General features: G+C 58.8%; 109 protein-coding genes, 4 tRNA genes and 1 pseudogene (1 of these 114 running past the window's edge). 47 read left to right on the top strand and 67 right to left on the bottom strand.

The window, feature by feature from the left end:
* The 3 genes from QXF46_03895 to QXF46_03885 all read left to right on the top strand — a co-directional run.
* Positions 1-778 carry the final stretch of a hypothetical protein gene (locus QXF46_03895; protein MEM0225993.1) on the top strand. Its footprint begins 1,715 nt before the window's first position, so only the last 778 of its 2,493 coding nucleotides appear in the window; the start codon falls outside the window, past its left edge; the stop codon is at positions 776-778.
* Positions 779-803: 25 nt separating this feature from the next.
* Complete coding sequence (locus QXF46_03890) at positions 804-1,580, top strand: ATP/GTP-binding protein (GenBank protein ID MEM0225992.1); 777 nt, start codon at positions 804-806, stop codon at positions 1,578-1,580.
* Positions 1,581-1,763: 183 nt separating this feature from the next.
* Positions 1,764-2,090: a hypothetical protein gene (locus QXF46_03885; protein MEM0225991.1), complete on the top strand. Its 327-nt coding sequence runs from the start codon at positions 1,764-1,766 to the stop codon at positions 2,088-2,090.
* An 80-nt stretch (positions 2,091-2,170) separates the two neighbouring features.
* Here the strand turns inward: QXF46_03885 and QXF46_03880 are convergent, their stop codons facing one another.
* Positions 2,171-3,379: an ORC1-type DNA replication protein gene (locus tag QXF46_03880; protein ID MEM0225990.1), complete on the bottom strand. Its 1,209-nt coding sequence runs from the start codon at positions 3,377-3,379 to the stop codon at positions 2,171-2,173.
* Between the two features lie 139 nt (positions 3,380-3,518).
* Here QXF46_03880 and QXF46_03875 point away from each other — a divergent pair.
* Positions 3,519-3,637: transfer RNA gene (locus tag QXF46_03875), tRNA-Ser, on the top strand.
* A gap of 33 nt (positions 3,638-3,670) precedes the next feature.
* Here QXF46_03875 and QXF46_03870 read toward each other — a convergent pair.
* The 4 genes from QXF46_03870 to QXF46_03855 form a co-directional block, all read right to left on the bottom strand.
* Positions 3,671-5,677 carry a DNA polymerase domain-containing protein gene (locus tag QXF46_03870; GenBank protein ID MEM0225989.1) on the bottom strand — a complete coding sequence of 669 codons (2,007 nt, stop codon included), beginning with the start codon at positions 5,675-5,677 and terminating at the stop codon, positions 3,671-3,673.
* On the bottom strand, positions 5,643-5,939 hold the full coding sequence (locus QXF46_03865) for a hypothetical protein (GenBank protein ID MEM0225988.1): 297 nt from the start codon (positions 5,937-5,939) through the stop codon (positions 5,643-5,645). The genes QXF46_03870 and QXF46_03865 overlap by 35 nt, the downstream gene beginning before the upstream one ends.
* Positions 5,939-6,640 (bottom strand): hypothetical protein, encoded by a 702-nt coding sequence (locus tag QXF46_03860; protein MEM0225987.1) that lies wholly within the window; start codon positions 6,638-6,640, stop codon positions 5,939-5,941. Before QXF46_03860 ends, QXF46_03865 begins: the two co-directional genes overlap by 1 nt.
* A gap of 151 nt (positions 6,641-6,791) precedes the next feature.
* Entirely contained in the window at positions 6,792-7,259 is a 468-nt protein-coding gene (locus QXF46_03855; protein ID MEM0225986.1) for a GAF domain-containing protein, read from the bottom strand.
* 337 nt (positions 7,260-7,596) lie between these two features.
* Here QXF46_03855 and QXF46_03850 point away from each other — a divergent pair, with 337 nt between their 5' ends.
* From QXF46_03850 to QXF46_03840, 3 genes are all read left to right on the top strand, one after another.
* Positions 7,597-8,979, top strand: a complete 1,383-nt coding sequence (locus QXF46_03850; protein ID MEM0225985.1) for an APC family permease — start codon at positions 7,597-7,599, stop codon at positions 8,977-8,979.
* A 21-nt stretch (positions 8,980-9,000) separates the two neighbouring features.
* Positions 9,001-9,660 (top strand): DUF5131 family protein, encoded by a 660-nt coding sequence (locus tag QXF46_03845; GenBank protein MEM0225984.1) that lies wholly within the window; start codon positions 9,001-9,003, stop codon positions 9,658-9,660.
* 151 nt (positions 9,661-9,811) lie between these two features.
* Positions 9,812-11,302 carry a hypothetical protein gene (locus QXF46_03840; GenBank protein ID MEM0225983.1) on the top strand — a complete coding sequence of 497 codons (1,491 nt, stop codon included), beginning with the start codon at positions 9,812-9,814 and terminating at the stop codon, positions 11,300-11,302.
* A gap of 469 nt (positions 11,303-11,771) precedes the next feature.
* Here the strand turns inward: QXF46_03840 and QXF46_03835 are convergent, their stop codons facing one another.
* From QXF46_03835 to QXF46_03765, 15 genes are all read right to left on the bottom strand, one after another.
* The gene (locus tag QXF46_03835; GenBank protein MEM0225982.1) at positions 11,772-13,268 is read right to left on the bottom strand and encodes an FGGY family carbohydrate kinase; all 1,497 of its coding nucleotides are present in this window, start codon (positions 13,266-13,268) and stop codon (positions 11,772-11,774) included.
* Entirely contained in the window at positions 13,253-13,633 is a 381-nt protein-coding gene (locus QXF46_03830) for a DUF1667 domain-containing protein (GenBank protein MEM0225981.1), read from the bottom strand. Before QXF46_03830 ends, QXF46_03835 begins: the two co-directional genes overlap by 16 nt.
* Positions 13,623-14,876 (bottom strand): NAD(P)/FAD-dependent oxidoreductase, encoded by a 1,254-nt coding sequence (locus QXF46_03825; GenBank protein MEM0225980.1) that lies wholly within the window; start codon positions 14,874-14,876, stop codon positions 13,623-13,625. Before QXF46_03825 ends, QXF46_03830 begins: the two co-directional genes overlap by 11 nt.
* Positions 14,876-16,639: an FAD-dependent oxidoreductase gene (locus tag QXF46_03820; GenBank protein MEM0225979.1), complete on the bottom strand. Its 1,764-nt coding sequence runs from the start codon at positions 16,637-16,639 to the stop codon at positions 14,876-14,878. The genes QXF46_03825 and QXF46_03820 overlap by 1 nt, the downstream gene beginning before the upstream one ends.
* Positions 16,629-17,783, bottom strand: a complete 1,155-nt coding sequence (locus QXF46_03815) for a (Fe-S)-binding protein (GenBank protein MEM0225978.1) — start codon at positions 17,781-17,783, stop codon at positions 16,629-16,631. Before QXF46_03815 ends, QXF46_03820 begins: the two co-directional genes overlap by 11 nt.
* Positions 17,784-19,211, bottom strand: a complete 1,428-nt coding sequence (locus tag QXF46_03810) for an FAD-binding oxidoreductase (protein ID MEM0225977.1) — start codon at positions 19,209-19,211, stop codon at positions 17,784-17,786.
* A gap of 202 nt (positions 19,212-19,413) precedes the next feature.
* The gene (locus QXF46_03805) at positions 19,414-21,306 is read right to left on the bottom strand and encodes an AMP-binding protein (protein ID MEM0225976.1); all 1,893 of its coding nucleotides are present in this window, start codon (positions 21,304-21,306) and stop codon (positions 19,414-19,416) included.
* On the bottom strand, positions 21,288-21,905 hold the full coding sequence (locus QXF46_03800) for an MBL fold metallo-hydrolase (protein ID MEM0225975.1): 618 nt from the start codon (positions 21,903-21,905) through the stop codon (positions 21,288-21,290). Before QXF46_03800 ends, QXF46_03805 begins: the two co-directional genes overlap by 19 nt.
* A gap of 10 nt (positions 21,906-21,915) precedes the next feature.
* On the bottom strand, positions 21,916-22,968 hold the full coding sequence (gene hypE, locus QXF46_03795; GenBank protein MEM0225974.1) for a hydrogenase expression/formation protein HypE: 1,053 nt from the start codon (positions 22,966-22,968) through the stop codon (positions 21,916-21,918).
* A complete protein-coding gene (locus QXF46_03790; protein ID MEM0225973.1) occupies positions 22,961-23,263 on the bottom strand; it encodes a HypC/HybG/HupF family hydrogenase formation chaperone in 303 nt (100 codons plus the stop codon). The genes hypE and QXF46_03790 overlap by 8 nt, the downstream gene beginning before the upstream one ends.
* A 1-nt stretch (position 23,264) precedes the next feature.
* Positions 23,265-24,572, bottom strand: a complete 1,308-nt coding sequence (gene hypD / locus QXF46_03785) for a hydrogenase formation protein HypD (GenBank protein MEM0225972.1) — start codon at positions 24,570-24,572, stop codon at positions 23,265-23,267.
* Between the two features lie 7 nt (positions 24,573-24,579).
* The gene (locus QXF46_03780; GenBank protein MEM0225971.1) at positions 24,580-25,296 is read right to left on the bottom strand and encodes a DUF3782 domain-containing protein; all 717 of its coding nucleotides are present in this window, start codon (positions 25,294-25,296) and stop codon (positions 24,580-24,582) included.
* Between the two features lie 65 nt (positions 25,297-25,361).
* Positions 25,362-25,790: a hypothetical protein gene (locus QXF46_03775; protein MEM0225970.1), complete on the bottom strand. Its 429-nt coding sequence runs from the start codon at positions 25,788-25,790 to the stop codon at positions 25,362-25,364.
* Positions 25,741-25,866: a hypothetical protein gene (locus QXF46_03770; protein ID MEM0225969.1), complete on the bottom strand. Its 126-nt coding sequence runs from the start codon at positions 25,864-25,866 to the stop codon at positions 25,741-25,743. Before QXF46_03770 ends, QXF46_03775 begins: the two co-directional genes overlap by 50 nt.
* A gap of 71 nt (positions 25,867-25,937) precedes the next feature.
* Positions 25,938-26,375: a hypothetical protein gene (locus QXF46_03765; protein ID MEM0225968.1), complete on the bottom strand. Its 438-nt coding sequence runs from the start codon at positions 26,373-26,375 to the stop codon at positions 25,938-25,940.
* Positions 26,376-26,539: 164 nt separating this feature from the next.
* On the opposite strand from QXF46_03765, the gene QXF46_03760 reads away from it, so the two are divergent.
* The gene (locus QXF46_03760; GenBank protein ID MEM0225967.1) at positions 26,540-27,502 is read left to right on the top strand and encodes a methyltransferase domain-containing protein; all 963 of its coding nucleotides are present in this window, start codon (positions 26,540-26,542) and stop codon (positions 27,500-27,502) included.
* A gap of 90 nt (positions 27,503-27,592) precedes the next feature.
* On the opposite strand, the gene QXF46_03755 is transcribed toward QXF46_03760, so the two are convergent.
* The 11 genes from QXF46_03755 to QXF46_03705 form a co-directional block, all read right to left on the bottom strand.
* A tRNA-Ile gene (locus QXF46_03755) sits at positions 27,593-27,669 on the bottom strand.
* Positions 27,670-27,708: 39 nt separating this feature from the next.
* On the bottom strand, positions 27,709-27,945 hold the full coding sequence (locus QXF46_03750; protein ID MEM0225966.1) for a hypothetical protein: 237 nt from the start codon (positions 27,943-27,945) through the stop codon (positions 27,709-27,711).
* Positions 27,946-28,171: 226 nt separating this feature from the next.
* Positions 28,172-28,432: a hypothetical protein gene (locus tag QXF46_03745; GenBank protein MEM0225965.1), complete on the bottom strand. Its 261-nt coding sequence runs from the start codon at positions 28,430-28,432 to the stop codon at positions 28,172-28,174.
* 833 nt (positions 28,433-29,265) lie between these two features.
* Complete coding sequence (locus QXF46_03740) at positions 29,266-30,306, bottom strand: ATP-binding protein (GenBank protein ID MEM0225964.1); 1,041 nt, start codon at positions 30,304-30,306, stop codon at positions 29,266-29,268.
* A gap of 306 nt (positions 30,307-30,612) precedes the next feature.
* A complete protein-coding gene (locus tag QXF46_03735; GenBank protein ID MEM0225963.1) occupies positions 30,613-31,086 on the bottom strand; it encodes a hypothetical protein in 474 nt (157 codons plus the stop codon).
* The gene (locus QXF46_03730; GenBank protein MEM0225962.1) at positions 31,083-31,994 is read right to left on the bottom strand and encodes a ParA family protein; all 912 of its coding nucleotides are present in this window, start codon (positions 31,992-31,994) and stop codon (positions 31,083-31,085) included. The genes QXF46_03735 and QXF46_03730 overlap by 4 nt, the downstream gene beginning before the upstream one ends.
* A 309-nt stretch (positions 31,995-32,303) precedes the next feature.
* Positions 32,304-32,570 (bottom strand): hypothetical protein, encoded by a 267-nt coding sequence (locus tag QXF46_03725; protein ID MEM0225961.1) that lies wholly within the window; start codon positions 32,568-32,570, stop codon positions 32,304-32,306.
* A 352-nt stretch (positions 32,571-32,922) separates the two neighbouring features.
* On the bottom strand, positions 32,923-33,105 hold the full coding sequence (locus QXF46_03720) for a hypothetical protein (protein ID MEM0225960.1): 183 nt from the start codon (positions 33,103-33,105) through the stop codon (positions 32,923-32,925).
* Between the two features lie 116 nt (positions 33,106-33,221).
* Positions 33,222-34,403 carry a hypothetical protein gene (locus QXF46_03715; protein ID MEM0225959.1) on the bottom strand — a complete coding sequence of 394 codons (1,182 nt, stop codon included), beginning with the start codon at positions 34,401-34,403 and terminating at the stop codon, positions 33,222-33,224.
* Between the two features lie 122 nt (positions 34,404-34,525).
* Entirely contained in the window at positions 34,526-35,404 is an 879-nt protein-coding gene (locus QXF46_03710; GenBank protein ID MEM0225958.1) for a sugar phosphate isomerase/epimerase family protein, read from the bottom strand.
* Positions 35,405-35,516: 112 nt separating this feature from the next.
* Positions 35,517-36,026, bottom strand: a complete 510-nt coding sequence (locus QXF46_03705) for an NAD(P)H-dependent oxidoreductase (GenBank protein ID MEM0225957.1) — start codon at positions 36,024-36,026, stop codon at positions 35,517-35,519.
* A 425-nt stretch (positions 36,027-36,451) separates the two neighbouring features.
* Between QXF46_03705 and QXF46_03700 the strand changes: the two genes are divergently transcribed.
* The 9 genes from QXF46_03700 to QXF46_03660 all read left to right on the top strand — a co-directional run bounded on the left by QXF46_03700 (position 36,452) and on the right by QXF46_03660 (position 41,876).
* Positions 36,452-36,853, top strand: coding sequence for a hypothetical protein (locus tag QXF46_03700; protein MEM0225956.1), 402 nt, complete (start codon positions 36,452-36,454; stop codon positions 36,851-36,853).
* Complete coding sequence (locus QXF46_03695; GenBank protein ID MEM0225955.1) at positions 36,832-37,248, top strand: hypothetical protein; 417 nt, start codon at positions 36,832-36,834, stop codon at positions 37,246-37,248. Before QXF46_03700 ends, QXF46_03695 begins: the two co-directional genes overlap by 22 nt.
* A 648-nt stretch (positions 37,249-37,896) precedes the next feature.
* On the top strand, positions 37,897-38,124 hold the full coding sequence (locus QXF46_03690; protein ID MEM0225954.1) for a type II toxin-antitoxin system CcdA family antitoxin: 228 nt from the start codon (positions 37,897-37,899) through the stop codon (positions 38,122-38,124).
* Entirely contained in the window at positions 38,121-38,483 is a 363-nt protein-coding gene (locus tag QXF46_03685) for a type II toxin-antitoxin system VapC family toxin (protein ID MEM0225953.1), read from the top strand. The genes QXF46_03690 and QXF46_03685 overlap by 4 nt, the downstream gene beginning before the upstream one ends.
* Positions 38,484-39,257: 774 nt before the next feature.
* A complete protein-coding gene (locus QXF46_03680; GenBank protein MEM0225952.1) occupies positions 39,258-39,638 on the top strand; it encodes a hypothetical protein in 381 nt (126 codons plus the stop codon).
* Positions 39,639-39,799: 161 nt separating this feature from the next.
* Positions 39,800-39,976 carry a hypothetical protein gene (locus QXF46_03675; protein MEM0225951.1) on the top strand — a complete coding sequence of 59 codons (177 nt, stop codon included), beginning with the start codon at positions 39,800-39,802 and terminating at the stop codon, positions 39,974-39,976.
* Between the two features lie 153 nt (positions 39,977-40,129).
* Positions 40,130-40,537: a HEPN domain-containing protein gene (locus QXF46_03670; protein MEM0225950.1), complete on the top strand. Its 408-nt coding sequence runs from the start codon at positions 40,130-40,132 to the stop codon at positions 40,535-40,537.
* Positions 40,538-40,550: 13 nt separating this feature from the next.
* On the top strand, positions 40,551-40,925 hold the full coding sequence (locus QXF46_03665) for a nucleotidyltransferase domain-containing protein (protein ID MEM0225949.1): 375 nt from the start codon (positions 40,551-40,553) through the stop codon (positions 40,923-40,925).
* Positions 40,926-41,171: 246 nt separating this feature from the next.
* Positions 41,172-41,876: a hypothetical protein gene (locus QXF46_03660; protein MEM0225948.1), complete on the top strand. Its 705-nt coding sequence runs from the start codon at positions 41,172-41,174 to the stop codon at positions 41,874-41,876.
* Positions 41,877-41,962: 86 nt separating this feature from the next.
* Here the strand turns inward: QXF46_03660 and QXF46_03655 are convergent, their stop codons facing one another.
* Positions 41,963-43,444 (bottom strand): SLC13 family permease, encoded by a 1,482-nt coding sequence (locus QXF46_03655; GenBank protein MEM0225947.1) that lies wholly within the window; start codon positions 43,442-43,444, stop codon positions 41,963-41,965.
* An 89-nt stretch (positions 43,445-43,533) separates the two neighbouring features.
* Here QXF46_03655 and QXF46_03650 point away from each other — a divergent pair, with 89 nt between their 5' ends.
* From QXF46_03650 to QXF46_03640, 3 genes are all read left to right on the top strand, one after another.
* A complete protein-coding gene (locus QXF46_03650) occupies positions 43,534-44,457 on the top strand; it encodes a hypothetical protein (protein ID MEM0225946.1) in 924 nt (307 codons plus the stop codon).
* Between the two features lie 82 nt (positions 44,458-44,539).
* The gene (locus QXF46_03645) at positions 44,540-45,367 is read left to right on the top strand and encodes a nucleotidyl transferase AbiEii/AbiGii toxin family protein (protein MEM0225945.1); all 828 of its coding nucleotides are present in this window, start codon (positions 44,540-44,542) and stop codon (positions 45,365-45,367) included.
* Positions 45,364-45,927, top strand: a complete 564-nt coding sequence (locus QXF46_03640) for a hypothetical protein (protein MEM0225944.1) — start codon at positions 45,364-45,366, stop codon at positions 45,925-45,927. Before QXF46_03645 ends, QXF46_03640 begins: the two co-directional genes overlap by 4 nt.
* Before the next feature lie 43 nt (positions 45,928-45,970).
* On the opposite strand, the gene QXF46_03635 is transcribed toward QXF46_03640, so the two are convergent.
* Entirely contained in the window at positions 45,971-47,095 is a 1,125-nt protein-coding gene (locus tag QXF46_03635) for a uroporphyrinogen decarboxylase family protein (protein MEM0225943.1), read from the bottom strand.
* Positions 47,096-47,244: 149 nt separating this feature from the next.
* Between QXF46_03635 and QXF46_03630 the strand changes: the two genes are divergently transcribed.
* Entirely contained in the window at positions 47,245-49,281 is a 2,037-nt protein-coding gene (locus QXF46_03630) for a right-handed parallel beta-helix repeat-containing protein (protein MEM0225942.1), read from the top strand.
* 377 nt (positions 49,282-49,658) lie between these two features.
* On the opposite strand, the gene QXF46_03625 is transcribed toward QXF46_03630, so the two are convergent.
* Positions 49,659-49,763, bottom strand: a tRNA-Val gene (locus tag QXF46_03625).
* 147 nt (positions 49,764-49,910) lie between these two features.
* Here QXF46_03625 and QXF46_03620 point away from each other — a divergent pair.
* The 3 genes from QXF46_03620 (at position 49,911) to QXF46_03610 (ending at position 55,552) form a co-directional block, all read left to right on the top strand.
* Positions 49,911-51,014: a GNAT family N-acetyltransferase gene (locus QXF46_03620; GenBank protein ID MEM0225941.1), complete on the top strand. Its 1,104-nt coding sequence runs from the start codon at positions 49,911-49,913 to the stop codon at positions 51,012-51,014.
* Between the two features lie 200 nt (positions 51,015-51,214).
* Positions 51,215-52,369 carry a DUF763 domain-containing protein gene (locus QXF46_03615; protein MEM0225940.1) on the top strand — a complete coding sequence of 385 codons (1,155 nt, stop codon included), beginning with the start codon at positions 51,215-51,217 and terminating at the stop codon, positions 52,367-52,369.
* A 72-nt stretch (positions 52,370-52,441) separates the two neighbouring features.
* Positions 52,442-55,552, top strand: coding sequence for a glycoside hydrolase family 38 C-terminal domain-containing protein (locus QXF46_03610; protein MEM0225939.1), 3,111 nt, complete (start codon positions 52,442-52,444; stop codon positions 55,550-55,552).
* 376 nt (positions 55,553-55,928) lie between these two features.
* Here the strand turns inward: QXF46_03610 and QXF46_03605 are convergent, their stop codons facing one another.
* The 5 genes from QXF46_03605 to QXF46_03585 all read right to left on the bottom strand — a co-directional run bounded on the left by QXF46_03605 (position 55,929) and on the right by QXF46_03585 (position 60,284).
* Positions 55,929-57,044 carry an MFS transporter gene (locus QXF46_03605; GenBank protein MEM0225938.1) on the bottom strand — a complete coding sequence of 372 codons (1,116 nt, stop codon included), beginning with the start codon at positions 57,042-57,044 and terminating at the stop codon, positions 55,929-55,931.
* A 98-nt stretch (positions 57,045-57,142) separates the two neighbouring features.
* Positions 57,143-58,483, bottom strand: coding sequence for an APC family permease (locus tag QXF46_03600; GenBank protein MEM0225937.1), 1,341 nt, complete (start codon positions 58,481-58,483; stop codon positions 57,143-57,145).
* Positions 58,484-58,664: 181 nt separating this feature from the next.
* Positions 58,665-58,769: transfer RNA gene (locus tag QXF46_03595), tRNA-Pro, on the bottom strand.
* 46 nt (positions 58,770-58,815) lie between these two features.
* Positions 58,816-59,634: a HepT-like ribonuclease domain-containing protein gene (locus tag QXF46_03590; protein MEM0225936.1), complete on the bottom strand. Its 819-nt coding sequence runs from the start codon at positions 59,632-59,634 to the stop codon at positions 58,816-58,818.
* Positions 59,635-59,639: 5 nt separating this feature from the next.
* Positions 59,640-60,284 carry an HAD family hydrolase gene (locus QXF46_03585; GenBank protein ID MEM0225935.1) on the bottom strand — a complete coding sequence of 215 codons (645 nt, stop codon included), beginning with the start codon at positions 60,282-60,284 and terminating at the stop codon, positions 59,640-59,642.
* Positions 60,285-60,301: 17 nt separating this feature from the next.
* Between QXF46_03585 and QXF46_03580 the strand changes: the two genes are divergently transcribed.
* Positions 60,302-61,954, top strand: a complete 1,653-nt coding sequence (locus QXF46_03580) for a DUF362 domain-containing protein (protein MEM0225934.1) — start codon at positions 60,302-60,304, stop codon at positions 61,952-61,954.
* Between the two features lie 518 nt (positions 61,955-62,472).
* A complete protein-coding gene (locus tag QXF46_03575; protein ID MEM0225933.1) occupies positions 62,473-63,564 on the top strand; it encodes a DUF711 family protein in 1,092 nt (363 codons plus the stop codon).
* A 140-nt stretch (positions 63,565-63,704) separates the two neighbouring features.
* Here QXF46_03575 and QXF46_03570 read toward each other — a convergent pair whose 3' ends face one another.
* The 4 genes from QXF46_03570 to QXF46_03555 form a co-directional block, all read right to left on the bottom strand.
* The gene (locus QXF46_03570) at positions 63,705-64,166 is read right to left on the bottom strand and encodes a PaREP1 family protein (protein ID MEM0225932.1); all 462 of its coding nucleotides are present in this window, start codon (positions 64,164-64,166) and stop codon (positions 63,705-63,707) included.
* A gap of 276 nt (positions 64,167-64,442) precedes the next feature.
* A complete protein-coding gene (locus QXF46_03565) occupies positions 64,443-64,922 on the bottom strand; it encodes a PIN domain-containing protein (protein ID MEM0225931.1) in 480 nt (159 codons plus the stop codon).
* Positions 64,919-65,146 (bottom strand): ribbon-helix-helix protein, CopG family, encoded by a 228-nt coding sequence (locus QXF46_03560; protein MEM0225930.1) that lies wholly within the window; start codon positions 65,144-65,146, stop codon positions 64,919-64,921. The genes QXF46_03565 and QXF46_03560 overlap by 4 nt, the downstream gene beginning before the upstream one ends.
* Before the next feature lie 223 nt (positions 65,147-65,369).
* On the bottom strand, positions 65,370-66,449 hold the full coding sequence (locus QXF46_03555; GenBank protein MEM0225929.1) for a family 10 glycosylhydrolase: 1,080 nt from the start codon (positions 66,447-66,449) through the stop codon (positions 65,370-65,372).
* Between the two features lie 52 nt (positions 66,450-66,501).
* On the opposite strand from QXF46_03555, the gene QXF46_03550 reads away from it, so the two are divergent.
* On the top strand, positions 66,502-67,308 hold the full coding sequence (locus QXF46_03550) for a glutamine amidotransferase (GenBank protein MEM0225928.1): 807 nt from the start codon (positions 66,502-66,504) through the stop codon (positions 67,306-67,308).
* A gap of 282 nt (positions 67,309-67,590) precedes the next feature.
* Here QXF46_03550 and QXF46_03545 read toward each other — a convergent pair whose 3' ends face one another.
* The 4 genes from QXF46_03545 to QXF46_03530 all read right to left on the bottom strand — a co-directional run bounded on the left by QXF46_03545 (position 67,591) and on the right by QXF46_03530 (position 77,084).
* Positions 67,591-69,345: a NosD domain-containing protein gene (locus QXF46_03545; protein ID MEM0225927.1), complete on the bottom strand. Its 1,755-nt coding sequence runs from the start codon at positions 69,343-69,345 to the stop codon at positions 67,591-67,593.
* A gap of 18 nt (positions 69,346-69,363) precedes the next feature.
* On the bottom strand, positions 69,364-70,518 hold the full coding sequence (locus QXF46_03540; protein ID MEM0225926.1) for a DegT/DnrJ/EryC1/StrS family aminotransferase: 1,155 nt from the start codon (positions 70,516-70,518) through the stop codon (positions 69,364-69,366).
* 226 nt (positions 70,519-70,744) lie between these two features.
* Positions 70,745-72,643, bottom strand: coding sequence for a hypothetical protein (locus tag QXF46_03535; GenBank protein ID MEM0225925.1), 1,899 nt, complete (start codon positions 72,641-72,643; stop codon positions 70,745-70,747).
* Positions 72,636-77,084 (bottom strand): FtsX-like permease family protein, encoded by a 4,449-nt coding sequence (locus QXF46_03530; GenBank protein ID MEM0225924.1) that lies wholly within the window; start codon positions 77,082-77,084, stop codon positions 72,636-72,638. Before QXF46_03530 ends, QXF46_03535 begins: the two co-directional genes overlap by 8 nt.
* A gap of 106 nt (positions 77,085-77,190) precedes the next feature.
* On the opposite strand from QXF46_03530, the gene QXF46_03525 reads away from it, so the two are divergent.
* From QXF46_03525 to QXF46_03515, 3 genes are all read left to right on the top strand, one after another.
* Entirely contained in the window at positions 77,191-79,134 is a 1,944-nt protein-coding gene (locus QXF46_03525) for a DUF6785 family protein (protein ID MEM0225923.1), read from the top strand.
* Between the two features lie 148 nt (positions 79,135-79,282).
* Positions 79,283-79,897, top strand: a complete 615-nt coding sequence (locus tag QXF46_03520) for an FAD-dependent oxidoreductase (protein ID MEM0225922.1) — start codon at positions 79,283-79,285, stop codon at positions 79,895-79,897.
* Positions 79,860-80,666, top strand: a complete 807-nt coding sequence (locus tag QXF46_03515; protein MEM0225921.1) for an FAD-dependent oxidoreductase — start codon at positions 79,860-79,862, stop codon at positions 80,664-80,666. Before QXF46_03520 ends, QXF46_03515 begins: the two co-directional genes overlap by 38 nt.
* A gap of 611 nt (positions 80,667-81,277) precedes the next feature.
* On the opposite strand, the gene QXF46_03510 is transcribed toward QXF46_03515, so the two are convergent.
* Positions 81,278-82,675 (bottom strand): L-fucose/L-arabinose isomerase family protein, encoded by a 1,398-nt coding sequence (locus QXF46_03510; protein ID MEM0225920.1) that lies wholly within the window; start codon positions 82,673-82,675, stop codon positions 81,278-81,280.
* A 118-nt stretch (positions 82,676-82,793) separates the two neighbouring features.
* On the opposite strand from QXF46_03510, the gene QXF46_03505 reads away from it, so the two are divergent.
* Positions 82,794-83,555 carry an ABC transporter ATP-binding protein gene (locus tag QXF46_03505; protein MEM0225919.1) on the top strand — a complete coding sequence of 254 codons (762 nt, stop codon included), beginning with the start codon at positions 82,794-82,796 and terminating at the stop codon, positions 83,553-83,555.
* A 9-nt stretch (positions 83,556-83,564) separates the two neighbouring features.
* On the opposite strand, the gene QXF46_03500 is transcribed toward QXF46_03505, so the two are convergent.
* Complete coding sequence (locus QXF46_03500; GenBank protein MEM0225918.1) at positions 83,565-84,578, bottom strand: hypothetical protein; 1,014 nt, start codon at positions 84,576-84,578, stop codon at positions 83,565-83,567.
* 95 nt (positions 84,579-84,673) lie between these two features.
* Positions 84,674-86,911 (bottom strand): ankyrin repeat domain-containing protein, encoded by a 2,238-nt coding sequence (locus QXF46_03495; GenBank protein MEM0225917.1) that lies wholly within the window; start codon positions 86,909-86,911, stop codon positions 84,674-84,676.
* 290 nt (positions 86,912-87,201) lie between these two features.
* Between QXF46_03495 and QXF46_03490 the strand changes: the two genes are divergently transcribed.
* On the top strand, positions 87,202-87,750 hold the full coding sequence (locus tag QXF46_03490; protein ID MEM0225916.1) for an ECF transporter S component: 549 nt from the start codon (positions 87,202-87,204) through the stop codon (positions 87,748-87,750).
* A gap of 31 nt (positions 87,751-87,781) precedes the next feature.
* On the opposite strand, the gene QXF46_03485 is transcribed toward QXF46_03490, so the two are convergent.
* The gene (locus QXF46_03485) at positions 87,782-89,263 is read right to left on the bottom strand and encodes an L-fucose/L-arabinose isomerase family protein (GenBank protein MEM0225915.1); all 1,482 of its coding nucleotides are present in this window, start codon (positions 89,261-89,263) and stop codon (positions 87,782-87,784) included.
* A gap of 211 nt (positions 89,264-89,474) precedes the next feature.
* On the opposite strand from QXF46_03485, the gene QXF46_03480 reads away from it, so the two are divergent.
* Positions 89,475-90,431, top strand: coding sequence for a GNAT family N-acetyltransferase (locus tag QXF46_03480; GenBank protein ID MEM0225914.1), 957 nt, complete (start codon positions 89,475-89,477; stop codon positions 90,429-90,431).
* Between the two features lies 1 nt (position 90,432).
* On the top strand, positions 90,433-91,119 hold the full coding sequence (locus QXF46_03475; protein ID MEM0225913.1) for a PIG-L family deacetylase: 687 nt from the start codon (positions 90,433-90,435) through the stop codon (positions 91,117-91,119).
* Here the strand turns inward: QXF46_03475 and QXF46_03470 are convergent.
* Genes QXF46_03470 through QXF46_03460 form a run of 3 tightly spaced genes read right to left on the bottom strand, consistent with a single transcriptional unit; the run spans position 91,116 to position 94,219 of the window.
* The gene (locus tag QXF46_03470; protein MEM0225912.1) at positions 91,116-92,327 is read right to left on the bottom strand and encodes a DUF1343 domain-containing protein; all 1,212 of its coding nucleotides are present in this window, start codon (positions 92,325-92,327) and stop codon (positions 91,116-91,118) included. The genes QXF46_03475 and QXF46_03470 overlap by 4 nt on opposite strands.
* Positions 92,317-93,252, bottom strand: coding sequence for an N-acetylmuramic acid 6-phosphate etherase (gene murQ, locus QXF46_03465; GenBank protein MEM0225911.1), 936 nt, complete (start codon positions 93,250-93,252; stop codon positions 92,317-92,319). Before murQ ends, QXF46_03470 begins: the two co-directional genes overlap by 11 nt.
* Before the next feature lie 4 nt (positions 93,253-93,256).
* On the bottom strand, positions 93,257-94,219 hold the full coding sequence (locus QXF46_03460) for a BadF/BadG/BcrA/BcrD ATPase family protein (protein MEM0225910.1): 963 nt from the start codon (positions 94,217-94,219) through the stop codon (positions 93,257-93,259).
* 46 nt (positions 94,220-94,265) lie between these two features.
* Between QXF46_03460 and QXF46_03455 the strand changes: the two genes are divergently transcribed.
* From QXF46_03455 to QXF46_03440, 4 genes and pseudogenes are all read left to right on the top strand, one after another.
* Positions 94,266-95,408: a serine hydrolase gene (locus QXF46_03455; GenBank protein ID MEM0225909.1), complete on the top strand. Its 1,143-nt coding sequence runs from the start codon at positions 94,266-94,268 to the stop codon at positions 95,406-95,408.
* A gap of 235 nt (positions 95,409-95,643) precedes the next feature.
* Positions 95,644-96,114, top strand: coding sequence for a putative zinc-binding protein (locus QXF46_03450; protein ID MEM0225908.1), 471 nt, complete (start codon positions 95,644-95,646; stop codon positions 96,112-96,114).
* A gap of 167 nt (positions 96,115-96,281) precedes the next feature.
* Positions 96,282-96,485 (top strand): annotated as a pseudogene (locus QXF46_03445) (nitroreductase family protein).
* 153 nt (positions 96,486-96,638) lie between these two features.
* The gene (locus QXF46_03440) at positions 96,639-97,298 is read left to right on the top strand and encodes a DUF554 domain-containing protein (protein MEM0225907.1); all 660 of its coding nucleotides are present in this window, start codon (positions 96,639-96,641) and stop codon (positions 97,296-97,298) included.
* Between the two features lie 186 nt (positions 97,299-97,484).
* Here QXF46_03440 and larE read toward each other — a convergent pair whose 3' ends face one another.
* Both larE and larB read right to left on the bottom strand, forming a co-directional pair.
* On the bottom strand, positions 97,485-98,333 hold the full coding sequence (gene larE / locus QXF46_03435; protein MEM0225906.1) for an ATP-dependent sacrificial sulfur transferase LarE: 849 nt from the start codon (positions 98,331-98,333) through the stop codon (positions 97,485-97,487).
* Positions 98,330-99,130, bottom strand: a complete 801-nt coding sequence (gene larB / locus QXF46_03430; GenBank protein MEM0225905.1) for a nickel pincer cofactor biosynthesis protein LarB — start codon at positions 99,128-99,130, stop codon at positions 98,330-98,332. Before larB ends, larE begins: the two co-directional genes overlap by 4 nt.
* Positions 99,131-99,180: 50 nt before the next feature.
* Between larB and larC the strand changes: the two genes are divergently transcribed.
* Complete coding sequence (larC, locus tag QXF46_03425) at positions 99,181-100,398, top strand: nickel pincer cofactor biosynthesis protein LarC (GenBank protein MEM0225904.1); 1,218 nt, start codon at positions 99,181-99,183, stop codon at positions 100,396-100,398.
* 160 nt (positions 100,399-100,558) lie between these two features.
* Positions 100,559-101,614: an asparagine synthetase A gene (locus tag QXF46_03420; protein ID MEM0225903.1), complete on the top strand. Its 1,056-nt coding sequence runs from the start codon at positions 100,559-100,561 to the stop codon at positions 101,612-101,614.
* Here the strand turns inward: QXF46_03420 and QXF46_03415 are convergent.
* Positions 101,578-102,474 (bottom strand): hypothetical protein, encoded by an 897-nt coding sequence (locus QXF46_03415; GenBank protein ID MEM0225902.1) that lies wholly within the window; start codon positions 102,472-102,474, stop codon positions 101,578-101,580. The genes QXF46_03420 and QXF46_03415 overlap by 37 nt on opposite strands.
* An 85-nt stretch (positions 102,475-102,559) precedes the next feature.
* Here QXF46_03415 and QXF46_03410 point away from each other — a divergent pair, with 85 nt between their 5' ends.
* Positions 102,560-103,801, top strand: a complete 1,242-nt coding sequence (locus QXF46_03410; GenBank protein MEM0225901.1) for an ATP-binding protein — start codon at positions 102,560-102,562, stop codon at positions 103,799-103,801.
* On the opposite strand, the gene QXF46_03405 is transcribed toward QXF46_03410, so the two are convergent.
* Together QXF46_03405 and QXF46_03400 are read right to left on the bottom strand one after the other, a co-directional pair.
* Positions 103,749-104,228, bottom strand: coding sequence for a type II toxin-antitoxin system VapC family toxin (locus QXF46_03405; GenBank protein ID MEM0225900.1), 480 nt, complete (start codon positions 104,226-104,228; stop codon positions 103,749-103,751). The two genes, QXF46_03410 and QXF46_03405, sit on opposite strands and share 53 nt — an antisense overlap.
* Entirely contained in the window at positions 104,192-104,428 is a 237-nt protein-coding gene (locus QXF46_03400; protein MEM0225899.1) for a hypothetical protein, read from the bottom strand. The genes QXF46_03405 and QXF46_03400 overlap by 37 nt, the downstream gene beginning before the upstream one ends.
* 146 nt (positions 104,429-104,574) lie before the next feature.
* On the opposite strand from QXF46_03400, the gene QXF46_03395 reads away from it, so the two are divergent.
* Both QXF46_03395 and QXF46_03390 read left to right on the top strand, forming a co-directional pair.
* Complete coding sequence (locus QXF46_03395; GenBank protein ID MEM0225898.1) at positions 104,575-105,312, top strand: hypothetical protein; 738 nt, start codon at positions 104,575-104,577, stop codon at positions 105,310-105,312.
* 79 nt (positions 105,313-105,391) lie between these two features.
* Positions 105,392-106,381, top strand: coding sequence for an ornithine cyclodeaminase family protein (locus QXF46_03390; GenBank protein MEM0225897.1), 990 nt, complete (start codon positions 105,392-105,394; stop codon positions 106,379-106,381).
* Here the strand turns inward: QXF46_03390 and QXF46_03385 are convergent.
* On the bottom strand, positions 106,378-107,565 hold the full coding sequence (locus QXF46_03385) for an aminotransferase class I/II-fold pyridoxal phosphate-dependent enzyme (GenBank protein ID MEM0225896.1): 1,188 nt from the start codon (positions 107,563-107,565) through the stop codon (positions 106,378-106,380). The genes QXF46_03390 and QXF46_03385 overlap by 4 nt on opposite strands.
* Positions 107,566-107,694: 129 nt before the next feature.
* Here QXF46_03385 and QXF46_03380 point away from each other — a divergent pair, with 129 nt between their 5' ends.
* Positions 107,695-108,492 carry a PIG-L deacetylase family protein gene (locus tag QXF46_03380; protein ID MEM0225895.1) on the top strand — a complete coding sequence of 266 codons (798 nt, stop codon included), beginning with the start codon at positions 107,695-107,697 and terminating at the stop codon, positions 108,490-108,492.
* Positions 108,493-108,503: 11 nt separating this feature from the next.
* Here the strand turns inward: QXF46_03380 and QXF46_03375 are convergent, their stop codons facing one another.
* Positions 108,504-108,998 carry a magnesium-dependent phosphatase-1 gene (locus QXF46_03375; GenBank protein MEM0225894.1) on the bottom strand — a complete coding sequence of 165 codons (495 nt, stop codon included), beginning with the start codon at positions 108,996-108,998 and terminating at the stop codon, positions 108,504-108,506.
* Between the two features lie 134 nt (positions 108,999-109,132).
* Between QXF46_03375 and QXF46_03370 the strand changes: the two genes are divergently transcribed.
* On the top strand, positions 109,133-109,654 hold the full coding sequence (locus tag QXF46_03370; GenBank protein ID MEM0225893.1) for a nitroreductase family protein: 522 nt from the start codon (positions 109,133-109,135) through the stop codon (positions 109,652-109,654).
* A gap of 64 nt (positions 109,655-109,718) precedes the next feature.
* Here QXF46_03370 and QXF46_03365 read toward each other — a convergent pair whose 3' ends face one another.
* The 4 genes from QXF46_03365 to QXF46_03350 all read right to left on the bottom strand — a co-directional run bounded on the left by QXF46_03365 (position 109,719) and on the right by QXF46_03350 (position 112,233).
* A complete protein-coding gene (locus QXF46_03365) occupies positions 109,719-110,036 on the bottom strand; it encodes a nucleotidyltransferase domain-containing protein (GenBank protein MEM0225892.1) in 318 nt (105 codons plus the stop codon).
* The gene (locus QXF46_03360; GenBank protein MEM0225891.1) at positions 110,023-110,439 is read right to left on the bottom strand and encodes a HEPN domain-containing protein; all 417 of its coding nucleotides are present in this window, start codon (positions 110,437-110,439) and stop codon (positions 110,023-110,025) included. The genes QXF46_03365 and QXF46_03360 overlap by 14 nt, the downstream gene beginning before the upstream one ends.
* Positions 110,440-110,584: 145 nt before the next feature.
* Positions 110,585-111,328, bottom strand: coding sequence for a hypothetical protein (locus QXF46_03355; protein ID MEM0225890.1), 744 nt, complete (start codon positions 111,326-111,328; stop codon positions 110,585-110,587).
* A 371-nt stretch (positions 111,329-111,699) separates the two neighbouring features.
* Positions 111,700-112,233, bottom strand: a complete 534-nt coding sequence (locus QXF46_03350) for a hypothetical protein (protein MEM0225889.1) — start codon at positions 112,231-112,233, stop codon at positions 111,700-111,702.
* Positions 112,234-112,471: 238 nt separating this feature from the next.
* Here QXF46_03350 and QXF46_03345 point away from each other — a divergent pair, with 238 nt between their 5' ends.
* Complete coding sequence (locus QXF46_03345) at positions 112,472-113,407, top strand: uroporphyrinogen decarboxylase family protein (GenBank protein ID MEM0225888.1); 936 nt, start codon at positions 112,472-112,474, stop codon at positions 113,405-113,407.
* Positions 113,408-113,908: 501 nt separating this feature from the next.
* Here the strand turns inward: QXF46_03345 and QXF46_03340 are convergent.
* Together QXF46_03340 and QXF46_03335 are read right to left on the bottom strand one after the other, a co-directional pair.
* Positions 113,909-114,304, bottom strand: a complete 396-nt coding sequence (locus tag QXF46_03340; protein MEM0225887.1) for a type II toxin-antitoxin system VapC family toxin — start codon at positions 114,302-114,304, stop codon at positions 113,909-113,911.
* Positions 114,286-114,495, bottom strand: a complete 210-nt coding sequence (locus QXF46_03335; protein MEM0225886.1) for a hypothetical protein — start codon at positions 114,493-114,495, stop codon at positions 114,286-114,288. The genes QXF46_03340 and QXF46_03335 overlap by 19 nt, the downstream gene beginning before the upstream one ends.
* A 326-nt stretch (positions 114,496-114,821) precedes the next feature.
* Here QXF46_03335 and QXF46_03330 point away from each other — a divergent pair, with 326 nt between their 5' ends.
* Complete coding sequence (locus QXF46_03330) at positions 114,822-114,947, top strand: hypothetical protein (GenBank protein MEM0225885.1); 126 nt, start codon at positions 114,822-114,824, stop codon at positions 114,945-114,947.
* Positions 114,948-115,343 lie beyond the last annotated feature (396 nt).

Raw genomic sequence — 115,343 nt, 5'->3', positions numbered from 1 at the left:
GGGCGATTGGGAGCTGAGCGTCGCTGCAGCGGTCACAATGCCCCCCGTCGTGTTCCCGGGCGACAGCCTGGTTCAGCTGATTGTCACGCTGGTCAACTCGGGCGACTACATGGCGAGGGACGTTGATGTCAAGTTCGTGGGGAACGAGTGGGTTAAGCCGGTTTCCGCCGGGGCTGCTGAAGCCTACCTACCCTACCTTCCGGTCGGCCAGACAGTTACTCTCACCTTCCTAGTCGGTGTGGACGAGCGGGCGCCGATCGGCAACCACAGGCTGGCGATCGAGGCTTCCGGGCGGCTGCTCTACTTCACCATGACCGTGCTCGAGAAGGCCTCCTTCGCCGTCAGGAACGCCTCAAGCCTCAACGTGGTGCGCGGAGGAAGAGGCTACAAGCTGGTGTACGAGGTTGAGAACCTCTCCAACTCAACGGCCGAGGACGTGAGAGTTGAGGTGTTCTCACCCTTCATCACGGGTACGACGAGCGTGTACCTGGGCACCCTATGGGCCGGTGAGCGGAAGCTGGCGATATTTGAGGTGAACGTGGATCCTGCAGCCCCTCTCGGTCAACTACCCATCGACGTGAAGGTCAGCTGGACTCAGCAGCAGAGGAGCCTATCCCAGTACTCAAGGAGCTACATCGTGGTCGAGAAGCCGGCTGAGCCCAACCTCCTGATCGTTACATCCGTTGCGCTCCTGGCCTTAGCGCTCCTAGCCTACTACAAGCGGAGCACCATCGCCAGGCTGGTCAGAACCACCATCGGATCGGGTAGCAGAGGTTAAAACTACACCCCTAAATCTTCTGCTCGTGCACAGGCTGTCGCTGGGGAGGTCGCTGTACCTCATCGTGATCGGCCCCGCAGGCAGCGGAAAGACTACTCTCACGGCGGCCTTTGGGAGGTGGATTGAGGAGAACCAGGGCTTCCGGGTGGCCTATGTAAACCTGGATCCGGGGGCCGACCAGCTGCCGTACAAGCCGGACGTCGATGTGAGGGAGTGGGTGACGGTGAGCCAACTGATGAGGGAGAAGGGGCTGGGCCCCAACGGTGCACTCATAGCCAGCATGGAGGAGGTTTACGCGAGGAGAAGCGATTTGATGAGGGAGATCGCCAACCTGGAGGCTGAGATCGTCATCGTTGATACGCCTGGCCAGATGGAGCTCTTCCTCTTCCACGAGGCTGGCCCCGCGATCTCAAGGGAGCTGGCGAAGCTGGGAGCAGCCAGTGCGGTGATGCTCTTCGACTCGAGCCTCGCCGCTAAGCCGTCCCACTTTGTCACGCTGAAGCTGATGTCCATGGTCGCGCAGCTCCGCCTGGAAGTCCCTACCGTCGCGGTGCTGAGCAAGGGTGATTTAGGGGTAGCGTCTCTCGCCATCGCTTGGGCTAGGGATCCCGAAGCGCTCCTCGCTGAACTGAAGCTCGAGCCCGGCGTTGTCTCAGAGCTGTCCAGTAGGCTGGTCGAAGTACTCAACGAGTTCCGGCTCGCAGCTAGAGTCCCGATCGTTTCCGCAACCACGGGCGAAGGCTTCCGAGAGCTCTACGACCTACTCCACGAGATCTGGTGCGCCTGCGGTGACGTCACTTAAGGTGAATGTTTCCTTACTATAGGTGCCGCTGGGAGAATAGCTTCAACCAGACAAGCCTTAATAGGTTAGTAAACTGCATTAATCTTCGGCTGGTACATGCGCTCGTACAGCAATGAGCCTGAATCCGTGAGAACCGGGACCATAAGAGCGATCAGCGATTTTCTAGCTCGCAACGGATTTAAAGTGGTTGCCGACTACACGGTTGACGGTTTGAGCGGGTACAAACACCATTTCCACCTTTACGCACAGCGGGGTGAAATAAGGATCCTAATCGATGTGCCAAGGGACGTCTTCGAGCTACTGGCTTCGCTGGCTAAGCGCATAGATGTGCGAGGTTTCGACTTCCTCATAGTAGTTGAAAAGAGGCTTGTACAAGATATTCTTCCAGAGGTTGCAGTCCCGGAGGGAGAGGTGTTAGAGAGGGCCACGTTCATCGTATTCGATGGAATCGAGGACATGCTCAACAGGCTACAACACTATCTAACTGCTAAAGCGAGTCAGGGGGAGTAGGGGCTTCGCTGCCTCGATCGCGGAACACCCGCTTCGGTGCTAGTAGGCTTCGAGATACGTAGCTGTGGGTACCCTACGCTTTAACGTGTTACCATTTCCATGGCGCCTAGCAGGAAGAGGTCCTCCTGAAGGCCCTCCTCGATGTTCTTGAGGCTGGTGCTCAACCTGATCACCTTCGTGCGGCCGTAACGGCCGAGGCTGACGACCCTCGCGTTGACGATCCCGCTCATGTCGAGCTCGTTGATGATGTCGCTCACCCTCCTCTGGGTGACAGGGTCGATGCCGAGCAGCTTCGTGATCTCCAAGTACTTGTTGTAGATCATGCCCGTCGTGATGTTCCTCGCCCCCTCTTTCTCGAGCAGGTAGACGGCGAGCAGCACCAGCTTGACGTGGAGGGGCATCGACTTGATCACGTCGACCGTTACGTTCTTCTCGATCTCCCTCTGCGCCTGGCGCACATGGTCCGCAGTAACCTTGCTAGCCCCCTCGCGCTCCGCGATGTCGGCTGCTTTAAGCAGTAGGTCCAGAGCTAGCCTCGCGTCCCCGTTCTGCTTCGCCGCGATGGCCGCGCAGAGGGGTATGACTTCTGGCATCAAAACCCCCTCGTAGAACGCCTCGGCAGCGCGCTGCCTGAGAATGTCCTCCAGCTCCTTGGCAGAGTACGGTGGGAAGACGAGCTCCTCCTCCCCCAAGCTGCTCTTGACGCGTGCGTCGAGGAACTCAGTGAACTTCAAGTCGTTCGTGATGCCTATGAGGGAGAGCTTGGAGGAGGAGAGCTGCTCGTTGATGCGGGTTAGGAAGTAGAGCACGTCGTCGCCGCTCTTCTTGACGAGGTGGTCGATCTCGTCGAGGACCACCACCATGATCCTCGACCTGCGGTCCAGGACGGTCATGAACCGCTTGTAAACCTCGCTCGTGGAAAGCCCGGTGAAGGGGATCCTCGTGCCCAGGTTCCTCGCCAGCTCAGCCATCACCCTGTAGCTGGTATCGTTCTGCCGGCAGTTTACGTAGGCGAAGAGAACCCGATCCTGCGCCCTCTCCTCCAGCTTCCTCAAGACGTACTTCGCAACAGCCGTCTTACCCGTGCCCGTGAGGCCGTAGATGAAGACGTTCGAGGGTCTTGAGCCAGCTAAAGCTGGGGCAAGGATCTTCGCCAGCTGCAGGATCTGGTTAGACCTGTGGGGGAGCTCGCTGGGCACGTAGTCGGGCAGCAGCTTATCGCGATCCTTGAAGATCTTAGACTCGATCATGAACCGGTCGAAGAGCTCGTCCAGCGTACTCGGCTCCACGAGATGCATGGGAGACTTAGGTAAGAATAGGGAGGCGCTCGCCATAGAAGGTAGCATTCGGGTAAGGCGTACGTATCACGGGGCAGTTTCGCGCTAACTCCGCAAAAGTAAAAAAGCCTCTCACGAGCTCACAGTGAGCGCCGGGGTGGCCGAGTGGTCCAAGGCGGTGGGCTCGAGACCGCTGAACCGCAGCAAGCCTGGTGAGCCACCCACTGCCCCTTCGGGGGCGCCCGGGTTCGAATCCCGGCCCCGGCGCCACTTCACCACAGTTTTCCCTGAGCGGGCGGGCTACTAACTGGGGTGCATCTCCGAGTAGTCTAGCTGCACGTATAAGGGTGCGTGCCGCTTCCAGTCCGGCTTAGCTCCGAGCGCGGATAGCACCGTCTCGGCAGCCCTAGAGAGAAGCTCAGAGGCGTACTCTGCATCGTAGCGCTTCTCGCTGGGGCTCCAGGGTCTTACGCGCCGGAGCGGGTTGGGGTGCCGGGTGTTAACGGGGACGTAGCGGACGGTAGCCCCCTCTACCACCCTCCCGGCTAGCACGGCTGCGGCCAGGTGCGCTGGAGTGGTCTTATACTCCCGCTTGCGCAGCACCCTCTCGATGACCAGGTCGGCCGGCTCAAGCTCGCCCCTCCTAGCCTTCGCCACGTACTCACAGGCCAGCCGGATCGCGGCTTCGAGATTCGCGTAAACCCCCTCTAGGCTCTCCGCCCGGAAGAGCGTGGCCACCAGCTCCCTCTGCAGCCTCTTGGCTGCAGGAGGCGTGTCGCGCCTGGCCGCTTCGACACCCTTGAAGACCAGCTCTCCCTCCAGGGTGACTCCAAAGTACCTCTTTAGAGGCGCGCCCGGTAGGCTCCTAGCCGCTGGGAACGCGATGAACTTGTAGATTCGCTCGAGCTTCACGGGGAGGCCCGTCAGCGCCGCCAGCTCCCCAGCCAGCTCCGCGTACTCGGACGGTTTCGCGCCGGACTTCTGGACGAAGACGCTATCCGTGTCCCCGTACACGACCCGGTATCCCCTGCTTTCCACGTGCTCGTAGACTCTGATCAGGGTCTCCCTGGCCAACCTGTTGATCCACTCAAAGGTCAGCGGGTTGCCCAAACGGTTCCTGCTGTTACCGCTGTAGCCGTAGCAGGAGACGAGCAGCATCTTCAACTCCCTCTGCCGCAGCTCCGCGTGCAGCCGATCCCCGCCCGATAGCTGATCCCTCAACCTCTTGAGCATGAGCCTCCTGCGGAGCACCGGCTCAACGACGTCCACCAGGAGACCCCTCGGCTCCGGCGCGACACTCTCGTGGGTGACAGTCTCGTAGCTGATATTGTGCTTGACAATCAAGCCCGGGAACATGGATTCGAAGTCCAGCTCAGCCACGTTCTCGTAGACGCCGACGATCGGCCTCTTGATCAACCCGCCCTTATCCCGCGCGTGGAGCAAGTTAGCGGGGCGAAGGACGAAGTTCCCGTTACCCCTCTTCGGCACCGCGTAACCCCTACTGAGCAGAAGGTAGGTCTGCCTTGCCTCCACCAGCAGCCCATAGCTCGTACCGGCGGCCAGCGTGGGGGGTAGACCGGAGAACCAGCACCGCTCCTCCAACCCCTCCAGCCCAACCTGTTCCAGCACGCCTTCACTGACAAGGATCCGGCCGCCCATAAGGCTCCCCCTACCCAGCTTGAAGCCTTCCCACGCGCGCAGGAGGCGGGACGCGATCCCGGCTAACTCTCCCACGCTGACGTTGGAAGAGATAACGTCGGGATCGAAGCTCTCAACCAGCTCCGCCAACCCCTTAGCCACCCTAGCGTCGCCGCCCTTTAATCGCCGAACCCTCCCTTCGAGCCCCGCCAGTACCTTCAACCCCGCGGTGCTCTCGCGCACCTTGAGGGAGAGAACGGTTAGGGGTAGGGGCTCAAACCGGGCCTCACAATCCTCGAGCTGCGGTGTCAACGCTAGGAGCCGCCGGGAGGCTAGAAGCTTCTGCTCGCTCCTCACGTCCACGTCGTACAGGGTGATGCCGCTCTGCTCCAGGAGAAGCCTGGCCTTAGCGAGCGCTCTCACGGAGCTATGCTCCACCCTTGTGAGCTCCGCTTCACCGCTCGGGAAGAGCTTCCTGCTCACACGCTCCAGCTCGAAGCCCGCCTCCAGCAGTGTTTGTGCGAGGCTTGAATCCAGATCCATCATGGCCAGGAAGTAGGGCTTGAACTCCGCCCCCTCCACCTCGACTCCTCCATCGAAATCCTTGAACCAGAGCTTAGCGCGGTCCCCGCTCACTTCAACCTCGAGCAGGAAGCGCGCCGCACCCGCCACCCTCAACCCCCTCCAACCTGCGCAAACGCTCCTCAAGCTCTGTAAGCTGGGCCTGCAGGTCGAGGATCGAGACGAGCAGCATCATCACCAGCGCGTGCGGGTACGAGCAGTTCGACACTGCGGCGTACTCCTCAACCCAGGCGCGCGAAACCCTCTGGTAAGCCACCCTCCTCTCCCGGGAGAGAAGGGGGAGCATCTCCGCCTCAATGCTCCTCAAGACTTCCGCGAGCTTCTCCCTCAGGCTGGGCACCGCCCTACCCACTAGAACCACCCCTCCACGTCCGCCAGTATGGGGCCAGTGCACCTGGCGTACGCAACAGCCGGGGTGCCCACAGGCCCCTTCTCCACCACCAGCCGAGCGAAGCCCCTCTTCGCCTTCTCCACTCTAACGATCGTGGCGCAGAAGTGCCTCAGGAAGTGGGGGCCATCCGGTCGGGGCAGCTGCGATCTCGAGGCGGGCCCGGTGAAGAGGGCGAGCGCCGCTCCGCGGGCCAACAGCCCCCGCAGCCCGCCCAGGAAGCGCTGGAGCTCCCCGTACCTGTGGGGCTCGTAGAGGTCGGTGAGGTGGAGGACGGCTGCTAGACCGACTTCCGGCGCTTGAGCGGCGAGCCAACCCCCGAGAGCGGCCAGCTGCTCGCGGCTGTAAGCGTTAGCGACGAGGATCCTGCCTAGGCAGTCCAGCGGGTCGCCGCCGAAAGCCGACACGGCTTCAGCCAGGTCGAAGGTGCTGAGGGATCTACCCCTGTGGTAGTCTCTCGCCGTCAACACGAGGACCCGCTCGGAGACGGCGGCTGCGCCGACGATCGTGTTGAACAAGCGCGAGAGCGCAGGTTCAAGCCCGTAGAACAGGTGCGCGGCTCCGCCCACGAGCCCGCCCGTTAAGCGGTCGAGGTCGCGCAAGCCCGTGCTTAAACGCTTCAGGCGGACGTCTTCCGCCTTAACTAACGTGAGCTTACTGCTCACGGAAACCTTCTACTAATTCGCCTAAATATTACGGATTGTGAGTTTGGGGGGAGGGGCAACCTTAGAAAACTTTAAAAGATTTACGTTCATGAGCGAGAGCTGCCTGGAAAACTCTCTGCCGAACTACCGCGCGAGGTTCAGCGCGCTGCCGCTAGAGCACCTTCGCCACCAGGTTCGCTACCTTCTCCAGGAACTCCCTATCCTCCTCCGTGAAGGGAGCCAGCTGGTGCGAATCGATGTCGAGCTCTCCGATGAACTTCCCCTCCCTGAAGATTGGGACGACGATCTCCGACTTCACGAGGGGACTGCACGCTAGGTAGTTAGTCTCCTTCGACACGTCCTGGACGATGATCGTCTTGAGCTCAACTGCTGCGCGGCCGCAGACGCCCCTCCCAAAGGGGATTCTGACGTGCTCGGTTGGTTCACCGACGAAGGGCCCCAGCACCAGCTCGTTACCCTTAGCCTCGTCAACGAGGTAGAAGCCGACCCAATCGTAGTAATCCACGCTGCTGGCTAAAAGCTCGCAGACCCTCTTCAGCTTCTCCTCCCTCTCGAGGCTTGAGTCCACTACGGCTTCTATCTCCCTAAGCAGCCTGTCGAATACATCCCTTTTCCGCACGAGGTGGTCCAGCGAGCAGGACCAAAAAGCATTTCTGAAGTTGATGCTCACGCTGACTCGCGCCGCTGAGTAAGCCGTGCCAACCAGGTTTTGTTCATTGCCGGAGCAGAACACCTTTTTAGCCGAAAATTCCTTGAAGGAATCTTAATTAGTAGCGTGTGCAAATTCAAGGAGATTTAAAGCTCGGTCACGCGTAGTGGCGTTTTATAAGAATACTATTTGATTTAATTTATGTACATTCTGACCATTTTATACTCTTTTTCTGATAATTTCATTGCTTTTACACGATAGGTTTTTAACCAGAAGAGGGGGGAGCCTTCGCTAAGGTGCTCGACGCATGGCTTCACTTAGAAGGGCGCTGGGACTCGGCTACGCCACTCTGTTCGGGATCGGCTTGATCTTGGGCGCTGGGAACTACGTGCTGGTAGGTAGAGCTATCGGGTTGGTCGGAGACGCTGGGTGGGTGAGCGCGGCCCTGGCGGGCGTCATCGCCCTTACTGTGGCCTTCTCTTACGCGGAGTTGGCGGGGATGTTTCCGTACGATTCGAGCGTGTACAGGTACGTAGTGGAAGCTTTCCCCAGGTTTAAGCTGCTAGCTTTCCTGGCGGGTTGGTTTCTGTTCTTTGGTGCTGCAGCTGGAGCGTCTACAGACGCGATCGGTTTCTCAAACCACGTCGCCCAGCTCACGGGTAGAAGCGATCTTGTGCTGCCGGTCGCGCTGTTGCTGCTCGCTTCCCTTACGGTGCTGAACTGGTGGGGTATTGAAGAGTCGGCGCTTTTTGCCGCAATCCTTACTCTCGTAGAGCTCTTTGGGCTCGGCTTAGTCGTTGTGGCTGGAGCCCTCTGGCCCACGAGGAGCGCGAACTACGCATCATTTAACCCAACCGTCAACCCCTTGGGGGCGATCATGGCGGGAGCCGCGATTCTATACTTCGCCTGCTCGGGTTTCGAGCTGCAGCCGACCTTATGCGAGGAAACTCGGGACGCTGAGAGGAACGTGCCAAAGGCGATCGTGCTTTCCGTTGCCATAGTGGCTGGCGTGACGGTAGCCCTCAGTCTCTCCCTGGTGCGGTTGATGAGCTGGGAGGAGGTGGGTGCGAGCAGGGCGCCGCTGGTCGACGCTGCGGCTCGAGCAATCCCTCAAGCCGCGCAGCTCTTGATGCTCATCGCGCTCAGCGCCACCGCTAACAGCGCGCTGGGCTACATGGTCGCCGCATCAAGGCTCCTCTACGGCTTATCCCTGGAGGAGGTCACCTGGAGGAAGCTCGGCTCCGTGTGCAGGTGGAGGCGCACCCCCCACTACAGCGTAGCCCTGTCCGGGCTGATGGCCATCGCGATCGTGGCACTCAACGAGCTGTTGCCCGCTGCAACCGGCTGGCGCCCCAAGATCAACGGTTTCGAGTACCAGTTGATCGACCTGGTTGGCAAGACAGCGAGCCTAGCCATGCTGCTAGCATCGCTGCTCGTGAACTTCTCCCTCATCGCTCTTAGGCTGAAAGCCCCCCACCTTCAGAGGCACTACAGGACGCCGTTAAACGTGGGCTCCCTACCACTGCTACCTCTCGCCTCCAGCGGGCTGATAGCAGCGTTCATCATCGCCGGCTTTAATGACTGGGCTGTCTGGCTCAGCACTGCTCTAGTTACAGCCCTCGGCTTGCTGCTGTACAGGGGGGCTGACAGGCGCGTAGCTCCACGTTCGTGTGCAGGACAACCGTTTTAGCAGGCCGCTCCACCGCAATGTGTGGCCTCGTGGAATCCTGTCACTGGCTGCCTCCACAACTGCGTCTACTGCTGGGCGCGCAGACTAGCTACAACCAGGTTGAGGAAGCACCCACATTACGCTGAAAACAGGTTTAAGCCGGCACTCAACGAGCGGGCCTTCTCCAGGCGCTTCAGGCCGGAGGAGTGGGTTTTCGTGAGCGACATGGGGGACCTGTGGGGGAGCTGGGTTCCTCGCGACTGGATCCTCAGGGTGCTAGATGTAGCCGCTAGACACAGGGAGACCACCTTCTTCTTCCTGACGAAGAACCCCTCCCGCTACCTTGAGTTCATCACCGCCATGCCGGAGAACGTAGAGCTCGGCGCGACGATTGAAACCTGCACCGATGATGGCTACGAGAGGGTTTCGGCCGCCCCTAAGCCCAGCGAGAGGTTGAGGGTGATGGCTGAGCTCGAGTGGCCGAGGAAGGTTATCGTTATCGAACCCGTCCTTGACTTCGAGCTGGACGAGTTCGTGTCAGCCCTTAGGGAAGTTAGGCCAGCGGAGGTCTATATCGGCTACGATAACTACGGCAACAGGCTCCCTGAGCCGCCGCTCTCGAAGGTCAAGCTGCTGATCGAGAAGCTCAGCAGCTTCACAAAGGTTCATGCTAAGACGCTTAGGGCCGCGTGGTATGAGTAGCAGCGGGCTTCCTCAAGGCCGAAACCGGGTTGTAGGATCTCTCAGGTGCCGGTTGACTTATTAAAGCCGAAGAAAACGGCGTGTCAAGGTTGCTGTGACTTCTATCCATCGCTGTTCGGATAGGTCAAGGCGCCCGCGTAGGACGTTGATCATGAGCTGGTACCTTCTAAAGGCTTCGCGCGCGCACCTCGTCTTGGCGGTAGCCCTATTCGTATTCGGTCTACCTACCGCCCTTTCGGTTTTCACCTCAGAGCGTCCTGCGGCTAGATCCATCCCCTTCATCGTGACGAAGGAGCAGGCGGAGAAATACCTCAGCGCGGCTCTGTCAGTCTCGCTGCTGCTGTACGTGACGCTCAAGAGTAGGACGAGGTTCGTTGCGATCACGAGAGAGGCTGACCGCGAAATCCTGCTGACGTGCCCGGTTTCGCTCAGCGAGTACTTCGCCGCTCAAACGATTTACAGCACGTTGACGACTTTCGCCTACAGCGTATACTGGATCAACATCGCGTACACCGTGAATTCAGGCAACCTGGCTAAAGCCCTGTACCTCCCCCTCCTCATAACACTCGTGGCAGCCGCGACGAACCTCCTATTCAGAAACCTGGAGTTCATCCTCCTGCACAGCGATTGCCAGAAGCCGCTTACCGCAGCGTTGGTCTACCTCGCCCTCTCTGTACTGCACTCGATGGCCCTGATGGAGCCATCCCCACTGCTCACCCTCCCCACCGGGTGGGTTGCCCGCCCAATCGTGCTGTGCTTCACGATAACCGAGCCTTTCGAGCAGGTCTTGATCGAAAGCGCGCCCATATACGTGGTCACAGTCCTCCTATTGCTTGCTCAAGCGAGAGCCGTGAGACTAGTGCACCCCGAGCACTTAAAGCTCCCAGTCGAGGCATCCACGCAGCCCGAAGAGGAGGAAGCTGGGCAGCCTCTCTACGGTAAACCCGACGCAGTCATCTACGGGCTAGTGCTCTGGAAACCTCTGCTATCTAAACGCCACGCGGTGGCACTGTTCATAGGCTTGGCAGCATCAATCCTCGCGGGGAACATTTTACGCATGCTCCTGCGAGCAGGTGACGGTTTAAGCATGCTTCCTCTCTTCGTGGCCGTTCTATCCGGCGTGTTGTTCCCCATCGTATCCGCTATGGCGGTTTCCACGATCCAGTTTCACATAGCGCCAATCTGGGTTTACCGAGTTTACGGGGGAAGCTTCAAGGCCATCGTGAACGCGTTGCTGCTTAGACTCACAATCTATATGCTAGAGCTGTCAGCTTGCCTGGCGCTCTTCAACCTCTTCCTAACCGGGAAGTACGAGTACCTGCTTGTGCCGATAGCCGCGCTACCCGCTGCAGAAGGGTCGGCGGCTGCGATCCTCCTCGCGGTAGCCTACCTTCTTCCAAGGAGGAGGCTGGTCAGACACGTCGAGAGGTTGACAACGTTGGAGGAGAGCGTACTCCTTATCATAATGGGTGGAGCGACAGTTTTTGCAGTACCCCTTATGATCTTCGTGGTACTTCTGGGGTCGGGCGCCCCGTGGCTACCCGTATTCTCAGCCGTATCCTTAGCGCTCGCGGCTTTGATGCACTACCTGTCCGTCGAATTAATCTCAGAAATCCTAAGAACGAGGGATATCGCCTCCTAGCCGCTTAAAGCGTGAACCGGGTATAGGGAGCAACGGTGTGGACCTCCTTCTCCCCAAGAATGCAACTGCAGCTGCCTCAGTATCGATGGTCGATTTCCCTCACAATTCCGTCGTGATGGTCGTCAAACCGCTGACGCATGACAGTTCCCATGCTTTCACAATAGAATATCCTATCTGGGCCGCTCGGGTTCTATCAGCCTCTATCCCGCTGAAACATTGTGGACGGTTTTGAGTGTTGACCAGAGCGATAAGTCGGATCGAACACCTTCGATCCAGAACAATTATGCATCCCTTACCTCAGCTTCACCAACAGGCAATAGAAGCCCGTCGGTGCAATCTGCACCTCCTAACCGGGCGGTACTCAGGCTGTGCTACCGCAGAACCCCTTGTACCTCAACGTGTAGAGGAGAAGTCTCATGGAGTCGAACTCTTCGGGATCTTAACCTGCGAAAGTGACTGCCGGGGCCAGTTAACTCATTGTCCGCTTCAGTAGACTTGTGAGACGAGCCGGTAGAACGCCTCCGCCTCTCGGCTCGAAGATCCGGCTGATACCGGGTGGGGTCCAGTGCTCGATGGGGTCCTCGCCCCTGATGATGCGCTCGCACAGCATGTACGCGCCATAGGCGGAGTTGTTCGAGTAGTGCGTTCTCACGATCTTCCGCGCCGAGAAGTCGGCGAGCAGCTGGAGGAAGACGTTGGACTGGGTTAACCCGCCGTCCGCGAACACTTCCGGGATCTCAACGTGCGACGCTCTCTGCAGGTGGTTCATCGCGAGGGAGCAGCAGGCTGCTATACCCTCGAGCACCCCCCTGATCAAGTCCTCCCTCGTCGTGTCGCTTGAGAGGTTCGCGAGAACCGCCCTGGCGTCCGGTTTCATGAAGGGCGTCCCCAAACCCTCGAGAGCCGGTACGAAGATCACGCCGCTGCGCCCCTTGGTCGCCGCCTCGTCGAGTTCGGAGTAGTCCTTCAGCACGCCGATCCTCAGCAGCCACTCGATCGCGGAGCCCGCGGTGGTTACGAACCCCTCGAGGAGGTAGAGTGCATTCTTCCTCGTCGTGAGGGCGACCATCGGGTAGATCCCCCTGGCCGCGGGAGGCGGTCGCGCCCCAACGTTTACGTCGATAAAGGCTCCCGTGCCGCAAGTGATCTTCGCCGCGCCCTTTCTGACGCCCGCAACGTAGAGCGATGCCTGCTGGTCGGCGATGATGGTCAAAAGGGGGGCGTTGAGGTGGCTCACCCTTCCGATGGGTGTGTCGTTAGTGACGATGCGGGGTAGGCACTGCTGTGGGATCTCGAGCAACTTGAGGAGTGTGACGCTCCACCTCATCGCGTATGGGTCGAATAGACCGGTTGCGCTAGCGTTCGTGTAGTCCGTGACGTGCTCCCCCGTGAGGTTCCACGCAACCCACGAGTCCATCGTACCGAAGACCGCTGCCCCCCGCTCCAGCGCGGATCGAGCGCCCTCCACGTTGTCCATGATCCAGCGCAAGTGCATCGATGAGTGGGTCGTGCCGAAGGACGCGTGGGCCAGGGTGATCAGGTAGGCCCCGCGCCTCGTGAACTTCAACGGCCTCACGATCGTGGACAACGCCTCGGCGGCTCTCCCAACGCACCTGCCGAGCGCGACAAGCCCCTTCCTCGAGTACTCCCTCACCAGCTGTATCGTGCGGGTGTCCTGCCACGTGATGATGTTGCACAACGGCTCCCCCGTCTCCCTGTACCAAACCGCCGTGCTGCTCCTCTGATTCGTGATCCCAAGAGCCTTCGGTGTGCCGAGCTTCGAGACGATCGCGTCAGACACCCTGTAGACGGCCCTCACGACCTGCATCGGGTCCAGCTCAGCCCAGCCCGGCTGAGGGTGAAGCGTGGTAAGCTTCTCCTCCGCGCTTTCGAGGAGCTTCCCGCCGGAGAAGGCGCAGGCTTTAACGTTCGTCGTCCCGACGTCCAATATCAGGAAGTACTCCATCGCTCCTCACGCTCCATTGAAGTCTCGGCTATAATGTCTGCACCTGTGCCAGCAACGTTCCCAACGATCACGCTCCCCCTCTCCACTGGGGCTTCCACCACCAAGCCGCGTACAGCTTCGATCACCCCCCTGATCCTCTCCCTCGGAACGGGCTTGGAAGTCCTCACGGGCAGCCTCGGGTACCTGCCACCCCGGATTCGAACAGTCGTGCAGACGACCCTCATCGGATTGACAACCTCCTCCCTCACGTGCTCCAGCCCGATGTTGCAGCCGTAACCTCTAGCATCCTTCACCCTACCCCCCTCGATGGTGACGTCGATTACGCAGCCCTTCGGGCACCTGACGCACACCACTCTACTCGACATCCACCCGCACCCCGCCCGGCGAACGCTCGACCAGCTCTCGGGGGATCTCGAGCCTCTCCAGCAGGGAGGGGCGCACAAACCTGCGCCGAGTCGAGAGAAGCTCCAACCCTCCCTCCCCTATCATGGAGATCCTCGCGTTCTCCTTCTCGACCGAAGGCCTGAAGAAGGCGACTATAGTGCCCCCATCGCTCCACTCAACCCGGTGCGGGATCAGCAGCCTGACGCTTGAGCCGGGGGCCAGTGGGATCGGTTTCTCCCTCCTCCGCTCACCGCTCAGATGCTTACACACTCCTTCCGCTGCTAGGAACGCTGTTTCCACCGCGTCGTCGACGTAGTCGAACACTGTCACGAGGTTGCCGACCGCGAAGACCCCCCTGAGCGTAGTCTCGAAGAACTCGTTCACGACGGGACCCCTGCTCCTGGGATCGATTTGAGCGCCCAGCTCCTCTAGCTGGGAGGTGTTGGGGACGAGGCCGACGGAGAAGACGATGGTGTCGCAGGGGTAGAACTCCTCCGTCCCCTCGATTGGCCTCCACCGCTCGTCCACCCTCACGAGGATGGCACCCCTCACCCTCTCCCTGCCCACTATCGCCTTCACGGTGGTCCTCGGCCTGAAGGGTATGCCGAAGTCGAGGACGCACTGCTGCACGTTCCTGGGCAGCCCAGCGAACCAGGGCTCGGGGAAAACGATCATTACCTCCTCGGCGCCCTCAAGGTAGAGGTGGCGAGCGACGATCATCCCCACGTCACCACCGCCGACTATCAGAACCCTCTTTCCGGGTAGGATGCCGTACAGGTTCACGAGCCGCTGCACCATCCCCGCCGTGTAAACGCCTGAGGGGCGGGTCCCGCCAACCCTTATCTCGAAGGGAGTCCTCTCCCTGCAGCCTGTAGCGTAGACCAGCGCCCTACAGCTGAACTCGAGGAGCCCCCTCGGGCTCACAGCCCTCAGAGACCAGGCGCCACCCTCTTGCTGAACCCTCGTGACAAAGGTGCGCGTGTAGCTTTCAACTCCGAGCTCCTGGAGCCGATCAACGAACTTCGCCGCGAACTCCGGGCCCGAGAGCGCTTCACCGAAGAGCTTAGTCCCGAAGCCGTCGTGAATGCACTGCAGCAGGATCCCGCCCAGCTCGCCTTCCAGCTCGACGATCGCCACGCTGCAACCCTTTTCGGCCAGCCTCGTAGCAGCCGCTAGACCCGAGGGGCCGCCGCCCACGACGATGACGTCCCGCTTGACACGCATCACCACGCCTCACCCCTCACGTAGCCGTCGAAGAGGGGGGCCTCCTCCTTCAACAGCTCGGTCATCGGAACTCCCAGTTCCCTGGCGAGCACTTCGGCTACTCTGAGCAAGCACCTGCTGCCCTGGCACTCACCCATACCGGCTCTCGTCCTCCTCTTCACCGCGTCGAGCGTGCGGGCACCCCTTCTCACTGCCTCGACCACCTCAGCCTCGGATACCATCTCGCACTCGCAGAGCACGTTCCCCCACCTCGGGTCGCTCCTCACCCTCTCCTCGATCTCCTCCTCGCTCATTTCCCTCAGGGACGGGATCGGCTCCCTGTAGGGGTTGAAGTCGGGTTTCTCCCGGAGCTCCAACCCCATCTCCTTCAGCTTCTTTACTGCGTACTCAGCGATGGCGGGAGCAGCGGCGAGCCCGGGCGATTGGATGCCAGCCACGTGAAGCAGGTTGCGAACCCACTTCGCCGGCCTGATGATGAAGTCCTCGTTGAAAGTGGCAGCTCTCACACCGGCGAAGTACCTGATCACCCGGTCTTTCGGGAACTCGCTCAGGATCGTGGAGTACTTGCTCAGGATCAGGTCCACCTCCTCGCTGCTCACCGATGTATCCTCCTTGTCGGGCACCTCCACCGCTGTAGGCCCCCACATCACGTTGCCGTGGATAGTAGGGTTAATCCCGCCGCCCTTCGTCAGTGGGTGTGGCGGGAGGATGATCTCGGCTAAGCAGTGGTTGACGTACCGGCTGGTGCACCGGTGGAAGAGCACGATGACCCCCTTCCTCGGGTGGATGGTGAACTCGGGGCTCCCGGCGAGCTCGGCTATCTCGTCAGCGTAGAGGCCGGCAGCGTTAACCACGTACCTGCAGAGGAAGGTTCCGCGATTGGTCACAACCCCCTTAACCGCATCCCCCTCCCTGACGAAGCCGACAACCTCCGTGCTCGTGTGTATCTCGACGCCGTTCGCAGCGGCGTTCTCGGCGAGGGCGATGGCCACCTCGTAGGGATCGACGATGCCGGTCCAGGGGACGTACACTGCAGCGAGAGCGTCTCGCGCCGCGTACGGCTCCATCTCGAAGAGCTTCCGACCGCGCACCACCTTTAACCCTGAAACCCCGTTAATCAACCCCTTGAGAACGACGATGTAGGGGAGCACGTACTTGAGGATGAGCGTGTAGAGGGGGCCGGGGATGTACTTCTTGTACTTCGCCAGCGTCCTCGGCGTTATCAGCCACAGGCTTCCAACTCTCTTGTACTTGAAGCGCAGCTCCTGAGCCCACTTCTCGTACATTCTGCAGCCCTCAACGTTTAGCTTCCGCTTGAGAGTGCCCCGCGGCGGCTCGACCCCAGCGTGAATCATGCCGTTGTTAGCCTTTGTCGTCCCAGCCCCCACGTCTGGAGCTTTCTCGAGGAGCGCGATCTTCAGTTGGTACTTTGACAGGCTCCGTGCTATCGCAGCTCCCACGACGCCTCCGCCCACGATTACAACGTCGTAGCTGCCCACCACCTTGTCCTTGTTCTCCTCGAAGATCTTCCTGCGCCTCTCCTCCCTCTTTTTCGCTTCCTCCTCCGGGTAGCCGTCCCACACGATCCTGTTTACAACGCCCTCAACCCCCCTGATCCTGCCGACCTCGAGCCCGATCCGAACCCACTCCTCGTGGCTGTTAACCCTCCCGTAGAGGAAGACGATCCCGTCCCTGATCTCGAAGGACAGGTTGTAGCCCCGGTACTTCTCCAGCACTGCTCGGATCTTGCGCTCAACCCCCACGCTCACCACCCAGTAGGCTAACGGCAAGCTCAGCGACGTCGAGGACCCTTCCACCATTCCGGGTGAAAGCCAGCTTGCAGGCTGGGCAGGCGGTCACCACGGTTTCCGCCGCCTCCTTGAGCTCGCCCAACCGCTCCCTAGCAATGGAATCGGCCAACTCTCTGTGGGAGAAGGGCAGCGTCCCACCGTAACCGCAGCAGAAGGTCTCATCCCCCCTCCTCCTTGGATCCACGACGCTGACCCCCAAGCGCACGAGGAGCTCCCTCAGGAGGTTGGGCTTGCCCAGGGCGTAAACGAGCTTGCAAGGGTCATGGTATGTGATTCTTAGGCTGGTACCTTTACCCGGGAACTGCTGTTGCTCCGCCAGGAGCTCGGCGACGTGTAGCACGCGCGGTGGCACTCTCAAGCCCAGACTGGGGTAGAGGTTGCGGAGGGCGTGAACGCAGGAGGGGCACGAAGCAACCACGAGGCGCGGTTCAGCGGATTCGAGGGCCTCAGCTAGCCTCGCGGCTAAACGCTTGAACAGCCTTTCGTCTCCCGCGTAGTAGGCTGGGGCGCCACAGCAGACCCCTTCAAGGGGCTGTGCGTTGAAGCCGAGGAGCTCGAGCAGCCGGAGCGCGCTCTCGGCTAGCTCTGGCAAGTGCTCCGTGGTCACACAGCCGGGGAAGTACACGACGCCACCCCCGCTCGGCCGCGCTTGGCTTCTCGGCTCACCGTACGGGTACCCGTGCTCGCTCAAGTTCGAGAGTAGTGCTTGGACGCCCCTTGGGGCTTTTCCCTCCTCGATGCTCCTACCCCTGAGCGGCCTCAAGAGCTCATCGACCGAGAAGCTGAAGTAGCACCACCTTCTGCAAGCTTCGCAGGAGAGGCACGCGTAGATCGCCTCTGCAACGTCACGATCGAGGTCGACGTAACCCCTCTCCACGAGCATGCCCAGCCTCGCCTTCCCCGAAGGCGACGTCGTCTCCCTCCCATCGACTATGCTCACGGGGCAGGCGTGCCTGCACATGTTGGGGCAGAGGGCGCACTTCACCAGGTCGCTGGCGCCGCGGAGCTCGCCCATGATGTACCTGTAGACGAGCGGGCTGAAGATGAGCTTCCTCAGCCCAACCTCCTCGAGAAGCCAGCTCCACCTGCCCGGCATCTAAGCACCCCACCCCGGGTTCATTACACCCCTAGGGTCGAGCGCTGCCTTGACCCTCGCCAGAACAGCGTAGCCGCCGCCAAGCGCGTCCCTCAGCCACGGCCTCCTCTGCCTACCGATGCCGTGGTGGTGGCTGATCGCACCCCCGCACTCGAGGGTGGCCCGCATCGCCGCATCCCAAACCCTGTTGTAGAACTCCGTCGGATCCCCCCTCGGTACACCGGCGAAGGTGAAGTAGAGGCAAGCTCCCTGCAGGTAGAAGTGGGATGCGTGGGCTGAGACGAAGAGCACTCCATCCACACTCCCCACGGCCTCCTTGAACCGGTGGTAGAGCTCGACAACTCGGCTCCACGGGGCTGCCACCTCGATAGTGTCGAAGACCACGCCCAGAGGGGCGAACTCGGGGGCCTCCCTAACGTCGAAGCGGGTTCTCAACCAGTGCCTCACAGGTTCCTCCCCCAGAGGCTTACCCCCCATCTCGCGCTCGAGGATCCCTGCCTCAGCTCTGACGACCTCGGAGGAGCCCTCGAGGATGACGATGGTTAGCACCTTCCCGTATGCTTCCTCGAACGCGTAGAAGTGCCTCTTCGTCTCGATCCTATCGTACACCCTCACGACGGCCGGTTTAGCGCCCCTCGCCAGAACCCTCCTCACGGCTTGCAGGGCCTCTTCGAAGCTCTCGTGCACGAAGGACTGGAGGATTCTCTCCTCCGGGTAGGGCTGCACCCTCAGCCAGACCCTAGTGATGATCCCGAGTGCCCCCTCGCTCCCGATGAATAACCTCATGAGGTCCGGCCCCGTCGAGCTCCTCGGGTGGGGTGGGAACCTGGCGATCTCGCCTGTCGGTAGAACGACCTCTAGGCCTAGCACCATGTCCTCAATCCCCCCGTACTTTGTGCTGAACTGCCCCGTCGCCTTCGTCGCCACCCATCCTCCCACCGTGGAGGGGTAGAGGGACTGGGGGATCTGCCCTAGCGTCAAGCCCCTGTGGTTCAGGTAGCTCTCCAGGTAGTAGCCGTTGACGCCCGCTTCAGCTTCCACGATGAAGTCCTCCTCGTAGAGTCGGATGCTGCGCATCCTCTTCAAGTCGACCACAACACCCCCCATCTCGGGCACAGCTCCTCCGAGAACTCCGGATCCCCCTCCGTAGGGGTACACGGGGATGCCCAAGCTGCTGGCTGCGCTCACGACGAGTGCCACTTCCTCCGTGCTCTCGGGCCACACGACAGCATCCGGCAGCGAAGGGACCTCACCCTTCAAGAGCCAGTGGAGGCTGATCGGCCAGTAGTCCCTGCTGTAGGAGACGAGGTCGGAGAATCTTGTCGAGCAGCGTTCGCCCAGAACGGGTTTCACCCTCTCGATGAAGGCTGACACCCTTTCAGCCGGAACACCCTCTCTCCGCAGCCTCTGGGTCAGCCTAAAGCTCACGGTCTTCGCCGCAGACCTCTCCCATAAAATCCTGCTTTCCAAAAAATCTTAACCGAAGTTGGGTGCTCGGTGAAAAACCTTGGCTCTCCTGGCTCGAGGGCGTAAAACACCTTGGCTGCGCAAACGTCCATCAGATGCGGCCGGGTTTTCGCTCGCGAGAACCGCATTGTGAACCCCGGTTGGGCTGCACGCGGCTGCCGCACTAACCCCTTCCTCTAGCGTCCAACAGCTCTCCCGGTGCCTCTTTGCGGAGGATCCGCTTGAGCCTCGATCGTACTTCCTCCTTCGATGCTCCCAGGCTATCGAATCTTGCGACCGTCTGGGGCTCCGCTATGGCCCCCACGATCTCGCGCACGGCTCGCTTGACGGTTTCCGGATCCGCGGAGCCCTGGAAGGCGAGGAAGGGGGCTTCAAAGCGGAGTTCGTCTCTCGCTTTAACCACTACGGCTGATACAACCCCCGCGAGGCTTTCCGCAGCCCTCTCGAGGGCGCCGGGGCTCAACCTGTAGCCGCTCACCTTCATGACCTCATCCCTCCTGCCGAGGACGAAGAGGTAGCCGTCAGGACGCATGAGGGCGAAATCGCCAGTCCTGTAGAAGCCGTCACGCCAGGCCCTCTCAAACTCCTCCGGGTACTCGACCGGCATCGCGGGCCATGGGGCTCTAACGACCAGCTCCCCGATCTCCCCCCTGACCGCGCGGCCCTCGGCATCCACAACGTCGAGGTGGAAGCCCGGTATCGGTGGACCCACCGAGCCCGGAACAAGGGGTGGGAAGGTGTAGTTGAGGAGGTTCCCAGTGACGAAGGTTCCCAGCTCGCTCTGCACGTACATGCAGACGACAGGTATGCGCCCTGTGAGCTTTGAGGGGTTCGAGTCGACGATCGGCGTGGTGCCCGTGCCGAGGTGCCTGTAAGCCCACTCCCAGACTTCAACCTCCAGCGGTTCAGCGGTCACGAGGATCGCCCTGAGAGTGTCGAGGTTGCGGCCCCTATGCGCTTCAGGCGCTCTCCTCCTGAGGAGCCTGAGCGCGCCGCCGGTTGTGAGGAAGACCGTTACAGCGTACGTTTCGATGATGTCCCACCACCTGTCCCACCGAGGCCAGTCCGGCCCACCTTCGTACGCGACAACCGTGGAGCCCACCATGAGGGGGCCGAAGACCACGTAACTGACTCCGGTGATCCAGCCGGGCCAGACCGTGCAGAAGTAGGTGTCGCGCGGCCTAAGCCCCATCCACCTGGTCGTGGCGAACACCTGCGTAAGGTAGCCCCCCGTGCCGTGCGTCAAAGGCTTGAACCCCTCCTCGTAGCCGGGGCTGAGGCCGAAGAGTGGGTGCTCGGAGGGGCCCGCGAAGCTCTCATCGATCGGTTTCGCCGAGCGGAGCAGGTCGTCGAAGCTCAGCTCGCCCTCCCTGAGGCTCGCGGACCCAACTCTCTCGACCACTACGACTCCGACCCCTCGGTTGCACCTCTCCAACGCCTTCCTCGCCACCGAGAGGGTGTTCAGGGGCTTACCCCTCCTGTAGAAGCCGTCCACAGTCACCAGCAGCTTCGCCCCTCTCGCAGCTAGTCGCTCAGCGAGGACTCCGTAGCCGAAGCCGGTGAAGACCGGCTCGAAGGGGGCACCCAGCTTCGCGCATGCTAGCATAGCTGCAAGCACCTGCGGAACCGGAGGTGCGTAGAAGACCACCCAGTCCCCAGCGCCTACGCCGAAGGCCTTCAGCGCGCCCGCGATCCTCGAAGCCAGCGAGTCCAGGTCCGCGTAGGTGAGAACCTCCACTTGATAGTCCTCCCCCTCCCAGATGAGCGCCGGCTTGCTCCACACCCAGCTACTCCTGTGCTGGCCCAGCACGTTGTCGTAGGCGCTGATCAAGCCCCCGGTAAACCAGCGCGTCCTCGGCGGTGCTCCCTCGCGAACCTTGAGCCACGGCGAGCGCCACTCGAGCTTGGAGGCTTCCTTAGCCCAGAAGCCTTCAAGGTCCCTGAGGCTGGACTCGTAGACGGCCTTGTACTCCTCGACGGTGATCGCCTTCCACCGCGTGCTCGGGCTTACGAGTGCTTCCTCTGAGTAGACGAGCCTTAGAACCTCCTCAGCCACTTACGCTCACCCAGGATGACGACCTGCGTGTAGGGTTGAACCATGTCCCGGAAGGTGAAGAGCTCTCTCTCGCTCTCATAGTGGACGGGGATTGTAAGCGTGGGTCTCAGGCTCCTTACAGCTTCCCTCGCTTCATCGGGCGTCATCACCGCTCCCCCACCCACGGGTACGAAGGCCAGATCCACGCCCCCCTCAGCCACCTCTAAAACCTCGTCCACTAGGTCGGTGTCACCCATGTGGTAGACCCTCAACCCCTCGAAGCTCAGCACGTACCCGACGCCGAACCCCTTCGGGTGCGCTACCGTGCCGCCCCGGTCAGGTCTATTGTACGCCTCAACCACTTCAACTGACACGCCCTCACCTAAGCGGAGCGTGTCGCCGGGCTTCACGCGCGGGCCGAGCCAGGGGGAGATAGTGCGATGCTCCGCAAGGGGGGTGCCAGCCGCGTAGTGCCGTGGGTGCGGGTGCGTGTACAGGGCGTAGTCGCAGCCCTGGGGGTTGGGCACGTCCACGCAGACCGTTAGGTGCTTCCATGTCAGCCGGGCGCCCGCGAAGCCCTCGACACTCACGCGGAGGCCCCTGAACTTGAGCTCGCGCAAGCTCCCATCCTCAGCAGATCCGGGGGATGAGCTCCCCGGATGGAGGCTCAATGATCCTGTGGCCCCCGACACTCGTCCTTGCCAGCACGAAGCCCCTGTACTTCTCGCTGTACCTTACCTCTCCAAACACCCGCGCATCCTCGAAGCCCAGACCCCTCATGTACTCGACAACCTCCTCCGCGGCTTCGGGCTTTACCGCTAGAACTGCCGTGCCCTCGCTGGCCAGGTAGAGCGGGTCAATGCCGAGCATCTCAGCGTACCTTTTCACCGGCTCACGCACGGGTATGCTACTCTCCTCAACGACGATGACGGTGCCGCTACGCGACGCCCACTCGTTCAGTACGCCAGCGAGACCCCCTCTTGTCGGGTCGCGGGCGGCTGTGATCGCCCAGCCGTACTTTTCGAGGAGGGGGAGCATCAGCCTGGTGAGCGGTTTCACGTCGCTCCTCAGAAGCCCCTCGGAGAGCTCCTTCACCGAGCCCCACAAGCCGGACTGGAGGAGGGCGATGACGGCCCCGTGGTCGCCGACGCAGCCGCTAACCACGAGCTTATCCCCCGGCTTCGGTTCGTCAACGATCAGCCTCTCCGCCACTCCGATGCCGGCCGTCGTGACGACGATGCCACCCACCTGCCCCTTCGGCATCACCTTGAAGTCGCCCCCTACCAGCGCCACCCCCTCTCGCCTCAGGGTCTCGACGAGGGACTCGATGATCGCTTCGAGGTCCCTCAGGGGGAAGCCCTCCTCGACGACGATCGAGTCGAGCATCGCGAGCGGTTTAGCCCCCATCATGAGCACGTCGTTGATCGTTCCCGCTGCAGCGAGAACCCCGATGTTACCCCCCGGGAAGAAGGGTGGGTTGACGGTGTACGCGTCGATCGAAACCACTAGGTAGCGGCCGTCAGGTAGGGGGATCGCGGCTCCATCGTCCAGCTTGTCGATCCCCACTCCCCCCTCAACCCGCTTGAAGCGATCCTCCACCCTCGAGAAGAGCAGCTCCTCCAGCAGCTTGAAGCTCTCCACACCCCCGGAGCCGTGGGCCAGGGTCACGAAGCCGCTACCCACTTCCACCACCCCTGAGGGAGCGAGAGAGGGCTAGCACGGCCTCGTATGTTGCTACTAGCTCGCGCCCCTCTTCGCCCAGCACATCTCTGAAGAACTCGAGCTGCTCGAGCAGCCCCTCTTCGCTCATCTTCGAGATCACGACGCCCGCGTGCACCATCACTATGTCGCCCCTCGCGAGCCTCTCCCTCGTAATGCCGACTAGGGCTCTCCTAGCAACACCGTCACCGTAATCCACCGTGGCCACCCCGCCGTCCTCGGAAACCTCCAGTACGACAGCCATCGTGCCCCAGCACATTTCAACCACCCCGGGGGGCTTGCTCGCCCATAAAATCTCCCACTCCGCTTGTTGAACCGGGCTGCGCGGATGGGCTTATGCCGAGCTCTCTAGCGATCTCGTCCGCGAGGCCTCCCGAGCCGAACCTCGCCCAGATCGCACAGGCGCCCTCCAGCGAAACCATGCAGGGGCCGTAGGGTTTCGAGGGCGTGCACCTCTTCATGAAGAGGGGGCAGTCGGTGGGCTTAGCCTTCCCGATCACAACCTCCGCACACCTGCAGCCGGGCGGCAGGTCGTAGGACCAATTCTCCGGCGTCACTTCCCTCACGCCGTAGGTTTCGAAGGCGTCGTACTTCGAGAATGCGCTCCTCAGCCTTAACCCGCTCTTCGGTAGGAAGCCGATCCCCCTCCACGCGTCGTCAACCGTTTCAAAAGCTCTCCCCACGATGCTCTGCGCCCTAAGATCCCCGTGCCACGTGACAGCTCTCGCGTACTCGATCGCCACTCTCGCCTCACCCCTCGAGAGCTGCTTGAGGATCTCTGCGATCGACGCTAGAACGTCCAGCGGTTCGAAGCCGGAGACAACGACGGGTATGCCGTAGTTCTCAGCGACGGGAACCCAAGCCTTTGCCCCAGTGATTGTTGAGACGTGGCCTGGGGCGATGACCCCCACGATCGGTGGCTCTGTCGGCTTCTCCCGCAGGATCTCTATCGAGTGGAACATCGCGGGTGGCGTCAACTTGACGAGGCTCATCAGCTTGAGGTTGGATGGGAGCAGGCCTCTGATCACAGCGTGAGCGTAGCCGGGAGCGACGGTTTCAAAGCCGATTCCAACGAAAACCGAGTCCCGGCCGTGGCTGCGCGCGTCGAGAGCCGCGTCGAGCAGGCTGTGCACCACCTTCACCCTGCCACCGAGAGCCCTTGCCTCGCTGAGCGAGGAAGCACCTCTCACGCTCCTGATGGACATTAGCCTATACACGTCCCCGTAGGTGTAGACGTGGATGCCGTCGAGCGCCAGCCTGATCGCCTCCTCGATGAAGAGCGAGGGTGTCACGCAGACTGGGCAACCGGGGCCCGCGACGAGCTCGATCTGTTCCGGCATCAAGCTCCTGATCCCGAAGTGCGTGATCGTCCACTCGTGAGTACCGCAGAAGTCCATAATCTTGAACCTTGAAGCGTCTCCAAGCCTTCTCTCAGCCTCGATCGCTAAACCCCTTATCTTCTCAACCAGTTTACGCGCTAAAGGCGCGTTACTCCTGAACGCTGCTTCAATCGTCTTCGCAGCTTTGATCGCCTCCTGCGCGCTGCCACCCGAGTAGCTCTCCCCCAAGCTGGGGTCACCCCTTAGGCTGTACGCATCCAGCGCCCGAAGTAGTTGCACTTGATTGCGAAGCGCTCACGATCTCATGCAACTCTACGTTTAGCTCCCTCGCCAACCGCCTAGCATCCTCGCAGGCGTGAGATGCGATGAGCATGAGTCGCGGCCGACACCCTGTCACCCTCTCGTAGAGCCGCCCTGTTGCCCACAGCTCGTAGACGTCCCCCTTCGACGCGCAGACCCTAGCTGCGAGGAGTATCTTCTCGCCCCCCACTGAGAGCGAGAGGGATCGAATCTGGCACGGCCTCCCGAAGACGGAGCCCTCACTGTCGAAGTACTCCCACTCCTCCACCCTTGCACCGAAAACCCCTTCAGCGAGTGTACGCACCGCTACTTCAAGCTGACCGACTGCTCCGGCTTCGACTGCGGGTAGCCCCTGCGAAAGCTTCTGAACTGATGCCTCTAGCCTACGAACCTCCCCCGCCAGCTCCGCCAAGCGGTCCCTCAGAGCATCCGTGACAGCGACTAAGGATCGCAGGGTTTCAACGTCCTCAAACCGTTTTCTGACCGTGTCGTGGAGCACCCTGATCTCCCCTGCAACTTCTGCGAGCTGAGCGCGCAACTCCTCGAGCCCGCTCCTCACCTCCTGTATACCGAGGGCGCTGGAGACCGCTAGCCTCACCTCCGGATCGTCCTCTATCAGCCGGCAGAAGTCGAGGATCAACCTCTTGCTCATCTCGACGCACATATGACGCAATGAAGCTATAAACGTTCCTACCGGAGCAGCGGCGGAGCGCGTTGCTACCTCCAGTACTTCGGCGGCTCGCTCCTCCTCAGAACCTCCTTAGGCTCCCACCTGAACCTCCACAACCCCCTCCCCACGTCCTCCAGGGCGATGCCGAGCTCGCTGATCATCACGTCGCTGAGGAGCACCTCGCTGGCGAGAGGGGAGATGACAACGTCGGCTACAACCTGGGGAGGTTCCACCCCCTCGGCGACTACGCGCACCCTGCAAGCCCTGGGCGCAACCCAAACCCTAAGAGGCCCTCCGGCTGTCTCGTACTCGGTCTCTTCGAAGCCCTCCTTCGGCGGCCAGAGCCCCAGCACCCCGGCGAGCTGCACAGGGATCATGATCTGCGGCGTCTCAGCCTCGTAGCCGCTGTTAGCCAGCGCCACCGTTTCAACCACTTTCGAGGCGCTCTCGATCCTCACCCTCACTCTCACGACCACGCTTGACCACCGCCCTGATCCTACCCACCCTCGTCCTGTGGTCGCGGATCAAACCCACGAAAGCTCTCCTAACCACGCCTGAACAAGCGTGAAACGCCTTAAAGAGTTGCCTGTCCCCGCCGAGCTGCCGGTCGAGGCTACGCCAACCTAGCGGCCCGGCGTTGAGGCTGCCGGCCGTAGAAGCCTTCTCCAAACCGCTGGAATCAACCCCTTGCTCACTAACATCTCAACGTGCAAGCCCGTTAAGTCGGCCGTCAATCTCCCCTCCCTATACAGGACGCGGGGGGCTCCCAGCTCCACCAGCTCCCTGAGGGCGGCTAGAGGGGGGTTCTTCGGGTGCACGATCTCCGCCTCCCCTCTCAGGATCCCGCTTAGATCCACCCTGTCCAGCTCGAGCACGTCCACCAACTGGCCTCCAGCGGTTACAAGTGGGCTTGGATCCCCGCCTCTACTGATGATCCGCGCGCAATCCCGAAGTAGCGCGCCCACATCGGGGCAGCGGACCCAAACCCACCCATCCACAGGCTCATGCAAGGCTACGCACTCCCTCAAGCCCGATTTAGCCCTCATCGCCGCGTAAGCCACTCCAACTCATGCAGAGCGGATCCTAAAGAGCTTACGGCGTACCACAGGGGCTCTGCTGTTACGGTGCAGAACAAAAAGGTTCTTTAGGTCTTGAGGTTCGGCTCAAGCCCGATGGCTGAGTGGTACTCTAGCTTTTATATAGGATCTTCATCGCTGGGCGAGGCATGTCACTAAGCTCCTACATACTGAGGAAATTCCTGTCGAACCCTAGGGAAGCCCTAAGGATCAAGAAGGCCGGCGACGAGATAAGAGAGTACGCGGTCTGGAGAATCTACACGCAGCTGGAGATGGAGGGTATCCTTCAGAGCCTACAGACGCAGGCATGGTGGAGCTTTAAGGATCAAGTACTAGCTAAGCTGCTGTGCGATGCGCTCGTCGAGGAGGGGCTGGCCGCGTGGGAGGGGGATAGGATCAAGTTGAAGCGGTCGCCGGAGAAGCCGGCGATCACCACGATCGAGGCGGCGGACATGTTGCCCGTCATCGACCGTGCCGCGGAAGCCTTGCCGAGGGCCCTGCTGTTAGGTGAAAAGCCAAGCCGGGATAAAACTCAAGCCTTGACAGCAAAGCTCTTGGATAACTTCGCGGTAAAGCTGGAGTTTGAAGCAGCTATCGATGAGGCGGGGCTTGGCTCGCTCAAGCCGGGTTCAACCATAGCCGACATCCACCCAAGGGTCGGAACCTCAACTTTAACCCTACTCGAGCGAACGAAGGCTCGCATCGTGGTTATCGAGCCTTACAGGGAGAACATCGAGATTACCCGGAGATTGGTAGAGTTGCGTGGGCAGGAAAGCAGAGTTTCCTTTGTTCATTCAACGCCGGAGGAAGCTGAACTACCGGAGAAGGTTGACGCGGTCTTCATGGGAGAGCTTGTCCACTGGATTCCGAGCCCCCGCCTAGCGCTCGCAAACGCTAGAAGGATGCTGAAGGACGATGGAATCCTAGCTATGGCTCAAACCACTTACTCGTCCGTTGGATTGATAATGAGCGTGCCGGGATACCTGCTGGGCGCTGTACAAGCTCCCCCAGAGAGCAGCGAGCTACGGAGAATTCTTACAGGCTCCGGCTTTAAAATCGAAAAGTGGCTTGAATCCCTAGGCGTAGCATTAGTGAAAGCATCCCCCTCTTAGAAGCCGGCTAAGCCTAGCGCTTCACAGGTTTTACAGCCCCTAGAACACTGAGACCTCCCAAAGGTTTCGGGCTACCCCTAAACGTGTGGGTGGTGGGCCCGCCGGGATTCGAACCCGGGACCCCCCGGTTATGAGCCGGGTGCTCTACCTGGCTGAGCTACGGGCCCCCTCCTACTCTCAGATCGAGTTGGTTTAAACTTTATGCTTTACAACCACGCAATCTTATCCAGCAGTGCCCCAGCCTTCCTCTTCACAGCTTCTTCAGGCCACTCGCTCACCACATACCTCAGCTCGCCCTCAATGAACTCCCTCAACGCCTGCTCAAGCAGCTCCACCTCATCCGTCACAAGGCCGAGCTCGATAAGGAACTGAGCGGCATCCCTGTGTACACCAGTCAAAAGCTCGCCAACCACTCGCCTAGCCACAAACCTCCTCAAAGCCACATGCGAATAGCCCTCCCAGCTTTAAACCTTCGCAACTTGAACTTGCGCTACCACTTGAGCACGTGTATCTTTCAGGCATTTTAAAAGTTCCAATGCAAAAATATACTCTTAACTTCCATAACAACAGCAACACTTAACTTAGCAGCATCAAGGGAAGCTCCGGCGATTTGAACCACAACTTCAGTAGCTCCTCTGAGCCTCAGTAGCCCACGCTGTAGGAGATCCCTCAGCGAACCCCCTCACAGTACTCGAAAACGAGCGCTGGAGGCCGATACACGGTAGCCTCCAACGCTCGGTAAAACCCGACTATGCAGGTGTGATTAAGCTGCATAACCCTCTCGAGTACCTCCCTCTCTAACGAACATTCTGCGCTGATCTTCAGCAAGCTGAGGGTAAAACGAGGGTCGTCCTCAGACGTTAACTCATGAAAATCTTCGGCCGAAATCTTTAACGCGTAGCTCACCCCCCTCCTGTCTACACCTAGCATGGTCGTGCCTAAAAACCGCCAGATACGATTAGCACTCACACTCATCGTGAATCCTGATTACGCGCTGGAGAGGTAAAGATCCTTGAGGGCTTAGCTTCAACCCTCTCACAGATCTGCCAACGTAAAGCTTGACGTGCTCTTCAAAAACTCGATCTTCGGCGGTCCCCTCGTCCTTGTTTTCACAGAAAACTAGGCTTGACCTACTCGGCTACAATTCATACTATGTCTCGCGAAAGGGGAGTTACGTTTTCGGCAGTGCGAGAAATCCTACTCGTAAGCCTTATGATCGATAACCGAAGATTATCCTCCTCGACTTACCATCGAGGAATATGAAAAAAGAGGATCTCATATGAATTTCAATGAAAAAGGTTAGCAGCTCCTCTCGCTAGCAGCTGCCTACCAATCTACCAAACGAGCTCTGCACTCCCAGCAGCGCTCATGGTTCTCGTGGCGCTCCACAGCTTAGGTGCAGGTTGGTGCACGATGCTCATCTCGGTAAGCAGTAATGTTCACGCCCCTGCACAACACAGGTTACTTCGCAGCTACCTAGCGCTGGCGTGTCCCATAGCTTTAAGCACGTGCGCGCCGACGCATAATAACGTGAGGAGAGCTCTTCCGAGCCAAAAAGAAACAATGCATAGCGTACAGCCATTATTCTAGGAAAAAGCCCCATTCAATATTGGATTACCTTAGGCCTAGGACAACCAACCCTTCTGTCCTGTAACGGCAAGAAATGGTAAGGAACTAATTGGGCGAGTTTGGGTTTGGCGTTCTCCTGAGACCCGTCCCTCTGCTATCGAGGTGGAGCGTGGTTTAAAGTTCCCAAATTATTGTCAAAGTTTAACAGCTGACAACAGCTTCTTGGAAGCCTCACGGTACACCGGGTCTAGAAATTCGTAATCCTTCAAGATGCTGAGCTTCTCCAGCTTTTCGATGATGCGGGAGAGAGTGGCCTTAGGAAGGACCACCCCCGTTTCTTCGGCAATGTAGCTGCGCACTTGCGCCCAGCTCTTGCAGCCGTGCGCTACAGCTTTCACTACGAGCTTCTCCCTCTCGCTCAGCCTGCTGAGCTCCTCCAGGGCGAGCTCCACTGCAGCTCTCCTCAGCCTTTCGAAGCTCCTCTCCCCGTCGACGTACATCCTCCCGTAGAGGACGAGCCACCCCACGATCCCGTCGAAGAAGCTCACTGCCTCCTCGACCGCCTCGGGCGGCGCCTCTACGCCCTCTTCCCTGAACCCCCTGATGAGGAACTCTCTCGACTCCTCCGGGCTGAACCGCTCCACGGGGAGCTCGAGCACGCCTCTCCCGTAGAGAGGCGAGGAGGGGTCCTCCAGCTTGAGGAAGCTCCTAAGCATCCCGACCTCGGAGCCCGCCACGATGAACGTCACGCGGTCAAGGTTGTCGTAAGCGTAAGCCAGCAAGCTCCTCAGCTCGGCCGAGACAGGCGGGCGGGCAGCCTGCACCTCGTCAAGCACGAAGACGAAGCGTTCAACCCTCCTGTTCAGCTCCTCGAGCAGCCCAGCCAAGCTCACCGAGTCCCTACCCCTCCACCTCACCTCCAGCGAGAAGCCGGCGACGCTCACCCCCCTCACGCCTTCAAGAAATCTCCTCAACCTCCCCAGCGACTCACCCAGAGCGTCCGAAACCCTAACCTCGAGGTCAACCCTCCGGACAACCCCCCTCATGTCCACGTAGATCCCGTCAACCTCGCCGAGGAAAGTCTTCAGCAAGCTCGTCTTCCCCACACGCCTCACACCAAGCACCGCGATCAGCGGCAAGCCCCGTTCCACAGCCCTGTGCAGCTGCTCAAGCTCCCTCTCCCTACCGAAGAGATCCCTCCTTGAAGTCTTCGGCCTAAGGTCGAAGAGCGCCACGGTTCCGCACCGGAACCCAGTTCCGCACCGGAACTCATATGCTTTACGACGCCCTCGCGGGGCGCAACCCGCTTCAACCGCCGAGCAACAGTACCGCGAGCCAAGCTCGCAGGCTAGAGCCAGCCGACCCGCGGCTCTTCCACACCTCTCCGGCAGCCGGAGGCCTTTTACACTCACCAGGTAGCCCGAGGGCGTGAGCGCGAGGAAAGAGGAAGGTTTTCCGCATCGTAGCGTTCATCCTGCCCGGCTACAGACATGTGCAGCTTGCACGTGGATCGACCTGTGCCGTAGCCAAAGTACTCAGCACTAAGAAGAGGGTTGCCCGCTCAGCGCCTGCAGAAGCTTCTCCCTAATACCTTTTACTTGAGGATCGTTGAGGAAGGGGTTGGTTTCAGGATCCTTGACGGTCTTCAGCTCTGCTCTACCGATGCAGTAGAGGTACCCGATGGGGAGTAGGCTGACAAGCTTGGCGGTCTGAGCGACGGCCTCCTGATACTTACTGCCGAGCCCAGAGTCGAAGACGTGGACGAGGTAGGCCTTGTCAAGGCCGTAGAGGAGGATGGCCAGCGTCTCGCCGACCCCCTCGTGAGCTTTGAGGGACTCTCTGACGGGGAAGTACTTGACCTCGTAGCCGATCAGTTCGCCGGCTTCGAGGAGGATGTCGATGTCCGGTAGTCCTGCGCCGGGAATCCTCTTCCTGAAGTACACCGTACCGCGAGTCCTCAGTGCGAAGCCGATGAACATTTGAGCCTCGCTTTCATCTCTGAAGTCGCGAGTCATTTGAGCTCCCTAGCTCTATCGTTGATCACGTACTCATGGAACTCCTCGTAGAACCTCGCTAACTCCTCCACGGGCTTCTTCCTCGAGTCGTCCCTCAGCTTCTTAACGGGTACGTGCTCGTTAAGGGCCTTTGGGTACGCGATGTAGTCGTGTAGGTACGATGAATACACAGGTATGGGGATCTTGTTGTACAACTTGAGTTTCCCTGCCTCCCTCCTTATCCTCTCCATCATTTCGCTGTGAAACTTGCTTTTAGGCTCTACCTTATTGAAGAAGATCCCACCGCAAACAGGAAGCTCCAGGCGCGATCCTAGTGCATCACGCATTCGAGCGAGCTCGTAAACCGTGCTGTTGAAGATGTCGCTCCTAAAGAACTCGAGCGCGTTCAACCCAAACTCATCAGGGATGACCGGGATGAGGAAGTAGTCGCACGCCGCTAGAGCCGCTCTCGATAGTGCGGTAAAGGAAGCCGGTGGGTCAACGAAGATGTAGCGGAACCCCTTCCTCTTAAGCTCCTCGATAATGCTGCGAAGCTCGAGCAGCCAAACCCCTCTTCTGGCTAGTAGTTCTTGCTCGATCTCTAGGATCCTCGCGCTGCCAGGCAGCACGTGGAGTCTAGAACTCCAAGAACCTCCAGCCTGCACGATGTACTCCGATGCGTCAACACCAGCTTCGACGAGTTTGGCCTTCATCAGGTGGTAGAGCGTCTTCCCCATCTGTTCGAGCTGCCTCAACCTGTCATAGCCGAGAATGTAGAGGCTGCTCCCTGCTTGTGCATCAAGGTCTACGACGAGTACCCTGTCACTGCCACCGATCCTTTCCGCGAGCTCGTGGGCGATGTTGACGGAGATGGTTGTCTTCCCGACACCCCCTTTAATGCTGATGAAAGTAATTGATTTGCCCGACACCGTGGATAGAGGGGGAAGCGAGTTAAAATATCTTTTCCTCGTTAACGCAGGAGTCAAGCAACTCTAACGGAAAGCTTCCCGCTACCTCACTATCAAAGACGGCTGAGGCAGTCACCAGCAGTGTTAGACTTGCTAGCCACTGTTTGCTCGAGGATTCCAACACGCCTCACCGCTGAACGGCTTTCGCCTTTACTCTATTCCGGAAGGGGCACACGTCCTGGCCGCCTAGACAGGGTGGTTTACGGCCGTTTGCCAGTAGGGCTCTCCACTCCTCAGGGCTAGCGAGCACGCATCGGAGCCCTTGTGCGGTTAAATGGTAGAAGATGCATCTCGTTCGCTCCACACTCTCCACCTGCTCCGTAGAACTGGAGCTAGCTCCTCCAAAGCGGTCCAGCCGGCCCCTATGATCGTCTTATCGTTGTAACGAATCACCCATGAGCCGCCTACTCTCTCCATCGTGATGATGCCTTCCCGAGCCGCCTCCTCCAAGTGCCTGTAAGCGTGCCCCCACGCTCCCGCTCCGCTTTTCAACGGAGCCCCGCACACCGGGCACTTCCTCGGCCTCGCCTTACCCATCCTAAGATTATGCTTATCAATAACGCAGATTAATGTATCCTTTAGCGGTAATCGGTTTGACACGGCGCGCTTGGGCGTGCATCGAGCAGCCTCCCACTTCCCACCTACCAACGCATCGGACAAATCGGAGCACGATCGCGGCGGGTCACCGTTTCGCTCTGGCGCTACGTCATGCACAGCCTACGAAGCGAAGTCACTTTAGTAGCGTAACGTAGTTTGAGTACTTCCCGGTCAACCTCGAACTCCAGCGCCTTATCCGATCCCTCCTACTCCACAAACCACTTGACAACAACGCTCGCGTCAACCACCGCTTCGAGCATAGAGGCTCTCCCTGAAGGCTCTCACGATCTCCTCAGCAGGTGGCTCGCCCGCACTCTTCTTCCCTGAGCCTCTCGCTCAACAGGAGCGCTTTCGCGAGGTTCCTCCTCTTCTCCTCTATATTGGCTTTCACAGAGCTCCGGATGAGCTCACCCCAGTTGATCCTGATCTGTTTCATCGTCCTCTTCGTCTCTTCGTCGATTCGAACTGTGATCACGGCTATACTCGCATTGCAGTCTGTAAAAGCATTTCAATGAAAGAAGCGCGGGCGGAGGAACCGCGGCGGCCTGGGAGTGGGGAGCCGTTCATGCCGGGAACCGCACTAGCTGCCTGCTACTTTGTGCAACCCGCCAGTTCCAGGAGGCGCTTCAGCTCCTCCAGCAGTAGTGGCGCAGCGTGGTATCCTAAGCTCATACTCTCCTCGTACCCATCCTCGCTCCAATCCTCAGCCGGGATTAGGTACCCAATCTCATCATCTCCCAGCCCGACGAGCATCCTGAACGGTGCCTTAAGCATCGACTTCACCTCGAGCCCCAGCCTCGGGAGAGGCTCGCCCGGCAGGCTGACTCCCTCGAGGAGGGGGGTGATCCTGAAGTAGTTGACGACGCTAATGATCCTATCCCCCCGTCGGTCGGCCCTCCTCACCACGCCTTTCTCAGCCAGCTCCAGGAAGGCTTTGTTCTGGACGGTCAGCTCAACCTCTCTCGAAACCACCGTGAGCGAGGGGGAGGAGTAGGCCGTGGATCTGGCTCCCGCGGCTTTCAAGACCGATTCCGCTATCGAGGCACCCACCCGCTCCGCTTCAGCAAAGCTATGCTCCGTAACGTCGGGGGTCACCATTCCGCCTAGAGCACCGTTGAGGAAGACCCCCGTCCCGCCGTACTCCCTCTCGAGCTTTGACAACATGTAGTAGGGGAAGTCGGCGGTGATCAGGAGGTTATCGCTCCAAAGAACCTCCGGGTGGAGCCCGAAGTTCACCAGTACGCCCAGCCTCTCCCCGTCGAGGGCTTCAGCGAACAGCGCTACAACGTCCCTGTCGATGAGCCCCGGGTCTCTGGTGTTCTTCGCAACCCCGTCGGGGAGGCGCGCTAGTACGATCTCCAGCTTGGCTCGCCTCAACCCTTCTGCGGCCTTCTCAACGCACTCCACGATCGACTCGCGGAGGAAGCCGACGTACTCGGGGTCGACACCGCTGGTCTCGGTATCAGGTCCCCAGAGCCCTATCACGTCGGGGCTGCTGTGGTCGTGCGTCGACCCCACTATCGCGTGAATGTTGCGCTTCAGTAGCTTTTCCTTCACTACCTTCACGTCGCAGTACTGCAGCCCTATCGAGTCGACCCCCACGAGAGCTAGAGAAGCGTTGCCCAGCGAGATCAGCATGCACCTCGCGTACAGGTCGTCGTGGACACCCTTGCTGACCCGAGGGCGCGCGAGACCGGCCAGGTAGACGGGCTTCTCGGGTGTAACCCTCACCCTGCTGAAGGAAACCTCAAAGCCGTAGACTTCAGCCTTCACGAATGCACACCAACGCTGGCTGCAAAATGGTTTTCGCCCCGAAAGGCCCGACCACCCAATGTTCAGAGGCTGGCTATCGTGAAAGCCCGTGAGTCGGTGCACGCAGATCTATCGGCAACTTGCTAGAGGCTGCTTATGATGCTCTTGATGTAAGAGATGTCCCGCTTCAAGACCAGCTTCCTCTCCTCCCCCGCGAAGCCCCCCAGGGATTCATCCTCGATGTTTGCATCGTAATCGTAGCCCGCCCTCCTGAGCGTCGATAGCACTCGCGGGAGGTCGATATCCCCCTCGTACAGGGGTGCCATTTCAACCTCACCGGGCTTCCGCACCTCCTGAGCTCTACCGGGTGGCGCGCGGGCGTTCTTGACATGGGTGTGCTTCACGTAGCCAGCCAGCTCGCTGATGATTTCGTACACCTGGTTTAGCGGGTAGCCGTACCAGTAGAAGTTGCCCGTATCCAGCGTTAGCCCGAAGTATTCGCTACCAACTCTCTCCAGGAGCCCGACGAGGAACTCCCTTCGGTTAGCTATCGTGCCGTGGTTCTCAACGGCCAGGCTGACTCCAAGACCGTTGCACCCCCTTAAGCACTCCTTCACAGCCCTCGCCGTCCTATCGATGTAGTCCTCCAGCAGGTAGCCGGCGGCCTCCCTCATGACAGCGTTGATTCGCACCACGCTCACACCGAGATCCGAGGCCACTTCACAGGCTCTAACAACGTACTCGACCTCCTTCTCCAGCTCCATGGAGAAGTCGTTCTCCACGAGCACGGCGCAAACACCGACCCCCTCGCTCTCCAGAAGGCGCCTCAGCTTCACCCTGTTCTCCCTCGTGGAGACATCGAAGCCCAGCATAACCTCGTACCCCATATCCACGTACCTGCTGGTCTTCAAGCTTCGATCCACGTAAAGCTCGAAACTGCTGATGCCAAGATCTCTCAAACCTTCGAAAAGGCTGCTGTAGCCAACCCATCTCACCGTGAAATCCCTTATCGAGACGAACATTGATGGAGCGGGGATCCCACGATATTATGCTTAGCGGCCAACGCAGACGTCAACTATTAAGCAGCGGTTGCGCAGCGCCACTGAATACTTTTCTCCTGAGTCGTGATCGAGGCTAGCGCCCCCTTGCGTACCGGTTCATGCGCTGAGCGAGCTCCACCAGGCTATCCCTGTACATTTTAGAAAGATCATCCACGGATCGGAACTGGTTGACATTCTGGACCGCAAAGTGCCCCACTGGGAGCATGCCTAGATTCAAGCAGAGCTGCCTCAGCTCGCTCAGGACGCCGGAGCCACCCCATCCAGCCGATACGGTTACGATGCCAACGGGTAGATCGGCGTACTCGTCGTACAGCGTATCTAGAAGCATCTTCAACTCACCAGGGTAGCTCCGGTTGTACTCGGGCGATACGATCACGAGGGCTTCAGCCTCAACAATCTTCCTCCGAAAAGTCTCAACCTGCGCTGAGCCGTCGCCCCTGCGCGTAAAACAGAACGGGTAGTCCCTCACATCGATCAGCTCAGCGTCAAAACCCAGCTCCCGAAGACCCTCAACAACGAACCTCGCCACAAGCTCCGACTTACGCCCCTCCCTACCCGTACCGAGAATCACCAAAACCCTCATCCGCAAACCCCATCCGGCTATCGCCTGCGCCTCTCGGGACGTGCCTCAAAACCCTAACGCGCACCCTACAAAACGTGCCGCTGCTCGAAGACTGTTTTACGAGGAAGTGGTGGATCACGCTCCATCGGTGAAAGGCAAAGCGAGCACTTGGCCTCAGCCGAGAAAGAGTAACCCGCTCACCGACTGGAGCCGGGAGAAACGGGCCGGAACGGGCACGTTGATTGTACGCTCGAATAGGCCTGCAAGTAGCCGACGTACGCTGCGTCGCACCCGGCTGAGCGTCCCTTGTCACACTGAAATGCTCGCTCTCCCCGATCATGGACGGAACCCCACAGGCCCTAAGGGGGAGCGTCACTGCGCTTTCGGTTCAGCTAGAGGTGAATTAACTAGTTAACTTTATAACATGTAAACTTGTTTTCAATTGCGTGAGGGTAGTCGGAGTGAGGGGTTTGGACGAGGAGCTCTACAGGAGGGTTAAGGCAGTTGCCGCTCTCAGAGGCATTAGGGTTAAAGATGCGTTTGAGGAGGCTTTGAGGCTCTGGCTCTCCGTGAAGCCCGAGTTTCACGCCTTGGCAGAGGAAGTGGAGAGGGAGGCGGAGCTGAACAGGAGGGCTTTCGAGAAGCTTCGCGAGGAGCTCGTGAGGAGTCACGAGGGCTTCTACGCGGCTTTCGCGGGGGGCAAGCTCCTCGGAGTTTTCCCAACCCTTGAGGAGGCAGCGGCAGCCATTGAGAGGGTGGGAGCCAGTCAGGGGGTTATTGAGCAGCTCTCAGCGGCTAGGAGAGGGAGAGCTGAGGTGGAGCTGGGTTGGAGCCTGGTGGAATTGTAGCTAGGGGCTACTACAGCAGCGCTGAGAGCCCTCCCGCGCCGGTAATCCCCCTCGTGGTCTACACGCCCACCGGCCGGAGGCGGGTCGAAGTAGAGGCTAAGGTGGACACGGGCTTCTCAGGTACGCTCCTCCTGGCCTTCGAGAAGTACTTCGAGCTCGGCTTGCAGCTCTACGAGAGAGCGGAGAAGGCCTCAGGCCTAGTGGCGGGCGGCTACCGCGTCGAGCTGAGAGTTTCAAGGGGGGTTGTGGAGCTCGGAGGATTGCGCATCCCCTGCGACATTTACACGACGATCTTCGCCAGGAGGAGCCTAGTCGGAAGGGAGCTGCTGAATAAGTTCAAGACAGTCCTGGACGCGCTCCAAGGCGCCGTCATACTCGAGGCTGGACACCGTTAAGGCGGAGAGGCCGGTGCCCAAGAGGGGGTTTGCTCTCTGCCAGTAGCTCCTGACCCTGGCGGGGAAGGGAAAATTCAGAAAACCGGGGCCGCGGGCCTCCCTAGGACCTCCTCGAACTCCTTGAGATGAGTGTTTACCGAACGAAAGCGCGCTCCGAGAGGCTATGCTACGGTAAGATACGCCGAGTTATGCAGCGCCGAATGCTTTTGTGGCGGAGGGAATATTCGCTGTGACGGGAGAGGCGTGTCGTGCCATCGCGGAGCTGAAGAAAAGAATGGGCTGCAGGTTACGTCTGAGATCAGCATAACGATAACCGTGCCCCCCTGTACTTCGTCCACTTTGGCCCCGACGGCTCTGGGCGAATCGCTTACCTGGTTGCCAAGCCTTAAGGTCAAGTTGAGCCCCAAATCGGGAGTTGAGAGTGAGTCAGCGGGCAAGAGACGCTTCATCTCCAGCACCGCTTAACCTTTAGGGGGAGCCAAATCGAGCTTTGCTCTTCCCGCTCGACTGAGGCAAACAAAAGTTTACCACAGGGAAGCTCTCTGGATAAGGGCTGTACGCGACGGCCTCCTGGCAAGCTTGAGCTTCAACACGTTTCTTCGTCACGATTAAATGCTACATTATCCCAGTATTCCCAAAGGCGTTACCATGACGCACGTAACTTTATCCGCCAAGATAGATAGGGAGTTACGCGAGAAGTTGAGGAAGTACGGCATACCAGTTAGCAGGCTCATCAGGAGGGCTCTCGAGGAAGAGGTTGAGAGGGCGGAGGAAGAGGAGGTTAGGAAAGCTCTCGGGAGGGTCGGGGGGTTTCTGGAGAAGATACCGCCAGAGGAGCTTGCAGCCCTGGTAAGGGAGAGCCGGGAGGAGAGATGAAGCTGCCCTACGATGCCTCAGCCCTAATGAACGTCATAAGGCTCCGCAAGCAGGACGCCTACGGTTTGCTCAAGGATTCCCTGATCCTATGCCTCACGAAGTACGAGGTCGGGAACGCGCTGTGGAAAGAAGCAGTACTGCAGGGGAGGATAAGCGTCGAGGAGGCGCTTGAGGTAATGCTTCTGATGGGTAGGATTTTAGAGGCGATGAAAACAGTTGATCTCAAAGGTGTCGACCAGGCCCTCGAGCTGGCGTGCAAGCTCCGGGTGACGTTCTACGACGCTTCCTACTTGGTCGCAACCGCTGAGAATGATGCCGTGCTGGTGACGGATGATGTAAAGCTGAGGAGGAAAATCTAGGAGAACATCAGTACTGTGACAGGTATACTGAGGAAGAGGCCGGAACTATCGTCGAGCGAAGAAATCCTGCGTGAATGTAAACCGTGAAAGGCGCCTCTCCACGTAGCGGCTAGGGAATGGTTCCAATCATGATTTAGGCGGGCATAGCACCAGTCGCATTCAGTGGTTTAACCCGCTTTGGGGGTATTTCAGCTGCTCCTTGAAGCCGTATGCGTCGAACACTATGATTCAGTCCATGAAAACCGCGTAACCACACTCCCGAACACCGCGGGAGCGGACATGAGCGGAAACAACCTCGATGCCCACCACTTTCCATCACTCTGCCGTCTGTGGATCTCAGCTTCTCTTTCCTCTCCGGCTTGACGCCCAAGCTTCTGAACAGCGAAAAGCAGAACTGTGAAAGGTCGACCGCTACTAACAGTCAGATCCACGTTTCCCCTTAATCGCCATTGGAAACATCCCAGACCTTCCAGCTCTCACTCAAGCATTCCTCGAGATATCGCAGAGTTTGCCAACGTTACCTACGACTCGTTACATCTCGAGGAAGCCTACTCTGGAGCGGAAAGGCTGACCAAACTCTCGTGGGTTCTCAAAATTGGCCCTTTGGCTGACGAAAGCCTTCTGGCTCATCGCTCCTCTTCGGAGATCCGTTTTGCAGTTTAGGCGCCGCTAAACTGCAAGTACCAACCCTCCATTTCTCTGCGGTATCGGCTGGCCAGAGAGCAGGCTAGGACGTGGGAGTACTCGGTTAGGATCGATGAGCGCCTCACGAGGGTGGGGCGCACGCTTGACAAGTTGACTCTCGACATTGAGGAGGAGGCGAGGGAGGTGCTGGGCTTTAGGTTGAGGGGGATGGGCGTAATTGTGGAGCTTACGAGGCTCGAGCTACCCGGCTTCGAGATCAATCTCTACGGTGCGTCGAACGACGTCTGCGTGATCGGCGAAGCGACAGTCCGCTTGGGTAAGGAGGGTGTGGAGGAGCTGGTTCGGAAAGTGAAGGATCTCGAGGTGCTCTACCCGAATCTGCTTCGTCCTAGGAGAGTGCTTGTCATCTACACGTCGCTTGCCACTAGCGACGCTGTGAAGGAGGCTGAGGAGAACGGCGTTTGGGCGCTCAAGGCCACTGGAAACCTTACACACCCACCCAAGCTTTGAACATTCCAAGCAGCATGATAGGCGTTTAGCCGGTTTTGAAGGGTAACTTCGTGAACTCGTCGAGCGCCGGCCTGAACGCGAACGTGGCTGCACGTAGGTACAGCTTCCCCAATTTAATCGATTGTTAATTTAGGAAGTCGGGCAGTGTAGAGTGAAGATCTGTGGGTAAGCGGTGCCCCTTCGCGCGGAGGGTCGTCGTGTACTCCACGCAGTTCGCCAGTAATTTCGTGACGAGGTGGTACTGTGAGCGAGCGGAGACGTGGTGCCCTTTTAGAGGGAGGAGGAGGGAGTGTCCACACCTACCACCAGCGAGCACTTTCTACAGGAGTATAAGGTGAACTCAGTTCTCACCAAGAAACCTGAGACGTCGGTGTCCGTGGGCAGGTTGATTCACAGAGTGCTTGGAGACGTTAATGCTGCCTAAGCCATCTTCACTGCCTTCGTGCTGCATCGCGCTCGCACTATTTAAGTAGTCGGCGGCTGTTCTCTTGGTGGCTACTGTGAGAAGTGAAGCCTTAAGATGGTTGAGCGAAGCGTTATGGGATCTTGAGACTGCTGAGATGTTACACAGGGAGAAGAGGTATAATGCCTCAGCATTCTACTCCCACCAAGCTGCTGAGAAAGCCTGTAAAGCGCTGCTCTACCACGTTAACGAAGCTCCTTGGGGTCACAGCGTCAGAGAGTTGTTAGCGAGGTATTTCAGCAAGCTCGGCGTAAGTCCTCCGGAGGACTTGATGATTTACGCTAGGGAGCTGGATAGGCACTACATCCCCTCAAGATACCCCAACGCGCACCCATCGGGGACTCCTCACGAAGCTTACGATGAAGAAACGTCAAAAAGAGCGCTCAGCGCGGCTAGGGAGGTGATCCGCTACGTCAGAGAAGTGCTCGGAGCGTGAACAGCTTCGTAGAATGGTTGAGAAGATTACGAGTGTTTTGAGAGTGGATGCGATAGTGCTGTTTGGGTCTAGGGCGCGGGGGGATTACAAGCCGTGGAGCGACTACGATATCCTAGTTTTAGCCGATTTCGAGGAGAAGTACCTCGACAGGATAGGAAGGATATTCGAAATAACGAAGGATCTAACCCTAAACATAGAGCCTCACCCGTACACGCTGGAGGAGGCTATCGAGATGCTGAAGAAGGGGAATCCAATCATAGTTGATGCTCTCTCAGAGGGCGTGGTCCTCTACGCGAGCGAAAGGTTCAGCAGGCTTGTTGAAGTCTACCGTGAACTCGTGAAAAGAGGGTTAAGGAAGACTGAAACCTCAGTAATAGTACCTCAATAGCCATTTTCGCTTACGCTGCACCTGTGCACCGTCGATAAACCATTAGCTCGGGTTCTGCTGAACCTAAGAGGCATCCGATAGTTACAATTAAGCCATGGAGATGATTGCAGCTTAGGCTTTCAGAGTATAAGCATAAAATTATTGCATGGTTATTTAACGTCAAAATCCTATGTTGAAAGTCGCTGAGGATATTTCTATGCTTGAGCGGTGCGGGAAGAGTTAAATAGCATCGGGGTACTCGCCCGCATGGCTCGTCTCCCGAAGGAGTTTCTTGAATGGAACTATTACGCCCGCCGCGAGCTTCTCCTGAAGGTTTTCCGAGGTTTCGCAGGAGATCAGGGCGCCATCTTCAGGGAGCTTGCTGCTAGGCACAACGCCGTGCTCTGTACGGCTGCGAGCCTGCCAGATGGGAGTGTTGAGGTGAACGGCAAGGTGGTCGGCGTGGGCTACGTGCTGAAGCGCGAGTTCCTCGGTGAAGCGGTTGAGAGGCTTGAGGAGCACCTCAGGCTCAGCGATGAGGCTCTTATCTCAGGCGGTATGAGCAGGCAGGAGGTGCTCCGGGAGCACGCGGAGCGGGGGTTGAAGCTGCTCCTCGAGCTCGTGTACCTTGAGCCCGGCCTAGCCGAGGAAAGGGTGGATTTCGAGAAGCTGGCGAGCCTGGAGCTCGCTTTGAGGGTACCGCACTCCTCAAGGCATACTTGGTCGATCTTGCAGCGGTCCAGGAAGGCCTGCATAGTTTTCCTCCAACCCCCATCGATCAGCTACGAAGTAAGGTGCACAGTGTCCATCCACGAGGGCGACGAGTACTGGCGTCTCGTGAACCTGGTCCACGACGCCTTCCACTACACCCCGCCCGAAAGGCGCTCCCTAAGGCCCGCGTACATCTTCCACGTGGAGGAAGTTTACGATAACGGTGCTACACCTGCAGGTTTCGGTAGGAGGCTCGCGTAAATTGTGAGTCAAATAGGGTTTGGAGGCGCACAGCACCGTTCCGAAACCATTCCCAGCTAGTCGGCTGGGGGCGTATTACGTAAGTCTCAAGGCTTGAGGCCCTTGATGGTCAAAAGGTAGTTCACGAGAACTGGTTGGGTTGCGATGAGAAGCGCTAAACGCAATAGGTCTGATACGATTCCGACTTTGAACATGCTGGACACCCTCACTTTTCCCGACCCGTAGATGATCGCCATGGGGGGTGTGGTTGAAGGGAGTGCGCTCGAGATGGAGCAGGCTAGCGCAGTCGAGAGGATCGGCCCCACGGGGTTGATCCCCGCGCCTTTGGCGAGCGATGCGACGAGAGGTACTGAGATCATCGCGGCAGCGGTGTTGGAGGCTGGGAACGTGATGAGGAAGCCGAGGAGGGCTCCGATCACTGATAGGCTGAAGGCGTCGAGGGCGCCGAGGCTGGAGATCGCGAGGGCGATCCAGCGCGAGAAGCCGCTCGCGTCTAGGGCCAGACCCATCGCGAGGCCGCCCCCGAACATGAAGACGACGTTCCAGTCAACACCCTCGGCGATCTCCTTGAAGGTTAGCAGTGGGCCTTTCTCTGTGCGGATGAGGCCCAGTGCTAGGATTGCAAGTACCGCGGGGGCAGCCTCCGGTAGATAGACTGTCACAGTCTTCGAGACCGGTTCAAGAGAGGGGAGGGCTGACGCTGCGATGGCTAGAGCTCCGGGCAGCATCCAGAGCGCGAGCGTAACCAGGAACACCGCGACCACGAGCTTCTCCTCCCTGCTGGCTCGAGCCTCAATCGCAATGTGGGGTGCCGCCACCTCCCTCTCCTCAACCTTCAGCAGCTTGAAGACGATCAGCCACGTGGTGAAGAGCCCGAGGAAGGCCTGCGGAGTCCCCACGATGAACCAGTCGAAGAAGGTCAGCTTGAAGCCGGGCAAAACTGACTCGAGCACCTGCTTGGCTATCAGGTTGGGAGGGGTGCTGATGAGCAGGAACATCGCACCCGCTGTCGCAGCTTCGCCGAGGGCGAGCATCGTGGCTTCTACGAAGCTGTCCGAAGCTCTGATCGAGGTGAGGTAGGAGAGCGCGATGGGGTAGACCACGCTGGCTGAGGCCGTGATCGATCCGGTGACGGTCAGGAGGAAGGCGGGTAGGCAGGCTGCGAAGAAGGCCGCCAGCGAAGGCCTCCTCCCCCTGTACAGCCTTGCGACAGCTGCGGCTGCGCGCCTATCGACACCCCACTTACTGAACGCCTTGGCTAAGACGAAGCCACCGATGAAGATCCATATGATCGGGTGGGTGAAGCTGGTGAGAGCGCTACTCCACGACACGAACCCGAGGATGCTGAAGAGAGCCGCAGCGAGCAGGCCGGTCAAGCCTAGAGGCACAATCTCCGTGATCCACCAGCTGGCCACCCAGACGAGGCCCCCGAGGGCGATCTGCGGAGCTTTGTTCAGCGACACGCCGGTTAGGCGCGCGGCCTCCTCCACGAGGGGGAGGGGTGGCGCCAGCGCGAGGGCTAGGAAGAACGCCGGCCCGAACAGCCACTTGATCCACCTCTTAACCATGCGGGAGGGGCCTGCCGAACACTAAAAATCTCTATCCGTCCGGGCTGAGCGATGGGTCTATCACTGGTTGCTTCGCACCTACCACGCCCATGCCGGTTGCCAGAGCTGTAGTTTTTGAACTTGAGGGGGTGGGGGAGTTCGAAGGTTCCTCGAGCGGGGGGCTCTTCGGCGAGAGCAGAGTGGTGGTGCGATTGAGCGTCCAGCGGTTGTCGAAGCTGGGTCTTCTCATACAGCAGCCACCAAGCCGGCTGGCGACAGCGGTGTGGGAGCCTGTCGTCAGGTTGGAGAGGTTGGGCGGCCGGCTCTGCCGCTTTCACGAAGACGTGGAGGGCGAACCATTCTACTGCGTGAAGCCGGCGGTGACGCGGGACGGCTACTGCAGGGAGCACGCGGAGAGCTGGAAGGCGCTCTACGAGAGGTGCGCTCAGGGTGACGACGAGGCCTGCAGTAGGGTAGCTGGGTCTCTCGCGGAGAAGTTCGCAGTGTACGCTCTCGATTACGGAGGGTCCAAGCTGAAAATCGGATTGACGCAGTCCTGGAGGATTGCATGGAGGATCGCTGAGCAGCCTCACGTCGCTGCCGCACTCCTCGCGACAGGCTCGCTGGAGGAGATGAGGTGCCTGGAAAGGGAGCTGGGCCGTAGGCCGGCAGCAACGGAGGGGGCGGGAATCAGGTTGGTGGAGAGGGTTGAGCGGGCCGTTAAGGCTCTCTCAGCGTCGAGGTTTGAGGTTCTAGCGCGCAGGCTAGCTTCGCTGTTGCTCGAGTTGGGGCTCGAGGGTGAGTTTCAGGCTGTGACGATCCTGCCGAGGTTTGGGCTTGAAATCTTCGCTGGAGCGGAAGCGCGCAGCATAGAGGATCTGGTGGGCGCAGAGTTGAGGCTGATCGACTACTGGGCCGGTGAGCTTGTCCTTGAGGATCAAAGGGGGGAGAGGTACCTCATCGATAAGCTGGAGCTGCTGCACAGAGTTCTCGACGCAGAGGTACGCTTAACCACTCGGGAGAGGGGACGTTAGCGCTGCCTGCTATACTCACAGCACCGCGCATTGTTCTCGGAGTATAGCAAAATTGTTATACTTCTGGAACGAGTGTACGACAATGCTGAGATCAATCGTTGAGCGCGAGGCGGCGAAGGGTGTGGAGCCGACCAGGGTACTTAGAGAGCTGCTTCATAAGCTCGTGATCTATGCGCTCGCTCAGCTCGGGCTTTACGAGCGCTACACGCTGCAGGGTGGGGCCGCCCTCAGGCTGTTTTACGGGTCGCCCAGGTTTTCGCTCGATCTGGATTTCACCCTGTCGGGTCCCATCAACGACTCCCTCTCGCACGCCGGAAGACTGGGAAGGGTGCTGTCGCGAGTCCTAGCGCCCGATGGTATCGGTGTCTCAGTCTCGAGTCAACGCCTTGACGAGGCAGGGGGCTTTCACAGGTACTTTCTTACCTTCGGGGCTGAGGGGCTCGTGGGAAGGAGGATCAGGGTTAAAGTGGAGGTGCTCAGCAGGAGTTATCATACCCCCTTCTTCGAAGTTCGGGCGCTAACGGTCGAGTACCCGGTTCAAACAGCCGTCGGGATCAGAGTGAAGAAAGCGGGTTGCATTCTGGCAGACAAGGTCTGCTCACTCGCTGGGGCTTGGCGTAGAGGCTTCGTCAGGTGGAGGGACATCTTTGACGTGTACTGGCTTGTGAAACACTACGGCGCCCAGCTTGACGAAAGCTATCTTAAGGAAGAGTTCGGCACCTACCTGGAGCGCCCCCACGACCTAATCGAGCTAACAGCGCACTTGAAGGCTGGAGGTGGGCTACTGGAGGCTGCGGAGAGGGAGCTCTCTAGACTGCTCAACCCTTCGCTGCTTCAGCGCGAGCTGCTTGAGCGCTACCTAGAAGCGGCGATCGCGGTCTTAGAGGAGGCGGTCAGAGTGGTTGTATGAAACTCCGCGAGTGGGCCCTTCTGCTGGAGAGCTTGAAGAGGGAGGGGTTCGCGCTGGTTCACGTTAGCGCGCTCCGAGCTCTAACGGGCCTCAAAGAAGAGTCATTGAATGTCGCGCTCTGGAGGCTTGAGCGTGAAGGCCTCGTAAGGAGGGTTGTGAGAGGTTGGGTGTGCGTCAGCGACTGCGAGCTCTGGGAGATAGTTAAAGCCGCCTTTCCATCGGCTTATGTGACGCTTGAATGGGCGCTCCACTACCACGACGTACTCGATCAGGCCCCGCCCATGGTGACACTGGCTTGGCTAGGGAAGCCGAAGATCGTCAGAGGGAGGCCCTACACATTCGAATTGCACAGGATCTGCAGCAGACTGTACTTCGGTTTCGACCCGCAGCTCCGCCTGGCTGAGCCGGAGAAGGCCCTCCTCGATACGCTGCACTTAAGGGGGTACGCTCCGCCAGACCTCAACCTAGACCTGCTAGACCGGGGGAAACTGAGGCTCTACGCGAGGCAGTTCCCCAAAAGGGTTCGGGAAACCCTCGAGAGCGTACTGCTCGAACCCTGAAGTGTAGCTCCCCAGTAGCTCCACCGCTCCGTGGTCGCGCCAACTAGCCGCTCGCTGCTGCGCCCAATCCGATAGCTCTCCTCTTCACCTTGAGGTAGTAAAGGTAGTGGCTGTAGGGCACGTCTGCAGGCACCCTATGGTCAACGTGCGGTATGAAGCCACCCTCCTCCATCAAGGGCTTCAGTCTCTCAATCTCCCTCTCGATGGCTTTCGGCCCCTCGATCAGAGCCCTCTTATCGATACCGCCCATGAAGAGGGCTTCGCGCCCGTACTTCTCCCTCAACCTCAGGGGGTCGCTTCCCGCTCTCACTTCGCAGGGGAAGAAGCAGTTGATTCCGGCCTCCAGCCAGTGGGGGATGAGCAGGTCGATGTTGCCGTCGCAGTCGATAATGTTCAGCCTCACGCCGTGGTCGCGGAGGAATTCGGTGATCCTCCTGTAGCAGGGAACCATCAGCTCCCTGAAATGCCTCGGCGAGATCAGAGGCCCCCCGTTCCAGCACATGTCCTCCCACCAGTGCGAGAAGTCGAGCTGCAGCTCGCGCACCGGCTTCTCGATCGCCCTCAGGATCATCCTCGTCCTGAACTCGAACATGTCCCTCACCAACTCCGGCTCCCTAAGGATCGCGCTGCAGAGGCGCTTAAGCCCCATCAAGTCGCGGGCCCAGCCGAAGAAACCTCCCGCATGGATGCCGAGCTCGTAGTCCCGATCCCTCCACCTATCCACGTTCTCCTCCCAGCCCGGGTAGCTGATGGCGTCGAGATCGAAGCGCTCCTTGTACGCCTCCCAAGTATCCCAGTCCTTAACCGGGTACTCGAGGAAGGTGGGGATGGACTCCCCAACCCCCTCTTTGAACTCGAGCTTTACTACACCCAGCCAATCCCTCACGACCCTCCTGCGCTCATCCTCCCAAAGCACCTCCACCTTGAAGCCCCTGAACGGGATGTGGTACGGCACCTCGTTCCAGAACCAGTTCTCGAAGCCGAAGTAGAGGTCGGCTTTGTAGTCGTCCGTAACCCACTCCGGCAACCCCTCCCTGTGCCACCTCCTCAGCGTGTCGCTCCAGTAGCCGAACTCCACGTCGGGGAGCCTATCCACGTCCCTGTACGTGAAAACCCTCAGGAAGCGCTCCCTCCTCGTGAGCTGTGCCGCACGGCCTATGATGCCCACGGTTTTACGCAGAGCGCACATTAAAGAGCATAGCTGCCGAGAACTTCCGGATGAGGCTGGCGGCCGTACTTGTAGCTGTGCTGCTTCTCCTGGCTTCGGGAATCGCTACGCTATTTTACCTCTCACGGCCACAGTCGCTAGCTGAGAGCATGCGGGGCGTGGAGACGGAGAGCGCTCTTACGGGTCGGCCCTGCGTGGGCGAAGCGGTTGCCCTTTACGTCTCTCCCAAAGGCTCAGACTCGTGGTCCGGGCTCTTCCCCGATCCTCTTCCTGACGGCAGCGACGGGCCCTTAGCCACCTTGGAGGCTGCGCGAGATCGGGTGAGGGGACTGAGGAGGCAGAGAAGGCCCGTTACCGTCTACCTGCGGGGCGGCGTCTACCACCTGTCAGCCCCCCTCGTCTTGGGGCCTGAGGATTCGGGCGGCGAGGGCTGCCCCGTGGTGTGGCAGGCGTATCCGGGGGAGGAACCAATCATCAGCGGAGGGTTGAGGATCACGGGGTTCAGACAGGTTGACCTGGGCGGAAGGTCAGCCTGGGTCGCCGAGGTTCCGAGGGGGTGGACGTTTAAGCAACTCTTTGTCAACGGGGAGAGGAGGCCTCGATCGAGGCTGCCGAAGGAGGGCTTCTACAAGATCGCGGGCGTGCCGAGCTACGCTGGTAAAAGGCTTCTCGAGCTCCAGCTGTTCGAGGGTGCGGACGAGTTCAGCTTCGAGCCGGGGCAGCTGAGGGCTTGGAGGAACCTCCAGGAGGTCGATGTCGTAATCCTCCACTTCTGGGTTGAGGAGCGCATACCGCTGCGAAGCGTCGATGAATCAAGGGGGGTCGCAAGGCTTTCCGCCAAAACGGTCTTTGCCATCAGGGACGGGTTTGCGGAGGAGTACCCCCGGTACTACGTTGAGAACGTGTTTGAAGCCTTGAGCGAGCCGGGTGAGTGGTACCTGGATGCAGCCGAGGGGTTTCTGTACTACCTTCCGAAGCCCGGAGAAGACCCCAGCTCCTCAGTGGTCGTAGCACCCCGCCTTGTGTGGAGGCTCCTGGAGGTGAAGGGCGAACCGGAGCGGGGTAGATTCGTCGAGAACATCGTCATCAGGGGTTTGACCTTCGAGTGCACCGACTGGGCGCACACCCTTTCCCCGCAGGCGGCTGTGAACGTGCCGGGTGCCATCTACTTGAGGGGGGCGCGCAACGTGGTTATCGAGGACTGCACAGTCAGGCACGTCGGGGGCTACGCGATCGAGATCGGGGAGGGGTGTAGGGGCGTTAGAGTTGAGGGGTGCAGGCTCTACGACCTTGGGGCGGGAGGGATCAAAGTGGGGACGCAGCACGTCCCCCGCAGCGAGTGGGAGAAGGTGGAGTTCATCGAAGTTGCGGGCAACAGGATAGAGAGGGGTGGAAGGGTTTTCCACAGCGCTGTCGGAGTCTGGGTGGGGCAAGCGCGGTTCGTTAGGGTTGTGGCCAACGAGATCGCCGATCTGTTCTACACAGGGGTATCGGTCGGCTGGACGTGGGGGTACGGGGAGAGCTTCGCTTGCTGCAACTTGATAGAAGGGAACGTGATCCACGATATTGGGGCCGGCCTGCTCAGCGACATGGGTGGGGTCTACACGCTGGGCGTTCAACCCGGTACCGCTGTGAGGTGCAACATCATTTACAACGTGAGCGCCTACCAGTACGGCGGCTGGGGCGTCTACCTCGACGAGGGGAGCAGCTACATCGTAGTGGAAGGCAACGTGGTGTACGATACGACGCATGGCGGCTTCCACCAGCACTACGGCCGCTGGAACATCGTGAGGGACAACATCTTCGCCCTCGGCCGCGAAGCGAACATAGTCCTGAGCCGGGGTGAAGAGGGTCAAGTCGCGTTCATCTTCGAGCGGAACATCGTCCTCTCCAACGGCTCGCCGATCTTTCAGGGCGGCTATGCCCAGCGCTACTCGATGCGCAACATCGTGAGCGACAGGAACGTCTACTGGGACCTCACCGGCAGGCTGACGGTGTGCCGCGAGCAGGCGACGGGAAGGGAGTACACGCTCGACGAGTGGCGAGCGCTTGGCTACGACAGGCTCTCCATCGTTGACGACCCCCTCTTCGCGAGCGTGGAGCTCAGAGACTTCACGCTTAGAGATTCTTCTCCGGCCCTCCGGTTAGGCTTCAGAAGGCTCTGCCGAAATGGTCAGAAGGGTTAATCAATGGGATGCAGCGCTAGATTGCCGTCAGGTCTTCCCAGCCGCGCGAGAGGATCACAACCATGAACGTCAAGCCGCTAGAACGCTAAAGAGTTCGGGGAATTCTGTCGTCTGAATAGGCCACTCTCCTTTCTTAAGCTTGAGAGTCCGGTTACCCGAGCGCCTAGAGAGTGAACCGGTTTTCTCAAGCTCGCATTCTTTCACAGCCCCCCTAGGCTAGGGCTCGGGAAGAGTCCCCGGATGACACTAATATAGGTTAGCTCCCTCTGTGCGTCCTACGCGGGCCCATCGATTGGAAGAAGTGGTTAATGAACTTGATATTTTCCACTTATTTTCCACTCTAATATGTACAACTAGTACATCGATTTAGCACAGCCTGGTGGGCCCGCCGGGATTCGAACCCGGGACCTCCCGCGCTCTCAACCCGGCTGCTTGATCGTGAGCTCGTGAGGCGGGCGTCCTAGCCGCTAGACCACGGGCCCCTCTGAAGGGCTTTAAGCGGGGCATTATATTGTTTGCTTGTACTGGTTAGCTCGCTACTAGCTAACCGATGTCAACCCGAGACTAACCGCTCACAGCAGTGGGGCACGCGATAGTGTTTTTACAGGGTGCTTCGGAATGATTGGCACATGGGGTTGCGTTTCTCCGTCGAACGCGTAGAGCAGGACGTCCACAAAGTGACGGCTTTCGATGGGGATAAGGCGGTCAGCTGGCTGTACGTAATCGACGTGCGGCTCCACTATGGCGCCTCCAAGGTTTTGGCGGGCGGGGTCGCCGGAGTCTACACGCCCCGCGAGTACAGGGGGAGGGGCTTCTCTGCCGCAACCCTCAGGTACACCGTCGAGTGGATGAGGGAGCGGGGCTACCCCCTATCGGCCCTCTTCGGCATCTTCGAGTACTACCACAGGTTCGGCTACGCCACCTTCATGGGTGAACACACCGTCACCTTGAGCTTAAGGAACGCATCCCGCGTTGAAGCGGAGGAGCTCGAGTGGGAGGTCTCCGAGGATCAGGGCTACTACAGGAGTGAGATCGCCCAGCTATACGAGAGCGTGAACACGCGCTGGCCGGGGGCCAGGGTGCGGGACTCCGCGAGCTGGAGCGGTTTTAGGAAGGGGGTGTCTTGGGAGCATCCAGCTAAACCTTTAGTGGTGAAGGAAGGTGGAAAGTTGGTTGCTTACGCTGCGTTGGAGAGGTGGCCGAGCCCAGAGGAGCTCTTGATCGCCGAGGTGGGAGCCGAAGGCCACAGCGCTAGCCTCTACAAGTCGCTCCTCAAGATCCTTTACAAGATTGCACTGGAAGAGAGGAAGAGCCACATCAAGGTCCACTTACCGCCCGACCACCCCTTTGTTCGGGTGGCGAGATCCTACGGCTGCACTGTTGAGAGCTTCTACCCGTGGAGCGGCGGCGGTATGGCGAGGGTCATCAGGTTAAAGGAGCTGCTCGAGTCTATCAAGGGCGAGCTTCAGCTTAGATCTCTTGGGGTCAAGGGGGCTCTCGCGCTTCGTGTAGGGGGCGAAGAGGCAACGCTGAAGGTTAACGACGGTTTGGTAGAAGTGGTCGAGGGTTGCGAGGCCGATAGCATCCTCGAGCTCGACCCTGGTAGCGCAGCTCAGCTAATCCTAGGATTCATGGGGGCAGAAGCGGTTGCAGCCGACAGCGAGGAGAGAAGGCTCCTATCGACCCTGTTTAATAGAGGAGAACCCTATGTTTGGCAGCCTGACAGGTGGTGAGCGTAGCGAATGCGATATTGAAAGCGCCTGTTTTCATCCTTTGAAGCCTGGTACCTTCAAAGATGTTTGCTAGAAACTGAGAGGCGTAGAGGCGTTCGAGGGGCGTCTCTAGCGAGATGTTGCTCGGTAAGGTTTTCGCACGAGCACTTTCGTTCCTCTAAACAATCGTTTTAAAGCCTGATTGGAGCCTTACCATTGTAGTGCGGAGAGGGGTTGCAGAGCTGCCGCTGCATGGGGGGCGCGTACCCCCGTGGCTCATCGCACGGATGAAGGAATTGGCGGAGATAGTGGTGAGGCTCGTCGTTGACGAGTTCGGTACGAAGGGCTTTCTCGAGAGGGTCGCCGACCCCGTCTGGTTTCAGGCGTTGAACAACTTGATTGGGATGGACTGGGATTCATCGGGCTCTACCACCGTGACCACCGCCGTGCTGAAGGATGCGCTCTCCAGGGTTGAGCTGGGGGTTTACGCCGCTGGGGGTAAGGGCGATGCCAGCTTGAAAACGCCCGAGGAGCTGCGTAGCATCGCGTCGAGGCTAGATCTGGACGCTGAGAGGCTCGTTGAAGCATCCTACTTGGTCGCGAAGGTTGATAGTGCGGCCCTGCAGGCCGGCTACCAGCTGTACCACCACGCCTTCTTCGTGGACGCTGAGGGTAGGTGGGCTGTCGTGCAGCAGGGCATGAACCCGCAAGCCAGGCTCGCCCGCCGCTACCACTGGTTCTCCGAGTCACTACACAGCTTCGTTGAAACACCGCACAGCGGAGTCAGCGGAGTCGCGGGTCTCGCTCTCAACACCGTTGACGCCAACTTAGCGCAGCACCAGAGGCTCCTGGTCGACCTGGCGAAGGAGGATCCGAGGAAAGTGGAGGGGCTGGTTAAGCAGGCTCTAGCGGTCGCGCGCGGCGTAACACCGCTGGTCAGCTACGAGCCCTACAGGCCGGAGAAGGCTAGGGAGCTGCTCAAGCGCTACAGCAGGCTCGGCGGCATCTCCGTCAACAGGAGGTCGTTGCTGGCCGCCAGGGAGCTTGACGTGCGCAACTACGAGATGCTGCTCGGCGTGAGGGGTTTAGGCCCGAGCACGATCAGAGCCTTGGCCCTCGTCGCCGAGCTCGTCTACGAGACCCCTCCCAGCTGGAGGGATCCCGTCACGCACCCACCCGACCCCTTCAAGTTCGCCTACGCTGTCGGCGGGAAGGACGGCATCCCCTTCCCCGTGGACAGGAAGACGTACGACGAGCTGCTCACAATCCTCGGTGAGCTGACGCGCAAGGTGAAGAACCCTTCAGCTCTCAGGAGGCTAGCAGCCCTCACGAAGAGCTGGTCTCCGCCACCTGAGGAGAAGATCCCCACCCTCTAAGTGTGGGAGGGGCTTCAAGAGGCTGAGGTTGTGAGGTAAGGGTTAATAACGGCTGTTTCGAGGGATGGGATCGTGGCAGTAAAGCTTACGCCACAGGAGGTTGACCGGCGTTTCTTCGACCTTCTCGCCTCAACGATAATCGACTCCCGTTTCGTGGACGAGTGGGTTAGAAACGGTCAAAGGGTTAAGCTACCCTTCCTGACCGAGGCGCGACCTGATGACGTCCAGGTCTTCGAGAACCGCTTCAACCTTCCGAAGCATGAAGGCGCGAAGTGGCTTTTGAGGCTTGACATCAGCGGGAACGGGCTTCTGCTGGTTGACGGGGAGCCGTACCAGGGTGTGGATGAGCAGCACAAGATCGCTGTGCTCGAGCCCGGGAATCGTGCGGTCAGGTTGGAGGCTACCCCCCGCAGGCTTTTTGGCGAGAGCCCCCACTTCTTCGCGTTCGCTGGTTCCACGCTGGCGGCTGTGCTGTGGGAGGGGTTCCACCTCTCCCTCGCCCTGCTCGACGCGATGAGCTTAGCCCGACGCAACCCTGAGCTAATGCAGCACTTGGCGAAGGCTGCGGCTGAAATCGAGATTACGCCCAGCGTGCTCCAGCTCTACACCCTCCAGCGGCTGCTTTACGGGCACATCCTGCCGGAGGGGTCGCCGGAGTACAGAGGCTTGCGCTGGGATCTCGCGTACGTGGCCAACGTCTACGGTCCCAGCGTCGCGAGAATCGAGCTGCCCGACACTCCCAGGCCGAGCATCAAAGAGGTTCTCGAGACTATCGAGAGGGTGAAGGCCGCGCTCCCCCGCGGGCAACCAGTTGGGAAGGTGTACCTGTTCGGTCACGCGCACATCGACACGGCCTGGCTGTGGCCCTTCAGCGAGACGAGAAGGAAGGTCGTAAGGACGTTCTCCACTGTCGTCGGCCTCGCTAAACTCGGCTACCGCTTCACCTACGTCCAGAGCGGGGCTCAGAACTACAAGTGGCTCGAGGAGCAGGCGCCGAAGCTGTTTGAGGAGGTCAAGAGGCTTGTCAAGGAGGGGCTCTGGCTGCCGATCGGGGGCATGTGGGTCGAGTCGGACACTCAGCTTGTGACAGGTGAGTCGCTCGCCAGGCAGTTCCTCTACGGGCAGCGCTACTTCATGGAGAAGTTCGGTATGAAGAGCAGGATAGGTTGGCTTCCCGACACCTTCGGGTTCACGGCTCAGCTGCCGCAGCTGATGAGGAAGGCGGGGATTGAAGTCTTCGTCACCCACAAGGTGATGTGGAACGACACGAACGAGTTCCCCTACCACGCGTTCATCTGGGAGGGCCTTGACGGCAGCGAGGTCGTAGCGCACATCATCGTAGCCACCTACAACGGCGCGCTAACCTCCAGCGAGCTGGCGGGTCTGTGGGAGAGGTACAAGCAGAAGGACGTTGCACCAGCCGTACACGCCTACGGTTTCGGCGACGGAGGGGGAGGGCCGACCTTCCTCATGCTGGAGAGGCTGAAGCACCTGCGCAACCTGCCGGGGCTTCCCGAGCCCGTTGAAGCGCCCAGCGAGGCCGACTACGTGTCCGAGCTGCTGAAGGTGAAGGACAAGCTGCCACGCTGGAGGGGCGAGATCTACAACGAGTTCCACAGGGGCGTTTACACGACCAATGCAAGGATGAAGGAGCTGATGGCGAAGGCAGAGAGTGAAGCCCGCTGGGCTGAGCTGGCGGCAACGGCCGCCCACCTGCTGGGGTTGTCCGCCTACCCGGCTCGCGAGATAAAGGAAGCTTGGGAGCGGATCCTGCGCTGCCAGTTCCACGACGTGCTCCCAGGCTCCGCGAACTACGAGGCCTATGTGGAGGCCTACAGGGACATGGAGGACGCGATAACCCTTCTCGGAGCGATCACGGCCAGGTCGCTGGAAGCCGTGGCGGGCGTCGTAAACGCGCCAAAGGGCAGCGTCGTCGTCTTCAACCCGCTGCCCTGGCCCGTTAAGCTCCCTGTCGAGCTGCCAGGTGCCGGCTACACCTACCCGGACGGGAGGGTTGTGGAGGCTCAGGATGTCGATGGAAAGCTCCTCGCGCTCGTCGAGGTCCCAGCCATGGGCTACGTAGCCCTCCTGCCGGGAGGCAGAGCCGCGGTCGAGCGGGGAGCGTCCGCTCGCGTGGAAGGAGATACCGTCGTCCTCGAGAACGAGCTACTCAGGCTGGTGGTGGGTAGCGACGGCAGCATCCTTTCGCTCTACGATAAGCAGCTGGGCACCGAGCTCCTCGCAGCTCCCAGCAACCTGCTTCGAGCTCACCCTGACAAGCCCGGCAACTTTGACGCGTGGGACGTTGACAGGTCGACGATAGAGTCTCCCGGCCACGCCCCCCTGGTTTCCCAGGAGCCGAGGATCGTGATGAGCGGGCCCGTTGCGGCAGCCGTGGAGTACGAGCTCCGCTTTAGGAACTCCACCGTTAGGCAGAGGGTCACGCTGTACAAGGGCTTGAGGTTCATCGAGTTCCGCACGACAATCAACTGGCAAGAGAAGAGCTACCTGTTGAAGGCGTGGTTCGAGTTCAGCGTGAAGAGCGAAGTCGCGCACTTCGAAGTGCCCTTCGGCGTTGTCGAAAGGAGGACGATCCCGAAGGATCGCTGGGACGAGGCCAAGTACGAGGTTCCCGCCCTCCGCTGGATGGACCTATCCGACGGAGAGCGCGGCGTGGCGATCATCGCTCCCACGAGGCACGGCTACAGCGTTAAGGGGTCGAGGGTTGGGTTAAGCCTCCTCAAATCCCCAATACACCCGAACCCGTGGTCGGACCTCGGCCGCCACGAGATCGTCTACTACCTCTACCCGCACGCGGGAGACTACAAGGCTGGGAGGGTCTACGAGAGGGCTTACGAGGTTTGGGCTGGGCTCAGGCCGGTGGAGAAGAAAGCGGAGGGAGGCAGCCTCCCTGCATCGGCGAGCGCCCTCGAGGTCGGCCCCGGCATCATCGTAGAGGCTGTGAAGCTGAATGAGGCTGGCAACGGCATCGTTGTCAGGCTGTACGAGGTGGAGGGGAGGGGACGCGAGGTAGCACTGAGGCTCCCCTACCACTTTGACGTTTACGAGACCAACCTTCTCGAGGAGGACCCCAAGCCGGTAGGCAAGGGTACCAGCGTAAGACTGAGCTTCAAACCATTCGAGATCAAAACCCTGCTTCTCGAGAAACCCCAGCAACGCTAAAGCGCGAAGATTGTGAGGAGAGCTCTCGCGTAGCCTCGTAGACCGGCGCAACGCCCCGGTCGTTGGCAGGAGGCTTGCCGAACCGGGAGCCCCATAAACCCCATAAAACCACGAATCTCTGCCATCCATTATTGCGAGGGCTCAGGTTGCTAACCTGCAAGGGTCCTGAAAACTTGCGGCGAACCTCCCTGCATCGCTCGGGAACTCTCTACAGTAAAGAGGCTTTACGTCTCCTGACGGCGCGTCGTAAAGCTCTGCTAAACGCATAGCCCGAGGGGTCGACCAGCTTCAGCTTGGCCACAGCGTACTCGTGCACGAAGTCATTAGCGTGATTCCAGCGGCTTCTGATGAGTGCGCATTAAGGAAGCTGGGTTCTTCACGCTCGTTTTCGCTCGCGGCACATGTAGGCTGTAAAGCTTGAAGCCGCGGAGAGAGCCGCGAAGATCGTGAGGAGAGCGTTGTAGCCCAGCTTATCCATCACTAGGCTCGCGATCGTGGGCGCTGCGATGTTGGCGAGCGAGAAGACCATGTTGTAGGCGCCGTACGCGGTACCGAGGGATTGCGAGAGCTCAGCCACGAGGGCGCTGCTCGACACGCTGAAGGACCCCCATACGAGGCTGTAGAAGCCCATTAGCGCGAAAGCGTGGAACGCGTTTGAAGCGAAGCAGTTGAAAGCCAGGTAGAGGGCAGCGAGCAGTAGGCTGAGGGAGAAGACGACCCACCGGCTCACCCTCCTCGCCAGCCGCCCGAACGCTATAATCGATGGGACCTCCAGCCAGCTCGTGAAGCTCAACGTGAGCATCGCTGTTGCCGCCCCCAGCCCTAGCTTGTAAGCGTAGTGGGGAGGGATGTACAGGTTCTTGATCACATCAACGCATATGAAAACGAACACGAGCAGAAGGAGGGCTAGAAGCTTTACGTTGAATGCGAGCCCCCCTCCCCTTTCCCGCCTCCCAGCTCGATCCCTCGCGCACTTGATTGCGGCCAAGGTGAAGAGAGCCGTTACGGCGGACGAAATTAGAAAGACGGATTGTATGCCGAAGCGGTCGAAGACCTGCCCCGATACAGCGGTGCCCAAAGCCCACCCGAGTGAACCCCCTGCCCAGAAGCTGCCCATAGCTCCGCTCACGTCGCTTTCCCCGCCGGCCGAAGCCATCACCAGCGTGAAGGTAGCTGAGCCCAGGAAGACGGATGCAAGGTAGAGCATAATTTGGCTGTAAAGGCTCTGGGGGAACGCGAGCAGGAGGAAAACGATGGATTGCCCCGCTCCACTGGCAAGCACGTAAGCGCGGAGCCTACCCGTCCTGTCCGACAAGTACCCCCAGAAGAGGGAGGATAGCGCACCGATCGCAGCGGCCGCGGTAAGGATCAACCCCCTCTCTACGAGGCCCACCCCGGACGCCTCCAAGTACAGCGGGAGCAAGGGGTAGAGGGATCCTGAGACGAACATGTACAGAGCGTTCACCGCGAAGAGAAGCCAAAGCTGCTTCACGAATGCCCGTTTCCGAACCCATTAAAAACAGAATCGCTGAACGAGCGATCAGGGCCTACAAAAGAGAGTAGTGAGCTGCCGGTGTACCCGTGCGCCATTCAACGTCTCTTGTAGAGTAGGCAGCCCAGCACCATCACGAGCAGCGTGCTGAGCCAGACGATCCAGTCGTTGAAGCTGACGGCCAGGAAGGCGATTATCAGAACGTTCGCGATCGCGGGGAGCAGCGGTACTCTGCCGATCGATAAGGGGACCCTGAAGGGCCTGGCCGCGTCGGGCTTCCGCACGCGGAGCGCGATCAGGGACGCGTTCACCAGGAGGAAGGCCATTAGGACTGCCAGACTCGAAGTTTTACCGACGAGATCTATCAGCTGGTACTCGAAGCCCCCGATCCTCAGCTTCCAGCCCGCAACTTCCGGCAAGTACTCGGTGATCAGGATCACGAAAGCCGCGATGAGGCCGGAGAGAGCCACGCTAACGTGCGGGGTTCTCCGCCGTTTATCCACTAGGCCGAGCCTAGGCGAGGCCACATTCTCTCTAGCTAAACCGTATGCTAACCGGGATGCTGATACGAGGAAACCGAGCGACGTGTTCGTCGTGGCGAAGAGCGCGATCACCATCAGCAAGCTTCCGGCTTCGCTCCAGACCCGGGAGACGGCGTCGGCTAGGGGGGCCTTGCTCACCCCCAGCTCCTCCCAGCTCATCAAACGGACGGCCGCTAAGCTGACGGCCAAGTACAGCATCGTTGTGACGGCTGTGGCGAGGACTATCGCTTTCGGCATCACTCTTTCAGCCTCTCTCGTCTCCTCGCTCAGCGTTGGTTGGAACTCGAAGCCGGTGTAGGCGAAGTAGAAGATCGCTGCGCCCACCATCACGGCGACGAGAGGGTCAACGCTCGGGTTGAAGGAGAAGTAGCTGGGTTGCCGTAGCGGCTTGAGGAAGCCGAGGGCTATAACGATCAGCAACCCGGTCGCTTCAACGAGTGTGAATATCGAGGAGAGCGCCGCCGACTCCTTAATCCCCCACCAGTTCAGTAGCGTGAGAAGGGCCAGTAGAGCCAGCGAGGCGGGCACGAGGAGGCCGATCTGTCCGCTCAGCGCTACAAAGTAGCTGGCGAAACCCAGCGATGCTGTTGCAGCGCCCGAAACAGCGCCGAAGAAGAGGAGCCATCCAGCTAGAAAGGCAAGTAGACGGTTAGCTGGGAAGGCCTCAGCAACGTACCTGAAGGTGCTCGAGGCGAAGGGGAACATGCTGGACAGCTCAGCGTAAGAGAGGGCCGTAAAGACGGCGATGAGACCCGAGAAGGCCACGCTCATCCAGACAGCATCCCCGACGAGGCCTGCCGCTCGACCCACTAGGACGTATATCCCGGCGCCGAGGATCAAGCCGATGCCGAATAGTGTCGCGTACCACAACCCGAGCTCCCGCTTGAGCTCTCCCACGCGCCACGCGCTACACGCCGAGATAAAGAAGTGTCGCAGCAACGAATGCTATGCAGCCGTGTAGCGGCCATAACTTCTGATTACCGGTAACGAGGATGGGGTTAAAGCTTCTCTATTCTCAGCGCCGTCTCCATTGATCGCTTAAGCACGAGTTAGGGGTTGGGAACAACCATCCGCTTTATGGTGGGGCCGCCGGGACTTGAACCCGGGATCACCAGCGCTCTGTCGCTCTCTACCTCGGGGTACGCCCCCAGGCTGGCATCCTACCAAGCTAGACTACGGCCCCCTAAGGGTGTGCCTCGCTAGGGGGGTTATAAACTATATCCGTACCATCACGGGTTTTTTACTCGCAACTTTAACGCCCGTCTCAGGTAGACGCTGTAGAAGTCGAGCTCCGCTAAAGCCTCCACGTACGTCCTCCTCTCCCACACTCTTCTATACTCGTCACTCAACGCGTAGAGGAGCTTACCCTCTCTGAGCACTCGGAGCTTGAGGAGGGGGTCCGCCCGATCCAGCGCCACTACGTCCACCTTCTCTGGTGGCTCGAGGAGGGCCTTAGCGATTTCAAGGGAAAGCCCGATCTCGTCGGTTAGTGTTACCTCCCTACCGAAGAGTACGGCGATATCGTAGTCGCTATCCACCCTGGCTGCTCCCCGGGCCCTACTGCCGAAGAGGTAGGCGATCAGCACGCCGTGTTTCCTAAAAACCTGCTGCAACCGGTCTGCTTCTCTGCTTTCAATACCACTGTGCGGGTCTAAGCCTCTGTCTTCGCTCAATCTGAGGAGGACTTCGATACTCCTTACGACCGCGGGCAGTAAACCTTCGATTAGTGCGCCTAAATCCTCAAGCGAGATCCTCCTATAAGCGTGCGCCAGCGAGTTCCTGGCTTTCGCCACCGTAGCGATTGTTTCCTTAAGCTCAGAGGTTGCGAGCCCTGCCTCGACGAGTACTCCGCCGAGCTCCGAGTAGCTCGCAGGCTTCCTTAATCCAAGATCAGAGACCAGCATAGCTACCGCGTCCAGGAAGTTTTGGAGAGCAGCGTACAGCTCCCATTTAAGCGCCGAAAGCTCGACTTCGCTCTTGGGGGGGTATAGCCCTCGTGCTTTCTCAATGCACCTCAGGGCTTCGGCGAGCACGGCTTTGATCTCCATCGACGCTAAGGTTGATCCGTCTCTAATAAAGGTAGCAAGTCGAGGAGGCTCTTGAGCCCACGCTCTCCGCTCCGGTCCACTACGTACGCGCGGATCCCGAGTGACCGTGGTACTCTACAGTCGGCCTCATCGTCATCGCCGACGTGGAGTAGCTCGCCCGGCTCGATCTTCAACTCGTCGAGCACCTTAAGGTAGAACTCGGGGGGTTTGCCCGGAAGCGCGTAGTCGGAGACGCTGGAGAACACGCGGGAGACGTGCTCCCGCAGCTCGGGGACTCGCTCGAAGACGATGTTGACGAACTCCCGGGAAGCGCTGGTGCAGACGACGATCCTGAACCTCCCGCTCGCCCACCTCAGCAGTTCGAGCGCGTCGCTGTAAGGTTTGACGAGTTGGGCTGCTTCCTGCAGAGCGTGGAGGAGCAGGTTGCTGTCAAGCCCGAACCTCTCGAACCAGTACCTAGGCTTGTACCAGCGGAGATCCTTGGGGCCTACCTCGTCGTACTGCTCCAGCACTCTCCTCTTCGCCTCGCTGAGCGGTAACCCCCACCTCTCCGCGTACAACCTCGGCACGAGCTCCAGCCAGAAGTAGTCCACGTAATCCCTCGATACCAGCGTACCGTCTAGGTCAAGCGATACAACCTTAACCCTCATCCCATCTCCACGGAGCGGTGGCGTTAAAAGAGCAGCGTTTGAGGGTTCAAGGATCAGGTGTGACGTCTACGAGCACGGTCGATCGCCTTGAGAGGGTGGGGATCGAGCAGGTGGGGGAGCCGGCGCCGGGCTGGTTCAAGCCCACGCTCGACCCTAGCCTCTACAAGCCGATAAAACCCAACCGCACGCTCGAGGTATGGTCCGGCGTTGAGGGCGACCTTTACGCTGCTAGAGTCCCCGACTGGCTTCCACCACCCCAGGCCAACTACGCCGTGTCAAGGGTGTTGATGGAAGAGCTGCTAACCGGATTGAAGAGGCACCGCAGGGTGCTCGTGGTCCCCGACGCTGAAGTATCCTCCGGCGTATTCCTCTCGAACGAGCGCTTGAGGAGGATTGCCCAGGAGGCAGGAGTTAGCGAGCACGCTGACTTTCAGCCTCTCTCAACGCCGCCGGCCATCATCGCTGGAATCGTGGATGCGCTGCTGGAGGCGGGAACGGAGGAGATCCACATACTCATCGATTCCCCCTGGCTCGACCCGCTCAGGGTTGCGTGGGAGGCCGGGTACGTTGAGGCTCTGTCGAGGCCCGAGTACGCGGGTCGGGTGTTCTTCGTGAACCCCTACGCCGGCAAACCTGAGCTGGAGCACCTTCCGATCAAGTGGGCGGAGGGCTTCGACACAGGCTTCTACAACCACGTGACCGTGCCCAAGGCGCTGCTCAAGGAGAAGTACGATGTGATCGTAATCGCAGCACCGGCGAAAACGCACGCGGTGAACCTCTACTCCCTCCTCATGCGGCTCTTCGGCCGCTTGTGGAGGGCTCCGAAGCTGAGGTGGCACCTCCTTGGTTTCCCACTGAGGCTCTTCGATAGCGACTACCTTTCGAAAGCCTTCGGCATCGAGGTTCCCGAGGGGAGGGGGTTCGAAGTGATACAGGTTGGCGAGCGGGCGATCATCTCTAACGGTTTCTCCTCTTCCGCCCCGCTCCCCGTCTGCGTTGAAGGTGGCGAAATGCAAGCCGCCTGCGACCCCTACACTGGGCCCAGCAACCTGCTCCCCCTCCAGCTGAGCATGGGGTACTCGACGATCAGGTACCTGAGCTCCTACGCGACGGTGGTCGACGAGCTGGTCCAGAGCGGTACGAGACTGGTCGGCTTGGTCTCCGCGATCGTGGGGATGGAGGGTGAAGGCCCACTCATATACGGGGAGAGGAGGTTCGAGTACTTCGCCGTAGCCGGTGAGAGCCCGCTGGCCACAGAGGCTCTAGCGCTCGACGCGATGTTCGGGTACGGAGGGAGGGGGTTCGAGGGGGCCGTGCTCCGCTTAAACAGGAGGTTCTGCGAGGAGTACGTCTTAAGCGAGGAGCTTGAGGAGGAGATCGCCTTTGAAGCGGCGGACCCTTGGACGCTGAAGCTGGCCGAGGAGCTTGTGAGGGAGGAGAGGGACCCGAGCCGCTACACGCTCACCCTACTCGACTTCTCTGGGAATGGAGAAGTGAGTTCACCTTGGGCCCTTCGGCGTGGCCCGCCCTTCAAGTTACCGAAGCTAGCGTACATCCCCCCGAAAACCTTGATGAAAGCCGTGGTGAGCGAAGCGAGGTTCTACAAGCGCGCGCTTTACCCGGTGGAGAAGGGGATCACGGTTCCGCTGCCCGAGCTCATCGGTGCTTAGCTGCACCGCGCCCTGGCAGGCTTCGCGAGTCCCCAATAACAGCTGCATCGGTGCGCACCGGGCTGCTCCATGGCTTTCCGCCTGCACCCGGGCTTGCGGCCCAACCGTCGATGCGAACAGCGGCGATCGATAGCTTCTGCGGGCCCGCTCGAGGCTTCTGGCTCTAGCAATCTTCGAACAGAACGAAGAGGAACCTCGTTCACCGGCCCCTTGCGACGCTGTTGAACCGCTTTCCTCTCGAAGCTCTCCCAATCCACCTCACGCGCAGAGCTGTAGAGGAACACATTCAAGCTGTTCAGAAGCGGTGCTTCAGCCTAACCAAGTTGCTCATTGATTGCTCCCCGTCGAAGCTTTCGGGACCATCGATGCCCCGGTCGGAGTCTGGACTGTATATCTGGAACGGCCATAGATAAGCTGGAAGCGCGACAATCTGTAATCAATAGAGTGCGAGGCGCGATGGAACGGTTACTAGGATCGATGAACGAAAATGGTTTATCACCGTCCGCTAAAGGGGTACTGTGTACAAGTTCCGCGCTGTCGCGTACCATGCGCCACCGGCTGCTGGAGACCTCGATGGCTACGTTTCGCGGCTGAGGTTGAGCGAGGTGGAGGCTTTCGTCAGGGAGCTTTCGAAGAGGAGGGAGGTATGGACGGTACGTGTCGTGTCTACGCCCTTGGAGGATGCGGTACGAGCCTTGGGCGTGAGCGCTGAGAAGTACGTGGAGGAGTTCTACGAGGCTGCCAGAAGGGTTTCCGGCTACGTTGCGTTCCCTCTCACGAAGCCCCGTGCGGAGCTGATCGTCGACCTCGCGGCGAGCTTCGACCGAGCCTACTTCTCCGTGCCCTACGCCGAGGATTGGGAGGGCGAGATCATCAGCGTGCTCAGGCAGCTGCCGGAGAAAGCGGGGTGGGTATCGGCTTCCCGCTTCGCCGTCTCGTTCGGGGAGCGGCCGGTGACAGCCTACTTCCCTGTGACGACCAGCGAAGGGGAGGGCTTGACGCTCAGCCTACTTTACCCCAGCCACGCCGCCAGACTGCTCGACGAGGGCTTGACGCTCGCGGACGCGATGAGAGAGACCGCTCTCGAAGCCTACCGGTTGGCGTACGAGGCTCTCGACTCCTCGGGCTCCAAGCTGGCCCTCCACGGCATCGATCTATCGCTCTCCCCCTGGGACACGGACAGCGTGGCCCTGCTTCTCGAGAAGCTGCTCGACGCACCGCTCTTCACCCCCGGCACCTTCCAGCTCCTCCACGCTGTGAACGAGGCGCTCACCATCCTAGCCTCCTCCCTCCACGCGCCGGGCTTCAACGAGGTTATGCTCCCCCTAGCCGAGGACGCGAGGCTGAAGGAGCTCTCCGCGGTCGGGCACTTAAGGTTCCGAGACCTCCTCGCCGTTACACCCGCGTGCGTTGCGGGGCTGGACATGGTCCCAATCCCCTCGAGCACGGAGGACCGCGTACTGAAGTGGGTGATGAGGGATCTCAGGGCAGCACAGAAGCTGAAAAAGAGGCCGTTGGGCATGCGCCTCCTCCTCGTCGACGCTGAGCCAGGCGAGGAGGTGGATCTAGGCATGTTCGGTAAAACACCCGTGCTCGACCCCCTCTCGTAGCGGTCTACGCGTGGAAATGCTGGATTCATGCATCCGCCGATGATGCTCCTCCACCGGTCAACAACACGCCTTTGACCGGAGAGCCCGCTTTGCACTCAATTGCACTTTCAAGCGCAGAAACCTTAAGCGTGCACGCGCGATCAACGGTTTAAATCCGCAGTAATCGTTTTCTTTCTCTCAGCTAGTAGAGCTTTGATATCCTCTATCAGTTTGCGAGTCTTCTCCATCTCTGTTTCCAGCTGTTCGACGTCTATTAAGCCCTCGTAGAAGGTTTCCCCGTGGAGAACCTTGTACCTAGCCATATACCTGTCAAGGACCCCCAGCTTCTCAACCCGCTCATCCTTCTGCTCAATCTCCCTCAGCATTCTCCTTCTCTCAAAGTGGCTTGATGGGATCCTCTCCATGAACGAGAGAATAAGCGCGTCCACCGCCTGCACAACCGCGTTCCAGGCTTTCTCAGCGGAATCCCTTATGCCCAGAGGGTCTCTCTTGGCCACAGCTTCAGCGAATTCACTACACGCTCTCTCGTAAAAGTCCTCAGCCATCTTGATCAACAGCTCCGCGTTTAACTCCGTGGCGCCAGCCTTTGAGCTAGTCGCCACACTACCTCGCGCTGGTAAAAGTATGACCGTTATTTACGTGTTAACCTAAAGTCGGTTAGCTGTGAACAGGCAGCGATCTGGATTGATGAGAAGATGTATCGGATCCCAGAAGTACTGAAAGGAAGCCATCTGCGAAAGAGCCACGACGAATCCCGCAAAACTTCTCCTGGAAATGGAGACGTCGACCTCCATCGGCTCGAAGCTGAGGCCCTAACATTAATAACAGTGGACAAATAAGTGTAGAGTTTAAACTATAGCTTCGAAACAATTCCAGCTTTATGGAATTGTTTTTATCCAGCTGACTCTTTTAAAGTCCTCATCGAACGTGGCAATCGAGGATACGCCTAACCTCTCTGCCACTGCCAGGTGGAGCGCGTCAGCAGGTAGAAGACCAAAAGCCTCCATGTAGTGCAAGCTCTTCAACCAATCGCTGTAGAGGATCGCCTCGACTCTCAGCCCTTTCGCAGCGAGGTACTCAACGTAATGAGAGAACTCATCCACAATCCTAAAGCATTCGGCTCTCACCTTCTCGTCTCTCGCCAGCTTCTCCCTTATCCTCCAAATGTCCTTGGAGTTTAGAAGGGAGCTTGCCGCGGCTATGAGAAGCTTGAAAGAGACTTCCTCCAGCACCAGCGGTGTTGTGTAAGCTAGTACTTCGCTTTTCTCAACCGCTTCCAACAACCTTTGCGCTACATCGGCGCCCTCCTCGTTGAGGAGAAGCTTCAGGAAGATTGAGGAGTCGATGAAAACCTTCACGATTTAAACACCATGTAGGCTTCCTCGAGCTCTCTGAGCGTTAGATTGCTCTTAACCAGACCCCTCATCCTTGAGGTTACGGATTCTCCCCCCGTAGAGGCGATGAAAGCCTTCATGGCCCTCCGGAGAGCTTCGCTTCTCGTCAACCCCAGCTCTCTCGCTCTTCGCGTAAACTCGGTTAGCAACTCCTCTTCAACCTTCACGTATAAACCACGTTTCCTCATATGCGTCTCCTACTATACGTATATACGCTTGTATATATACCTTAGGCACACTGGAGACCTCATGGATTCTATCGCTCTTTCGAGCATGCTTTCTCACAATCGTAACATTTTCTAAATTTTGTTTAACTAATGCATTAATTAAGATAGTTGAACCAAAAAGAGGGTACTCCTCGAACCCTCCCCAACCTTTCTTCCGAAGTCCAAAACGTTTGCCTCCCCGCTATCAAGGCTGCAGCTCCTTGAAGACTTTCTCCACCCATTCCTCGAGCTCTGGCTTAGGCATCGGGTAAGCGAAGACGGTAATCCCCCTAGCGCCGTTCTCGAGCGCCAGCTCGAAACCCATCTTCAGCTCCTCGTAGCTGTCCATGAAGTCCACCTTAATCCCGGCCGAGATGGGTAAGCCTCTCGACGCGCACTCCCTGACAGCTTCACCGATCCACTCCACTCCTTCCCCATAATACTTGTGGTAGATCATCGGGTGGTAGTAGTCAAGGCCCCAACTCGGCCAATCTTGCCGCACGTAGCTGAAAGCGATCCTCGGCGTGGGGAAGACGGCTGCGCTCACCTCCATGCTCGGGTAAGCCCGCTTCACCTTGCCCAGCACGTACCGCACAGTCTCGGTGACCTGACGGGCCCTCCACTTCGTCCAATCCTCGTACAACTCGCTCTCAAACGGTATATCCCTCGGGTCGACCCCCCTTTCCCGCAGGTACTTGCTCCTGCAGGACTCGCAGTAGCAGTAATCGAACTCCGGTTTCACCACGTCTTCGAGGGGGACTCCCTGGTACCTGGATCTGAGGGCTTTGGGCAGGAGAGCGTCGGGGTACCTGATATAGTCGAAGTGGAGCCCGTCGACCTCGTACCTCTCAGCCACTTCGAGGAACAGATCAGCCAGGTTCTCCCTCACTTCCTCACGGCTGGGGCACAGCCACTTGTAGTGCGGCACGTAAGGCGGCCTATCGACGCACGAAACCCCCAACTTGTTGACCACGTAGAGGTTTCTACGGCTCTCCTCGAACTCCGGGTTAGGGTAGCAGAGGCTGACGATCCAAGCGTGAACCCCCAACCCCCTCCTCCTAGCCTCTCCGATAAACCTCCCGACCAGATCGCGACCCCTGAATCGAGGAGGTTGAGCGCGAACACTACTCGGGTACAAGGGCCCTCCAACTGTAGCCACGAGGGGGAGAACCTCTTCAAAACCGAGCCTGGCGATCTTGTCTACCGCCTTCTCCGGCTCCGAGTGTAGAGCCTCCGTGCTCACCCAGCAGGCCCTCCTGAAGCCGTTCATCAAGCTGAAGCCCATTCCAGGCTCTATTTGCTGGTAATGCTTAAGGGGGCTCAACCGAAGGTAGCTTGTGCGCGTGCTCTACGTTGGGGATTCCGGCCTCGTCTTCGGGCCGCTGATTTTCGAGAGCCCCTTCCTCATCGAAGTTAAGGACGCCTATGTGAGGGAGTGGGGGTCCTACCTGATCGAAGCCGTGAGGAGGGAGGATCCGAGCATCGAGTTCGACTACCTTCGCACGGTTGACGCCTACAGGCTCTTTCCGCGCGACTATGAGGGCTTGAGGAGGTACGATGTCCTCATCCTCAGCGATGTGTCGAGCGAGGTTCTCGCCTTCTACCCCGAGTTCTTTCCAATCGAGCAGTTGAGGGAGGCGGAGCTTCTGGAGAAGGGGAAGTACGTCGGGATGCCGAACAGGCTGAAACTGATCAAGCGATTCGTGGAGGACGGCGGGGGACTGCTGATGTGCGGCGGCTGGTACTCCTTCTCCGGGCGCTTCGGGCAAGGAGGCTGGTACGGCACCCCCGTTGCCGACGTGCTGCCAGTCGAGCTGGAACCCGTCGACGACCGCGTTGAAGCACCCGATGGCGCTTTCGTCATGTACGCGAACCTTAACCACCCCGTAACGCGCGGGATCGCCTGGGAGACGTGCCCACCCTTCCTCGGCTACAACAGGCTGAAGCCGAAAAGAGGCGCCGAGGTGCTGGCAAGGGTGGGTGAAAACGGGGATCCCCTAATCGTTGCCTGGGAAAGGGGGTTGGGGAGGGTGATTGCCTTCGCGAGCGACCCTGTCTTACACTGGGGTATCAACTTCGTCAAGTGGGAGCAGTACGGGCGCTTCTGGACGCAAGCTCTCAAGTGGCTGGCCAAGCAGCTATAGCTCGTAATCGCTAGCACCGTCGATACTTGCTCTCAGCGTACGCTGAAGGCAGAACTCAACCCGCGATGCTACCCAGAGGATGAATGAGAAAACTAGAATTTTTTTGACCCTTGGAAATTTTTGAGAGGCAAAATGGGAAAGCGGTATCGTTGTAAAGTTTGTAGCTTCATTCTAGCATTTGTCTAGCCTATCGGAGCCGGCAGGAGGGATGGCGTAGCGTCGAAAACCTTTCTGCCACAAGGGCTCAGGCTGCAGCCTCCACGCTGGTAATTTGGTTGGAGCCTAGCTTGCCGTGGCGCGTCGCTTCCGCGCGTTGACGAGCGCTGCTACTAGACCCGCCGCCGCTAGCATCGCTGCTATCGCGGCTAGCGTTGGGAGGTTCAGCTGAGGTGCGAGCTCGGGATTCCCTACTTCTGATTGCGGCCCCCTCTCTACGACGTTAACAGTGGTTGCGCATGATGTTTGCCGACCGGCGGAGTCCTTCAAGAAGGCCTCGATAGTGGCGGTTCCCGGAAGGCGCACTCTCGTTCTAAAGACTTTCCTCACGGCGTCCCACGGGCCGCTGCTCCTATCCCAAGCAAAGTACCCCGTTTCCCGCTGCTCGCCTGCACGGATCTCGAAGCGAACGGCCTTGAGGGGGAGCGGGCTCTCGGCTTTGATGGCGACGAGGAAGTACTCTCCGGCGAGCACTTCTGATGGTTGAGAGAGCAGCTCTAGGGTGCAGAAGGGGGCTGGAAGCCTGAGGACGCTCTCCAGCTGGCAGGCGGTCAAGGGGCGCTCATCGATGTTTCCGGGGCCAACCATGTACGGGTCGTCCGCATATCCGTCACCGTCCCGATCCTCATCGGAGCCATCGCTCCAATAGTTGCCGCCTTTATCGCTAGTCCATCGGTTCTCGCCGCAGCCCGCGCTAGCCTGCGCCCTGTTGGCGATGAAGCAGTTGCCTTGGACGGTGTTGTGGGCGGAGCAGGCGAGCCAGAGGCCGAGCCCGTTCCGCAGGAGGGCGTTCTCGGCCACGAGGTTGCCTCTCGACTCGTAGAGGTAGATGCCGACGTCGCTGCCCTCCACCCAGTTTCCCCGGATCGTGTTGTTGTGAGAGGTGTGCAGCATGATGCCCCAGATGTTCCGCGAGAGCGTGCAGTTCTCCACGGTTGTGCCGCTCGACTCGTACAGTAGGACGCCGACGCTCGACCTCGAGATGCTGAGGTTGGCGACACGGACGCCCCGGGACCGCACCAGCACCACCTGCCCGGCTTCCCTCACTTCCCCGCCCTCCACCTCCTCGAGGTACACGAGGGGTCTCCCGTTCACGCTGTTGTTCGAGATCGTGTTGCGGAAGGAGGCTCTCACGTACACCCCGCAACCCCACAGCTCGTTCTCAACCACCTTCGCGCCACCGGAGTAGAGCAGCATTAAGCCCCACGAGCTATTGACGACAGTGTTGCGCGCCACCGTCACAGAGCTCGAGTTCATCACGTAGATCCCCCACACGCCTCCAACCACGCGGTTCTCCGCAACCTCGACGGAGTGGGAGAAGAGCAGGTTCACGCCCGTGACGGTGTCGACGAGCAGGTTTCCGATCACGCTGACACCCGTCGAGTTCACCACTGAAACACCCTCAGAGCACTTCAAAACCGTCACGTTGCGCACCTCCACGCCCTCCGCCCCCGCGACCATCACACCCAGCTGGAAGGCCTCAACAGTCAGGTTTAGCACTGTGACGCGCGACCCCCTAACGATGACTCCCCGCGTGTCACGCGCCCCATCACCCTTCAGCCTGTGGCCGTTACCGTTCAGGATGATGCCGCTCGCCTCAATCACGATTCCATCGCTACCCCACGCCTCAAGATCTTCGGTCAAGTAGTACACGCGATCCACACGCCTTACGGGCGCGCCGTGTGGGCTGATGCTCCCGTCGGGGAGAATGCGGATGAGCCACCTCTGCGAGGTCTGCGCTTGCGAGCGTTGCCCGTAACCGCAGATGAGGGCCAGCGCAACTACGGAGGCTACCAGCACGGTTAAACCGAGCCTGAGCACCGAGTTGACTACCCTTGATCACTTAAGAACCTCTCGGGCAGCCCCCTCAACGGCTTTAACGACGCGCTCCAGCCTAGCCTCATCCTCAGTTAGCAGCTCGTAGTGAGGCAGCCAAGCTACAGAGGCGCAAGCCTCCTCCGCGTTCCTCAGGTAAAGCCCATCGTACAGCCCGCTCGGCAGCCCCCAGTACGGGTCCCTGAGGGCCGGCTGCTTGTAGAGGGGTTCCACGTAGCCCTCAGACAGGTTCACCCCTCTCCTCCTCGCGGCCTCCACGAACTTCAGCTTCAGCTCCACGCCCCTCCTCGCGGCCTCGGGAACCTTGATGTAGGTGAAGTAGAAGTTCCAGTCAACGTGCTTCGGCGGCTCGAGGACCTCGATCCCATCGACTCTCTCCAAACCCTCCGCTACGATCCTCCAGTTCCTCCTGAGGGTCTCCAGCATCCGATCCAGCCTCTTCAGCTGGCCCAGCAGGACGGCGGCCTGGAACTCGGTCATCCGGAAGTTCCACCCCATCCTGGGGTGCTCGTACCACTTGCCCCCCGCCCTCCTGCCCACGTGGTGGAGCGACCAGATCAGCTCGTGCAAATCGTCCCGGTTGGTGAGCACGATGCCGCCCTCGCCGGCCGCCATTAGCTTACTCAACTGGAAGCTGAACGCCCCCGCGTCTCCGATCGCGCCAACCTTCCTGCCCCTGTAGGCTGAGCCGTGCGCTTGAGCAGCATCCTCAACCACAGCTGCCCCGTGCTCGCGTGCGATCTTCAGGATCTCGTCCATCTCGGCCGGTATACCAGCGAAGTGGACGGGGACGATCAGCCTCACGTCCTTATGCCTCTCCACAACCCTCTCAAGGTCGCCAGGGTCCATGTTGAGCGTCACTGGGTCAACGTCAACGAAGACGGGGACGGCCCTCCAGATCACAGCGGCCGAAGCAGTAGCGATGAACGTGTAGGCGGGTACGGCCACCTTATCGCCGGGCCTAACTCCGACCGCCAAGTAGGCGAGCATCAGTCCAGCCGTCCCGCTCGTAACCGCCACGCCGTGCTTCGCATCGTGGTAGCGCGCGAACTCCCGCTCAAACTCCTCGACTAGGGGCGACCTCGTCCCCCAGCGCCCCGACCTGTAAGCCAGGAGCAGGTACGCTTCATCCAGCGGATCAGGCCTAGGCCAGGCCATCGATGAATGAAAGCAGGGAGGGAATTAAGGTTATCCGTGCTAATACCTTAAACGATTTATGGGATCGTGGTTTTTAAGAAGTCTTCCATCAACGTCGTAGGCCAGAACCTACGTAAAACCTTGGCTCATCTTCTGACCGACCTACACGCCTGATGCACCTAAACGATGGGATCTGTAATGACTCGAAGAAAAGAATTATAGAATTTATTATCAATGTTAAAAATGTTTAGAAAGGTAAGAGCCACGCGGACTTAGAAATCATCAATATAACGACCGTTAACGCTAGGGCCAAACCTACTCCGCAGAAGAGTCCGGCGATTATCGCCCCTCTAACTCTCTCCCAATACGTTTTCCCTAATTTCTTTTCGAGTAGTCTCCCGACAATAGCGCCCATGAAGTAGTTGATGGCGTAGGGAGGCGTCAGAGCTGCGCCAGCGGCGAAGCCTATCGGTGAAAAGGGTAGCCCGAGGTACCGGGCGAGTAGCGAAACAATTAGCATTGCCACCGATGATGCAAGAATGAGCTCCGGCCTGAAAATCTCGATCGAACGGGAGACCCAAAGGGAGAAGTTGAGCGAAGCAATAGGCCACGAAATCACCGTCCAGGGGTAAACAGCCGATGGGATGGGCGCCATTGACCAGAAGAATTGGAGGAAGACGAAGCTGAGTGCTAACACCAGTGGAAGCGTCAACGCGTAAGCTTTGAAGTAGTCCATCGGCCTTACCTCGAGAAGCGTAGCCACCTTTATCCTATGCGTTATAATGCCGGCACCCGTCGTGATCTTAGCGGGTACAAGCCACGGTTCAACCTCCCCAGGCTTTGTGAAAGCGATTAGGAATGCTTCTCTGATATACGGGATTTGAACCCCCAAGCCTACTTCGCCGAAACTGCGGGCAAGCAGAATCCCCTGGATAAAGGGGAAAAGGGTCCATGAGAGTAGCCAGAACCACCAGAGGCTTGGGTAGAGCCAAGTTGCAACGGCTGTACCGACAAGCGCACCCGTAAAGATCATCGCTAGGATAAATCCCAGCGGTAAGTACCCTTTCCTCTTGGCAGCCTCTGTTAAGCGCAGCAAGCTGGAAAACGCTGTCTTGAAGTACTTCAGAGATACGATGAGCGAAAAGAGCCCAACCCCAACTGATAAGCCGATTAGCGGGCTAGCCCAGAGATTGAAGACCGAGCGCTGCCATAACCAGTCGATACGCGCGACAGGGGACCAATCCGCTTTCCAGCGGAGCAGCACTGGGTTCCCTGTAATATCGGCTAGGAGGAGGCCAAGCACATTGCCCACAACGTAGAACGCTATCGAACCTATGAAGATCCAGACGATGCTCTCCCACGGTATAAGCCACCCCACAGCGAATGTGGAAATATCGGTTGCAACCCCGATGAGGGCGCCAGGTAATACGCCGGCAAAGTATTCCGTCAAGTCCACCCACGGATACGGTATTAGCTGGATGCGCGTACCGATGAGCGCTTCCGATAACTGCGGGAAGCCGTAAATGGCGAACTCGTAAAGGAAGCCGATTACGGCAGCCGTGGCAAAGGGTATCATCCTATCAGGGGTTCTTTCAGTTAAAACTTCGATTGCTTGAGCGTCGATGGGCGCAACAGGGAAGGGTAGGTTCTCAACTTCTATGAAAAGCTGGATAAAGATGAAGGAAAGCCCGATATCTATCAGCAGGCTACCCGCTGTGCTGAGGAGCAATACGAGTATAGGGGTTAGCCACTCTCGGGCAAAGAAAGTGCGTAGTTGCACAGCCCAGCTATCGAGTGGGGGAGCGGCCCACGTAGGTATCTTATCGGCGATCCCGAAGAGTTTTGTGTAGGGGGCGTCGCGGAAGTAGAGGTTCATCAGTAACCCAACCCAGTAGAGGGCATCGAAAGCGACGATCTGTGACATGAAGTAGATGATATAAGCCTCTTGCTTCGTCACGAACCTCCCGGTGAACCTACCGACTTCAGTAAAGAGAAGGAGTGAGATGAAAACCGGGATGAACCTGGCTGGGTCAGGTAGACCGGTGAGGAAGCTCATATAGATCATTATAGGCGTTACAACGATGGCAGCGTAAGCGATTGAGAGGAGGGAAACCGTCGTTAAGCCCGGCTTGTACCCCTCACTCATAGATCTTCACCAACTCAACTCCTCTCTTGATGTAAGTTGCCCTTTCTTGCGGAGAAAGAAGCCTCCACGTCAGAAACTGCTCTCTCAGCTCACGCACAAACAAGTCGCATGATTTAAGCCACGTATCGTGGGGACCTGATTCGCGCTTGGCCGTTACCAGCGTCATGTACCTGGCCTCTGTTGCACTCTTCAACAGAGCCACATCAACGTCCTGGACTATGTTCTGCTCGAATGGCGCGAGCCAAACCTTGGCCCGAACGCCGACTCTCCCCGGCTCCGAGTACGGAGCGTAACTCAGCACCGCAAATGTCCCCATTCTCTCCCTCCTGTTCTCAAAATACTCACATAGGTAAATTGTGACGCCTACCACCATCTCCCTCTCCTTGAAGGTGAAGGGTAATGGTATCTCCCATACATCGCCGCGAGGCTTTGTGGGGATTTTCCACTTCCTTTCGAGGGACGGGGTAACGATCCTCGAAACTTTCAGGAATGGGTATAGAGAAGCTAGGAGGACCATTAGAATCGCGAGTGCTAAGCCGACGAGTACAGACGAGCTCGAGTAGTTCATTCCAATAATGCCGCCCGTGAGCGCCGCGAAATTCGTTGCTCTTGCCATCACCACTCCAGCTGCATAGCCTAGAGCAACACCAAGTATAGCGTACGTGAGTACCTCGGCGAGAAACATTCCACCCACTTGTGCCGGCGCAAGACCGAGAGCACTGTATGTTGTTGCCTCCCTTAACCTTTCGTGGATGCTCCCTAGCACAGTCGTCATGAGCACCATCCCGGAGATGAGTAAGGGCACCACCATGAAGCTGAAACCGAAGAACTCGTGGACAAACCTCCCGCTGATAATGTGAGTTCGCCCTCCATACGAGACATAGACGTCCAAGCCGCTAAATACGTTGTAAATCTCCATCGCCGTCGATACGAGCTCTTCCTCGCTCACCCTCCCTTTTGGCATGAGCAGCACAGAGTGCAGTAAGGCTCCTGGGAGGTTCTTCACTAGCTCAGCGTTAATTACGATGATATCGCTCCATGATAATCTGTAGCTCTCATCGATCCTCTGCATTGTTGCCACCGTTACGAGGTCGTAGGGCCTACCACCGTACGGCCGCTCTCCTACTCTATCCGTTACGTCGCGGGCGAGCATCTCTGCAAGAGAATCATCGAAGACACCAGCAACTATGAGCTCCTCTCCGGCAAAACGCACTGTATCACCCACATCAACACCGAGCGCGGAGGCGAGAGTTTTCGGCAGCAAACAGCTGCTTGCAACACGGCTGAATATCGTCTGGCTCAAGCCAAGCTCCTTGAGACTCGCGTTGAGCTCAGCAGGGGCTAATCCCATGACTGCTCTGAAGACCACCGACCTCCCTCCGCTGGACAGAGTGAAATAATCTTCAATTAGAGGCGGATAGAGCCAGTAACGCGGGGCTACAACATACCTTCCCTTCGCGAAGTCTTCGAGCACGTCTAACAACAAGGGATCAAGAGGTTCGTTTGAGGGAGACTTTACCACAATCCCGTCAAACGTGGCGTGCGTTTCGTAGGTCGAAGCGGTGATTCTAAGCACTGGAACAACAGAGGTGAGCGCGACTAGCGACATCACTACCAGGATTATCGTGGAAAGGGTAAGAGCTGTCCGAAGAGGCCTTCGCCTCATGTTTTCTATGCCCGTAGACATCGCTGTGACGAAGAGGTCGAAAGTTTCCCTCTCTAGCGCATGCACTCCCAACCTAATCCTCCTTACTTGCGAAAGGGATCTATTGAAGAGTATGATTAGGAAAAAGAGTGCTGGGATGGAGAGGGCGGCCATTATCACGCTTATGCTCAACGCGTAGGTGCTGTAAACTATGGTGAAACCTGGGTGCAGAAGGGCAAAAACAGAGAACATTACAGCTCCTAACGTGACGATGTAAGCTATGCGGACAATGCCTCCTCTCCCGAAGAAGAGCTTCTCCCCAAGTACTGCGAAGGGAACAATGAGTAGCATCACGATCAGCGTCGCAGAAGCAAAATCTAGGCTCATACCGCGAGTGCGCTCGTACAAGCGCAGTGCAGCGCTCCAGGCGGCCCAAGCGAACCCGAACTCCTTTTTCGCCGTATAGTTCTCCACCATCTTCAATAGCTCAACAGTAGTTGGGTCGCTAACCCCACCCGACACAGCCTTGCTGTAGCGATCCTTAGCAATCGCTAGCAGCTCTAGAGTATATACGTACGGAGTATTTGTGATAACTTCTGTGGAACCTGCCCTCCCTAGGCGGTAACCGTTCATAATGTCTTCAGTTGTAGAGTTGAGAAGCACTATTGCTCTTCTCTGATCCCCGCCTAGGCTAACGATAGCGCAGATCCGACTCTCTGGTGGGGCGTAGAGGATTACGAACCTATTCGAAAAGTCAATGGTGTAGTAATAGGAGTCCGGCGTCGCTAAGTTCGGGTAAAAAATGGAAACCGCCGAAGGGTAAGGTGAAGTGTAGCGCGTGAAGGGTATCGGGAATGAGGCTTTTCCATATAAGTTGAATGTAGCAAGAGGCCATGGTCTATCAGGTACTGAAACGAGTGGAGCTATGAGAGCCGCTGCTCTGAATACCACTGTTCTTAGGACGATCCCCATCGAGAGCTTTGGAGGGTAGGGAGAGAACCTCGCTAAGCCGTTCGGCCCCATGTCGGGTACGTAAGTTAGTCGACCTCCCTCTACTTTGTAGGCGTAAATCTCTATGTTCCCAATAAATATTTCTGGAGGTGCTAATCCGACTATCGTGGCCTTTCCATTTTCATCCGCCAGCTCGATTATTTTGGCGAAGGGTGGATCGTATTGAGTAACGGCGAGAGAGCCCATGACATTGTAGTACCAATCTCTCTTATGCACGACGACGAGGGAGTTGGGGACGGGTCTGTACAGCGTCGCAACGGTCGGATCGTACTCCACGACCTCGACGATTGCTACATGGTATCCGAAGCCACCATTTACCGGGTCGACCTCTATTCTCCTGGGCTTAATAGTGTCCCATGAACCTCTAAAGACAAGGGTAATATCGTTGAGTATCTTGTCAAGTACAAATGCGGCAAAGCGAACCTGGGGTTTGATGTTCTCCCAATTGATGTGGTCGTAGGTGTCGGCAGGTGTGAAGACTCTTGGCCTCTTGTCCTGAAACGTTAGGAAAGTTACTGCGGGAACCTTAGCGAGCTGGAAGGGTTCAGCATCTAGGTAGAAGGGTTGCGAGTACGATATCGCGTAACCCGGGTTAAAGCTGCGCAAGAGAACTATCCCGGTCGTGGCGTTGTAGTACATTGCGTCACTTGCGATAGCGCGATAATCGCTTGGGTACTTCTGGTAGAAATCTTTGATAATTTCCGCTAAGCTTGAACGGAAGTCGGTGTATAGGTTCATGGCGCCTTGCGTTCTATGACCGTAGAAGAAACCGCCAGGGTACACTACCAGCCGACTGTCACCGGATGATATGTCAAAATTCAGAACGATGTAGGGGTAAACCGAGCTTCCAATCAATTCGCTAAACATGATTTTCTCGACAAACCACCGTGCTCCTGCAAGCCCCTGCCAGTGGCCCGACAGAAATAGTAGCCAGACCGTGTACTTAGGTCGATACTCGCTCAGCAGGCGGGCCAGGTGAAGGAGGAGACCCACGTTCACAGCCTCCTCAGCCCCTGGTGCGAGGGCAGGTACGATCGATCCCGAGTCCACGTGAGCGGTGAGAATCACGATCTTCTCCGGCTCGCTTGAGCCAGCGATCTCAACCAAGATGTTATAGGCTGTTACTCTCTTCCACTCGTATCGCCCTTCGATTGTCGCGTAAAGGCCCTTCCTAGAAGCCTCTCTCACGAAGTCCGCATCGGCCCCCTCTCTCACGTAAACCCTAGGGATATCGAGAGGAGCTAGCGCTACTTTCCTCATTGCGGAGTCTCTGTCTACAGCGGGTCCCAGGAATATCAGCGCCCTAGCACCCCTAGCGATCGCAGCACCCCAATCGGCGTCGAACTCCAACACAGCAATCTTGCTCCGAAGATCTAATCCAGCCAGCTCAGGAGGAGTGCAATGACCAGCGTATACCAGCTGTCCCGACACGTTGGTCGCTGCTCCAAGTGCGACGAGGTTTGGGTACATATGGTAGGCCCTTATAACTGAAGCCCCCACTTTAATAGTAGCCCCGTAGTCGATTGGTACAGTCGCGTTAAACGCGAGAAAACGCGGTTTTAAGCCTGACGAAACAAGTGAAGAGTTTATGTAGGCTAAGGATGCATAATACCCAGGGTACCCCGTAAAACGGCTCCCCAGTAGAGACAAAGCTTCCACATGCTGCTTAACTTCAGTTAGATTCAGTATACTTGTGAGAGTACCTGGCTCGGCGTAAAGAGCAGAGGCCGTTAATAGCCAAAGCAAAATCTCAGCAGCGAACGTTGCTATGAGCAGCCTTCGCATCATATTTGGGCATCTAAATCACGAATATAAACTTATTTTTCTTTCGAATCTTCATAAAATGGTATTTTGAGAAAAATTTTTATATAACCCCGATACAATTAGTGATGTGAGCGAATCTAAGGGAGCCGAAGTTAAATACGCTAGAGGTCTTACGCCTCTAACGATCGCTTTGATCGTTGTGCTGGGCGTAGCGATGTTTTACGTTAACTACCTGATGTGGTGGCGCAGAGGGGTTACACTGGAACCCTTCTTTGGCGGTAGAATAGGTGCTCCGATATACCTACCATGGGGCTTTATATGGTTCCTAGCGATACTAATGGCGGGGCTTAAGAAACTCAGCGTGGCAGAAATTGTCGTGCTTGTCGGGGCTCTCTACGTAGTGATGGACAGCGGCTTCTTTTCCTTCTGGCTCGAACCATTGGTGGTTGCTTATCACGCACAAACTGAGCCGTCTCTAGCCCAGTTGCTAGAGTACATACCTAGCGCATGGGCACCCAAGAATCCCAGGCTTGTTGCCGGGATATTCAGCGGGGGCGCCAGCGTACCGGGTGGAGTCGTCGGCCCATTACTACTGCAGAGCGTGTTCATGTTCATATTCCTTCTCATGTGCATTTTCACGGCTCAAACGATGATCAGACCATTCGTTGAGGTAGAGAGACTAACGTTCCCCGCAGTTATGCCAGCGGTGCAAGTACTCAGGATGGGACAGGAGAGCACTTTAACCAGCTTTGGGAGGAGCAAGCTGTTCTACATCGGCTTTATCATAGGATTGATCATCGCGATTCAATCGACTTTGAACTACATCTGGCCGGTCTTCCCAGTGTTCTTCGCGTGGGGGCAAATCTACCTCTCCGGATGGGACGCCTTCCTGAAAGGCATTAACCCCAGCATAATGGAGTGGTGGATGTTTATCCCAGCCGACACGATAATGTTCTTCCTCGCTCCAATCGATGTAACAGCCAGCGTGGCCATATGGACCGGTTTCAAATCCCTCATATGGCCCTTCATAGCCGTCGGAGCCGGCTTGATATCACCGGGCGCTAGCCCCGACGCTGGTCCCATCAAGCCAGGAACATTCTCATCCCTCCATGTAACATTCGCTCTAGGCATCTGGTCTATTATTTTCGGCTGGAAGACATGGTCCGATTCGTTCAAGCGCCTTTACAAGAGAGCTGCAACGGAGCCTGGTAGGCTTGATGAACGATTGATATGGACCGGACTGCTGGGCAGCTACTTTGCCTACCTACTCTTCTTTGCGGCGCTCGGAGCACACGCAGGCTTCGTACTGCTATTCTTGATCCTCTTATACTTCGCCTTAATCGGCCACGCGAGAATCTGGGGTGAAACCGGGCAATGGCCCGCTGTCGCCGGTGTAGACTTGCCGCGTCAGTTAACGCTTACAGTTGCTTACGCCAGCGGGGTTCCAAACCCATGGCCCAGCACTACGTGGTGGGCCACTAAAGCAGCTACCCGCATAACCCACCACATTCCGCAGGCAACCTGGTTCCCATGGGCCGTTCTTTCCACCTACAAGCTAGCGAGAGACACGGGGACGAGCGAGAGGGATCTGTTTATCGGGCAGCTTCTAGCTGCTTTCCTGGCGAGCTTCATTGGCCTCTACCTTGGTTTAGCACTTCTCTACGCCTACGGCGCTGATACCGTGCTCACTAGGATCTGGTATGTCAAGGTGATGCCTGCGGGGATAACTAGAGTAAGAGAAGTGGGAGGTGTAATCAGCGCGGAGGGAGTACTCGATGCGACGGGTATAGGCCACTTCATCGCGGCTTTAGTGATCGTCGGGGGACTATGGTTCATGAGAGCGAAGTTCCCATGGTTCTTCTTCACTCCTGTTGCGCTCTTCTTCTACAGCGGAATGTGGTTCCTAAGCTCGTTCCCCGCGCTCATACTCAAGCTCCTAGTGCTAAAGGTCGGCGGTATGACCTTCTACGAAAAGTACGCTGTACCCTTTGCTATTGGTCTCCTCGTTGGAATCAGCTTCGGGGCCTTCCTCTTAGGGAGCATAGCGGCCTTCTATATACCGCCTGTTTAAAACATAAAATATTATTTTTTATCTTTTTAGTTAAAGTACCGTATACTAGTGAAGCTAGATTGAATAGGGTTTGAATGGTGTGATTCAAGTGACAAGTATTCAACCGTATTTGCTGAAAACATATGTCAGGGAGCTCGGTCGATAGCTTATGCAAGGGGTAGAGCTTTCTATGAGGGCATCTGTTGCACGCGTGACTCCGCGGTATGACGTGATTGTAGCTGGTGGCGGTGTAGCTGGAGTCTCTGCTGCTGTGGTAGCCAGCAGAATGGGGGTTAGGGTGTGTCTACTGGAAGCCTCGGGCACACTGGGCGGAACAGTTACGCAGGCTCTTGTTACCCCCTTCATGAAGTGGGTGAGTGGAGGTAAGCCCGTTGTCGCCGGTATTTTCCAGGAGTTCTTGGACAGGTTAGCGAAGCTGGGCGGTATAGATGTGAGGCAGCCCGCGATTTTCGAGCCTGAGCTGCTTAAGGTGGTAATGCTTGAGATGTGTAAAGAAGCAGGTGTAGACGTATGGTTTAACGCTACAGTTGTTGGAACCAAGGTTGAAGGCCATAGCCTCAAGGCCGTGTCTGTTTACACGAAAAGGGGATTGATTGAGGTTGAAGGATCAGTCTTTGTTGACGCAACGGGAGACGCTGATCTGGCGGAGTTAGCTGGTACTCCAATCTCGATGGGTAGGGAGGAGGATGGGCTTGTGCAACCCGTGACGGTGATGTTTAAAGTGGGTGGCATTAACTTCACGAGGGTTCCTCGAGTACCTTGAGCATCACCCCGATGAACTGGCTCCCTGGGTCAATGTCGAGCATCTTAGAAGAGCTATCGAAAGGGGAGAGCCATTCAGTTTCGCCGGTCTATACGGCTTGGTAAGGGAGGCTAGAGTTAAGGGTGAGTTCCCCGAGATACCGGGTATCGATTACATTGCACCTCTTGCGGCTTTCCCTGATAAGGGTTACGCAGTCTTCAACAATACCAGGGTCTGCGGGATCGACCCACTTGATTCGAAGCAGCTGGCAAGAGCTACCCTAGAAGCCTACCGCCAAGCACTCGAGATCGTTAGGTTCCTTAGGAAGTGTGTCCCAGGCTTTGAGCACTGCTACCTTGTGCAGCTTAGCTGTAGGATCGGTGTTAGAGAATCGAGGAGGATCGTCGGTGAACACGTGATCAAGTTGGAGGAACTTATCAACTGCGTTGAGTTCCCCGATAAAGTGGCTAGAGGATGCTACGCCATCGATGTGCACCCCTTAAGGCCAGGGGAAGAGGCAATCTTTATCCCAATACCTGAGGGCAAGAGCTATACGATACCCTACAGAGCGCTCATCCCCCTAAGAGTTGAGGGTCTTCTCGCTGCGGGTCGCTGTATCTCAGCGACGCACGAAGCACTGGGTGCGGTTAGAGTAATACCTACTGCGACAGCCACAGGTCAAGCAGCTGGAGTTGCAGCTGCTCTCTCAGTCATCGAAGGGGTAAAGCCCAGGGAACTAGACGTGTCTGAAATCCAGCAGATACTCCTTAAGCAAGGTGCCATTATCTGATTTTTCCAAGGTGGAATGAACAATACTAGGAGAAGGATTTAGGATGAATATAAATAAACATAAAGTTTTCCTTTAAAATTGTGATTTAGGCTTATTTATAATTTTAATCCAAGTGCATCTGCCTCCAAAAGTACTTATGATGGCCATTGACGCTTCACTATCGTTGAATTGCCGCTTAAGGAGGAAGGCTGGGACGAGGCATTGAAGTATATGCGCACTGGAGTGATGTCCATGGACTTCGTAGCTAAATAGGCGCTGAACGCGATCTGGAGAGGGCATAACGCGCGAGGGATCCAACTTGATGCTCAAAGCCCTGGCGATTGAGGGGGTCAGCTAATCTGAAGGACGAGAAGGGTCCACCTCGAGGCGGCCATTGAGATCGCCTCTCCGGGTGAATTACAGTGCGAGATGCGTTCTACATCGCCCTAGTAAAAGCGAAGGTCTTAGGCCCCCCACTTCGGACGCGTAGCGAGCAGCTTCGCATGTGAGCTCACAAGCACCGGGTTCGTTTCCCAACTCAGCTATACCAGTGAAAAATGGGCTTGCCTGAGATTCGATGCCCGCTTTGCTTCCCGCCGCAACTGGTCGGAGGAGCGCGCTGCCTTTCTACTCTAAACGACTACGGCTTTTATGTCGAGCAGCTTTGCGGCCATCTTTAGGGGCTCTACGATGTCGCCGTGGATCATCGAAGCATGGTGGATGAAACCTTCCTCAATCAGCGTTGTGTAAACCTTATCCAAGTCGGGGACCTCAACCCAAGCCCAGCTACCTCTAAACTCTCCCGGTTCTTCAACTATCCTCCCTCTCGTTACGAACAGCTTGAACTCGCCATCGTACTCGACGAGCCTGCTGATGGTCACTTCACCGGGCTTGGCGCGCCCGTCAACCGTCCCGTAGCAGCGCTCGGCGCCGAGGGCTCTGTGCATCACGCCGTGGAAGCTCAGCCTGCAACCTCCGCTGCAGAGGGATGGCGGCAGGTTCCCGCAGTGCCAGGCTAGGAACACGTTGTCCCTAGTCGGGTGCCTGATCGTCCAATCGATGAAGAAGGGCACCGTTTTGCCCAGCGATGCGGCGTACTGGAGGGCCATCGTCAGGACGCCGTAGACATCGACCTCGCATGCCATCATTACGCCCCTATCGGTCAGCCTACCCATCACGAGGCAGGGAGTTACGCCGAAGTAGCGCTCCAGCTCGGTCCAGCAGCGCACCCCCATGCCGACCAGCTTCCTCCTCTCCGCCAGCTCGCTCAACACGACCTCAAGCTTCGCCAGCTTTAGGAGGGCTTCTCGGGTGACTCCGCTGACGTCCAGCTGAGCCTCGATCTCCCCGACGGTCTTAGCAACCCTAGGGTCGCTGTCGCTCAGCCGCCTTGCCTCCTCCACGACCTCGATAAGGTCGAAGTGAACAACCCTCTGGCTGAACTTCGCCGCCATCACCGCCTCGTTAAACGTGACGGTCTCAAACCTCTCAGGCCTCGGGCCCACGGCTCCCACCTTAGCGCCGACGAAGGTCTTCACGGCGTTAACGGCCCTAACGAACGAGTCGAAGCTCCGCTTGAACTCGGGATCCTCGGGGTAGACGATACCGCCGAAGACGAACGGAATCTTCCTCCTGTAGAGGGCTGAGGCCAGCGAGAGAGTCCCGCAGAATGAGTCTGAGCGGCGGAAGCCCCCGGGCAGCGGGGGAGGCTCCTTCGTGGCGTAGATCATCACCGGCTTCCTCAGCAGCTCAGCAACCCTCGCTCCAGCAAGCTCGTCGCCGAAGGTGAGCGCCGCGATGACGATGCCGTCAACCCCTTCCCGCTTGAAGAGCTCCGCCACAGCCTCCGCGTCATCGTCGTCTGAAACCAGCCCCAGCTTCGTATCACCCTCGCCCGGGTAGACAAGCTCCACGATGTCGCCGAAGCTGGCTCTCACAGCCTCGATGAAGCGGTGCTTCAGCTCGCGAGCCCACTCCTCATCGAAGGGTACCCTGTGGAGAGGGACAAACCCCACCTTTACTTTCGTCACGCTGGGATCCTCCCCCTCCCGTACTAAAACGTTGTCTGGGGCTTCGTAAGCAATGAGTTGGGAGGGGGCTTCTCTCGCGTGGGTAACTCTTATATTTATCCTCTTTCTCGAATGTTGCGTGCTAACCTTTCGGGGCGTCTCTAAGGCTTTTGGGAGCGTTGTGGCTTTAGACAACGTGAGCGTTGATTTCGAGCCGGGTAGGGTTCACGCGCTCCTCGGCCCCAACGGCTCGGGCAAGTCCACGCTGATGAAGATAGCTGTCGGCTTGGTGAAGCCTGACGCCGGTTACGTCAGCTTAAACGGCGTCAACCCCCTCTTGAACCCCATTGAAGCCAGAAGGGTGGTAGGCTACCTGCCTGAGGAGCCGATCCTCTACGAGAGCCTTACGCCAGCCGAGTGGTTCAGCTTTCTCGGGCATATCTACCGGATACCCACGCTGGTCCTTAAGGAGCGTGTGGAGGCTTTGGTGAAGGCCTTCAAGCTGGAGGAGCACATGGGCAAGCTTTGCGGGGAACTGAGCTTGGGTAACAAGAGGAAGGTGCAAATCATCGGCGCCCTGCTTCACATGCCAAAGGTGCTCATCTTCGACGAGCCCTTCAGCGGGCTCGACCCCGAGGTTGCCGTCGTCCTGAAGACCTTCTTAAGGCGCGCGGCGGAGGGTGGAGGGACAGTTATCTTCTCCACCCACGTGATGGAGCTGGCAGAGGCCGTGGCGGACGAGGTCACGATCATGCACAGGGGGAGGGTCGTGGCGAAGGGGCCGATCGCCGATTTGAAGGGCAAGAAGGACCTAGAGAGCTACTTCCTTGAAGTGACCGGCCTCTCTAGCGAGCTGAAGGAGCTAGTCGAAGCCCTCAAGAAGCTTCGGACAGAAGCCTAGATTCCAAGCTCAAGTCAGATCTTTGACGAGCCTTTTGATGATCTCGTAGACTTCAACCGCCTTGAGCGTTGTCCCGCAGTAGGAGCACTTCATTATGTCGCCGCTCTTTGGCAGATCCACGCTGCCGCCACAGTAGGGACAGCGTACCGCAGCTATGACAAACCCTTTCGACGCGATAAGCTCAGCCAGCCTCTCGAAGTCCAGTGTGAAGACGGGTTTTGGCTTCACCCTCTCCCAAGCCTCGTTTACTGCCGATCGGAAGGCTACTACCAGCTTTTCATACTCATTTGCAGCCAAGCTAGCGTGCTCCTTAGGCGGCTCGCCGGAGTAGCTTACCTTTACGTGCAGATCACTGTCACGAGGCTCGAAGAGCGCTTCTACAACGACAAAACCCAGATCGACATTCCTGGTAGCAGTGCCATACTGGCTCCACTCTACAACAGATCTCGTCAACTTGATCTTGAGCTGAAGCCTGTTACCCTCGATATGTGGCAAAACCTCCTCCAGCGTGAGGGATTGGAATACCTTCGGCACAGCCTCGAGAATCGCCTGAATCCACCCACTAGCTCCTCTCAAGGTAATCTCCTCCTCAAACCTCCACTCCGCTCTGCCACCCGAGAACAAGAGCAGCAGGATAGGTAGAGTAACGGCTACAATCATGAATGCTACGATTGCGACAAAGAAGCCTTCGGGACGCATTGAAACGACCGCGAGCATAAATAGGGAGAAGAACAGAAGGAGGAAGAGCACGGCAGCTGCGCTCTCTAAGCTGCCAGCGTATCTGAGAGGTTCTAGTGACGCTTCAAGCCTGGAAAGGGGTGCTTCCCTGCGCACTGGCGTCACAAGCTCTTGGAAAAATCGAGTCCTCTCCTCGTAAAGCTCCCTGATGGCTTGCTCTCGCGTCTTACCTTGTGCCACTTTCTCCGCTATATTGCGCTCAACCTCCCTTCTTGGAGTAAGCGAATGTTGGCTGTACCACTGCACAAGCTGAGAGTACATTGCCTCGATTTCACTTGACGACATTATGGATCCGTAAATACTTCTCAGGATTAAGGCTTTCGGCCCAGAAACGCTGCTGATTCGAAAGCCCTAGATCCAAGGCGCGAGCAGCTCAACATCTACACTGGGTCTCTGCTTATCAGCACCGCCACTAGCGTGCCACTCACGTACAGCGCTACAAGGTAGGCTAGCAGGAAGAAGTGTCCATGGTCAAAGAGGAACTGCACGATCTCGCACAGCTTGGGATACATCGGGAGCAGCAGGGGTAGCAGGGGAAGCGATAACAAAACTATGAGAGGGGTAAGCAGAGCGAGCCACGCCACGATGAGTTTGAGTTGGCTGTAGGTCTCTCGGCTCCAGTCTGAGGGCTCCCGCGGAGCCCACATTGCGAGGATCAAGCCGCCCAGCAATACTGAGCCGACTGTGGCCGCCGCGTAAACCAACCCCGCTGAAGCGTTCAGGAATATCGCGGCAACCGCTGAGGCTGCCACGATGAACGGGAGGCACATGAGTAGTAGGGCGAGGGATTTCGATAGCGCAACGTTCAACCTCGTCAACGGGAGCAGGTATAGCGTCCTAGCGTTCGCCGCCTCGGCGACGAACATGATGTAGACGCCCTGGAGAGCCTGAAAGATCCCTATCGATACCAACATCATCATGATCACCATTGTGGCGGCGTTTGATAGAGAGGGTTCGAACCACCAGGTGAGCATTTGTCTCAGCACGGTCAGAATCCAGTAAATCAGGAGTAGCGAGGGTAGCAAGGCTTGGGTGATGATCAACGCCATCATCCTCGGTGCTCTAGCAACCATCTTCAGCTCCTTAAGCGTGGGCATCAGAGCCCTCGCGCTTACCCTCCACGGAGGAGCGAGCGGGGGCGCGTAGATCTCTGCCACTGTCGCCGCCCTCACGAACCTGCGCACGGAGAAGCGGGTCAGCCACACGGATGCAGCAAGCAGTGCGGCGGACACGGTGAGTGAAAGCGCGTTACGCGTCACATGTAGGAAGCAGAAGGGAGGAATCATACTCATCAGGGCGCTATCAAGTGGCAAAACAGCTTTATAGAAGAATTTGTTTAACAGGTCGAAGATGTAGCCTAACCCCAGGATCAGGACCCATACCACAGTAGATACGATCCTCCTTAGCAGGCTCCTCGTGTATTTGCTGACGTAAGAGCCGATCAAGTATCCTAGCGAAACCGCCAAGAGTGTCGCAAAGATCCCGGTTAGCGCAAGCCCTAGGGGTACAGCGGGGCTCTTTCGAATGGTCAAGTACACGATTGCCGCTGGGATGAAGGCGAAAAGGGGCGAGAAGCCTCCCCATATGAAGGCCTGCTTGACTAGTGCCCAACGGAGGGTCCCCCAACTGACGGGTAGGTGGAGTAGCGGATCTATCAGCTTGTCGGCGATGATCACGTGCGTGTTCAGAGCCATTTGCGCGAGCCCGGGCAGCATGGATAGCGTGAAAAGGAAAAAGATGGAGGTGATCAACTCCAAGTAACCGTCATAGATGAAGTAGGCGAAAATGACCCCAAATAGGAGGGACAGGAAGAACAAGAATACCGTCCAGGCCAGAGCAAAGAGGTCGATACCCCGGATTGGGATTTCCCCCCTTTCCTTCCTGGATCTGTACGTCGCCTCCCTGGCGAGGATCCCGCTCAAACTCATCGGCTTGGCCCCGCGCCTAAGGATGGGGCGGGTGTTGCGCAGCATCGGCGGAGTCCTACCCTTCTTGTCCCTTACACCCGTGTTTGCACCGTATTTCAGTAGCAGCTCGATGAGCTCCTCGTCACCGTAGCGGTAAGCGTAGTGCAGAGGCGTCCAACCCTTCTTGTCGGGCATGTTCGGGCTAGCACCAGCATCGAGGAGCAGCTTAGCCAATGCGACATTGCTGCGGCGGACCGCGATGTGCAGCGGCGTGAGCCCCTCGCGCGTTTGAGCGTTAGGGTCAGAACCACTCTCCAGCAGCAGTCTGACGATCCTAAGCGGGGGCGGCTCCCCCGCGAGAATCTGATCGACCCGCAGCTTTGCCTTCTTCGCGCCGTAATGGATCGGAGTCCACCCCCTCTTATCCTTGACTCTGGGGTCCGCGCCCTGCTGGAGGAGAAGCTCAGCAACATTGAAACTCCCTTCCTTGACCGCGTAGTACAAAGGCGTAAGCCCTTTTCGATCCCTAGCGTTGACATCAGCCCCGTACTTGATGAGGAGCTTCGCAACCTCTACGTGTCCAAAGACTGCTGCGTAGTGCAGCGGCGTCCATCCCTTCAAATCCCTCGCGTTCACGCTCCATCCGCGCTCGAGGAGGGTTCTCACGTGGTCAACGTCGCCTGCCTTCGCTGCCTGATGGAGGATCTCCACAAAGCAATATTCTGGCTATAAATCTTATTTTTCGTTAGGTAAAAGCTGCAGGAAATTTAGAAGTCGGTTAGGACTGCTCGATAGAGCCTTCATGTGCGTTCAAAACCCTGAGCGCAGCATTTGCCGTTATTCACTCTGAAAGCACCCATGCTAAACTCCAGCCGAAGCGGCGTTTACCGTTCAATGCGCGTACAGGCGCAGCAGGGATGGCTGCACCAAGCGTTTCGCGAGGGGCGAGCTGGCTTCAAGGATTCAGAAAATGGTTTAAAATCTGGATGGGGTGAGCCCCTGTGGCGCCCAGAAGGAGCGCTGCTTTCGCGGCTGTTGCATCCATGCTATCCGCATTGACAGCCGTTCTAACCTACTTCCCGGGCCTGGCTCTCCCCTCACCAACCGGCGGTTACACGCACATCGGTGATACCGTCATCTACCTCGCCGCTCTCCTGTTCGGGCCGGCGATGGGGGCGACCGTGGGGCTCGTCGGCCCCGTGATCGCCGACCTCCTCATCGGCTACCCGCGCTGGTACGTTACGCTAGTGGCGCACGGGCTTCAAGGATACGTCGCTGGGCTAGGGAAGGGTAAGAGGTTCCCGGTGCAGCTGGCCGCCATGCTAGTGGGTGGTCTCATCATGAGCTTCACGTACTTCGCGGTAAACGTCTTCGTGAAAGGCCTAGCCCCAGCCCTCGTCTCCCTCGCACGCGATATCTTCGGCCAAACCGCAGTCTCAGTAGCTCTAGCAGCAATCCTGCTGAAACCTCTCGAGAAGAGTCCACCCGTGAGAGCTGCGCAGGCCCTACTAGCTACAGGGGGGCAGAGCAGCTCTGCTGGGCGGGCTTAAACCAAAAAATTATCCCCTGAGTTCGGGATGCTTACTGAAAAGCTTCCTGGAACGATCTGTACCTTCCTGTTCCCAGCAGGATGGGTTTTACCCCTGTGAGCTCGCAGAATAGCAGGAGCTCTTCGACTCTATCGCCCGCTACAGCGTGGATGTGGTTAGCGGGGAAGAACTCGATGAACTCCTCGTAGGAGCAGTTCAACCTGGCGTGAACGTGGGGCCATGTTGGGTTCGTCTGCGCGTTTATCCTCCTCCTAGTCTCCTCGTCTAGCTCGACGGCTTCACCCTTCACAATCACCATGTACAGTTGATCCCTGTAGAGGCCGAGCCGCGCGAAAGTGAGCTCGCCTGGTGCAGCGTCGAAGGAAACGGAGGCGCCCCCAGCCTTGAAGTAGAGCTCGAGAGCCGGGTACAGCGTCACCTTCCTCAGGTTCTCCCTCGGGTTGTAGCTCCTGGCTGCGTACCAGCTCGCGTGCACGCCGGAGTTGCAGAAGTCCCAGATGCCGAGGTCGGGGTGGTAGAGCCTAACGTCCATGAAGAGCACGGGCAGCCCGCCGCTGACGTACTTCAGAACCTGCATGGTCAAGGCGCCAAGAGAGTCTGCCTCTGTCGCGCAGACGGTTGGCTCTTTAGGGCCGTTCCAGTCGTACGGGTCGTTGAGGAGCATCTCTGCTACATCGGGGATCACGACGTGCTCCGAAAGCTCCCTCTGACCCTTAATCCCGCAGAAGTCGAAGCCGTACTCCTCGTTGAGCCTTTTGACCGCCAGGTAGAGCCTTACCTGCTTGGCCAAAGTCTCCCTCGTGAGCATTTTCCCATCGTACTCGATCCTCCCCACGTTCTCCTCCAGCCACTTAACCCCCTTCTCAACCTCCTCGTCGGGGATCTCCCTCATCTTCTCGACGATCAAAAGCTGATCAATCTGGTAGACCGTCGTGCCGAAGTACCGCTGGATGGGGACGAGGTGGAAGTACCCGGTCTCCATCCCCATCGAGTGGCCACCGTACATTCCGTACACTTCGTTCCTCAGGTTGACCGCAGCGGTGGCAGCCATCACCCACTTCCTCACCTTCTCCTTCACCTTCGGGTCCCCGGGGTCGCCGATGATCCTGTGGACCGTCAAGCCGGCCTGCCTCAACGCGCCACTTGTGGCCAGCAGCCCGACGTTACCGGGGTAAGCGCCCTCATTGTTCGAGAGGCAGAGGATCGGCTTATCCTTACCCACGGTGTTGATGAAGGGCCAGACAAGGTAGGGGAAGTTCCACACGTGGAAGTTGAGGATCACCGCGCGGACCTTCTTCTCCAGGAACTCTTCGCCAACCCTTCTGGCGGAATCAACCGAAGTGATGAGCTCGGATGAGGCCACAGCCCTAGGTGACGTTCCATCCTGGAACTTGATCGACTCGATGAACGACCTCCAGTAGTGGACCATCTCGAGGCACTTATCGTAGTAGTGCGGGTAGACGTGCTTGCGCTCATCCAGTATCATTGTTACCCCAAAAACGGGGCTCTTCATGTTCCCTAGATCTCAACGGCTCTCTGGATAATATACCTGCTCTCCAGACCAAGCGATGGGCTTGCGTTGAGGCCCCTGGTCTCGAGTGGCGATAGAGGGTGGGCGTTATTCCGCAGCACGGTCAGCGCTTCTCAACCGCTCGGCATGCGATGGCTATTCAGTCCGAGTAGCGCCGCGCAACCCATATGTGCCCCCATCTAATTGGTAGCTAGTGGCGATCGAAATTTCTACCTACAGGCCTTGCGTTGAGGATGATCTCGTGCGTTTGTGGAATAGGTGGCTCAGGTACGATCCAATCTCGATCTCCATCTTTGAGAGGAAGGTTCTCCTAGATCCAAACTTCGACGGTGAAGGGTTGAAGCTCGCAGTCAGCGGTGGTAGAATCGTGGGCTTCAGTTTATGCATCCTTCGAAGGTATCCCCTCTTCTACCAGGGTTTAGAGGAGCGCCGAGGGTGGATAACGGCTCTCGCTTACGATCCGGAGTTCCCTGAGGCGGGAGGAGCGCTGATGGAGGCCTCGCTCGAGTACTTCAAGGGGAAGGGGCGAAGCGAGGTTTTGTTCTCGCCTTACACTCCGAACTACTTCTTTCCGGGTGTCGACCCAGACAGGTACGCGTGGCTGCTGGAGCTGCTTGAGAGGCACGGATTCGTAAGGCTGTATGAAGCTCTCAGCATGGATGCCCAGCTGTGGCCCGACTATACGCTGCCCGCCGAGGTCGAGGAGCTGGAGAAGAAGCTGGAGGGTGAGGGGGTTGAGGTTCGGCCCCTCGAGACGAGGGACATCTACCCGCTCCTCAGGTTCCTGGAGAGGAGCTTCCCGGCCGACTGGTACAGGCACGCTCTCGAGCTCCTCCAGAGCGGCTGCGAGAAAGGGCAGATCCTGGTAGCGGTGAAGGGGGATGAAGTTGTCGGCTACTGCCAGTACTGGCATAGCGAGGATTACCACTGGCACAAGCCTGGAGCGCACTTCGGGCCTTTCGGCGTGAGGGAGGATATGCGTGGTAAGGGGATCGGCACGGTGCTGCTGGCGCGCTGCCTCTGGGAGATGAGGCGTAGGGGTATTCACAACGCCTTCGTCCTCTGGACTGACGAGCAAGCGGCGCGCTTGTACTCGCGCTTCGGGTTTAAAGTGACGCGCAGGTACTTCATCATGAGGAGGGTGATCTAACGTGGTCAAGTTGATGGTTGTCGGAGCCCACGCCGGCGACGCTGAGGTCACGTGCGGCGGCTTAATCGCGAAGCTGACCCGCTCCGGTCATAGGGTCGTAATCGTTCACATGACGCTGGGCGAGAAAGGGCACCCCACGCTCTCCGAGGAGGAGTACGGTGAGCAAAAGCGTAGGGAAGCGGAAAACGCGGCCAGAATCCTGGGGGCTGAAGCCGTCTTCCTCCCCTACAGGGATGGGGAGCTGCCCGTGAGCAGGGAGGTGAAGCTTAGGCTCTGCGACTTGATCAGGGAGTACAGGCCCGAGATCCTGATCACGCACTGGCGGGGGAGCATCCACAGGGATCATGCGAACACGTACAGGAACGTCCTGGACGCGCTCTTCTACGCTGCGCTACCAGCGGTTAAGAGGGAGAGGCCTGCCCACCGGGTTCGAAGGCTCTTCTTCGCTGAGAACTGGGAGGATCCTCGAGGCTACCGGCCGAACGTGTACGTCGACATCGGTGAGACCTTCGAAGTGTGGAGGGAGGCGGCGAGCGCCTACGCCTTCGCCAGGGGGGAGACCGGCTTCCCCTACATCGAGTACTACAGCTGCCTCTTCAGGATCAGGGGGATCGAGTCGGGGTTCAGGTACGCCCAAGCCCTCATGGCGCCGAGCGAGCAGCTGAGGCAGACGCTTAGAGAGCTCTAAGGCCTTAGCCCCCCTTCGTACAGGAGGACGCTTTGCGCCTTCTCGATGAACTCGTTTCTTTCCCTCCTCCACTCCTCCTCAGCCTCCTCCACGCCCCTCAACCCCTCGATGCACTCGCGGACCCTCGAGGTACCGGCGAGGTAATCGATAGCGTACCGACTGGCCCCGCTCGACCAGCCTGTGTAGTCCTTCAAGTACTCTACCTGCTGCTCGTGCTCCCTACTCATGAGGTGGAAGCGGTCCCCGTAGAGGCGCTTCACGGTCTTAAGAACCTCGATGAAGGTCACGAAGGGCCTGAAAACCGACCGATCGGTAACGTGCACGTAGGCGCCCCCGCACTCCTGCCCCCTGTACTTGCTCGCTGTAGGGACGAACTTGACGGGGCGGAAGATTACCCCGGGCAGCCTCAGCTCGTTGAGAGCTTGAGCGAGCCTCCTCGCCCGGATCCAGGGTGCCCCAAACTGGAGGAAGGGCGAAGCGGTCCCCCTACCCTCGGACAGGTTCGTACCCTCGAGTAGGCAGGCTCCAGCGTAGACGAGAGCTGCCTCAAGGTTCGGGATGTTGGGTGAAGGGGGAACCCAGGGGAGCCCTGTCTCATCGAACCACATCTCCCTCCTCCAACCCGCCATCCTGGCAACGTGAACTTCACCACCCAGCCCCTCAACTCTCGAGTAGTAGAGGGCTAGCTCGCCTGGGGTTAACGCGTAGCGGGCTGGGATTCTAGCCAACCCGGTGAAGGATTTGTAGGTGGGATCGAGGACCGGCCCTTCCGTCACTGCCCCCGTCAGTGGAGCCGGTCTGTCGAGGACCAGCAGGGGAGTGCCCGCTTTAGCGCACGCTTTAACGGTGTAGTAGAGCGTTGATGCGTAGGTGTACCAGCGGAGCCCTAGATCCTGGATGTCGTACACGACGAGGTCCAGCTTCTGCAGCTCCTCGGTGGGTGGCTCCAGGGTCTCTCCGTAGAGGCTGCAGACCCTCACGCCGTACTCCTCATCCACCCTCGATGAGACAAGCTCGCCGGCTGCAGCTGAACCCCACAACCCGTGCTCGGGAGTGAAAACCACCTCAACCTCCCCGTGCTCACCTGCAATCTCGATTATGTGCCTCATCTCGGGGGTAACCCCCGTGTGGTTGGTGGCGATACCCAGTTTCTTGCCTGCCAGGAGCTTCCCCAGCTCCGGGCTTTCCAAGCCCAACCTAACCCTCAACGCGACCACCCTTCGCCAGCTCTATCGCTTTCACGGGGATGTAGTTCGCCCGCTCGAGGTAGCGCAAAGCCTCCTCGTAGCTGACGCCCGCTACCGCCATGACGATGGCGGCCGGCAAGTTGTAGTTGGCCTTCTCCAGAATCTCTGAGGCGCTCCGGTAATCGATTCCGGCCTCCATCATGAGTATCCTCTTCGCTCTCTCCCTGAGCTTCCCGCTGACCGGCTGCAGGGAGATCATCAGGTTCCCGTGAACCTTCCCCAACCTCACCATGACAGCCGTGCTGATCATCGTTAGAACCATCTTCTGCGCGGTACCCGCCTTCATACGAGTTGAGCCCGTCACCACCTCCGGCCCCGTCCTCAGGACGATCTTTATGTCGGCGTACTCGCAAGCGGGGGAGTTCTCGACGCTCGTGATAATCGCCGTTTTCGCCCCGACGCTCTTCGCGTAGCGGAGCGCTGACACAACGTAGGGGGTCCGCCCGCTCGCGCTGATGCCGACCACGACGTCCCCCTCGCGTATCCTCCTAGCTTTCAGCTCTCTCACCGCCATTTCCTCATCGTCCTCCGCCCCCTCAATCGGCCTCACCATTGCTCCAGGGCCGCCCGCCACGAGAGCTTCGACGGTCTCCGGCCCCACGTTGTAGGTGGAGAGGAGCTCAGCCACATCGATTGCCGCGAGCCTCCCGCTCGTCCCAGCCCCCACGTAGATCCAGCGCCCCCCGCTCCTGATCGCCTCCAGGATCGTATCGACGAGCTTGGCGATCTCGGGTAGCGCGCGCTCCACCGCGTAGGCGACCTTCTTGTCCTCCTCGTTGATGATCCTAAGGATCTCTATCGTCGGCAGCTCGCTGAGCCTCTCGCTGATAGGGTTCCTCTGCTCCGTCTCGAGGCGCGCGAGCAGCTCGAAAGTCCCCTCGCCCACGCGATCAGTAATCCTCAGTTGGTATTTCAAGGTTCACCTTTTCCAATTCGTCCACGCCAAGACCCTTGACAGAGTGGAGGTAGTGCAGGACGCAGCCGAGCAGGGGTGGTGCGGGCCTCACGTGGAACCTCCTCCCCGGCTTCGACTCAACCTCGCGCCTCAAGGCCTCCGCAAGAGGCTTGCAGCCGATGATCACCCCTCCGGTCCCGTAGACGTCTACCTCCCCCGTGAAGCCCAACTGCTCAGCAACCGCTGAAACCATCTGCTCCAGCAGCCGGGCAGCGTCCCCGATCAGGTCGAGAGCCATCGGGCACCCCATCTCAGCAGCCTTGCAAGCAACCTTCGCCAGCTCCGCAACCCTGCTGGGGGACGTGTACTCCCTGTACAGCTTCGCCAGAGCGTCCCTGACGTTGGGTGCGTGGAGTTCCTCCAGGAGGAGCTTTAGGGAGAGCTCACCCTCCGCCAGCCTGCCGTCGTAGTGCATCAAGCACCTGCGGACGAACTCCCTACCGATCCAGTAGGCGCTCCCCTCGTCACCGAACAGGTAGCCCCAGCCACCAACCCTCGCCTCCCTGCCAGCCCTCCTCCCGTAGGCGAAGGAGCCGGTTCCAGCTGAAACCACGATGGCATCCCGCCCGCGAGCAGCGGCCATGTACGCCGCTTCAACGTCCGTGAGAAGCCAGACGCGCTCCACGCCGAGCTCCCTTCGCAGCAGCTGCTCAACCTCCCCCCTGTACGCCGATACCCCCGCTAGGCTGAAGACGTACCCTTCGATCGCGCCGGAAAACTCAGAAACGGGTCTCAGCAGCAACCCCAGGTTCGCGGTGAAGGCTGTAGGCCCCAGGACCGCGTAGTTCAACGGGGGCCCCTTGTGCAGGGAGAGCACGCTCCCATCGCAGCCGAAAAGGAGGGCTCTCGACCCGCTGCCCCCACCGTCCACAGCCACTATTAGGCGCCTCTCCCCCACAGCGGCAACGAGCAAGGGTTATTATTCTCTTTAACGTGGCTCCACCATGCTCCCCAGCGGTAGGCCCGAGGAGCACGGCTTCGACCCTGAGAGGCTGGCCACGGTCGATCACCTTCTAACGCGCCTGGTTGAGGCCGGCTGCTTCCCCGGTGCCGTCCTGCTCGTGGCGAGGAGCGGTAGGGTGGTCTTGCGTAGGGCCTACGGGTACTCCCAGTTATTCCCCGAGAAGCGCCCCATGACTACAGACGCGGTCTTCGATCTAGCCAGCTTGACGAAGGTTGTCGCCACAACGCCGGTCGTCTTAAGGCTCGTGGAGAGGGGTGAGCTGAGCCTCGACGACCCGGTTTCCACGTACTTCCCAGCCTTCAGTAGCGGCTCGAAGGCCCGAGTGAGGGTTTGGCACCTGCTCACGCACACTTCAGGCTTACCGGCCCACCTCCCCCTCTACTCCCTCCTGTCGAGGAGGGAGGAGGTCTACAGCTATGTTGCCAGCGTGAACCTTGAGTACGAGCCCGGCTCAAAGGTTGTCTACAGCGACCTGGGCTTCATCCTGCTCGGCCGCATAATCGAGATGGTGACGGGAGAGAGCCTAGACAGGGTGGTTAGCGAGCTGGTGCTCAAGCCTTTAGGGATGCGTGAGACAACCTTCAACCCAGAGGGGGATCTCAAGGAGCGGGCCGTTGCGACGGAGTTCTGCAGGCTGAGGGGTAGGGTTCTGAAGGGTGAAGTTCACGACGAGAACGCCTGGTTCATGGGGGGCGTGGCTGGCCACGCGGGCCTCTTCTCCACAGCGGCCGACCTAGCCGTCTACGCGCAGATGTGGCTCAACAAGGGCTCCTTCAACGGTGTGAGGGTTCTAAGCCCGTTAACTGTGGAGCTCGCCACGAGAAACCACACGCAGGGCCTCAACGAGTGCCGCGGCCTCGGTTGGGCTCTCAACTGCAGGCCCTGCAGCTGCGGCGACTTGATGTCACCCAGAGCGTACGGCCACACGGGTTTCACAGGGACATCCCTCTGGATCGACCCGGAGCTCGGCATCTTCATCGTTCTGCTGACCAACCGCGTGCACCCGACTAGGGAGAACCAGTGCATACAGAGGGCTAGAAGGTTGATCCACAACGCGGTTTTAGCATCCATTGTGCAGGTGCAAACCGTCAAGAATGGCGCCATTCTAAGGGCAAGCCCATAACCAGCTGCTTTGCCACTTCCTATGTACCTTGTATAGTTTCTTTTGGCATAAACTCGTAGAGAAGATAAAAGTAAGGATAAGATCGAGATTGAAATCTACCGTGGAATAAACCCAAAACCAAGCGAGTATGGCATAGCGGCAAGCCCAGCCATTATCATTGACAAGGATATACGCATAATAGGCATTTGCCCAAGCGAAGGAACATTTAAAGAGGCCCTAAGGGAGGCTGGCGTACATGAATACTGAAGGGATTCTGAAGAATAACGGAGGAAATGATCGGGGAAAACCAAAGAAATTAGCCGACGAGTATAAAGATGCTGCAACACCTAAGATTCTTCCACCTTGCCATAAGGTTGCCGAGCATGAAAATATCGTTTGGGTTTGCGACGGAGCAGCTAACGTTGGCCAAATAGGGCATGCGGTAGGCGTTCTGCTTACAAACATGGGTAAGGCTAGAATGTGCTGCATAACCGCTGTTGCGGCAGGCTCAAAGCCACACTTGGAAATTGCAGAAAAAGCAAAAAGGAACATTGTCATAAACGGGTGTGGCAACCGCTGCGCCTCAAAAGTCCTGGAGAAAGCTGGGAAAAGAATCGACTACGAAATTGACATATCCAAATACCTGCAAAAAGTACCCACACTTGACATCTACGAGGCAGACGTCAAGAAAATAGCCAAAATAGTAATCGACGAAGCAAAAATATAGCAAGCCAAAATGACTTAAGCCTAAAGAAATGGAAAATAAAGTCGTTAGCCTAAAAATCGAGCAGATTCTAGGATTAGAATCGCCGCTGATAGCTGTTAAAATAGTTGAAACATAGGAGCAAAAACCAAACATAAAGTCTCCACTACAGAAATCCAGCACACAGCTTAGGTTTGGGAACCTGCTGGATCGAAGTCCATCGCGACGAGGAGGACGATCTCAAAAAACTCCTCAAGTTACCCAACGGTGCCAGGATGGTCGCGATGATAGCGATCGGCTACCCAGCTGAAGAGAAAGGGCCCGTCACGGACAGAAAAGCGCTCAGTGAGATTGCTTACCGCAGCCGCTGGGGCGAAGCTCTCTTTCGAAGCTAAGTCGCGCCAGGTGTAAGCCTGCATAGCTCAGCCGGTGTTGGAGGCGAGGCTGGAAGCTACACCGAGTCTGTAAACGCGTTCTCTTCGCTTCCAAATGCTACACCGGCGGAGCCCGTGGAGACAAGGAATTAAGCCCCCATTGATCCACGCCCCGTGCTCGGCACGATTGTTAACGCGGCTGCCGTCGTCGCGGGCTCGATCGGTGGGTTGGCCTTGAGGAGGCAGGTTCCGAAGGGCGCGCTGGAGCTCTTGAGGGAGGCTGTGGGCCTCTTCACCTTAGCCCTCGGGGCGAGCATGGCCTTGGAGAAGGCCAACCCGATCATAGTGGTCTTCTCCCTTCTGCTGGGCGCGCTCCTCGGCCACTTCGTCAGGCTGGAGGAGCGCATGTCGTCGCTGGCATCCAGGGCCGGGGGCTCGGGGTTCGCGGAGGGCTTGATGACAGCCTTTCTCACCTACTGCGTGGGGCCGATGACGGTTGTGGGCTCGATCATGGACGGGATGGGCGATCCCTCCATCATCCTGACGAAGTCCGTGATGGACGGCACGGTTTCGATAGCCTACGCTGCCACGCTCGGCTGGGGCGTAATGGCGAGCGCACTCCCCCTACTCGCCTTTCAAGGTTCCCTCGCCCTGCTCGGTTGGCTCCTCAAGGCTTCGCTGCCCCCAAGCTCGGTTAGCACGCTAACCGTGTGCGGAGGTGTCCCCCTGCTCGGGGTAGGGATCAACCTGCTCAACCTGAGGCGTGTCAGAGTTGGGGACCTGCTCCCCTCTCTCCTCTTCGCACTGCTACTTCCTCTGATGGTCCCAGGGTAGTCGACAGCGGTTAGCTCGAGCGGGGCGAGATCTTTCTCAGTCAAGAAAAACGCAGATACGCTCCGAGGGCTCCGTCGGGGAGCAGCTTTGTAGGCGTGTCAAGTCGGAGGGGGCGCGCGGAATAGAGGGTTGCTCACGCGCGGTGGGCGCTCTGGTGGCGGGTGATGCAAGGCACTTTCAGCCGGGTTAGGCTTCTGGCGCAGCCGCTCTCTCCAGCACTTCATCCAGACTGCCCGTCCTGTAGCCCTCCAGGTCTAGAGCGACGTACCTCCAGCCGAGGTTTTTGAGCTCGCGCGCCAGCGCGTCCATGATTTCCTCGGAGAAGAGGAGCTTCCTCTCCTCCCTCCCCACCTCGATCCTCGCTACATCGCCGTGATCCCTCACCCTGACGACCCGCGCGCCCGTGATGGCTCTCACCAGCTCCTCAGCCCTCTCGATCCTGGAGAGCTTATCCACGGTGATCCTCACGCCGTAGGGGATCCTGGACGCCAGGCAGGCTGCCGACGGCTTATCCCAGTTCGGTAGACCCAGGGCTCTGGCTGCGGCTCGGACTTCGCTCTTCGTGAAACCGAGCTCGAGGAGCGGGCTCCTCACACCCTCCTCCCTCAGCGCTTTGAGGCCCGGCCTGTGGCCCATCAAGTCCTCCGCGTTGGTACCGTCGACAATCGCCACCGCCCCGACCCGGGCAGCCACCTCCTTCATCTTAGCGACGATCCTCTTCTTGCAGTAGTAGCAGCGGTTGGGCGGGTTGCTCACGACATTGTCGTCCTCGAGCTCGTCACCCCGTACGACTACGTGGTTGACCCCCAGTCGCGAGGCCACCTCCCTCGCAACCCTGATTTCTGAAGCCGGGTGGAGAGGGCTTTCAACCGTCACCGCGTACACCTGGGAGGGGCCGAGAGCCTCAGCAGCGGCCTTCAGAACCAGGCTGCTGTCCACGCCTCCGGAGAAGGCTACCACAACGGGGCCGCCCAGCTCCTTGAACCACTCGATCAGCCTCTCGAGCTTATTGGGTTGACTCCCCGGGGAGGTCACGAGCCACCACCTTTACTCCCTGCCGCCCTAGCTCTCGCCACTGCGTTAGCCACCATGGCTGCGAAAACCCCGGCTGCCACCCCAGCGTCGATGTTCACAACGGCTAGGCCGAGGGGGCAGGACTGGAGCATGGAGGCGAGAGCGCTCAACCCTTGGCCAGCGAAGCCGTATCCCACGGACACTGGCAGTCCCACGACGGGCACGTCGGCTAGGCTCGCCACCACGGAGGCGAGAGCCGCCTCCCGGCCCGCGGCGACGATCATGGCGTCAGCCCCCCACTCCAGCGCCTCCCTGACCGCTTGGATAGCCCTGTGCAGCGCCGCGACGCCCACGTCGTACCAGCACCTGACTTCGCAGCCCATTTCCTCCGCTATGACCCTGGCCTCCTCAGCGACGGGTATGTCGGCGGTCCCGCCGCTCAACACCGCCACACGCCCACCCGTCTTGCGCGGCTGGAAGCCCTCTCCGTACACGACGAGGATTCTGGCCCTCTCCTCGTACCTGTAGCTAGCCGGCTTCAACTCCCCGATGATGGCTTCAACCTTCCTCCTACCAACCCTGCTCACGATCACTCTGCCTGCGGCTGGTAGCTTCCTCCTGATGATCTCGACTAACTCGCCCACCCTCTTCACGTCGCCTAGCACGATTTCAGGAACCCCCCTCCGCAGCTCCCTACCCACGTCCAGCCTCGCGTAGTCCCCAACGATCTCCAGGGTGAGCAGGCGGAGCCTCCTCTCAGCCTCCTCCACGCTGATCGAACCTCTCGCTACCGCCTCCAAAACCTCCCTGACACTCATAAGGGGCTTCGGGGGGAAAGGCTGATAAGTATCGCTTCGGTAGACGAGGGATGCGAGCGCTCCTGATTGACGCATCGGTCTCCGGCGTTTCAGGCGACATGCTCACCGCCGCCTTGCTGGACATGGGGGCTGACGTAAACCGGCTACACGAGCTGGCCTCCGCGCTACCCTCCGTCCTTGATGGGGTGCGCGGCTTCAAAGTCTCGCTCGAGAGAGTGGAAAGGGCTGGAGTTCGGGCCGTCAGGCTGGATCTGAGGATCGATGAGACCGAAGCGGAAAGGGGGTTCCCAGACTTCTACGTTGCTCTCGAAAGGCTCCGCTCGACTCTCAACCTCTCAGACTACGTCTACGAGAGAGCTCGGGCGGCTCTCAAGCTCATGGAGGAGGCTGAGGCGGCCGTGCACGGTGGCGGTGGGGTGCACCTCCACGAGCTGGCTTCTGCTGACACCCTGTTCGACGTTGTTGCAGCCCCGCTCCTAATCGAGAGTCTAGGGTTGGCGGGGTGCAGGGTGATGGCTACACCCGTAGCGGTCGGCGGCGGCCCCGTTAGGACGGCGCACGGGCTCGTCTCATCACCGGCACCTGCTACGAGGGAGATCCTGAGGCTAAGGGGGATTCCCTTCCGGCTTGGGCCCGTGGAGGGGGAGCTGGCGACGCCAACCGGGGTTGCGGTGCTCGCCGCGCTAGCCGACGAGTTTCTGGCTGAAACGCCGGTGCTCGAGGTTGCGAGAGTTGGCTACGGGGCGGGGTCGAGGGATTACGGGGTTCAACCCCTGATCGCCTACGAGGTGAAGCTGACCGGCGGCGAGCTTCGCGATAGGGTCGCCGTGCTGGAGACGAACGTTGATGACGTGGACGGAGAGCTCCTCGCCTACGCGAGGGACCTCCTGATGGAGAGGGGGGCTTTGGACGTTTACACGATCCCAGCGGTGGGGAAGAAGGGGAGACCCGCGTTCATAGTGCAGGTGCTAGCGGAGCCCGCTCGAGCCCGAGAGCTGGCACAGCTCATGATGATGGAGCTCGGCACGCTGGGCGTCCGCTGGACCGTGGTCGACAGGTTGAAGCTCAGGCGCGAAACCGTTGAAGTCGAGGTCTCAGGGGAGCGCGTGCGAGCGAAGATCGCGTACGACGGGGAGGGGAGGATCGTTAGGGTGAAACCAGAGGCGGCCGACCTCGAGCGGTACTCGAGGCGGAAGGGCGTAAGCCTTAGGGAGGCGCGGGAGCAGTTCCTCAAGGCCTTCGGGGAGAGCTCGAGTAGGCAGGGCTAAAGCCGAGCAGCCACCTCCATGTCATTTCAACTAAAAAGACATGAATTTCCCGTATACTTGACCGATATTTCATGCTTAAATGGCTGAATGTATTTCAAACTTGTTTTATTCCGTCGAATTGACAGGTAGGTTCATAACCGTTCCCTCTGGAGCAGGGGGCGTGAAAATCGTCAGGCTGCACCCGTCCGTCGAGTGGTTCGAGAAGTACGCGAAGAGCGACGGCGCTACGCTCGCCGCGAAGCTGCTGGAGAAGCTCTCGAAGTGCTACCACCTGTACTGCAGCGAGTCTAAGTACGCGCGGGTCTTCAGGGTTCAAGCCACGATCCTGAGGGCGATCCGCGAGTACCTGGATGCTAGGGGTTTCACCGAGCTGCTGCCACCCATCATCGGTCCCGCCACCGACCCCGGGATAAGGGGGGCTCAGCAGGCCGTCGTCGAGTTCTACGGGCACAAGTACAAGGTGATGAGCAGCGCCATCCTCTACAAGCAGATGATGGCGCACGTGCTAGGCAGGATCTACTTCGTCTCCCCGAACGTTCGCCTGGAGAGGCCCGAAGCCCTCCTGACGGGTAGGCACTTGGCCGAGTTCTTCCAGGTGGACATAGAGATGAGGAGGGCTAGCTACGAGGACGCGATGAGGATCGCAGAGGGTTTGCTCTGCTACGTCATCGGCCGGGTCCTGGAGGATAACTGGAGGGACCTGGAGGCGCTGGGACGCGACATGGAGCAGTACAGGCCGCCTTTCCCGAGGATCACCTACGAGCAGGCTGTAAAGCTGGCCGGCGAAATGGGCTACCCGGTGAAGTTGGGCGAGGAGATCCCGTGGGAGGCGGAGGTCGCGCTGAGCGCCAGCTTCGACCGCCCCTTCTTCATAATCGACTACCCGAAGACGGCGAGGGGCTTTTACGATCGGGAGGACCCTGAGAGGCCCGGCATCCTCAGGGACTTCGACTTGGTGTACCCGGAGGGCTTCGGGGAAGCTGCTTCGGGGGCTGAGCGCGAGTACGAGTACGGCAGAGTACTGCAGCGCTTGATAGATAGCGGCGAGAACCCGGCCGAGTACAGCTGGTACCTGGACATGCTGAAGACGGGGGTCTCTCCCTCAGCCGGCTTCGGGATCGGCGTGGAGAGGTTGACCAGGTTCGTTTGCGGCCTCCCAGCCGTTTGGGAGGCGAGACCCTACCCGAAGCTACCAGGGATCGCCCCCACGCCTTGAAGGAGCACGGCGAGGATGACGGACGCCGGGGTGAGCGTCACGATCGCTGCCGCTATGAGACTCTCATCCATCCTCAGCTCCCTCCCTATAACGATGCAGGTGACCGCGGGGGGCATGATGCTCTGTAGGAGCGATCCGGCTACGAACCCCGAGTCGAGGGTGAGCCCGAGGAAGCTGAAAGCCGAGAGGGCTGCCAGGAGCATCAGGGGGGAGGCGAGGTAGCGGAAGGCCGCGACGAGGGCGATGCTCCTCGACATTGATCGGGAGACTCTTAGCGGGTAGAGACTGGCACCGACGACGACGAAGGACAGCTGGTTGACCGTGCTGACGGTTCTCGCCAACGTATCGAAGAAGCTGGCCGCTACCCTGTATGCGCCCGCGAGGTTCAGCGCTAAACCCGCGATGAAGGAGGCCGCGTACAGGGCTACCGCGGCTCTGACCCGTCTAGGCCCCCTGGAGCCGAGGTAGGCTAAGAGCAGGACGAGGATCGCATTGAAGGCTACAGCGTGGGGGACGGCGTACTTCGAGTCGCCGAGCAGGGCTGCAGCTAGGGGGAAGGCGATGAAGAGGGCGTTGGGGAGGCTGATGAGGGTTACTAGCTCCCTCCCCGACTCGAGTCTCGCAAGCTTGGCTAGAGCTATCGCGGCGCCCATCGTAGCCGCCATGTGAATTAAAGCCGCTCCGAAGGCGAGGGAGAAGGCTATCAGATCCGCGATCCTGACGATGGAGACCGTTAGGGCGAGAGGAAGTGTACCGTAGAAGAGGAGCTTGTTCAGGATGTCAACCGGCTTCGGGTACAGCCTAGCTAGGGCCACTCCAGCCAGCATGAGGCCGACGGCTTGTGCAACCAGTTGGAGCACGCCGCCCCGTTACCGCGTGCCCTTAAGTCTACCTTGACAGTATACTGACAAAATATATAAAAGTCCTTGTCAGTCTAAGGACTGAATGGAGTATTTAGCTTACGCGCAGAACCCCTGGTGGGAGTGGAGCAACTGGGTGGAAAGGGATAGGGATCTCCGGGAGTTCAGCAGGATGGAGGTCAAGTGGACGCCCAACTGGTTGAGCTCGGTTTCACTGAAGCCTTTCTCCCTCAACTTCGTTCTAGGGCCGAGGCAGGTGGGCAAAACGACCGGCGTGAAACTCCTCATCTCGCAGCTGTTGAAGGATCGGGACCCCGCGTCCATCTTCTACTTCAACTGCGACTTGGCGGCGGACGTGAAGGAGCTGAGGAGGGTGCTCGAGTTCTACCAGGGCTTCAGGCAGGCTCACGGCGTTAAATCCTCAGTGGTGGTGCTCGATGAGGTCACCGGTCTAGAGGATTGGTGGAGGATCGTGAAGGGGTTCATCGATATGGGCTACTTCGATAGCGACGTGCTCATCCTCCTCGGTTCAGCCTCTTTCAGGATCAAAGCGTTCGCTGAGGCCTTCCCCGGGAGGAGGGGTGAGGGTAGGACGATCGAGGTGCTCCCCCTCAGCTACCCCGAGTACGTCGCAGCGCTCGGGGTTGAACCGAAACCCAGTGAGCACAGTAGATTGGTAGCGCTATTCGAGAAGTACCTCGTGACCGGGGGTTTTCCGAGGAGCATCAACAGTGACGCGAGGTTCGCCGAGGATCTCGTTGCGAGCGTTGAACGCGACGTGGTGAAAGCGGGTAGAAACCCGAGGCTCCTCCGGCTCATCGCGAGGGAGCTGATCGCGAAGGCTCCGAGCGCGCTGAGCTACAACGCGATCGCCGGCGAGCTGGGCGTATCCCACAACACGGTCCAGGACTACGTGAGGCTGATGGAGGACATGTTCCTCGTCTCAGTCGCTTACATGAGGCACGGGGACAGGGTGTTTTACAGGCGCGAGAAGAAGATATTCTTCCGCGACCCCTTTGCCGCCCGGGCTTTCTCAAGCCTCCTAGCCCTCCCGCCGCAGAGGGCAGCGCTGGTCGAGTGGGTTGTGCAGGAGCACGCTTTCAGGAGGTTCGGGGAGGTGTACTTCTGGCGCAACGGTTACGAAGTTGACGTGATAGCCGGCAACCTAAAGATCGAGGTAAAGACGGGGAAGCCGCACAGAAGGTACCCGAGGAACGTCATCATTCTCTCCGATGAGGACGTGCCCCTCTTCCTCCTCGACCTTTGGGGCGGCTTTAAGGGATCCCCAGCCTCCTCAGGCGGGATGCCAAATCGGCTAAATGGATGACATCCGCAACCCTCTTGCCCTTGGTGGCTAGCTCCTCGTCAGCTGTCACCAGTACCGCGCCAGTGCTCGCAGCCAGGTGAAGGTAGGCGGAATCGTAAACGGTCAGCCCCGTAGCATGGGCGAGCCTTACGATTTCCGGCATGTCCCGCCACTCGGCCGGGTGCACGCTCAAGAGGTAGTTGAGGAGCGCAAGTGCCTCCAAGGCATCTTCCATCTTCACCGCACCCGCGCGGGCTACTCTTAAAATCACGGAGGAAACCTCGTAAAGTAGGAGGGCTGGAACGTGAGCTTCCACGCGACCCTCCGCAACTCTCTTGCAGAGGAGGGCAGCCTCTTCCTCCCAGGGCTCACCCGGTACAATCCACTTCGACACCACGCTAGCGTCGAGCACTACTCGGAGCCTCTCACGCGATCCTCCCGCAGCCATTTGACAATCTCACCCGTTTGAACTTTCGCAGCCCCTCTCCTGATCTCGTCAAGCCTGCTCGCAGCTTTCTTCGCCAGTTCCTCCCTCACTTTGGCCTCAATGACGCTCCTTAGGTACTCGCTCCAATTGACGTCCACCTGCTTCATCTGTTCCTTCAGCTCTTTCGGGACCTTCACCGAGACGTTGACAAGCTTACCCATAGGGCTCACCAAATGGTAATCTCCCATGGTAGTATTAAAACCCAGCTGGCTGATCCGGAGTGCAAGCTCCCAAGAGAGCGGGGAGTCCCGGCTGGGAGTCCACCCTTTCGGGTCAGTTTTATTTGCGTGCGCCTCTCTAGGCGCTTATGAGCGATGAGGGTGGCTACAGGATCCTCCTCAGCGAGAGGGTTAAGGGGATTAGCATCGCTCAAGCTTTTGAGTACATTGACGCCATACAGTCCTTCAAGGGGGATTGGCCCCTCCAACTCACACCCAGCGTGGCCTTGGAGGCGGAGAGACCCGTCGAGCTCGAGGGCATCACACCCATACCCGCGACCCACGGGGGTCTGGCGTTCATCGAGTTCTACGTGGACGAGGACGCTGTGGCTTTGCAACTCGCGAGCAAGCTCAAGGTTGACCCAGAGATCCTGAGGGGGGCCCTCGAGAGGGGAACCCCTCTCCACAGGCTCGTTCCGGGCGAGGCGCTCGAAGAGCTGAGCGAGCTGGGGCGCTATGTGAAGGCTTTCCTCTTCGAGGCGTCCGTACCCATCGAGCGGAGCTTAACGAGCGAGGAGGAGAACGCCATCACCAGCCTGGAGTGGATAACCGACATGGACGTGGTTGAGGTCGAAGTCCCCGGCGTGAAAGCTGAGCTGGTCGAGGCCGAGCTGGAGAAGTCGTACTACGTCGGCGAGTACCTCCGCCGTCTCGAGAAGCTCTTCGAGAAAGCCGAGACGGTCTCGCGCCGCCTGCTGCTCGTCAGGGGTGAGGGTGAAGCGGGGCTGAAGCTGGCAGACCTGGAGGTCATGATGGGGCATCTCGTGCGAGCAATCCCTGCGGTGCGAGCCACGGTGATGTACTACAGGCTGATCGCGCCCCTCTAGGCTAAGAACCCTCTCAATCAAGCTCGCGGTTGAAGGAGCGGTGGGAAAGCTTGATATTCGTCTGGTACGCCAGCCTTTGGTGCAGCTCGACATCCTCTACCTGAGTAGGGAGGACCTGATTGAGTGCGGCCTCCTCGATTTTGGCGCTGCACTGTCTGATGTGGAGAGGGTCTTGAGGATGATGGCTGAAGGCACGGTTGTCATGCCGCCGAAGGTGGCCCTCGAGTTCTACCGGGAGGACGGTTCCCCGAAGGGGCACATCATCGCGATGCCCGCGTACCTCAAGGAGCTCAACGTCGCCGGCATCAAGTGGGCGGCAGGCTTCTACACGAACCCCGAAATTGGACTCCCCCACGGACTCGATGTAGTCGTGTTGAGCGATGCGGAGACCGGCCGCCCGCTAGCCGTGATGGAGGGGGCCCTCATAACGGCCGTGAGGACGGGTGCTGTAGCCGGCGTCGGGGCGAAGTACCTGTCGCCCGAGGGCGCGGCTACGGCGACGATCGTGGGGGCTGGAGTCGTGGGCAGAGCTGCAGCCCACTGCATCGCAAGGGCGCTGCCGAGCGTGGAGCTCAGAATCTACGACTTGATACGGGGGAAGGCTGAGGCTGTCGCGAGAGAGGTTGGAGGGAGGGTTGCGGAGAAACTGGAGGAAGCCGTGAGGGGCAGCGACATCGTCGTTACGGCAACCACCGCTCGATCCCCCGTGGTGAGGGACTCGTGGCTCAAGCGGGATGTGGCTTGCATCGAAATCGGGAAGAACGAGTTCGAGGAAGCGACTGTGCTCAGGGCCGATAGGATCGTAGTGGACTACTGGGAGCAGATAAAGAGCAGGGAGTGGGTCTCCCTTACGCAGCTCTGGAAGCGGGGCCTCCTCGACGAGGGTAGAATCGAGAGCATCGCCAGCATCGTTGCGAGAGGGAAACCGGAGGGTGGTGGGTTGAGGTTCTTCAGCCCAATCGGGATGGCGTGCGAAGACGTCATAGTCGCCTACAGGTTGTACAGGGAGGCGGTTAGGAGGGGGCTTGGAACGAGGCTCCCGCTCTGGCGCTCCACTGATTGGCTCTAGCTCGAGTGGCGCTCGATGAACCTCTCTATCCTCTCCACGGCTTCAGCCATCATCTCGCTGGGCGGCAGGAAGACGACCCTGAACCTGTCGCGCCTGTAGTCGTAGAACCCTCCCCCGTGCACGACGGCCACGCCCTCCTCCATCAGTAGGGCTTTCGCGAAGCCGTAATCGTCGCCCCAATCGCCCTCCACCGCGAGCCTCGGGTAAGCGTAGAAGGCGCCCATGGGCTTCGCCAGCTCCAACCCCGGAACCTCTTTAACGAGCTTGACGAAGAAGTCCCTCCTCACTCTCACCTCCTCCCTCAATTGCTTAACGAACGGTTCCTCCCGCTGCAGGAAGAGCGCGGCCGCCCTTTGAGCCGGCGTCGGTGGGCAGAGCCTTGTCCTCGCCAGCTTGACAACCGCGTCCCGCACCTCCTCCGACCCGGGCCCGCGGAAGTACATGTAGCCGAGCCTCCAGCCGGTCACCAGCCATCGCTTCGAGAAGCCGTTCAAGACGATCAGCGGTGCATCCCCGGCTACGGCGGCCGTGCTCCTGTAGCAGCCCTCGAGCACCAGCTCGTCGTAAATCTCGTCCGAGACCACGCAAGCTCCAACCGATAGAGCCGCCTCGACGAGCTTGCGCACCTCCCCCTCGCTCAGGACGGCCCCCGTCGGGTTGTGGGGATTGATGATGACGACAGCCTTCGTGCGGGGCGTGACGAGCTCTGCAGGGTCGTCCCCCAGCCTCCACACCCCACCCTCCTCAACTACGCGGTAGAACTTCGGCACTCCACCGTACAGCCTAACGTAGGGGACGTAGACGGGGTAGCAGGGGGAGGGCAGGAGGACCTCATCCCCCTCATCGATGAGCGCGGCCATCAGCATGCTGATCCCCTCCGAAACCCCCGTCGTCACCAGCACATCCTCCGGCGAAACATCCACCCCCCAAACCCTACGCTCCCTCTCCGCGATCGCCTCCCTCAGCTCCCACAACCCCTCGCTCGGCGAGTAGAAGTTGTAACCCTCCTCCACAGCCTGAGCCAGCAGACGCCTAAGCTCCTGGGGCGGTTGGAGGCCGTACGCGACGGGGTCCCCGATGTTCAGCCTGATGACCCGCCTCCCGCTACGCTCAAGCTGCCTGGCGAGAGCGTCAATCTCCCTGATCGCGTACTCCACATAGCCGGCGCGCCTAGCCGCACGCACCACAAGTGGCTAAACCTCACGGTTAAATAATCAGTGCTCACCAGACGCTGGGAAGGCTCGCGTCCGACGCGGAGGCCTTGAGGCTTGCGGATCGGTTAAGGTGATATACGGGGCGCTGGATGAGGGCTCGTGGAGGGCTTGGAGGGTCTCGTTTCTCGCTTGAGCTACGGAGAGGCCGTGAAAGCGTACTTGGAGATGATGAGGGAGGACCTATCGAGAGCCTTCGATAGGGTTCGGAAGGTATTATGCGTGCAACCCCACCCAGACGACACGGACATCGCGGCTGGCGGCCTAGTAGCCAAGCTCGCCAGCAGGGGTGTTGAAGTTGCCTACGTCACGCTCACCGACGGCGGCCTGGGCACAATGGACCCCGAGATGTACCCGGAGAAGCTCGCCCTCGTGAGGAGGAGGGAGCAGGAGGAGGCTGCCCGCCTACTGGGCGTGAAGGAGCTCGTGTGGCTGGGCTACAGGGATGGAGAGCTTCAACCGACGCTCGAAGCCAGGCGCGAGCTGATCCGGCTCATACGGTGGTACAAGCCCGACATGGTAATAGCACCGGACCCTTGGCTCACGTACGAAGTTCATCCCGATCACCGCGCGGCGGGCATTCTCGCGGTTGAAGCCGCCTTCTTCTCGGCGCACCCGCACTCCATCCCGCTGGCTGAAGGGCTGAAGCCCCACCCTGTGCGGTACGTAGCGTTCTACTGGACCCGGAAGCCGAACGCGATCATCGACGTGAGCGAGTACATGGAAGTCAAGATGAAGGCGGTGAGAGCCCATCAATCCCAGTACACGCCAGCCCTCGAGGACTCCGTTAGAGCCTACATGCGCCTCATGGGGAAGCTCATCGGAGCCGCGTATGCGGAAGCCTTCAAAGTCCTAAACCCCTTCATGATGCACAGCAACACTTTCGCCGAGGACGTTTAACGGGTAGGCGGTTAGCCCTGTAGCGGGTACAGGAGGCCGAGTAGATCCTCGAAGCTGCGAACATCGTGGCCGAACCTCAGCGTTCTAACCGCGGGCCACGCGCGCTTCACCTTCTCCACCATCTCCGGGTTATCATCCAGGAAAACGACGTCGCCAGCCTCAATGCCCTTCCTGCGGGCCCACTTCAACAACCGTTTGAACATGAGGTCCTTGTGCGGGTGCGGCTCGATGATCACAATGTCGAAGAGGTCGAGAAGATCGAGCGCCCTCAAAGCTTCCACGGCTATATCGTAGTTGTTCCAGCTCACGACAGCTAAAGCAATACCCCTCCTCTTCAGCTCGCGCAGAACCTCTCGCGCCCCCCTCCTCAACCTGATCAAGGACCCCAGCGAGTCAGCTATCGCGTCGGCATCAACCCGCCTGTAAGGGGGTACAGTCGATGAAACGTCAGGGTGATCCCACAGCGTTTTATCCAGATCCAAAGCGACGAGCTTGCAGTTAGCCACAAGCGCCCGTAAGCTTCAGCATCTTTAGCCTACCGTTAAAGCTCGAGAAGACTGCGGGGAGCGGATCCCGGTAGAGCGGTGAAGGGCTGCCTGAGCGTCGCAAACGAATTATACCATCCATTCGCGTGCACCGCGTGGAAAACAGGGATTGTATCAACGCCCTTCTGACGAGGAGGAGCATCAGGAAGTTCAAGAAGGACGATGTACCCTTCGACCTCGTTTTAAAGGCGATCGATATAGCGAGGCACGCGCCCAGCGCCAGGAACTGGCAGCCCTGGGAATTCGTCGTAGTACGCGACAGAGAGAGGCGGGAGCAGCTCTCAAAGATACACCCGTGGGCTAGGTACGCGGCGGAAGCCCCGGTAGCCATTGTCGTCCTAGCGGACCAGCAGCGGGCGCCGGACTCCTACATGATCGACGGATCGCTAGCAGCCATGTACCTCTGGCTGGCGATACACTGCCTAGGATTGGGGGCTGTCTGGCTGCACACAGTACCCGTGGCCGACAAGGTCCGGCAAATCATCGGTGCGCCGGACCACCTCTTCCCGATCGGGCTCTTCGCAGTCGGATATCCCGACGAGCAGCCTCCGCCCAGGCCGAGGAAGGAGCTGAAGGAGATCGTGCACCTCGAAACCTACGGCAGAAAGCTGGAGTAGAGCAGAGAAGGAGTCTTCAAACAATCCTTCTGTTTTTACCGTCCCACGGGTGGACCAGAACCCGCTATACTACTTTGATCCAGTACCTGGATGCGTCTTTCAGGACAACGCTCCTATCCTTCAGGTTCTGGAACTCGCTCGGCGTGAGGATGAAGATGTCGGCTGGTAGCTCGTTCCCCCACAGCTCGTAGGCCAGCCTTATCCTCTCATCAGGCCACAGCCCCTCGACGGAGGGGGATACCACGAGTATGTCCACGTCGCTGGATCTAAGCCTATCCCCCCTAGCGGTCGACCCGAAGATGTAGCACTCCGCAACCTCTATGCGCTCGCTCAGCCTCTCCAGATACCTTTTAACGATCCTCAGGATATCACCGTACTCCATGCTCGATAACCTCCCGCACCCTTTCGAACAGCTCCCTGGAGAACCGGAGGAACCTCTCAGCCGTGCTCTTGTGAACAACGGGCACCCCCATGAAGATGTCCGGGTACCTCGACACCGAGTAGTAGGGCGTCAACTCGCTCAGAAGCTCCTCCCGAACTCCGCTGAGTAGATCGCTCACAAGCCGATGCAGCTCCACCAGGTTGTGGGTTTTGGGTGGAATCTCCCCCTTGAAGAGTATGAGAGCTCTGAGAGAGAACTCGACCGCCTGCTGCGCCCAGAAGGCAACCGCTTCGAAATCCCCCCTCTCAATCGAGGCTTCAGCTCTCTCAACGTTCCTCTCAGCAGCCTTAAGCCACCATTTAACCTCCTCCCTCACCTGCACACCACCAAAGCTCCTAAACATCAACATTAATCGGAAAATTGTATTAATGCGTTCCCCCTCCGTCCAGCTCACAACCTGGATCAGGAAGCCGGTAACTACTCAAACAGCGGGGTGAGCCTTCTTCACGCTGGGCGTGCATCCTCAGCCAAGAGGCCTCTCCTCGAACCTAATCGATTTGCCCCGCTATCAAACCCTCCACCCTAGCCCTCCCGTGCTCCGCTTTAAGGCCCAGGATGCGGTCACTGAGCCAAAGGACGCTAGGGTTTAGATCCGCCGCCTTGAACGCGTCTAGAACCTTGTGGAGGTCGCCGAAATGTACTCTCACTTCAATTGGCTCAAACCCGCCGCCCGCGTTCTCGCCTCCAGCATCACGTTCTCTCCTAAGCAAGACGATTTTTCGAGGTGGTTCAACAATCAATCTTTCCTTCTCCACCCTCACCCGCACGCGAACGCTGCTCGAGCCGCTTACCCTCTTCAACAGCCTTACGGTCTCATCGAAAACCCCGTAGGCGGAGCACTCGAACTTCGGTTCAGGCAGCCGCATCGAAGGGATCTCCCCCAAATCCGCTGGGAGGGAAATCTCGATGAGCTTCCGATCGAAGGGGAGCGCCAGCGTCAAGCTCTCACCCACCTTCACGTCCATCACTGAGCCTATAGACTTGAGAGGCTTGAAGAAGGGAGCTACAGCGCCCGCATCCATTGACACGCTTACACTACCTACCCACTCGCAATCCACGTGAACGTCGATCGCCGCCGTCTTCTCCCTGTTAACACCTAGCACGCGAACCCCCTCACCGATCTTCAGCCAAACCACACCGTCGAGCAACGCGGGGCACAGCACCCAGGTGGGTACGCCCCTAGCCAACCCCACAACACCACGGCCGCCAGCGTCAAGGTCCCCCCCGCTCACCACCTCCACCCATTACTAAGCTCCAGCAACTTAAGGTGGAAAACCGCTTACCGCAGGTGCACTCCCACTCGAAGCTTAAAGGCCAGTCTCGCTGAGCAACACCAGCGCGTGTTGGCGCACTTGGACAACCCTCCGCCGAGCATGCACTTGAGAGCTACGGTATGCAGTCTGGGCTCTGGATCGTTATACCTAAACTATAGCAATGCTATAGACAGTCTTCCTCATGTAAGGCTTACCGCTCCAAACAACCTCTCTCAAAGCCCTCCGTTTCACACGCGTTTGGGCATTCAACCGTTACGCCGCTTAGATTGGGCACACCGCTCAGCGGTACGGCTGGCATCGTTCTATGCCCAGCTTCCAGCTTAGGAGGCTTACGCAGCGGGCTTCCCGGTTGAAGGCGCTGGCCCAAAAACCTCAGCGATGAGCGGCTTCACCAGCTCCTCCAGAGCTTCGTCAGGCCAACCGTACCAGGCAAGCTTCCCCTCCTTAATCACCGCAAACTCCGCGTGCTGGGTTTCAACCCCCAGCTTGAAGTACCAGTAGCCGAGCAGCGCCACTGGTAGGGCGGCTTCAGGGAGCCTGCTCCTCAACCTGTACACCGCGCCAAACCTCATCAATCTGTTCACGTAGGTGAACCCTTCCCCCTCAACGATGATGACCCCCTCAGCCTGCTTCTCCAGCTCCAACCCGGATAGAACGCGCTCCAGCTCGCTCTCGGGCAACCGCTCCACCTCATCTACAGAGTCGGCGAGATCGCTCAGCAGCTTCAAGGAGAGGAGCTCCTCCACCGCCGCCTTGACAACATCCGTCAGCTTCTCCGCCAGCTCCGCCTCGTTTAAACCGTAATGGCCAGCTAGGATCGCAGCCAGCTCATGGATCAACTCCACCGCGGAAGCCATAGCCATCAACAACGCTTAACATAGGCTCCTTAAGAGTCGCTCGCGTAACCCCATCTCCAGCTCAAGAGCGCTCGCGGCGCAACGATCCAGGGAGCTGCCAATGGCAGGCACTATCCAGCACCCGCTCGGATTCCGCGCGTTGACCGGGATGCACTGTTCACCAGCGGCACGAGCATATCCGAACCGCTCGAGGTGGTAGCGTAAAGCGGATTTACCGCCAAATGCCCAGAAGGTGGTGGAACTCTTGGCTTCCCCGAGGGAGAACCTTCTCGCAGCCTTGAGGCACGAGGAGCCTGAGTGGCTCCCCTGCCCAATGTTCGACGGCTCCCTTGTCGTTGTGAGCCACGGGCTGGTGGAGCACTGCCTGGAGGGGAGGGACGCTTGGGGGGTTGTCTGGGTGCTCCGCGACGAGCGGTCAGGCAGCTTCCCCAAGTTTCACCCGTTAAGGGACCCGGAGGCGATCGACGACTACCCGTTCCCCTCCCCCGAGCGCGCAGACCTTCGCGAAGCCCTTAGGATCGCGAGGGAGGCCGATAGGAGGGTGGTTTTGTTGGCCGGCGACAACGGGTGGGGTTTGTTCGAAAGGGCTTGGCTGCTGGTGGGTATGGAGAGGCTGTTCGTCTGGTCCTACAGGTACCCCGACGCCGTCAAGAGGCTCATCGAGAGGATAGCTGAAGTGAAGGTTGGGCTCACCCGTAGGCTGGCTGAGGAAGCTGGAGTGGAGATGGTCCTCTACGGGGACGATTGGGGGATGAACGATAGGCTCCTCTTCCCGGTTCGCTGGTGGAGGGAGTTCATCAAGCCCTGGCAAGCTAAGCTCTACAAGGTGGCCAAGCAGTACGGGCTCATCGTCTACCAGCACAGCGACGGCCGCGTCGAGGACCTCCTGCCCGACCTCGCAGAGATGGGGGTCGACGTCGTCAACATACAGCCCGAGTGCAACAACTGGCCGAAAGTGAAGAGAGTGTTCGCTCGAAGGCTGGCGCTGTGGGGAGGCGTCAGCGCGCGAACCCTCGACCTAGGCACTCCAGCGGACGTGGACAGGGAGGTCAAAGCGGTCGCAGAGCTGGGGCGCGAAGGCGGCGTCGTGCTCGCCCCAGGCCACAGCATGAAGTTCCCACCCGAGAACCTGAACGCGATGAAGCAGGCGTGGCTCAAGTACGGGAGGTACAAGCGCTAGATCGGGAACCGGTTGCAAGAGCAGACGCGTACGCGCTTATAGGAGCTCCAGCGAAGCTGATGTCAGCGGCTCCACCCCCACCAAGCTCGGCGTGTTCAATAGCGCGGTGGTTGGGGCTAACGAGCTCCTGGGCAAACCGGGACACTTCGCCTCTTCAGGAAAGCCCTCTCCGCCGCCGGTTGCACGCCTTGAAGAAGCTCGTTTTCCACAACAGTGGAGCTACCGGACAGCGCCACCCACACACCTGCAACGCTGTTTAGATGGTTTCATCAGAGTTCGAGGCATACCAGACCCCTCTGATTCTGTAACCGAAACCTCTATCGCGGGTGCGCACCGCGATACCCCTCTGTCCTACCGCGAGCCAGTTAACCTCACACGGGCGATTTCGCTCTACGCGGCTCTTCTTTAAAGAAGCTCCAGAGTACTGGTTCAAGGTCGAACCGTAGCGCTCCGCTAGAAGAGCTGGCTGCAGCGCTTCAGCCGGTTGCTAGGGGCCGTCAACTACTCTACTCTCCCGACTTCCGGGGGCTCTGCGCCGGGGTGTAGTTCCAGGCCGAAGGATTTGAAGCGCTCAAAATGCTTAGTGTTCCTCGTGAGCAGGGGCAGCTTCTTAACTATCGCTACCGCAGCAACTAAGAGGTCTCTATCGTCCACCAGGAGGCCAGCGCTGCGCAGCCGCCTCCAGATTTCCGCCGCTCTCTCGATGATCTCGTTGTCGTGGTAGATCACGGTGAACTCCTCCTCGAGAAGCTTCTTCGCCTCAGCAGGATCTCTAGTACCTCGAGTGAACTCGTAGAGCGTGATCTCCGAGATGAACCACCGCCCCTCCGGCAGCTCCACCCGTCCTCTGACGTAGTCGATCAGGTAGTCCGTGTCCACTAGTACCCGCGAGCCCACCCCCTCACCCTGACTTCCTCGAACTCCGCCTCAAGGAGCTCGCCCAACCTCTTCCTAACCCGCTCCCTCCTCTCCCTCAGCATCATCTCCGCTAAGCCGCGCAGGAACTCCTCCCACGTCTTACCCCCCTTCAACCTCTCGAGCAGCTCCTTCGTCTCTGCAGAAACCGTAATCGTCGTCACCCTACCCATAAGCCCAATTATCGCGCGTCAACACCTCATATAAGCATTACTTAGCCTCAGAAAATTAACTCGAATTAATAATTAAAAGGGTATCTGCAATTGCGCGAGAGCCCTGAACCCCGAGTAGAAACTGCCATCCCCGAAGCTTCTCCGAAAACCTTCACGACATGAGAGCTCGTGTTTCATACTACATCCACGAGCCCAATACAGCTTCATCCTGCTCAAGCCTGCATGCAATTGTGGAGCCGAAAGCGCTCACAAGAGTGGCATACATAAAATAACCAGTAGAAATTATACATGGCTGCAATATCTGATGCGAGTTTGTGCGAAGAACCATGAGCGAGGTCGTCACGAGAGAAGAGGCAAAGCTTCAGAGCCGGGACATGGATAGGGTTAGGGAGGCCGCCCTGAGGATTGAGAAGCCGTCAAGGAGGATTAAGGAGTGGATCACCAGCTCTTAGCCGACTACGCTGCGCAGAAGCTTAACCCCAAGTTTCGTAAGTCAAGGAAAAGAAGTATTTTAGGTAAGAGTTACGTTAGGGTATAGAGCCTTTAGTTAAGCATCAAAGCTGAAGGTTCTTCGATCCAAGCGGTTGAACTTGGCCTTCTCTACTCGGTGAGGTGGTTTCTGCGTAGAGCTAGAGCTTTACACTGATAGTCCTTTAGGTAGGAAACGTGAAGTATTGGTAAACTATAAACTGGTAGATACTGGTTTAAGTGGGAGGATGAAGGTTAGGGTGGAGGTTAGAAAGGTTGATTCACAGGGCCGTATTGTACTGCCTGCTGACTGGCGTGAGTCCGAGATGGGTGGCAGCAGGGAGGTGTACGTCATCAAGGGGAGGGGCTACTTGAAGATA

Source organism: Thermofilaceae archaeon (assembly GCA_038731975.1).
Lineage (GTDB): Archaea > Thermoproteota > Thermoprotei > Thermofilales > Thermofilaceae > JANXEW01.
The sequence above is the reverse complement of the archived record's forward strand: the minus strand, read 5'-3'. Positions and strand labels throughout refer to the sequence as shown.

Excerpts from the sequence above, each read along its gene's own strand:
- QXF46_03850 (MEM0225985.1), top strand. The coding sequence starts at position 7,597 with ATGGCTTCACTTAGAAGGGCGCTGGGACTCGGCTACGCCACTCTGTTC.
- QXF46_03840 (MEM0225983.1), top strand. The coding sequence starts at position 9,812 with ATGAGCTGGTACCTTCTAAAGGCTTCGCGCGCGCACCTCGTCTTGGCG.
- QXF46_03835 (MEM0225982.1), bottom strand. The coding sequence starts at position 13,268 with ATGGAGTACTTCCTGATATTGGACGTCGGGACGACGAACGTTAAAGCC.
- QXF46_03830 (MEM0225981.1), bottom strand. The coding sequence starts at position 13,633 with ATGTCGAGTAGAGTGGTGTGCGTCAGGTGCCCGAAGGGCTGCGTAATC.
- QXF46_03825 (MEM0225980.1), bottom strand. The coding sequence starts at position 14,876 with ATGCGTGTCAAGCGGGACGTCATCGTCGTGGGCGGCGGCCCCTCGGGT.
- QXF46_03815 (MEM0225978.1), bottom strand. The coding sequence starts at position 17,783 with ATGCCGGGCAGGTGGAGCTGGCTTCTCGAGGAGGTTGGGCTGAGGAAG.
- QXF46_03790 (MEM0225973.1), bottom strand. The coding sequence starts at position 23,263 with ATGTGCTGGGGCACGATGGCTGTCGTACTGGAGGTTTCCGAGGACGGC.
- QXF46_03780 (MEM0225971.1), bottom strand. The coding sequence starts at position 25,296 with ATGAGCAAGAGGTTGATCCTCGACTTCTGCCGGCTGATAGAGGACGAT.
- QXF46_03760 (MEM0225967.1), top strand. The coding sequence starts at position 26,540 with ATGTCACTAAGCTCCTACATACTGAGGAAATTCCTGTCGAACCCTAGG.
- QXF46_03745 (MEM0225965.1), bottom strand. The coding sequence starts at position 28,432 with ATGCTAGGTGTAGACAGGAGGGGGGTGAGCTACGCGTTAAAGATTTCG.
- QXF46_03735 (MEM0225963.1), bottom strand. The coding sequence starts at position 31,086 with ATGACTCGCGACTTCAGAGATGAAAGCGAGGCTCAAATGTTCATCGGC.
- QXF46_03725 (MEM0225961.1), bottom strand. The coding sequence starts at position 32,570 with ATGGGTAAGGCGAGGCCGAGGAAGTGCCCGGTGTGCGGGGCTCCGTTG.
- QXF46_03710 (MEM0225958.1), bottom strand. The coding sequence starts at position 35,404 with ATGTTCGTCTCGATAAGGGATTTCACGGTGAGATGGGTTGGCTACAGC.
- QXF46_03705 (MEM0225957.1), bottom strand. The coding sequence starts at position 36,026 with ATGAGGGTTTTGGTGATTCTCGGTACGGGTAGGGAGGGGCGTAAGTCG.
- QXF46_03690 (MEM0225954.1), top strand. The coding sequence starts at position 37,897 with ATGACGCACGTAACTTTATCCGCCAAGATAGATAGGGAGTTACGCGAG.
- QXF46_03685 (MEM0225953.1), top strand. The coding sequence starts at position 38,121 with ATGAAGCTGCCCTACGATGCCTCAGCCCTAATGAACGTCATAAGGCTC.
- QXF46_03665 (MEM0225949.1), top strand. The coding sequence starts at position 40,551 with ATGGTTGAGAAGATTACGAGTGTTTTGAGAGTGGATGCGATAGTGCTG.
- QXF46_03660 (MEM0225948.1), top strand. The coding sequence starts at position 41,172 with ATGGCTCGTCTCCCGAAGGAGTTTCTTGAATGGAACTATTACGCCCGC.
- QXF46_03655 (MEM0225947.1), bottom strand. The coding sequence starts at position 43,444 with ATGGTTAAGAGGTGGATCAAGTGGCTGTTCGGGCCGGCGTTCTTCCTA.
- QXF46_03650 (MEM0225946.1), top strand. The coding sequence starts at position 43,534 with ATGCCGGTTGCCAGAGCTGTAGTTTTTGAACTTGAGGGGGTGGGGGAG.
- QXF46_03645 (MEM0225945.1), top strand. The coding sequence starts at position 44,540 with ATGCTGAGATCAATCGTTGAGCGCGAGGCGGCGAAGGGTGTGGAGCCG.
- QXF46_03640 (MEM0225944.1), top strand. The coding sequence starts at position 45,364 with ATGAAACTCCGCGAGTGGGCCCTTCTGCTGGAGAGCTTGAAGAGGGAG.
- QXF46_03630 (MEM0225942.1), top strand. The coding sequence starts at position 47,245 with ATGCGGGGCGTGGAGACGGAGAGCGCTCTTACGGGTCGGCCCTGCGTG.
- QXF46_03620 (MEM0225941.1), top strand. The coding sequence starts at position 49,911 with ATGGGGTTGCGTTTCTCCGTCGAACGCGTAGAGCAGGACGTCCACAAA.
- QXF46_03590 (MEM0225936.1), bottom strand. The coding sequence starts at position 59,634 with ATGGAGATCAAAGCCGTGCTCGCCGAAGCCCTGAGGTGCATTGAGAAA.
- QXF46_03585 (MEM0225935.1), bottom strand. The coding sequence starts at position 60,284 with ATGAGGGTTAAGGTTGTATCGCTTGACCTAGACGGTACGCTGGTATCG.
- QXF46_03560 (MEM0225930.1), bottom strand. The coding sequence starts at position 65,146 with ATGAGGAAACGTGGTTTATACGTGAAGGTTGAAGAGGAGTTGCTAACC.
- QXF46_03555 (MEM0225929.1), bottom strand. The coding sequence starts at position 66,449 with ATGGGCTTCAGCTTGATGAACGGCTTCAGGAGGGCCTGCTGGGTGAGC.
- QXF46_03540 (MEM0225926.1), bottom strand. The coding sequence starts at position 70,518 with ATGGCCTGGCCTAGGCCTGATCCGCTGGATGAAGCGTACCTGCTCCTG.
- QXF46_03535 (MEM0225925.1), bottom strand. The coding sequence starts at position 72,643 with ATGAGTGAGGGGTACAAGCCGGGCTTAACGACGGTTTCCCTCCTCTCA.
- QXF46_03530 (MEM0225924.1), bottom strand. The coding sequence starts at position 77,084 with ATGCGAAGGCTGCTCATAGCAACGTTCGCTGCTGAGATTTTGCTTTGG.
- QXF46_03520 (MEM0225922.1), top strand. The coding sequence starts at position 79,283 with ATGCAAGGGGTAGAGCTTTCTATGAGGGCATCTGTTGCACGCGTGACT.
- QXF46_03500 (MEM0225918.1), bottom strand. The coding sequence starts at position 84,578 with ATGTCGTCAAGTGAAATCGAGGCAATGTACTCTCAGCTTGTGCAGTGG.
- QXF46_03485 (MEM0225915.1), bottom strand. The coding sequence starts at position 89,263 with ATGAAGAGCCCCGTTTTTGGGGTAACAATGATACTGGATGAGCGCAAG.
- QXF46_03455 (MEM0225909.1), top strand. The coding sequence starts at position 94,266 with ATGCTCCCCAGCGGTAGGCCCGAGGAGCACGGCTTCGACCCTGAGAGG.
- QXF46_03450 (MEM0225908.1), top strand. The coding sequence starts at position 95,644 with ATGAATACTGAAGGGATTCTGAAGAATAACGGAGGAAATGATCGGGGA.
- larB (MEM0225905.1), bottom strand. The coding sequence starts at position 99,130 with ATGAGTGTCAGGGAGGTTTTGGAGGCGGTAGCGAGAGGTTCGATCAGC.
- larC (MEM0225904.1), top strand. The coding sequence starts at position 99,181 with ATGCGAGCGCTCCTGATTGACGCATCGGTCTCCGGCGTTTCAGGCGAC.
- QXF46_03410 (MEM0225901.1), top strand. The coding sequence starts at position 102,560 with ATGGAGTATTTAGCTTACGCGCAGAACCCCTGGTGGGAGTGGAGCAAC.
- QXF46_03405 (MEM0225900.1), bottom strand. The coding sequence starts at position 104,228 with ATGGCTGCGGGAGGATCGCGTGAGAGGCTCCGAGTAGTGCTCGACGCT.
- QXF46_03400 (MEM0225899.1), bottom strand. The coding sequence starts at position 104,428 with ATGGGTAAGCTTGTCAACGTCTCGGTGAAGGTCCCGAAAGAGCTGAAG.
- QXF46_03395 (MEM0225898.1), top strand. The coding sequence starts at position 104,575 with ATGAGCGATGAGGGTGGCTACAGGATCCTCCTCAGCGAGAGGGTTAAG.
- QXF46_03365 (MEM0225892.1), bottom strand. The coding sequence starts at position 110,036 with ATGGAGTACGGTGATATCCTGAGGATCGTTAAAAGGTATCTGGAGAGG.
- QXF46_03360 (MEM0225891.1), bottom strand. The coding sequence starts at position 110,439 with ATGTTTAGGAGCTTTGGTGGTGTGCAGGTGAGGGAGGAGGTTAAATGG.
- QXF46_03350 (MEM0225889.1), bottom strand. The coding sequence starts at position 112,233 with ATGGCTATGGCTTCCGCGGTGGAGTTGATCCATGAGCTGGCTGCGATC.
- QXF46_03335 (MEM0225886.1), bottom strand. The coding sequence starts at position 114,495 with ATGGGTAGGGTGACGACGATTACGGTTTCTGCAGAGACGAAGGAGCTG.
- QXF46_03330 (MEM0225885.1), top strand. The coding sequence starts at position 114,822 with ATGAGCGAGGTCGTCACGAGAGAAGAGGCAAAGCTTCAGAGCCGGGAC.